The organism is Pseudomonas sp. Hp2 (assembly GCF_006386585.1).
GTDB lineage: Bacteria > Pseudomonadota > Gammaproteobacteria > Xanthomonadales > Xanthomonadaceae > Pseudomonas_S > Pseudomonas_S boreopolis.
On sequence record NZ_VAHJ01000006.1, the window covers coordinates 1 to 115343 of the forward strand.

92 protein-coding genes, 1 pseudogene and 1 CRISPR repeat array (1 of these 94 running past the window's edge) are annotated in these 115343 nt (G+C 69.5%); of the genes and pseudogenes, 56 read left to right on the top strand and 37 right to left on the bottom strand.

Annotation, left to right across the window (positions count from 1 at the left end; all coding sequences use genetic code 11):
* Positions 1 to 311 precede the first annotated feature (311 nt).
* Positions 312 to 2980: a CRISPR direct-repeat array (repeat unit 28 nt; unit sequence TTTCTGAGCTGCCTATGCGGCAGTGAAC).
* A gap of 172 nt (positions 2981 to 3152) precedes the next feature.
* Complete coding sequence (putA, locus tag FD678_RS16385) at positions 3153 to 6368, bottom strand: bifunctional proline dehydrogenase/L-glutamate gamma-semialdehyde dehydrogenase PutA (protein WP_140726235.1); 3216 nt, start codon at positions 6366 to 6368, stop codon at positions 3153 to 3155.
* 257 nt (positions 6369 to 6625) lie between these two features.
* On the opposite strand from putA, the gene FD678_RS16390 reads away from it, so the two are divergent.
* Genes FD678_RS16390 through FD678_RS16410 form a run of 6 tightly spaced genes read left to right on the top strand, consistent with a single transcriptional unit; the run spans position 6626 to position 11344 of the window.
* On the top strand, positions 6626 to 7102 hold the full coding sequence (locus FD678_RS16390; protein WP_140726239.1) for a DUF2244 domain-containing protein: 477 nt from the start codon (positions 6626 to 6628) through the stop codon (positions 7100 to 7102).
* Between the two features lie 16 nt (positions 7103 to 7118).
* The gene (gene coxB / locus FD678_RS16395; protein ID WP_140726242.1) at positions 7119 to 8042 is read left to right on the top strand and encodes a cytochrome c oxidase subunit II; all 924 of its coding nucleotides are present in this window, start codon (positions 7119 to 7121) and stop codon (positions 8040 to 8042) included.
* Positions 8043 to 8086: 44 nt separating this feature from the next.
* Positions 8087 to 9691: a cytochrome c oxidase subunit I gene (gene ctaD, locus FD678_RS16400; protein ID WP_140726245.1), complete on the top strand. Its 1605-nt coding sequence runs from the start codon at positions 8087 to 8089 to the stop codon at positions 9689 to 9691.
* Positions 9672 to 9848, top strand: coding sequence for a hypothetical protein (locus FD678_RS20280; RefSeq protein ID WP_177497861.1), 177 nt, complete (start codon positions 9672 to 9674; stop codon positions 9846 to 9848). The genes ctaD and FD678_RS20280 overlap by 20 nt, the downstream gene beginning before the upstream one ends.
* The gene (locus FD678_RS16405; protein ID WP_140726252.1) at positions 9845 to 10435 is read left to right on the top strand and encodes a cytochrome c oxidase assembly protein; all 591 of its coding nucleotides are present in this window, start codon (positions 9845 to 9847) and stop codon (positions 10433 to 10435) included. Before FD678_RS20280 ends, FD678_RS16405 begins: the two co-directional genes overlap by 4 nt.
* Positions 10436 to 10468: 33 nt before the next feature.
* Positions 10469 to 11344: a cytochrome c oxidase subunit 3 gene (locus FD678_RS16410; protein WP_140726255.1), complete on the top strand. Its 876-nt coding sequence runs from the start codon at positions 10469 to 10471 to the stop codon at positions 11342 to 11344.
* Between the two features lie 78 nt (positions 11345 to 11422).
* Here the strand turns inward: FD678_RS16410 and FD678_RS16415 are convergent, their stop codons facing one another.
* Complete coding sequence (locus FD678_RS16415; protein ID WP_140726258.1) at positions 11423 to 11641, bottom strand: twin transmembrane helix small protein; 219 nt, start codon at positions 11639 to 11641, stop codon at positions 11423 to 11425.
* Between the two features lie 78 nt (positions 11642 to 11719).
* Here FD678_RS16415 and FD678_RS16420 point away from each other — a divergent pair, with 78 nt between their 5' ends.
* The 4 genes from FD678_RS16420 to cyoE are packed head-to-tail and all read left to right on the top strand — an operon-like array spanning position 11720 to position 15098.
* Entirely contained in the window at positions 11720 to 12436 is a 717-nt protein-coding gene (locus FD678_RS16420) for an SURF1 family protein (RefSeq protein WP_218569795.1), read from the top strand.
* A 13-nt stretch (positions 12437 to 12449) separates the two neighbouring features.
* A complete protein-coding gene (locus FD678_RS16425) occupies positions 12450 to 13025 on the top strand; it encodes a hypothetical protein (protein ID WP_140726264.1) in 576 nt (191 codons plus the stop codon).
* A gap of 13 nt (positions 13026 to 13038) precedes the next feature.
* A complete protein-coding gene (locus FD678_RS16430; RefSeq protein WP_140726267.1) occupies positions 13039 to 14208 on the top strand; it encodes a COX15/CtaA family protein in 1170 nt (389 codons plus the stop codon).
* Positions 14205 to 15098, top strand: a complete 894-nt coding sequence (cyoE, locus tag FD678_RS16435) for a heme o synthase (RefSeq protein ID WP_140726270.1) — start codon at positions 14205 to 14207, stop codon at positions 15096 to 15098. The genes FD678_RS16430 and cyoE overlap by 4 nt, the downstream gene beginning before the upstream one ends.
* A 13-nt stretch (positions 15099 to 15111) precedes the next feature.
* Here cyoE and FD678_RS16440 read toward each other — a convergent pair whose 3' ends face one another.
* The 5 genes from FD678_RS16440 to rpsU form a co-directional block, all read right to left on the bottom strand.
* Positions 15112 to 16083, bottom strand: coding sequence for a bile acid:sodium symporter family protein (locus tag FD678_RS16440; protein WP_140726274.1), 972 nt, complete (start codon positions 16081 to 16083; stop codon positions 15112 to 15114).
* Between the two features lie 94 nt (positions 16084 to 16177).
* The gene (gene dnaG / locus FD678_RS16445; protein ID WP_140726278.1) at positions 16178 to 17911 is read right to left on the bottom strand and encodes a DNA primase; all 1734 of its coding nucleotides are present in this window, start codon (positions 17909 to 17911) and stop codon (positions 16178 to 16180) included.
* 94 nt (positions 17912 to 18005) lie between these two features.
* Complete coding sequence (locus tag FD678_RS16450) at positions 18006 to 18893, bottom strand: YihY/virulence factor BrkB family protein (RefSeq protein WP_140726281.1); 888 nt, start codon at positions 18891 to 18893, stop codon at positions 18006 to 18008.
* Between the two features lie 175 nt (positions 18894 to 19068).
* On the bottom strand, positions 19069 to 19515 hold the full coding sequence (locus FD678_RS16455) for a GatB/YqeY domain-containing protein (RefSeq protein ID WP_140726286.1): 447 nt from the start codon (positions 19513 to 19515) through the stop codon (positions 19069 to 19071).
* A 176-nt stretch (positions 19516 to 19691) separates the two neighbouring features.
* Positions 19692 to 19907, bottom strand: coding sequence for a 30S ribosomal protein S21 (gene rpsU / locus FD678_RS16460; protein ID WP_002808376.1), 216 nt, complete (start codon positions 19905 to 19907; stop codon positions 19692 to 19694).
* 168 nt (positions 19908 to 20075) lie between these two features.
* On the opposite strand from rpsU, the gene tsaD reads away from it, so the two are divergent.
* From tsaD to FD678_RS16490, 6 genes are all read left to right on the top strand, one after another.
* The gene (gene tsaD / locus FD678_RS16465; RefSeq protein ID WP_140726290.1) at positions 20076 to 21140 is read left to right on the top strand and encodes a tRNA (adenosine(37)-N6)-threonylcarbamoyltransferase complex transferase subunit TsaD; all 1065 of its coding nucleotides are present in this window, start codon (positions 20076 to 20078) and stop codon (positions 21138 to 21140) included.
* A 60-nt stretch (positions 21141 to 21200) separates the two neighbouring features.
* A complete protein-coding gene (gene folB / locus FD678_RS16470; RefSeq protein WP_140726293.1) occupies positions 21201 to 21554 on the top strand; it encodes a dihydroneopterin aldolase in 354 nt (117 codons plus the stop codon).
* 110 nt (positions 21555 to 21664) lie between these two features.
* The gene (locus FD678_RS16475; protein WP_140726298.1) at positions 21665 to 22951 is read left to right on the top strand and encodes a mechanosensitive ion channel family protein; all 1287 of its coding nucleotides are present in this window, start codon (positions 21665 to 21667) and stop codon (positions 22949 to 22951) included.
* A gap of 81 nt (positions 22952 to 23032) precedes the next feature.
* Positions 23033 to 24484: a circularly permuted type 2 ATP-grasp protein gene (locus tag FD678_RS16480; RefSeq protein WP_140726301.1), complete on the top strand. Its 1452-nt coding sequence runs from the start codon at positions 23033 to 23035 to the stop codon at positions 24482 to 24484.
* Between the two features lie 4 nt (positions 24485 to 24488).
* Positions 24489 to 25430, top strand: coding sequence for an alpha-E domain-containing protein (locus FD678_RS16485; protein ID WP_140726304.1), 942 nt, complete (start codon positions 24489 to 24491; stop codon positions 25428 to 25430).
* Positions 25431 to 25720: 290 nt separating this feature from the next.
* Positions 25721 to 27898 (top strand): glycoside hydrolase family 3 N-terminal domain-containing protein, encoded by a 2178-nt coding sequence (locus FD678_RS16490; protein ID WP_140726308.1) that lies wholly within the window; start codon positions 25721 to 25723, stop codon positions 27896 to 27898.
* 202 nt (positions 27899 to 28100) lie between these two features.
* On the opposite strand, the gene FD678_RS16495 is transcribed toward FD678_RS16490, so the two are convergent.
* Complete coding sequence (locus FD678_RS16495) at positions 28101 to 29258, bottom strand: PQQ-dependent sugar dehydrogenase (protein WP_140726311.1); 1158 nt, start codon at positions 29256 to 29258, stop codon at positions 28101 to 28103.
* A gap of 151 nt (positions 29259 to 29409) precedes the next feature.
* Between FD678_RS16495 and yiaA the strand changes: the two genes are divergently transcribed.
* Positions 29410 to 29847, top strand: a complete 438-nt coding sequence (gene yiaA / locus FD678_RS16500) for an inner membrane protein YiaA (protein WP_140726314.1) — start codon at positions 29410 to 29412, stop codon at positions 29845 to 29847.
* A gap of 19 nt (positions 29848 to 29866) precedes the next feature.
* On the opposite strand, the gene FD678_RS16505 is transcribed toward yiaA, so the two are convergent.
* Positions 29867 to 30193, bottom strand: a complete 327-nt coding sequence (locus FD678_RS16505) for a hypothetical protein (protein ID WP_140726319.1) — start codon at positions 30191 to 30193, stop codon at positions 29867 to 29869.
* A gap of 145 nt (positions 30194 to 30338) precedes the next feature.
* Here FD678_RS16505 and FD678_RS16510 point away from each other — a divergent pair, with 145 nt between their 5' ends.
* Entirely contained in the window at positions 30339 to 30842 is a 504-nt protein-coding gene (locus FD678_RS16510) for a hypothetical protein (protein ID WP_140726322.1), read from the top strand.
* Here FD678_RS16510 and FD678_RS16515 read toward each other — a convergent pair.
* From FD678_RS16515 to FD678_RS16540, 6 genes are all read right to left on the bottom strand, one after another.
* Positions 30835 to 31332, bottom strand: coding sequence for a hypothetical protein (locus FD678_RS16515; RefSeq protein WP_140726326.1), 498 nt, complete (start codon positions 31330 to 31332; stop codon positions 30835 to 30837). The two genes, FD678_RS16510 and FD678_RS16515, sit on opposite strands and share 8 nt — an antisense overlap.
* Before the next feature lie 96 nt (positions 31333 to 31428).
* Positions 31429 to 32724, bottom strand: a complete 1296-nt coding sequence (locus tag FD678_RS16520; protein ID WP_140726329.1) for an APC family permease — start codon at positions 32722 to 32724, stop codon at positions 31429 to 31431.
* Positions 32721 to 33491 (bottom strand): L,D-transpeptidase family protein, encoded by a 771-nt coding sequence (locus tag FD678_RS16525; protein ID WP_140726332.1) that lies wholly within the window; start codon positions 33489 to 33491, stop codon positions 32721 to 32723. The genes FD678_RS16520 and FD678_RS16525 overlap by 4 nt, the downstream gene beginning before the upstream one ends.
* Before the next feature lie 15 nt (positions 33492 to 33506).
* The gene (locus FD678_RS16530; RefSeq protein WP_218569796.1) at positions 33507 to 34343 is read right to left on the bottom strand and encodes a MurR/RpiR family transcriptional regulator; all 837 of its coding nucleotides are present in this window, start codon (positions 34341 to 34343) and stop codon (positions 33507 to 33509) included.
* A gap of 188 nt (positions 34344 to 34531) precedes the next feature.
* A complete protein-coding gene (locus FD678_RS16535; protein WP_140726338.1) occupies positions 34532 to 35629 on the bottom strand; it encodes a dipeptide epimerase in 1098 nt (365 codons plus the stop codon).
* A complete protein-coding gene (locus tag FD678_RS16540) occupies positions 35626 to 36996 on the bottom strand; it encodes an SH3 domain-containing protein (protein WP_218569797.1) in 1371 nt (456 codons plus the stop codon). The genes FD678_RS16535 and FD678_RS16540 overlap by 4 nt, the downstream gene beginning before the upstream one ends.
* Before the next feature lie 207 nt (positions 36997 to 37203).
* Between FD678_RS16540 and FD678_RS16545 the strand changes: the two genes are divergently transcribed.
* From FD678_RS16545 to FD678_RS16585, 9 genes are all read left to right on the top strand, one after another.
* Positions 37204 to 38688, top strand: a complete 1485-nt coding sequence (locus tag FD678_RS16545; RefSeq protein ID WP_218569798.1) for a transglutaminase-like domain-containing protein — start codon at positions 37204 to 37206, stop codon at positions 38686 to 38688.
* 46 nt (positions 38689 to 38734) lie between these two features.
* On the top strand, positions 38735 to 41764 hold the full coding sequence (locus tag FD678_RS16550) for a TonB-dependent receptor (protein WP_140726346.1): 3030 nt from the start codon (positions 38735 to 38737) through the stop codon (positions 41762 to 41764).
* A 61-nt stretch (positions 41765 to 41825) separates the two neighbouring features.
* Entirely contained in the window at positions 41826 to 43415 is a 1590-nt protein-coding gene (locus tag FD678_RS16555; protein WP_218569799.1) for a serine hydrolase domain-containing protein, read from the top strand.
* A gap of 1 nt (position 43416) precedes the next feature.
* Positions 43417 to 44142 (top strand): M15 family metallopeptidase, encoded by a 726-nt coding sequence (locus FD678_RS16560; RefSeq protein WP_256661960.1) that lies wholly within the window; start codon positions 43417 to 43419, stop codon positions 44140 to 44142.
* Between the two features lie 14 nt (positions 44143 to 44156).
* Positions 44157 to 44345, top strand: coding sequence for a CPXCG motif-containing cysteine-rich protein (locus FD678_RS16565; RefSeq protein ID WP_218569819.1), 189 nt, complete (start codon positions 44157 to 44159; stop codon positions 44343 to 44345).
* Positions 44346 to 44401: 56 nt separating this feature from the next.
* Positions 44402 to 44770, top strand: a complete 369-nt coding sequence (locus tag FD678_RS16570) for a hypothetical protein (protein ID WP_140726355.1) — start codon at positions 44402 to 44404, stop codon at positions 44768 to 44770.
* A gap of 232 nt (positions 44771 to 45002) precedes the next feature.
* Positions 45003 to 45353, top strand: coding sequence for an EF-hand domain-containing protein (locus FD678_RS16575; protein ID WP_140726358.1), 351 nt, complete (start codon positions 45003 to 45005; stop codon positions 45351 to 45353).
* A 119-nt stretch (positions 45354 to 45472) separates the two neighbouring features.
* On the top strand, positions 45473 to 46228 hold the full coding sequence (locus tag FD678_RS16580; RefSeq protein WP_140726362.1) for an HAD family hydrolase: 756 nt from the start codon (positions 45473 to 45475) through the stop codon (positions 46226 to 46228).
* Between the two features lie 76 nt (positions 46229 to 46304).
* Positions 46305 to 46784, top strand: coding sequence for a hypothetical protein (locus FD678_RS16585; RefSeq protein ID WP_140726365.1), 480 nt, complete (start codon positions 46305 to 46307; stop codon positions 46782 to 46784).
* Between the two features lie 392 nt (positions 46785 to 47176).
* Here FD678_RS16585 and FD678_RS16590 read toward each other — a convergent pair whose 3' ends face one another.
* Both FD678_RS16590 and FD678_RS16595 read right to left on the bottom strand, forming a co-directional pair.
* The gene (locus FD678_RS16590) at positions 47177 to 47932 is read right to left on the bottom strand and encodes an MHYT domain-containing protein (protein WP_140726368.1); all 756 of its coding nucleotides are present in this window, start codon (positions 47930 to 47932) and stop codon (positions 47177 to 47179) included.
* A 53-nt stretch (positions 47933 to 47985) separates the two neighbouring features.
* Positions 47986 to 48795 (bottom strand): V4R domain-containing protein, encoded by an 810-nt coding sequence (locus FD678_RS16595; RefSeq protein WP_140726371.1) that lies wholly within the window; start codon positions 48793 to 48795, stop codon positions 47986 to 47988.
* Positions 48796 to 49337: 542 nt separating this feature from the next.
* On the opposite strand from FD678_RS16595, the gene FD678_RS16600 reads away from it, so the two are divergent.
* Together FD678_RS16600 and hglS are read left to right on the top strand one after the other, a co-directional pair.
* Positions 49338 to 49904: a hypothetical protein gene (locus FD678_RS16600; protein ID WP_218569800.1), complete on the top strand. Its 567-nt coding sequence runs from the start codon at positions 49338 to 49340 to the stop codon at positions 49902 to 49904.
* Positions 49905 to 49998: 94 nt separating this feature from the next.
* A complete protein-coding gene (hglS, locus tag FD678_RS16605) occupies positions 49999 to 51381 on the top strand; it encodes a 2-oxoadipate dioxygenase/decarboxylase HglS (RefSeq protein ID WP_140726377.1) in 1383 nt (460 codons plus the stop codon).
* A 782-nt stretch (positions 51382 to 52163) separates the two neighbouring features.
* Here hglS and FD678_RS16620 read toward each other — a convergent pair.
* From FD678_RS16620 to FD678_RS16630, 3 genes are all read right to left on the bottom strand, one after another.
* Positions 52164 to 55283: an efflux RND transporter permease subunit gene (locus tag FD678_RS16620; protein WP_140726387.1), complete on the bottom strand. Its 3120-nt coding sequence runs from the start codon at positions 55281 to 55283 to the stop codon at positions 52164 to 52166.
* A 52-nt stretch (positions 55284 to 55335) separates the two neighbouring features.
* Positions 55336 to 58560: an efflux RND transporter permease subunit gene (locus FD678_RS16625; protein ID WP_140726390.1), complete on the bottom strand. Its 3225-nt coding sequence runs from the start codon at positions 58558 to 58560 to the stop codon at positions 55336 to 55338.
* A gap of 84 nt (positions 58561 to 58644) precedes the next feature.
* The gene (locus FD678_RS16630) at positions 58645 to 59886 is read right to left on the bottom strand and encodes an efflux RND transporter periplasmic adaptor subunit (RefSeq protein ID WP_140726393.1); all 1242 of its coding nucleotides are present in this window, start codon (positions 59884 to 59886) and stop codon (positions 58645 to 58647) included.
* Positions 59887 to 60255: 369 nt separating this feature from the next.
* On the opposite strand from FD678_RS16630, the gene FD678_RS16635 reads away from it, so the two are divergent.
* From FD678_RS16635 to FD678_RS16655, 5 genes and pseudogenes are all read left to right on the top strand, one after another.
* Positions 60256 to 61572 carry a M20 family metallopeptidase gene (locus FD678_RS16635; protein ID WP_140726396.1) on the top strand — a complete coding sequence of 439 codons (1317 nt, stop codon included), beginning with the start codon at positions 60256 to 60258 and terminating at the stop codon, positions 61570 to 61572.
* 194 nt (positions 61573 to 61766) lie between these two features.
* Positions 61767 to 62585: an NADPH-dependent 7-cyano-7-deazaguanine reductase QueF gene (queF, locus tag FD678_RS16640; RefSeq protein WP_140726400.1), complete on the top strand. Its 819-nt coding sequence runs from the start codon at positions 61767 to 61769 to the stop codon at positions 62583 to 62585.
* A gap of 273 nt (positions 62586 to 62858) precedes the next feature.
* Positions 62859 to 63014 (top strand): annotated as a pseudogene (locus FD678_RS20700) (LysM peptidoglycan-binding domain-containing protein); the annotation flags it as partial.
* Between the two features lie 24 nt (positions 63015 to 63038).
* A complete protein-coding gene (locus FD678_RS16650; RefSeq protein WP_140726406.1) occupies positions 63039 to 63530 on the top strand; it encodes a hypothetical protein in 492 nt (163 codons plus the stop codon).
* Positions 63531 to 63943: 413 nt separating this feature from the next.
* Positions 63944 to 66175 carry an NADP-dependent isocitrate dehydrogenase gene (locus FD678_RS16655; protein WP_140726409.1) on the top strand — a complete coding sequence of 744 codons (2232 nt, stop codon included), beginning with the start codon at positions 63944 to 63946 and terminating at the stop codon, positions 66173 to 66175.
* 177 nt (positions 66176 to 66352) lie between these two features.
* Here the strand turns inward: FD678_RS16655 and FD678_RS16660 are convergent, their stop codons facing one another.
* A complete protein-coding gene (locus FD678_RS16660; protein ID WP_140726412.1) occupies positions 66353 to 66547 on the bottom strand; it encodes a hypothetical protein in 195 nt (64 codons plus the stop codon).
* 101 nt (positions 66548 to 66648) lie between these two features.
* On the opposite strand from FD678_RS16660, the gene FD678_RS16665 reads away from it, so the two are divergent.
* From FD678_RS16665 to FD678_RS16675, 3 genes are all read left to right on the top strand, one after another.
* On the top strand, positions 66649 to 67572 hold the full coding sequence (locus FD678_RS16665) for a LysR substrate-binding domain-containing protein (protein WP_140726415.1): 924 nt from the start codon (positions 66649 to 66651) through the stop codon (positions 67570 to 67572).
* A 128-nt stretch (positions 67573 to 67700) separates the two neighbouring features.
* Complete coding sequence (aceK, locus tag FD678_RS16670; RefSeq protein ID WP_140726418.1) at positions 67701 to 69440, top strand: bifunctional isocitrate dehydrogenase kinase/phosphatase; 1740 nt, start codon at positions 67701 to 67703, stop codon at positions 69438 to 69440.
* Positions 69441 to 69496: 56 nt separating this feature from the next.
* The gene (locus tag FD678_RS16675; RefSeq protein ID WP_140726422.1) at positions 69497 to 70378 is read left to right on the top strand and encodes an energy transducer TonB; all 882 of its coding nucleotides are present in this window, start codon (positions 69497 to 69499) and stop codon (positions 70376 to 70378) included.
* A gap of 288 nt (positions 70379 to 70666) precedes the next feature.
* Here the strand turns inward: FD678_RS16675 and FD678_RS16680 are convergent, their stop codons facing one another.
* The 3 genes from FD678_RS16680 to trxA all read right to left on the bottom strand — a co-directional run bounded on the left by FD678_RS16680 (position 70667) and on the right by trxA (position 74296).
* A complete protein-coding gene (locus FD678_RS16680) occupies positions 70667 to 71848 on the bottom strand; it encodes a TCR/Tet family MFS transporter (protein ID WP_140726896.1) in 1182 nt (393 codons plus the stop codon).
* Between the two features lie 155 nt (positions 71849 to 72003).
* Positions 72004 to 73239 (bottom strand): transcription termination factor Rho, encoded by a 1236-nt coding sequence (gene rho, locus FD678_RS16685; protein WP_218569820.1) that lies wholly within the window; start codon positions 73237 to 73239, stop codon positions 72004 to 72006.
* A gap of 715 nt (positions 73240 to 73954) precedes the next feature.
* Complete coding sequence (trxA, locus tag FD678_RS16690) at positions 73955 to 74296, bottom strand: thioredoxin TrxA (protein WP_140726428.1); 342 nt, start codon at positions 74294 to 74296, stop codon at positions 73955 to 73957.
* Positions 74297 to 74494: 198 nt separating this feature from the next.
* On the opposite strand from trxA, the gene rhlB reads away from it, so the two are divergent.
* The 6 genes from rhlB (at position 74495) to rpoH (ending at position 80689) form a co-directional block, all read left to right on the top strand.
* The gene (rhlB, locus tag FD678_RS16695) at positions 74495 to 76144 is read left to right on the top strand and encodes an ATP-dependent RNA helicase RhlB (protein ID WP_140726433.1); all 1650 of its coding nucleotides are present in this window, start codon (positions 74495 to 74497) and stop codon (positions 76142 to 76144) included.
* 75 nt (positions 76145 to 76219) lie between these two features.
* The gene (gene ftsE / locus FD678_RS16700) at positions 76220 to 76906 is read left to right on the top strand and encodes a cell division ATP-binding protein FtsE (protein WP_140726436.1); all 687 of its coding nucleotides are present in this window, start codon (positions 76220 to 76222) and stop codon (positions 76904 to 76906) included.
* Entirely contained in the window at positions 76903 to 77865 is a 963-nt protein-coding gene (gene ftsX, locus FD678_RS16705) for a permease-like cell division protein FtsX (RefSeq protein ID WP_218569801.1), read from the top strand. The genes ftsE and ftsX overlap by 4 nt, the downstream gene beginning before the upstream one ends.
* Positions 77866 to 78054: 189 nt before the next feature.
* Positions 78055 to 78897, top strand: coding sequence for a response regulator (locus tag FD678_RS16710; protein WP_177497863.1), 843 nt, complete (start codon positions 78055 to 78057; stop codon positions 78895 to 78897).
* Positions 78894 to 79625, top strand: a complete 732-nt coding sequence (ung, locus tag FD678_RS16715) for a uracil-DNA glycosylase (RefSeq protein ID WP_140726439.1) — start codon at positions 78894 to 78896, stop codon at positions 79623 to 79625. Before FD678_RS16710 ends, ung begins: the two co-directional genes overlap by 4 nt.
* A gap of 188 nt (positions 79626 to 79813) precedes the next feature.
* Positions 79814 to 80689: an RNA polymerase sigma factor RpoH gene (gene rpoH, locus FD678_RS16720; protein ID WP_140726442.1), complete on the top strand. Its 876-nt coding sequence runs from the start codon at positions 79814 to 79816 to the stop codon at positions 80687 to 80689.
* A gap of 86 nt (positions 80690 to 80775) precedes the next feature.
* Here the strand turns inward: rpoH and FD678_RS16725 are convergent, their stop codons facing one another.
* On the bottom strand, positions 80776 to 82050 hold the full coding sequence (locus tag FD678_RS16725) for an NAD(P)/FAD-dependent oxidoreductase (RefSeq protein WP_140726445.1): 1275 nt from the start codon (positions 82048 to 82050) through the stop codon (positions 80776 to 80778).
* A gap of 185 nt (positions 82051 to 82235) precedes the next feature.
* Here FD678_RS16725 and FD678_RS16730 point away from each other — a divergent pair, with 185 nt between their 5' ends.
* Positions 82236 to 82988: an NYN domain-containing protein gene (locus FD678_RS16730; protein ID WP_140726448.1), complete on the top strand. Its 753-nt coding sequence runs from the start codon at positions 82236 to 82238 to the stop codon at positions 82986 to 82988.
* A 409-nt stretch (positions 82989 to 83397) separates the two neighbouring features.
* Here FD678_RS16730 and FD678_RS20285 read toward each other — a convergent pair whose 3' ends face one another.
* The gene (locus FD678_RS20285; RefSeq protein WP_177497865.1) at positions 83398 to 83538 is read right to left on the bottom strand and encodes a hypothetical protein; all 141 of its coding nucleotides are present in this window, start codon (positions 83536 to 83538) and stop codon (positions 83398 to 83400) included.
* A gap of 104 nt (positions 83539 to 83642) precedes the next feature.
* On the opposite strand from FD678_RS20285, the gene FD678_RS16745 reads away from it, so the two are divergent.
* On the top strand, positions 83643 to 85613 hold the full coding sequence (locus tag FD678_RS16745) for a choice-of-anchor X domain-containing protein (RefSeq protein WP_140726457.1): 1971 nt from the start codon (positions 83643 to 83645) through the stop codon (positions 85611 to 85613).
* Between the two features lie 79 nt (positions 85614 to 85692).
* On the opposite strand, the gene FD678_RS16750 is transcribed toward FD678_RS16745, so the two are convergent.
* Positions 85693 to 88782: a TonB-dependent receptor gene (locus FD678_RS16750; RefSeq protein ID WP_218569802.1), complete on the bottom strand. Its 3090-nt coding sequence runs from the start codon at positions 88780 to 88782 to the stop codon at positions 85693 to 85695.
* Between the two features lie 533 nt (positions 88783 to 89315).
* Between FD678_RS16750 and FD678_RS16755 the strand changes: the two genes are divergently transcribed.
* The 3 genes from FD678_RS16755 to FD678_RS16765 all read left to right on the top strand — a co-directional run bounded on the left by FD678_RS16755 (position 89316) and on the right by FD678_RS16765 (position 94421).
* Positions 89316 to 91778: a GH92 family glycosyl hydrolase gene (locus FD678_RS16755; RefSeq protein ID WP_140726463.1), complete on the top strand. Its 2463-nt coding sequence runs from the start codon at positions 89316 to 89318 to the stop codon at positions 91776 to 91778.
* 91 nt (positions 91779 to 91869) lie between these two features.
* Complete coding sequence (locus tag FD678_RS16760; RefSeq protein ID WP_140726466.1) at positions 91870 to 92931, top strand: LacI family DNA-binding transcriptional regulator; 1062 nt, start codon at positions 91870 to 91872, stop codon at positions 92929 to 92931.
* Between the two features lie 50 nt (positions 92932 to 92981).
* Positions 92982 to 94421 (top strand): glycoside hydrolase family 47 protein, encoded by a 1440-nt coding sequence (locus FD678_RS16765; protein WP_140726904.1) that lies wholly within the window; start codon positions 92982 to 92984, stop codon positions 94419 to 94421.
* A 325-nt stretch (positions 94422 to 94746) separates the two neighbouring features.
* On the opposite strand, the gene FD678_RS16770 is transcribed toward FD678_RS16765, so the two are convergent.
* On the bottom strand, positions 94747 to 96930 hold the full coding sequence (locus tag FD678_RS16770; protein WP_140726469.1) for a primosomal protein N': 2184 nt from the start codon (positions 96928 to 96930) through the stop codon (positions 94747 to 94749).
* Between the two features lie 489 nt (positions 96931 to 97419).
* Here FD678_RS16770 and FD678_RS20790 point away from each other — a divergent pair, with 489 nt between their 5' ends.
* From FD678_RS20790 to sppA, 4 genes are all read left to right on the top strand, one after another.
* The gene (locus FD678_RS20790; protein WP_140726472.1) at positions 97420 to 98451 is read left to right on the top strand and encodes a hypothetical protein; all 1032 of its coding nucleotides are present in this window, start codon (positions 97420 to 97422) and stop codon (positions 98449 to 98451) included.
* Between the two features lie 130 nt (positions 98452 to 98581).
* Positions 98582 to 99100, top strand: coding sequence for a DUF3106 domain-containing protein (locus FD678_RS16780; RefSeq protein WP_218569803.1), 519 nt, complete (start codon positions 98582 to 98584; stop codon positions 99098 to 99100).
* A gap of 181 nt (positions 99101 to 99281) precedes the next feature.
* Entirely contained in the window at positions 99282 to 100643 is a 1362-nt protein-coding gene (locus FD678_RS16785) for an MATE family efflux transporter (RefSeq protein ID WP_140726478.1), read from the top strand.
* Positions 100644 to 100919: 276 nt separating this feature from the next.
* Complete coding sequence (gene sppA, locus FD678_RS16790) at positions 100920 to 102821, top strand: signal peptide peptidase SppA (protein WP_140726481.1); 1902 nt, start codon at positions 100920 to 100922, stop codon at positions 102819 to 102821.
* Positions 102822 to 102915: 94 nt separating this feature from the next.
* On the opposite strand, the gene FD678_RS16795 is transcribed toward sppA, so the two are convergent.
* Entirely contained in the window at positions 102916 to 103131 is a 216-nt protein-coding gene (locus FD678_RS16795) for a hypothetical protein (protein WP_140726484.1), read from the bottom strand.
* A 93-nt stretch (positions 103132 to 103224) separates the two neighbouring features.
* On the opposite strand from FD678_RS16795, the gene FD678_RS16800 reads away from it, so the two are divergent.
* Positions 103225 to 104001: an SDR family oxidoreductase gene (locus tag FD678_RS16800; protein ID WP_140726487.1), complete on the top strand. Its 777-nt coding sequence runs from the start codon at positions 103225 to 103227 to the stop codon at positions 103999 to 104001.
* Between the two features lie 58 nt (positions 104002 to 104059).
* On the opposite strand, the gene FD678_RS16805 is transcribed toward FD678_RS16800, so the two are convergent.
* The 8 genes from FD678_RS16805 to FD678_RS16840 all read right to left on the bottom strand — a co-directional run bounded on the left by FD678_RS16805 (position 104060) and on the right by FD678_RS16840 (position 112681).
* On the bottom strand, positions 104060 to 104707 hold the full coding sequence (locus FD678_RS16805; protein WP_140726491.1) for a DUF4124 domain-containing protein: 648 nt from the start codon (positions 104705 to 104707) through the stop codon (positions 104060 to 104062).
* A gap of 104 nt (positions 104708 to 104811) precedes the next feature.
* Positions 104812 to 105378 carry a Sua5/YciO/YrdC/YwlC family protein gene (locus tag FD678_RS16810; protein ID WP_140726494.1) on the bottom strand — a complete coding sequence of 189 codons (567 nt, stop codon included), beginning with the start codon at positions 105376 to 105378 and terminating at the stop codon, positions 104812 to 104814.
* A gap of 43 nt (positions 105379 to 105421) precedes the next feature.
* Entirely contained in the window at positions 105422 to 107887 is a 2466-nt protein-coding gene (locus tag FD678_RS16815; protein WP_140726496.1) for a DNA topoisomerase I, read from the bottom strand.
* Between the two features lie 208 nt (positions 107888 to 108095).
* Positions 108096 to 108941 carry an RDD family protein gene (locus FD678_RS16820; protein ID WP_140726499.1) on the bottom strand — a complete coding sequence of 282 codons (846 nt, stop codon included), beginning with the start codon at positions 108939 to 108941 and terminating at the stop codon, positions 108096 to 108098.
* A gap of 142 nt (positions 108942 to 109083) precedes the next feature.
* Complete coding sequence (locus tag FD678_RS16825; protein WP_140726502.1) at positions 109084 to 109800, bottom strand: pilin; 717 nt, start codon at positions 109798 to 109800, stop codon at positions 109084 to 109086.
* Between the two features lie 31 nt (positions 109801 to 109831).
* Positions 109832 to 110305 (bottom strand): DUF494 family protein, encoded by a 474-nt coding sequence (locus FD678_RS16830; protein WP_140726505.1) that lies wholly within the window; start codon positions 110303 to 110305, stop codon positions 109832 to 109834.
* A 44-nt stretch (positions 110306 to 110349) separates the two neighbouring features.
* Positions 110350 to 111492: a DNA-processing protein DprA gene (gene dprA, locus FD678_RS16835; RefSeq protein WP_140726508.1), complete on the bottom strand. Its 1143-nt coding sequence runs from the start codon at positions 111490 to 111492 to the stop codon at positions 110350 to 110352.
* Between the two features lie 70 nt (positions 111493 to 111562).
* Entirely contained in the window at positions 111563 to 112681 is a 1119-nt protein-coding gene (locus FD678_RS16840) for a LysM peptidoglycan-binding domain-containing protein (RefSeq protein ID WP_140726511.1), read from the bottom strand.
* 130 nt (positions 112682 to 112811) lie between these two features.
* Between FD678_RS16840 and def the strand changes: the two genes are divergently transcribed.
* From def to rsmB, 3 genes are all read left to right on the top strand, one after another.
* Positions 112812 to 113324, top strand: coding sequence for a peptide deformylase (def, locus tag FD678_RS16845; protein WP_140726514.1), 513 nt, complete (start codon positions 112812 to 112814; stop codon positions 113322 to 113324).
* A 121-nt stretch (positions 113325 to 113445) separates the two neighbouring features.
* On the top strand, positions 113446 to 114369 hold the full coding sequence (gene fmt, locus FD678_RS16850) for a methionyl-tRNA formyltransferase (protein ID WP_140726517.1): 924 nt from the start codon (positions 113446 to 113448) through the stop codon (positions 114367 to 114369).
* On the top strand, positions 114369 to 115343 hold the 5' portion of the coding sequence (gene rsmB / locus FD678_RS16855) for a 16S rRNA (cytosine(967)-C(5))-methyltransferase RsmB (RefSeq protein WP_140726520.1). 336 nt of this gene lie beyond the right edge of the window; the window shows 975 of its 1311 coding nt (coding positions 1–975); its start codon is at positions 114369 to 114371; the stop codon falls past the right edge of the window. Before fmt ends, rsmB begins: the two co-directional genes overlap by 1 nt.

The following is a 115343-nucleotide window of genomic DNA, read 5'->3' on the forward strand; positions in this document are numbered from 1 at the left end:
AGAGTAGGTCATCGCCAGGGGCTTTACCCCACAACCCCCCAGCCTAAAGCTGGGGGGTTGTTCTTTGCGCAAAACAAAAACAGCACCAACCCCTCCCGCACTTTAATATTGAAAACACTTCGCGCAGGTCGCGTGTCACCTACATGGCAGAGCGTGCCAGAGACACATCTCGCGCCTGATGCCGAGCCGCGGTTGCTGGGCTGCCTATGCGGCAGTGAACAAGGACCCGTCAAACTTCCGCCGGGACTGGAATTTCTGAGCTGCCATGCGGCAGTGAACTCGACAGCAGATCGGCGTGACGCTGAGGACGTTTTCTGAGCTGCCTATGCGGCAGTGAACGATGTGCAGGACGAGCTTGGCTTCGACGATGATTTCTGAGCTGCCTATGCGGCAGTGAACAAGGCGCTCGGCTACCAGCCCATCCGTGCGCCTTTCTGAGCTGCCTATGCGGCAGTGAACGCGGCGCTACGGCGCGTTCTGCTACGACGAGTTTTCTGAGCTGCCTATGCGGCAGTGAACCCCGGACCCAGCACCCGAACCGCCGCTTGTATTTCTGAGCTGCCTATGCGGCAGTGAACGTGTTGCCGGCAACTACCTGGTAAGCCCGCACTTTCTGAGCTGCCTATGCGGCAGTGAACATTCGGCGTTCATCGACAGGCGGTTTCCAAATTTTCTGAGCTGCCTATGCGGCAGTGAACATGGATACTCGGGGGCTAATGCGGGAACTACTTTTTCTGAGCTGCCTATGTGGCAGTGAACATCATCCAGCGCGGTAGCCAAGCCCTCCTGCATTTCTGAGCTGCCTATGCGGCAGTGAACGGCCCTGGATGCAGCGTTCTCCGTCTCGCAATTTTCTGAGCTGCCTATGCGGCAGTGAACGGTGACATTCGCAATGTCGCCGCGCCAGTGGTTTTCTGAGCTGCCTATGCGGCAGTGAACTTATTGCTACGGCGTGGCCGGTGGATGCCATCTTTCTGAGCTGCCTATGCGGCAGTGAACGTATGCCTCGCAATTGAATGGCGTGGTGCTCTTTTTCTGAGCTGCCTATGCGGCAGTGAACTCGTTCTTTACGGATCCGAACGGGGACGATGATTTCTGAGCTGCCTATGCGGCAGTGAACCGATGGAATCGCATGGATGATCACGTTGACCATTTCTGAGCTGCCTATGCGGCAGTGAACTACGCCTCGCAATTGAATGGCGTGGTGCTCTTTTTCTGAGCTGCCTATGCGGCAGTGAACATGGTGACGGCGATGGTGATGGGAGTGGCGATTTTCTGAGCTGCCTATGCGGCAGTGAACACTTGACGGTCTCGTAGCTCTTGCCGCTGCGCTTTCTGAGCTGCCTATGCGGCAGTGAACACTGCTCGCGGCAGCGCTGCCAGCCACCGGACTTTCTGAGCTGCCTATGCGGCAGTGAACCGCTGCGCTCATGTTTGCCTCTGGGTTGACACTTTCTGAGCTGCCTATGCGGCAGTGAACGCGGGTCGCCCCGCCCTGCCCTCTCAACCTTTTTTCTGAGCTGCCTATGCGGCAGTGAACTTGCCTTCTATACATTATGCGAACTTCGCTATTTTCTGAGCTGCCTATGCGGCAGTGAACTGGAGTGGCTGGCGACTCGCCGGCCGCGATTTTTTCTGAGCTGCCTATGCGGCAGTGAACGAGGGGCAGGACGCGCAAGGTCGCAACAAGGATTTCTGAGCTGCCTATGCGGCAGTGAACGATGTCTGCCACGGCGGCGACCCTCGCTGTTATTTCTGAGCTGCCTATGCGGCAGTGAACAACGGCCTTCTCAGTAACGACCTTAGTGTCATTTTCTGAGCTGCCTATGCGGCAGTGAACCGGCATCCGTCGTTCGAACACGCCGCCGAATTTTTCTGAGCTGCCTATGCGGCAGTGAACTGCGGCTGCTCGCGGAACATGTCCAGCTGGTCTTTCTGAGCTGCCTATGCGGCAGTGAACCTGGGGGTGGCGGCGGCGATGGTGGGGGCGATTTTCTGAGCTGCCTATGCGGCAGTGAACGCGGTACATGTGATCGTGTGCCGATCTGCACTTTTCTGAGCTGCCTATGCGGCAGTGAACGCAAAGACGGCACGTGCAAGCGCGACGGCGACTTTCTGAGCTGCCTATGCGGCAGTGAACAAGCTGTTCAACCGGATGCAGGCCCAAGAAATTTTCTGAGCTGCCTATGCGGCAGTGAACATGGTCGATTTCCTCAACACGCAAGCCGGTACTTTCTGAGCTGCCTATGCGGCAGTGAACTGATCGTCTGGCCCAGCACCGAAATCGCTGGATTTCTGAGCTGCCTATGCGGCAGTGAACACGGCCGTGTGGTTCCACCAGCGCGTCGGGCTTTTCTGAGCTGCCTATGCGGCAGTGAACTCGCGATTGGACCGATAGAGCGCTTCCAATTCTTTCTGAGCTGCCTATGCGGCAGTGAACGGCTCGCCGGCCGTGACCTTGTGGCGCCGACGTTTCTGAGCTGCCTATGCGGCAGTGAACTCGATGTGATCGAGTTTCGCGGTAACGGTGGCTTTCTGAGCTGCCTATGCGGCAGTGAACGAGCGCATGCGCGGCCTGCTGTGGTCCGTCCATTTCTGAGCTGCCTATGCGGCAGTGAACGCCTCGGCTGTGTCTCGCTGGCGCTCGTCACATTTCTGAGCTGCCTATGCGGCAGTGAACGCCGCCATCGGTGGTGCGGTGCTGACCGTGATTTTCTGAGCTGCCTATGCGGCAGTGAACCGTTGTAGAACGTTATCCCTGGCTGTCCGGCATTTCTGAGCTGCCTATGCGGCAGTGAACGGCTATTGGTCGAAAGCGAGCCAGATGACGAGTTTCTGAGCTGCCTATGCGGCAGTGAACTTGCCCACGCACCTGGTCGACCAGGCGCGGCATTTCTGAGCTGCCTATGCGGCAGTGAACAGCGGCCGCAGGCACTGCAGGACGACCTGCGTTTTCTGAGCTGCCTATGCGGCAGTGAACTAGAGCGTCATTGCTGCCAGGACCTTGTGGATCTTAGCTTTGAAGGGGTCGGGAGCGCGAGAACCCTTTTGCGGATGGCCTCGGTAAGTTGTTGATTCCCTGAGGTACAAAAGCACGGCGCAAAAAAGGGGCGGGATGGTGGTCCCGCCCCTGGATGTCGGCGGTGGGATCTTCAGTCGCCCAGCGTGAGCAGGGAGGCGTTGCCGCCGGCCGCGGTGGTGTTGATGGTGACGACCTTTTCGGTGGCGAAGCGCTGCAGGTAGTGCGGGCCGCCGGCCTTGGGACCGGTGCCGGACAGGCCCTGGCCGCCGAACGGTTGGACGCCGACCACGGCGCCGATCTGGTTGCGGTTGACGTAGACGTTGCCGACCGCGACCCGGCTGGCGATGCGCTCGACGGTCTCGTCGATGCGGGAGTGGATGCCGAGGGTCAGGCCATAGCCGGTGGCGTTGATCTGGTCGATCACCGCGTCGAGCTGGTCGGCCTTCCAGCGGATGACGTGCAGGATCGGGCCGAACACCTCGCGCTGCAGCTGCGAGAGCGACTGCAGTTCGTAGGCGCGCGGCGCGAAGAACGTGCCGTGGGCCAGCTCGTCGCCCGCCTGGGCCTGGGCGATCAGGCGGGCCTCGCGGTCCATGCGCGCGGCGTGGTCCTGCAGGATCTTCAGGGCATCGGCGTCGATGACTGGACCGACGTCGGTGGACAGCAGGCCGGGATCGCCGACCTTCAGTTCGGCCATCGCGCCGGCCAGCATGGTCATCACCTTGTCGGCGATGTCGTCCTGCACGAACAGCACGCGGGCGGCCGAGCAGCGCTGGCCGGCGGAGATGAAGGCGCTGGCGATCGCGTCCTTGACCACCGCCTCGGGCAGCGAGGAGGAGTCGGCGATGAAGGCGTTCTGGCCGCCGGTCTCGGCGATCAGCACGCCGATGGCGGCGTCGCGCGCGGCCATGGCGCGATTGATCGCGCGTGCGGTTTCGGTCGAGCCGGTGAAGGCGACGCCGGCCACGCGCGGGTCCCGGGTCAAGGCGGCGCCGACGGTGGCGCCGTCGCCGGGCAGGTACTGCAGCACGGCTTCCGGTACGCCGGCCTCGTGCAGCAGCTTGACCGCGGCGAAGCCGACCAGGTTGGTCTGCTCGGCCGGCTTGGCGATCACGCCGTTGCCGGCGGCGAGGGCGGCGCTGACCTGGCCGAGGAAGATCGCCAGCGGGAAGTTCCATGGGCTGATGCAGACGAATACGCCGCGGCCGTGCAGCTGCAGCTCGTTGGATTCGCCGGTCGGCCCGGGCAGGCGCTCGGGGGCGCCGAACTGGGCGCGGGCCTGGCCGGCGTAGTAGCGGAGGAAATCGACGGCTTCGCGGACCTCGGCCACCGAGTCGGGCAGGGTCTTGCCGGCTTCCTTGACGCACAGGGCCATGAACTCGGGCATGCGCGCCTCCAGCAGGTCGGCGGCGTGCTCGAGGATGGTGGCGCGGCTGGCGGCCGGGGTGCGGTCCCAGGCCGGCTGCGCGGCGACGGCGTTGACCAGGGCCTTCTCGACGGTGGCGGGATCGGCCGGCTGCCAATGGCCGACGACCTGGCGGCGGTCGGCGGGGCTGGTGACCGTTTGCGCGTCGGTGGCGACGACGGCGCCCGGCACCAGCGGAGCGGCCTTCCACGGCTTGACCGCGGCGTTGAGCTGCTCGGCGAGCTGGCGCAGTTCGTTGTCGTTGGCGAGGTTGGCGCCCATGGAGTTCTTCCTGTTCTGGTTCTGGCTGCGCAGCAGGTCGAGCGGCAGCGGGATCTTGGGATGCGGGATGGAGGCGAACGAGGACACGGCTTCGACCGGGTCGCGGATCAGGTCCTCGATCGGCACCTTCTCGTCGCTGATGCGGTTGACGAAGCTGGAGTTGGCGCCGTTCTCGAGCAGGCGCCGCACCAGGTAGGGCAGCAGGTCCTCGTGCGAGCCGACCGGCGCGTAGACGCGGCAGGGCAGGTCGAGGCGGTCGGCCGGCACCACCTCGGCGTACAGGTCGTCGCCCATGCCGTGCAGCTTCTGGTGCTCGTAGGTGCGGCCGTTGGCGATCGTGCGCACCGCGGCGATCGTGTGGGCGTTGTGGGTCGCGAACATGGGGTAGATCGCGTCCGCGTGGCCGAACAGGCGCTTGGCGCAGGCCAGGTAGGAGACGTCGGTGTTCTGCTTGCGGGTGAACACAGGGTAGCCGGGCAGGCCTTCGATCTGGGCGCGCTTGATCTCCGCGTCCCAGTAGGCGCCCTTGACCAGGCGCACCTGCAGGCGCCGGCCGATGCGGCGGGCCAGGTCGGCCAGGTAGTCGATCGTGTAGGGCGTGCGCTTCTGGTAGGCCTGCACGACCACGCCGAAGCCCTCCCAGCCGGCGAGCGACGGATCGCTGACCACGGCCTCGATGATGTCCAGCGACAGCTCCAGGCGGTCGGTCTCCTCGGCGTCGACGGTGCAGCCGATGCCGTAGGACTTGGCCAGCCGGGCCAGTTCGAGCACCGCCGGCACCAGGTCGCGCATCACGCGGGCGCGCTGGGCGTGCTCGTAGCGCGGGTAGAGGGCGGACAGCTTGATGGAGATGCCGTGCGAGGCGGTCACGTCGCCATCGGCCTTGCCGCCGCGGGCGAGGTTGTCGCTGCCGATCGCGTGGATCGCGCGCCGGTAGTCGTCGAGGTAGCGCTTGGCGTCCTTCATGGTCAGCGCGGCTTCGCCGAGCATGTCGAACGAATAGCGGTAGCTGGCGTTCTCGCCCTTGTGCGAGCGGGCCAGGGCTTCCTCGATGGTGCGCCCCATCACGAACTGGTGGCCCATGATCTTCATGGCCTGGCGCACGGCCAGGCGCACCACCGGCTCGCCGATGCGCGCGACCAGGCGCTTGAACGCGCCCGGCACGTCGGCGCGGGTGAGGTCGTTGATCTGCACGATGCGGCCGGTGAGCATCAGGCCCCAGGTCGAAGCGTTGACCAGGACCGAATCGCTGCCGCCGAGGTGCTTCTTCCAGTCGGCGTCGCCGAGCTTGTCGCGGATCAGCTTGTCGGCGGTCTCCTGGTCGGGGATGCGCAGCAGCGCCTCCGCCACGCACATCAGCAGCACGCCCTCCTCGCTGCCGAGGTCGTACTGGCGCATGAAGGCTTCCACCGCGCTCTGGTTGGCGGCGCGGGCGCGCACGCGGGTGACCAGGTCGGCGGCGAGCGCCTGCACCTTGGCCTGCTCGGCGGCGGGGAGGCGGGCCTGCTCGAGCAGTTCGCGGACGTGTTCGGTCTCGTCCTTCAGCCAGGCCGCGGTGATCGCCGCGCGCAACGCCGGCGGGGAGGGGGGGAGCTCGGGGGCGAGCAGGGCAGACGGGGCGCCAGGCTGGGGCGCGCCGGGTTCGGGCAATGCGTTCATGCGAAAAACCGCCAATGGAATGGGCGCAATTCTAGGACCGGGGCCGCGGCCTCCACTTGTGCGGAAACGGCAGCTTTCCTGACGTTTTGTGCATGGCGCCCGCGCCCGGGGCGCAAGGCGGGTCGCCAGGGAAAGCACTGATTCGCGGCGGGTTTCTGGTTGCGGTGCAGCATGGAAAAGCGGCCCCGGAGCCTTGCCCCGCGTGTTCAGCCGGGGCTAACATCGAACCCGTTTCCCGCGGCAAGCGCGGTTGCGACATGATCGAGGTGCTGCCCGTATCAGCGGATGGATCAGGTACGCAGCTGCGGCTGCGGCCCCCACGGGCGATGACGGCCCGGCAGTTCGTCATGTTGTTTGCCGCCCTGACGGGGGCGATGTGGCTGGTGGCTGGCCTGGGTTGGTGGGCCGGCAACGTGTTCGCGCCGCTCTTCGCCTTGCTGCACAGTGTCCTGGTGGCATATGCACTGCGCGAACTGTGGCGCAGTGGCGAGCGTGAAGAGGCGATCCGGGTGGGGCCGGCCGTAGTCGAAGTCTTCCAGCCCCCCCGATCTCCCCCCACGTTCCGGGCGCATCCGCATTGGGTGCGGCTGCAGTTGGAAGGTGACGAAAAACTGGTGTTGGTGAGCAGCGGGAGGCAGGTCGAGGTCGGCAGTTTCCTCGGTCCGGCCGAACGCAGCGAACTGGCGACAACGCTTGAAGGCTTGCTCGCGGCCGCCGATGGCCGCAACCGATGACGCAAGGGTCTAGGCAATGAAGCAACGCAACGGCTGGGGCGGCAGGTGGGGAAGGGCGGTGATCGCGGCGGGGCTGGCGTCGTGGGCGTCGGGCGCATGGGCGCAGGCCGCCGACCCGAAGGAATGGCAGCTCAACATGGGCCGCGGCGTGACCCATACGGCGCGGATGGCCTACGAGGCGCACATGGTGGCGCTGTGGGTCTGCGTGGTGATCGGCGTGATCGTGTTCGGCGCGATGGGCTATGCGATCTTCAAGTTCCGCAAGTCCAAGGGCGCGGTCGCCGCGCAGTTCAGCCACAACACCAAGGCCGAGATCGTCTGGACGGTGATCCCGGTGCTGGTCCTGATCGCGATGGCCTGGCCGGCCACCGCCAAGCTGATCGCGATGTACGACACGCGCGATTCGGAAATGACCATCAAGGTCACCGGCTACCAGTGGATGTGGAAGTACGAGTACCTGGGCGAGAACGTCGAGTTCACCAGCCGCCTGGCGCGCGAATCCGACCGCATCCGCCAGAGCGGCGAGCGGCCGACCGCGGCCTCGCAGCCGCACTACCTGCTCGACGTGGACAACCGGCTGGTGCTGCCGGTGGATACCAAGATCCGCTTCGTCATCACCTCCGACGACGTGATCCACGCGTGGTGGGTGCCGGCGCTGGGCTGGAAGCAGGACGCCATCCCCGGGATCATCAACGAGGCCTGGACCAACATCGAGGTGCCCGGCGTCTATCGCGGCCAGTGCGCCGAACTGTGCGGCAAGGACCACGGCTTCATGCCGATCGTGGTCGAGGCGCTGCCGAAGGACGAGTTCAAGCGCTGGCTGGCCGCGCGCAAGCCGGCGCCCGCCGAGGCCGCCCCGGCGGCGCCCGCGGCGCAGCCGGCCCCCGCCGCGGAACCGGCGGCGCCGGACGCTCCCGCGCCGGAACCGACCGGCACCTGATCCCCTCTCCGCACGCTCCGACTTCGCAAGGGTAGTCGCACGCCATGGCACATACCGCAGTCGATCACCACGGGCACCACCAGCAGGGCTTCTTCGAGCGCTGGTTCTTCTCCACCAACCACAAGGACATCGGCACGCTGTACCTGCTGTTCTCCTTCGTGATGTTCATCATCGGCGCGGCCATGAGCGTGGTGATCCGCGCCGAGTTGATGCAGCCGGGCCTGCAGTACGTCAGGCCCGAGTTCTTCAACCAGATGACCACCGTGCATGCGCTGGTGATGATCTTCGGCGGGGTGATGCCGGCGTTCGTCGGGCTGGCGAACTGGATGATCCCGCTGCAGATCGGCGCGCCGGACATGGCGCTGCCGCGCATGAACAACTGGTCGTTCTGGCTGCTGCCGGTGGCGTTCACGCTGCTGTTGCTGACGCTGTTCCTGCCCGGCGGCGCGCCGGCCGCGGGCTGGACGCTGTACCCGCCGCTGTCGCTGCAGGGCGGCTACAACGTGGCGTTCTCGGTGTTCGCGATCCACGTGGCCGGCATCAGCTCGATCATGGGCGCGATCAACATCATCGCCACGGTGCTGAACATGCGCGCGCCCGGCATCGATCTGCTGAAGATGCCGATCTTCTGCTGGGCCTGGCTGATCACCGCGTTCCTGCTGATCGCGGTGATGCCGGTGCTGGCGGGCGCGGTGACGATGCTGCTGACCGACAAGTTCTTCGGTACCAGCTTCTTCAATGCCGCCGGCGGCGGCGATCCGGTGATGTACCAGCACATCTTCTGGTTCTTCGGGCATCCCGAGGTCTACATCATGATCCTGCCGGCGTTCGGCGTGATCAGCGAGATCATCCCGACCTTCAGCCGCAAGCCGCTGTTCGGCTACCAGGCGATGGTGTACGCGATCGCGGCGATCGCGTTCCTGAGCTTCATCGTCTGGGCCCACCACATGTTCACCGTGGGCATGCCGCTGGGCGGCGAGATCTACTTCATGTTCGCGACGATGCTGATCTCGATCCCGACCGGCGTGAAGGTGTTCAACTGGGTCAGCACGATGTGGAAGGGCTCGCTGACCTTCGAGGCGCCGATGCTGTGGGCGGTGGCGTTCGTGATCCTGTTCTCCATCGGCGGCTTCTCCGGCCTGATGCTGGCGATCGTGCCGGCGGACTTCCAGTACCACGACACCTACTTCGTGGTGGCGCATTTCCACTACGTGCTGGTCACCGGCGCGGTGTTCGCGCTGATCGCGGCGGTGTACTACTGGTGGCCGAAGTGGACCGGGCGCATGTACAACGAGGCGGCCGCCAAGTTCCACTTCTGGTGGACGGTGGTGTTCGTCAACCTGCTGTTCTTCCCGCAGCACTTCCTCGGCCTGGCCGGCATGCCGCGCCGCATCCCGGACTACAACGTGGTGTTCGCCGACTGGAACCTGGTCAGCTCGATCGGCGCGTTCGGCATGTTCGTCACGCCGTTCCTGATGGCCGGCATCCTGCTGTCCTCGCTGCGCGGCGGCGCCAAGGCTTCCGACCGCGCCTGGGAAGGCGCCCGCGGCCTGGAATGGACCGTGCCTTCGCCGGCGCCTGCGCATACCTTCACCGTGCCGCCGGTGATCAAGCCGGGAGACCTCGCGCATGAAGACGTCGGCCACTGACGCGCCCGCGCAGGCGAGCACGGTGACGAGGCTGCTCTCGGCGGCGGAACGGCAGGCGCAGCAGCGCCGCGCGGCCCGTCGCACGGCATGGGCGGTCGGGCTGGTCGCGCTGGCGATCTACGCCGGCTTCATCCTCTCGGGAGTGATCGGGCGATGAACGCGCCGCAGCCCGCGCCGCGTTCCCCGACCGCCGGCCTGATGCGGCTGCTCGGCGTGGTGCTGGCGGTGTTCGTGCTGACGTTCTCGCTGGTGCCGCTGTACCGGATCGCCTGCGAGAAGGTGTTCGGGATCCGCATCGAGCGCGGGCCGGGCGCCTACCAGGCCGGCAAGCCGCTGGCGGGCAAGCGCACGGTGCGGGTGGAGTTCGACGGCAGCGTCAACTCGCGCCTGCCGTGGTCGTTCTATCCCGAGCAGCAGTCGATGGAAGTGGTGCCCGGCGAGCTCAACGAGGCGCTGTACTTCGCGCGCAACGACAGCGACCACGCGGTGGTCGGCAGCGCGGTGCCGTCGGTGGCGCCGGCGCGCGCCTCGGGCTACTTCAGCAAGACCGAATGCTTCTGCTTCACCGCGCAGACGTTGCAGGCTGGCGAGACGCGCGACATGCCGCTGCGCTTCATCGTCGATCCGAACCTGCCGGACGACGTCAAGACGATCACGCTTTCGTACGCGTTCTACCGCAACGACGCGTTGACCTCGGAGCTGCAGGGCGGCAACGCCGGCAGCGTGCCGAAGGCGGCGCCCTGACCACCACGGATGCAGACCGAACCGGGAACCACCATGGCCCAGCATACTTCCGACGCCAACGTTTACTTCGTACCGAGCCAGAGCCGGTGGCCGTTCGTCGGCTCGATCGCGATGTTCGTGACGATGATCGGCGTGGCGAGCTGGCTGAACGATGCGGCCTGGGGGCGCTGGACGTTCTTCGCCGGCATCGCGATGCTGGCGGCGACGCTGTTCATGTGGTTCGGCGACGTCATCCGCGAATCCAATTCCGGCGCCTACAACCGGCAGGTGGACGGTTCGTTCCGGATGGGGATGGTGTGGTTCATCTTCTCCGAGGTGATGTTCTTCGGCGCGTTCTTCGGCGCGCTGTTCTACACGCGCACCTTCGTGCTGCCCTGGCTGGGCGGCAGCGGCGACGGCGTGATGACCAACGAGCTGTTGTGGAACGGCTACTCGGCCGCCTGGCCAACCAACGGGCCGGGGCAGATCGGCGGGCAGTTCCAGACCATCCCGGCCTGGGGCCTGCCGCTGGTCAACACGCTGATCCTGCTCAGCTCCGGCGTGACGCTCACCATCGCCCATCATGCGCTGAAGGCCGGGCAGCGCACGAAGCTGCTGGTGTGGCAGGCGGCGACGGTGCTGCTGGGTTGCGTCTTCCTGTACTTCCAGGCCGAGGAGTACATGCACGCCTACAAGGAGCTCAACCTGACGCTGGGTTCGGGCATCTACGGCTCGACCTTCTTCATGCTGACCGGCTTCCACGGCATGCACGTGGCGCTCGGCACGATCATGCTGATCGTGATGTGGCTGCGCGCCGCGCGCGGCCATTTCACCCGCGACAACCACTTCGCGTTCGAAGCGGCGGCCTGGTACTGGCACTTCGTCGACGTGGTGTGGCTGGCGCTGTTCCTGTTCGTGTACGTGCTTTGAGGGCAGGGGCCGGGAATACGGGATGGAAGACGGCAAGCGCTCTGGCGGATCCCTGCGCCCGCCCCGCCGGCGGCCTCTTCAGCCGCCGATCCCGTGCGGCTTGATCAAGCCGGTATAGATGCCGAGCACCACCAGCAGGATCAGCGCCACCGAGAGGCCGATGCGCCAGGTCAGTGCCCTGACCGTGCGCTTGGTCTGGCCGCGGTCGTTGAGCAGGTAGTACAGGCCGGCGCCGAGGTTCCAGACGATGGCGATCAGGAACGCGACAATCAGCAGGGTCTTGAGCGAATCGTTCACGGTGGTCCCGGTGTCCGGTGCGGTGGAGCCATTGCAGCCGCTTTCGGGACGTTTGTCATGATGCGCCAGCACACGCGCATGGGGTTGTGGCTCCTGGCCTTGGCGGTGGCGGCCGGGTTCGCCGGGCTCGGCCACTGGCAGTGGCAGCGCATGCAGGCCAAGCAACGATTGCTGGACACGGCGGCGCACGTGCGCGACCGCACCGTGGCGTTGCCGCAGGCGCTGGCGCGACCGCCGGCGCTGGCCTGGGTCGAGGGCCGCGGCCGGTTCCTGCCGCAGCGCATCCTGCTGGACAACCAGACCCGCGACGGGCGGGCCGGCGTGCGTGTCTACCAGCCGTTCGAGGTGCAAGGCGCCCCTGCGCTGGTGCTGGTCGACCTGGGCTGGCTGGCGTTGCCGCCGGACCGGCGCCTGCCTTCGATACCGCCCGTGGCGGGGCCGGCCGAATTGCGCGGCCTGTTGGCGCCGCCGCCGTCGGCCGGGCTGGCGCTGGGCCCGGCGATGGCCCCGGCCGGGCAGGCGTCCACCTGGCTGGCGACGCGGATCGACCCGGACGCGGTCGCTCAGGCGCTGGGCGGGCGCGACATTTCGTCGCAGGTGCTGCGCCTGGATCCGGCCCTGCCGCTCGGCTACGCGCGCGACCTCGACCTGCTGCCCAACACGTTGCCGCCCGCGCGGCACTTGGCCTACGCGGTGCAGTGGTTCGGCCTGGCGCTGGCGGTGCTGGTCACCGCCGGCGTGCTGGAGGGGCGCCGGCGGCGCCAGGCGAGGCGGGCGGCGAAATCCACGGCATGAGAAAATCCCCGGCATGACTTCCTCCCCAACGGCCATGCCGCGTTCGGTCAAGCGCGGCCGCAGGATGCTGATCGCCCTGTTCGTGCTGTTCTTCGGCTCGATGTTCGTGGCCGGGGCGCTGCGCTTCTCGGGTTGGCAGCCGGCGGCCATGCGCAACCACGGCGAACTGTTGTCGCCGCCCGGCGACCTGCGTGCGCTGACCCCGCAGCTGGCCGGCGGCGGCGACTATGCCTGGGCGCCGTCCGAGCGGTTGTGGCGAATCGCGCTGGCGCCGCCGGCGGACTGCGTGCAGGCCTGCCTGGCGCTGGCGGAGGACCTGGACAAGGTATGGCAGCTGCTCGGCCACAATGCCGACAAGGTGCACGTGCTGTGGATCGGGACGCCGCCGGCGGGCCTGCCGGCGCTGCCGGAGTTGCGCGTGGTGCGCGACGATCCGCGCCTGCGGCGGCAACTGCCACGCCTGGACGAGGCCGGCGGCGTGCCGGTGTACGTGATCGACCCCAACGGTTTCGTGATCCTGCGCTATGCGCCCGGCTTCGACCCGGCCGGCCTGCGCGCGGACCTGGCGAAGCTGTTGAAACTGATGTGAGCCCTCTCCCGCGATGAACCCGATTTCCCGTCCGGCGTTGGCCCGGCACTTCCACCGCATGGTCTGGCTGGCGACGCTGTTCACGGCCTCCACGATCATGTTCGGGGCGTTCGTGCGCCTGTCCGATGCCGGACTGAGCTGCCCGGACTGGCCGACCTGCTACGGCCGCGCGACCTGGCCGGCGGCGCCGGCCGAGGTGGCCGACCATGCGGCGACCAGGATCCGCCCGCTGGAGACGCACAAGGCCTGGCGCGAGCAGGTGCACCGCTTCCTGGCCGGGTCGCTCGGGATCGAAGTGCTGGCGATCACCCTGCTGGCGGTGCGCCGGCGGCGCTTCGGCGTGGCCCAGGTGGTGGCCGCCTCGCTGCTGGTGGCGGCGGCGATCCCGATCTACATGCATGGCGATCACGTCGCCGCCAGTGCGCTGGCGATCGCCGGCGAGGCGATCCTGCTGCTGGCGGCGCTGCGCTGGTCCAACATCGACATGGCGCGCGCGGCGGTGCTGACGCTGGCGGTGGTGATCTTCCAGGCGCTGCTCGGCATGTGGACGGTGACCTGGCTGCTCAAGCCGATCGTGGTGATGGGCCACCTGTTGGGCGCCCTGCTGATGTTCGGGCTGCTGGTCTGGATGGCCTGGCGCGCGACCCACCTGCCGATCACCGTGGCCGATGCCGGGCGACTGAAGTGGCTGGTGCGCGCCGGCATCGCGGTGCTGACGCTGCAGATCGCGCTCGGCGGCTGGGTCAGCGCGAACTACGCGGCGCTGGCCTGCGGCGGCGGCACCTGGTCGGCCGACAACTTCCCGCGCTGCGTCGGCCAGTGGTGGCCGCCGCACGACTTCGCCGAAGGCTTCACCCTGTGGCGCGGCATCGGCGTGGACTACGAAGGCGGCGTGCTCGATGGCGCTTCGCGCATCGCGATCCAGATGGCGCACCGGCTGTGGGCGGTGGCGACCGCGCTGTACCTGTGGTGGCTGGCATGGCGGCTGTATCGCCAGCCGGGCCTGCGGGGCTGGGCGGCGGCGCTGGCGTTGCTGGTGGCGGTACAGGTCGCGCTGGGCGTCCTCAACGTCAAGCTGGCGCTGCCGCTGGAAGTGGCGGTGATGCACAACGGGGGCGCGGTCGCGCTGATGTTCGTGCTGGTGTCGCTGGTGGCACGGCTGCGCGCGCCGGAGCCGGCATGAGCGCCAGCGTCCGCGACTACTGGGACCTGACCAAGCCCAAGGTGGTCGGCCTGATCGTGTTCACCGCGCTGGTGGGCATGGCGCTGGCCATCCCGGGCATGCCGAGCGCGCAGCAGGCGCGTGCGGGCGCGGTCGGCTTCTTCGGCATCTGGCTGGCGGCGGCGGCCGCGGCGGCGATCAACCAGCTGCTCGATGCGCGCATCGACGCGCAGATGGCGCGCACCTCGTGGCGCCCGCTGGTGGTGGGCAAGGTCAAGCCGTGGCAGGTGCTGGTGTTCGCCAGCGTGCTGATCGTGGTCTCGATGACGATGCTGGTGTTGTGGGTGAACACGATCACCGCGGTGCTGACCTTCGCCTCGCTGATCGGCTATGCGGTGATCTACACCGTGTACCTCAAGCGGGCGACATCGCAGAACATCGTGATCGGCGGGCTGGCCGGCGCGATGCCGCCGATGCTGGGGTGGGCCGCGGTGACGGGGCTGCCGAGCGCGGCGGACTGGATCAACTCGGCGCTGCTGGTGGCGATCATCTTCGTGTGGACGCCGCCGCATTTCTGGGCGCTGGCGATCTTCCGCCGCGCCGACTACGCCAAGGCGGCGATCCCGATGCTGCCGGTCACCCACGGCGTGGAGCATACGCGGCGGCAGATCATGGCCTACACCATCGGGCTGACGGTGGTGACGCTGTTGCCGGTCGCCACCGGCATGAGCGGGGTGTTCTATCTGGGCGGCGCGCTGGTGCTGGACGCGGTGTTCCTCTGGTATGCCTGGCGCATGCTCGATCCGCCGGACGAGCTGTTCTCGATGAAGACGTTCGGCTACTCGGTGGTGTACCTGATGGCGCTGTTCGCGTTCCTGCTGGTCGACCACTGGCTGCTGGCGCTGGCCTGAGCCCCCGGCGGCGTCAGGCCTTGTGCCGGGCGTAGCGCGCGGCCACGAACGCGCAGACGATCAACTGCAGCTGGTGGTAGATCATCACCGGCAACACGATCGCGCCCAGGCTGCCGCCGGCGAACATCACCTTGGCCATCGGTACGCCGGTGGCCAGGCTCTTCTTGGAGCCGCAGAACACGATCGGGATCTCGTCGGCGCGCGCAAAGCCCAGCCCGCGGGCGATCCAGGTGATCAGCACCATCGCCACCGCCAGCAGCACCGCCGCCACCGCCAGCACGCCCAGCAGCGCAGGCAGGGGCGTCTTGTGCCACAGGCCTTCGATCACGGCCTCGCTGAAGGCGGTGTAGACCACCAGCAGGATGGTGCCCTGGTCGGTGTAGCGCAGGATCGCGCGGCGGCGTTCCACCCACCGGCCGATCCACGGGCGCAGGAAGTGCCCGGCCAGGAACGGCACCAGCAGCTGCAGCAGGATCTTGCCGATCGCCTGCGCCGGGTGCTCCATGCTGCCCTGCGCGCCGACCAGCAGGGTCATCAGCAAGGGCGTGAGGAACACGCCGAGCAGGCTCGACAGCGAGGCGGCGCAGACCGCCGCCGGCACGTTGCCGCCGGCCATCGAGGTGAACGCGATCGAGGATTGCACGGTGGACGGCAGCGCGCACAGGAACAGCACGCCGACGAACAGGTCCGGGGTGAGCAGCGCGTGCGACAGCGGCTTGGAGAGCAGCCCCAGCAGCGGATACAGCACGAAGGTGCAGGCCAGGATGACCAGGTGCAGCCGCCAGTGCAGCGCGCCGGCCTTGACCGCCTCGCGCGAGAGGCGCGCGCCGTGCAGGAAGAACAGGGCGGCGATGGCGAAGTCGGTGAAGCCGTCCATCGCCACGGCGGCGCGCCCGGACACCGGCAGCAGCGAGGCCAGGGCGATCGTGCACAGCAGCGCGAGGGTGAAGGAATCGATGCGCAACCGCGCCAGCCAGTTCTTCATCGGGCGTCCTTGGAGGTACGGGGTTCGGGCATTCTAAAGGCCATTCTTTCCCGCGCCTTTCCCGCGGCGCGGGCGTGCAGGGCGAGCCCGTTCCTCAGCGCTGGTTCGCGCGGGCCTTGAGCAGCTCGCGCAGCTCGTACTTGTCGGTCTCGTCCAGGCCTTGCGCGCGCTGCTTGGCCTGCAACTCTTCCAGCCGCTGCAGCAGCAGCTGGCGTTCGAGCTGCACGACGGCGTCGTGCAGTTCCTGCGTCCAGCTGGCCTCGTCGCCGGGCAGCGCCTGCGCGGCGAGCTTCTGCAGCGCGGCCAGCTCCTGGCGCTCGGCGAAGTGCTCCAGCAAGGCGCCGGTGCTGATGTCGGGGCGCTGTTCGACCAGCTCCAGCAACTCGATCAGCAGGTCGACGCCGGGCTGGCGCAGGCCGGCGAAGGCGTGGTGGCCTTCCAGCGACAGGGCCAGCGAGGGCTTCTGCAGCAGGATGGCGATCGCCGCGCGCACCAGGCTGCGCTTTTGCGCCGGCGCGACGGAGCGCGGCGGCCGCGGCGCAGGCGGCGACGGCGCGCCGGCCGTCGCGCTTCCGACGCCGGTCAGCCGCGCCAGTTCCTGTTTCATCAGGTCGCCGAACGCGCCGTCGGGGATCTGCGCCAGCATCGGACGGGCGCGCTCCGCCAGCCGCGCCCGGCCGTCGAGCGTGGTCAGGTTGATCTCGCGCGCGAGCTCGTCGAAGAAGAACTGCGACAGCGGCGTGGCCTGCTTCAATCGCGCGTCGAACGCTTCCTTGCCTTCCTTGCGCACGATCGTGTCCGGGTCCTCGCCTTCCGGCAGGAACAGGAAGAAGGCCTGGCGGCCGTCCTTCATGCGCGGCAGCACCGATTCGAGCGCGCGCCAGCCGGCCTTGCGCCCGGCGTTGTCGCCGTCGAAGCAGAAGTACACGTCGGGCGCGTTGCGGAACAGCAACTCGGCGTGCTCGGGCGTGGTCGCCGTGCCCAGCGTCGCCACCGCCTGGGTGACGCCGAACTGGAACAGCGAGACCACGTCCATGTAGCCTTCGACCACGACCAGCCGCTCGATCTTCTGGTGCGCCTGGCGCACCTGCCACAGCCCGTACAGCTCGCGTCCCTTGTGGAACAGCGCGGTTTCCGGCGAGTTCAGGTACTTGGGCCCGTCGTCCTTCTCCAGCACGCGCCCGCCGAAGGCGATCACGCGCCCGCGGCGGTCGAAGATCGGGAACATCACCCGGTCGCGGAACTTGTCGTAGACGTGGCCGCGATCGTTCTTGGAGAACAGCCCGGCGCGGTCGAGCAGCTTCATGCGGCGCGCATCGGTGCCGAGCGTGTCCTTCAACGCGCTGTAGCCGTCCGGCGCATAGCCGATCTGGAAGCGCGCGCGGGTGTCGGCATCGACGCCGCGGCCCTCCAGGTAGGCGCGCGCCTTGTCGCTGCCCTCCAGGTGCTTCTGGAAGAAGCGCGAGGCGGCATCCAGCGCGGCGTACAGGTCGCGGCTGTCGTCCTGCTGGGCGGCGCTGCGCTGCGGGGCGTCGCGCGGCACTTCCATGCCGGCGCGCTTGGCCAGCTCGTCGACCGCGTCGAGGAACTCGAGGCGGTCGTAGTTCATCAGGAAGCTGATGGCGGTGCCGTGCGCCCCGCAGCCGAAGCAATGGTAGAACTGCTTGGTCGGCGAGACGGTGAACGAGGCCGAGCGTTCGTCGTGGAACGGGCAGCGCGCCGAATACTCCTTGCCCTGGCGCTTGAGCGGCACGCGCGCGCTGATGACCTCGACGATGTCCGTCCGGGCCAATAGGTCGTCGATGAAGGCGTCGGGAATGCGTGCCATGGCAGGCCAATAGGATGCCACGCCCGTCAAGCGCCGGTCTGGCGTCGCGGCCCCTGGGACGGTGAGTGCGGGGCGCCGGGTCTGGAAGGGCCCCTCAGGAACCCTGTGGGCGAACGCCGCCATCGGGCGTATCCGCCGTCCCCGCGCGCTCGTCGATGACCGCGGTGATCAGCGCGCCGACGAAGAACACCAGGATCGCGTAGTACAGCCACACCAGCAGCAGGACCAGCGCGCCCATCGAGCCGTAGGCGCTGCCCGGCGCGGCCTGCGCCAGGTACAGGCCGATCAGGTAGCGGCCGAGCGCGAACAGCAGGGCCGTGATCGCCCCGCCCAGGATCGCCTGGCGCCATTCCACGCGCCGGTCCGGCAGGTAGTGGTACAGGAACGCGAACGCGGCCGCGTACAGCAGCAGCGTGGTGGCATAGCCGACCACGGGCAGCAACGAGGGCAACTGCGCGAAGGCGACCTGCAGCGCGGTGGTGGCGATCATCGAGACGATGAGCAGGAATCCCAGCGCCAGCACCACGCCCATCGAGAACACGCGCTTCTTGAGCCAGGCCTTGATGCCGCTGAGCTGCTGGCGGCTGCTGTGGAAGATGAGGTTGAGCGCGCCCTGCAGCTGGGCGAACACCACGGTCGCGCCGACGAACAGCAGCAGCGTGCTCCACAGTCCGGCCAGCGAGCCGATGCTGGGCTGGGCCGTGGCATTGCGGATGATGGTGGTGGCCACCGCGGCGGCATTGGCGCCGGCCATCTGCGCGATCTGGTCGACCAGCGATTGCTGCGCGGGCGGGTACAGCGACGCGGTCAGCCACAGCAGCAGCACCAGCAGCGGCGCCATCGACAGCAGCGCGTAGAACGACAGCGAAGCCGCCTGCGTCATCAGGTCGATCTCGATGAAGCGTTGCGCCAACGCGGCCGGCAGGCTGCGCTGGGTGCGTTCGACCAGGGACTGAAACCGGACGGGCAGGCGATGGATCATGCGAGGGCAAGACGCGAACGACGGGGCCGTTCTAGCAGAAGCGCTTCCAAGAGGGCATGAAAAAGCCGGAAGGTCGTGCAGAGCGCTTCATCCCCCGGCGCATGCGTCAGGGGCCTTGCAGGGGATATCTGCACGATGGCCCGTCGCGGCCCGGGCCGCTCCCGCCTGGCGAGGCTCAGCCGGCCAGCTGCTTCTTCACCAGCGCGGACACCAGGCCCATGTCGGCCTGCCCGGCGAGCTTGGGCTTGAGTGCGCCCATCAGCTTGCCCATGTCGGCCGGGCCGCTGGCGCCGGTCTCGGTGATCGCGGCCTGGATCGCCGCGACGATCTCGGCCTCGCCCAGCTTGGCCGGCAGGTAGCGCTCGATCACCACGATCTCCTCGCGTTCGACCTTGGCCAGGTCCTCGCGTCCGGCGCCTTCGTACTGGCTCACCGAGTCCTTGCGCTGCTTGACCATCTTGTCGAGCACGGCGATCACGGCGGCATCGTCGAGTTCGATGCGTTCGTCCACTTCCTTCTGCTTGATCGCGGCGTTGATCAGGCGGATCACGCCGAGGCTGTGCTTGTCGCCCGCCTTCATGGCGGCCTTCATGTCGTCGGTGAGCCGTTGCTTGAGGGACATGGTGTTTCCGGCTTCGGGAATGGAACAGACGCCAATTCTAAACCCGGCACGGGAGGTGCCGGATCGTCGCGAAAGGCTCACAGAAAAGCCGGCGACGCTTGCGCGTGCCGGCTCTTGTCCTGCGCATCCGCCGGTCGCGCCGGGGCGCGGCACCCGCGGATCGGGCTATGCTAGGCTCAGTACAGGCGCTGACGCTTGGTGACGTCGCGCGAGGAACGGCGCAGCTGGCGCTTCACGGCCGCGGCGGCCTTGCGCTTGCGCTCCTGGGTCGGCTTTTCGTAGAACTCGCGCTTGCGGGTCTCGGCCAGGACGCCGGCCTTCTCGCAAGTGCGCTTGAAACGGCGGAGCGCAAACTCGAAGGGCTCGTTCTCGCGGACTTTGACGCTGGGCATGGGTTCTCCAGGGATTTGGGGTACCACCCGGCGGGCCGGATGGGCGCGAGCGAACTCGCATGACGTTATACCGGGTTCCCCCGGCGAGCCGTGCATTATAGCGGCTCCTGGCCGCACTGCAAGCCGCCCGGTTTGGCGTGGCCGGGAAACGGGTCCAGAATGGTACCCATGAAAGTCCTCGGCATCGAATCCTCCTGCGACGAGACCGGCGTGGCGGTCTACGACACCGCGCAGCCCCCCGGGCAAGGGTTGCTGGCCCACCACGTCTACAGTCAGATCGCCCTGCACGCCGAGTACGGCGGGGTGGTGCCTGAACTGGCCAGCCGCGACCACGTGCGCAAGCTGCTGCCGCTGGTGCGGCAGACCCTGGCCGATGCCGGGCTGGGCAGCCACGAGCTGGACGGCGTGGCCTATACCGCCGGCCCGGGCCTGGTCGGGGCGCTGCTGGCGGGCGCGGCGGTGGCGCGGTCGCTGGCCTGGGCGCTGGAGCTGCCGGCGATCGGCGTGCACCACATGGAGGGCCACCTGCTGGCGCCGCTGATGGAGGACGACCCGCCCGAGCCGCCGTTCGTGGCGCTGCTGGTCTCCGGGGGACACACCCAGCTGGTGTCGGTGGAGGCGATCGGCCGCTACCGCCTGCTCGGCGAGACCCTGGACGATGCGGCCGGCGAGGCCTTCGACAAGACCGCCAAGCTGATGGGCCTGCCGTACCCAGGCGGCCCGCAGCTGGCGGCGCTGGCCGAGCGCGGTACTCCCGGCAAGTACCGTTTCGCCCGGCCGATGACCGACCGGCCGGGGCTGGATTTCAGTTTCTCGGGGCTGAAGACCCAGGTGCTGCTGGCCTGGCAGGCCAGCGACCAGGCCGAGCAGACCCGGGCCGACATCGCGCGCGGTTTCGAGGACGCGGTGGTCGATACGCTGGCGATCAAGTGCGAGCGCGCGCTGGACGAGGCCGGTTGCGACACGCTGGTGGTCGCCGGTGGCGTCGGCGCGAACAAGCGCCTGCGCGCGAAGCTGCAGGCGATGTGCGCGCAGCGCGGCGGCCGCGCCTGTTTCCCGCGGCCGTCGCTGTGCACCGACAACGGCGCGATGATCGCCTTCGCCGGCGCGCTGCGCCTGCAGGCGGGCCAGCGCAACGATGCGGCGATCCATGTCACGCCGCGCTGGGACATGGCGATGCTGCCGCCGTTGGCGACAGCAGGGGATTCGGGACCGGGGATCCGTGATTCGTAGAACGCTCTGCTCCTGCCCTCGACCCCTCTCCAATCCCGAGTCTGCCAATCCCTGCTCCCCATGGACAAAGTCTTCATCGAAGGTCTCGAAATCGACGCACTCATCGGCATCTACGATTGGGAGCGGCGCATCCGCCAGACGCTGCGCTTCGACCTGGAGATGGGCTTCGACAACCGCCGGCCGGCGACCAGCGACGACATCGCCGACACGCTCAACTACAAGGCGGTGAGCAAGCGCCTGGTCGAGTTCGTCGAACGATCGGATTTCGGCCTGGTGGAAACGCTGGCCGAGCGGTGCGCGCAGATCGTGCTGCACGAGTTCGACGTGCGCTGGCTGCGGTTGAAGTTGAGCAAGCCCGGCGCCGTGCGCGGCGCCAGCGCGGTCGGCGTGGTCATCGAGCGCAGCCGCGACTGACGCCCGCGGCCGACCGGCCGCGACCCGCCCGAGAGGCGCCGCCGGCGCCAGGCATCATCGGCCCGCCCGGCTGCAATGGCGCGGCAGGCGGGCGAGGAAAGGAGGTTTTCATGCTGGATATCGCCACGCCCGTGCACGGCCTGGAGCGCCTGCAACGATGGCTCGCGCCCTATCCCTGGGCCTACGACGCGCTGGTGGTCGCCGGCCTGCTGCTGCTGGCCTGGGGCGCCAACTGGCTGACCAAGCGCGTGCTGCTGCGCGGGTTGCAGAAGCTGCTGGGCCGGATCGCCGGCGGCGCCTCGCAGCACGACCGGGGCGTGCGCCTGCAGGTGGTGCCGCGCCTGGCCAACGTGGTGCCGGCGCTGGTGCTGTCGGCCGGCATCGGCGCGGCGCCGCACCTGCCGGAGATCGTCGTGGCCGCGGTCGGGAAGCTGTGCCATGCCTTCATCGTGCTGACGGTGGCGCTGGCGATCTCGCGCGCGCTGGACGTGGCCAACCAGGCCTACGAACGCCGTGCCGACGCGCGCGACCGGCCGATCAAGGGCTACCTGCAGGTGGCCAAGATCATCCTGTTCACCCTGGTCGGCCTGTCGATCGTGGCGACGCTGGCGGGCGTGGACTTCGCCAAGGTGGTGACCGGCCTGGGCGCGATCACCGCGGTGCTGATCCTGGTGTTCCAGGACACCCTGCTGTCGCTGGTGGCCAGCGTGCAGATCAGCAACGACGGCCGCGTGCGCCTGGGCGACTGGATCGAGATGCCGAGCCAGAACGCCGACGGCGACGTGATCGACATCGCCCTGCACACGGTGACGGTGCAGAACTTCGACAAGACCATCACCACGATCCCCACCAAGAAGCTGATCAGCGATTCGTTCAAGAACTGGCGCGGCATGACCGAGGCCGGCGGCCGGCGGATCAAGCGCTCCCTCTACCTGGACCAGCACAGCGTGCGTTTCCTCGAGGACGAGGAGGTCGAGCGGATGCGCCAGCTGGAGGTGCTGCGCGACTACCTGGACCGCAAGCGCGGCGAGATCGCCGAGTGGAACGCGCAGCTGGACAGCCGCGGCGCGGCCCGGGTCAACGCGCGCCGGGTCACCAACCTGGGCACGTTCCGCGCCTACGTCGAGCAGTACCTGCGCGCGCACCCGCAGGTGCATCCGCAGATGACCCTGCTGGTGCGCCAGCTGCAGCCGACCACCACCGGCTTGCCGCTGGAGGTGTACTGCTTCGCCAACGACACGCGCTGGGCCCGGTACGAGCAGATCCAGGCGGACATCTTCGACCACCTGCTGGCGATGCTGCCGCTGTTCGACCTGCGCGTGTTCCAGGAATCCAGCGACGCCATGCTGATGGCCGGCGCGCGGGTCCAGGCCGCCGCCGCCGCGCCCGGCTCTTGACGCTCCGGCGGGCAAGGTGCATGTTGCAGCACAGCATGCCGCGCGGCACCGCGCCGCCGGATGCGGACAGCATGGGGCGCGATGGACTGGAGCAGGTACCGTACGGCCACCTATGACGAGCTGATCCAGGCCGACGGCGCCTCGCGCCCGGCCGCCCGGCCGGTCGTCGAATACCTCTCCAGCCTCTCCGGGCGCGAAATCTCCGAACGCCAGCTCGCCGCCGACGTCGCCGCGCGGGTCATGGGCATCACCTTCACGGTCTATTCCGACGGCCGCAACGTCGATCGCACGCTGCCGTTCGACCTGATCCCGCGCACCATCCCGCTCAGCGAGTGGCGCCGCACCGAGGCCGGGCTGAAGCAGCGCATGCAGGCGCTCAATATGTTCATCGGCGACCTGTACGGCGCGCAGCGCATCGTCAAGGACAAGGTGTTCCCGGCGATGCTGCTGGCCGAGTCGGTGAACTTCCGCCCGCAATGCGTGGGCATCGCGCCGCCGCTGGGCGTGTGGGCGCACATCTGCGGCTCGGACCTGGTGCGCGATGCCGACGGCACCCTGTACGCGCTGGAGGACAACCTGCGGATCCCTTCCGGGGTGAGCTACATGCTGGAGAACCGGCAGGTGGCCAAGCGGGTGTTCCCGGAACTGTTCGAGACCACGGCGATCCTGCCGGTCGACGAGTACCCGTCGCAGCTGTACGACACGCTGGCCGCGCTCAGCCCGCGTCCCGGCGACGTGCCGGTGATCGCGCTGCTGACCCCGGGCGTGTTCAACAGCGCCTATTTCGAGCATGCCTACCTGGCGCAGGCGATGGGCATCGAGCTGGTCGAGGGCGACGACCTGTTCGTCGCCGACGACGACTGCACCTACATGCGCACGGTGTACGGCCCGCGCAGGGTCGACGTGGTCTACCGGCGCATCGACGATGCCTTCATCGACCCGGAAGCGTTCCGGCCCGACTCGGTGCTGGGCGTGCCGGGGCTGATCCGCAGCTGGCGTGCCGGCAAGGTGGCGCTGGCCAACGCGCCCGGCGCGGGCGTGGCCGACGACAAGGTGGTGTTCGCCTACGTGCCGGCGATGATCCGCTACTACCTCGACCAGGAACCGATCCTGCCGAACGTGCCGAGCTACCTGTGCCACGACGACGAGGACCGGCGATACGTGCTCGAGCACCTGGAGGAGCTGGTGGTGAAGCCGGCCAACGAATCCGGCGGCTACGGCATGCTGATCGGACCGCGCTCGACCAAGCGCCAGCGCGAGCAGTTCCGCAGGCTGATCGAGGCCGACCCGCGCAACTACATGGCGCAGCCGACGCTGAACCTGTCCACCGCGCCGATCGTCACCGAGGACGGGCCGGCGCCGCGGCACCTGGACCTGCGCCCGTTCATCCTCTCGCGCGAGGACACCTACGTGACCACCGGCGGGCTGACCCGGGTGGCGATGCAGGAGGGCTCGCTGGTGGTGAATTCCTCGCAGGGCGGGGGCGCCAAGGACACCTGGGTGGTCGACCTGGACGAAGAGGAAGGGGGCTGAGCCGGTGCTTTCGCGCGTCGCCGACAACCTCTACTGGTTCAGCCGCTACCTGCGCCGCGCCGAGAACACCGCGCGGCTGGTCAGCGTGGGCAGCCTGCTGCAGCTGGACCTGCCGCGCTCGGTGCGCTTCGCGTGGCGGCCCATGATCGATACGGTCGGCGCGGGCGAGTTGTTCAACCTGTGGTTTCCCAACGCCGGCGACGACGTCGGCGATACCGACGTGGTGCGATTCCTGCTGCTGGACGAGCGCAATCCATCCTCGCTGCGCAGCTCGCTGGAGAACGCGCGCGAGATCCTGCGCCGCATCCGCGACACGCTGCCGCAGGAGGCCTGGGAGGCGGTCAACGACCTGCACCTGCACATCGGCGCGGAGGGCGAGCGCTGCGTCGGCCGGCGCTACCGGATGGAATTCCTCAATCGCATCACCGACGCCTGCCTGAAGGTGTCCGGGCTGTTGACCGCCAACGTCAGCCGCGACATCGGCTTCCAGTTCATGCGCCTGGGTACGGCGATCGAACAGGCCGACATGACCACGCGCATCATCGACGCGGCCGCCTCCGGCCTGGTCACGCCGCGCCAGGCGGACGATCGCGAGGCGTACCGGAACATGCAGTGGATGAACGCGCTGCGCGCGCTGGCGGCCTACCAGATGTACCGCCGCCACGTGCGCCAGCGGGTCAGCGGCGAGCAGGCGCTGCGCTTCCTGCTGCAGAACAACGAATTCCCGCGCAGCGTGCAGTTCTGCCTGAGCCGCGCGGCGCACATCCTGCCGGGCATGCCGCCGCGGCCCGCGGTCGAGCGCGCATTGATGCGGGTGTCGGGGATGATCCGCAACGCCGATCCGGTGTGGTTGGCGGCGCACGAGCCGACGGTGTTCATGGACGAGATCCAGCTGCGGCTGGGCGAGCTGCACGGGGCGATCGCCGAGGCGTACTTCAGTTCGTAGGGCGGGCGATCCGGGGCCCGTTTTGCACCTGTGGCGTTCGGTGAGCCCTTGGTCGAGAACGCCCTTGTCGGGACGGAAGTCCCTCCCACTGTAGCGCTGCCCCCGGGGCCGGCTCCCGGTGTCCGGCCCGGCATCTGGATGCCGCTCAGTGCGTAAGCGTATGCTGGACGGCTGCGTTGCCCTGCGTCCGCCGCCCGCCGGCGGGGGCCGGAAAGGCGAACACAATTCACCCCTTGGCCTGCCCGGAAGGCTAGAATCGGCGGCCATGTAAACGTTTTCTCAAGGAAGCCATGGCTGCTGCTGACCGAATCGAAGCCCTGATCGCCCGCATGACCGTCGAGGAGAAGGTCGGCCAGTTGGGGGCATTCGCCGACATGGTGCGGCCGTTCGCTCCGGACGTGAACCCGGAGGCCAACGTGCGCAATGCCGACGAGGTGCTGGCCCAGGTCCGTGCCGGCCGGGTCGGCTCGCTGTTCAACGGCGTGGGCGCCGAGCTGGGGCGGCAGATCCAGAAGGTGGCGGTGGAGGAGAGCCGGCTCGGCATCCCGGTGGTCCTGGCGGCCGACGTGATCCACGGCATGCGCACGGTGTTCCCGATCCCGCTCGGCGAGGCCGCCAGCTTCGAGCCGGAGCTGGCCGAGAAGACCGCGCGCGCCACCGCGGTCGAGGCCACCGCCGCCGGCATCCACTGGACCTACGCGCCGGCGGTGGACATCGCCCGCGACCAGCGCTGGGGCCGCGGTGCCGAGGGCGCCGGCGAGGACACCGTGCTGGGCGCCGCGTTCGCGGTCGCGCGCGTGCGCGGCTTCCAGGGTACGGACCTGCGCGCGCCCGATTCGCTGCTGGCGACCCCCAAGCACTTCGCCGCCTACGGCGCGGTCGCCGCCGGCATGGAGTACAACACCGTCGACATCGCCCCGCAGACCCTGCGCGACGTGCACCTGCCGCCGTTCAAGGCCGCCTTCGATGCCGGCGCGATCGCGGTGATGACCTCCTTCAACGACATCAACGGCGTGCCGGCCAGCGCCAACCGCGAGCTGCTGACCGATATCCTGCGCGGCGAATGGAAGTTCCCGGGCGTGGTGGTCTCCGACTACACCGCCGACATGGAACTGGTCGCGCACGGCTATGCCGCCGACGACCGCGACGCGACCCGGAAGGCGTTCCTGGCCGGGTTGGACATCAGCCTGCAGAGCGGGTTCTACGCCGCGCACCTGCCGGGCCTGGTCGAGAGCGGCGAGGTGCCGATGGAAGCCCTCGATGCCGCAGTGCGCCGCGTGCTGTGGCTCAAGGAGCGGATCGGCCTGTTCGACGATCCGTACCGCTCGCTCGACCCGGCGCGCGAAGCCGACGCCTCGCACATCCCGGCGCACGACCTGCTCGCGCGCGAGGCGGCCAAGCGGTCGATCGTGCTGCTGAAGAACGAAGGCGGCGTGCTGCCGTTGAGGTCGAGCGGCCAGAAAATCGCGCTGATCGGCCCGTTCGTGCGCGACCGCGACAACATCGAAGGCTGCTGGACGCTGTTCGGCGACAAGTCGCGCTACGTGACGCTGGAGGCCGGCATGCGCTCGGCGATCGGCGACCCGGCCGACCTGATCATCGAGCCGGGCTGCGGGATGGAGGAGGCGATCGACGGCGGCCTGCAGGCGGCGGTGCTGGCGGCGCAGTCGGCCGACGTGGTGGTGCTGGCGCTGGGCGAGCCGCAGCGCTACAGCGGCGAGGCGCAGTCGCGCACCGACATCGTGCTGCCGCCGGTGCAGCAGGCGCTGGCCGAGGCGGTGGCGGCGACCGGCAAGCCGGTGGTGGTGCTGTTGCGCAACGGCCGCGCGCTGGCGCTGGCCGGCGCGGTGCGCAACGCCGCCGCGATCGTGGTGACCTGGTACCTGGGCACCCAGACCGGCCATGGCGTGGCCGACGTGCTGTTCGGCCACTACAGCCCTTCCGGCCGCCTGCCGGTCAGCTTCCCGCAGGCGACCGGCCAGCAGCCGTTCTTCTACAACCACATGCGCACCGGCCGTCCGGAACTGCCGACGATGTCCGAGTACAAGGCACGCTGGCGCGAGATGTCGAACGAGCCGCTGTACCCGTTCGGGCATGGCCTGGGCTACACCACGTTCGAGTACGGCGTCCCGCGGCTGTCCAGCGAGAAGCTGGGTTGGGACGACACGCTGGTGGTGACCACGCGCCTGACCAACACCGGTGCCCGCGCCGGCGAGGAAGTGGTGCAGCTGTACGTGCACGACCGCGTCGCCAGCCGGGTGCGGCCGGTGCGCGAGCTGAAGGCGTTCCGCAAGGTGCTGCTGCAGCCGGGCGAGAGCACCGAGGTGATGTTCTCGCTGGACCGCCACGCGCTGGCGTTCACTAACCCCAAGGGCGAGTCCGGCGCCGAGCCGGGCGTGTTCGACCTGTGGGTGTGCGCCTCGTCGAAGAGCGGGGAGCCGGTGCAGTTCGAATTGCTCGCCGAGTGAGGCGGGCGGTCGCCGCGCCGCAATGCGGGCGCGGCGTAAACCGCGCCCGCGGTCCGGGGCGGGACAATGCCGACGCCGCTCCCGCATGTGCAGGAAAGACCGCTCTCGAGGTCCGCCCCGGCCCATGGGCCGGCGCGCGCGGGAGACTACGGCCGGTTCGCGGGCCGGGCACCGGCAAGGCTCGTCGCGGCGCGTGCCGCTCCTACGTGGTTCGGGCCTTCGGCGTGAGCTTCAACAAGCGCCCCCGGCTGCCGTCGCGTTCGTCCTCCAGCAGCCAGAGCGCGCCGTCCGGGCCTTGCTCGACCTCGCGGATGCGCGCGCCCATGTCGTAGCGTTCGGCTTCGCGCGCCTGCTCGCCATCGAAGGCCACCCGCACCAGCACCTGCGAGGACAGGCCGCCGATGAAGCCATCGCCCTTCCATTGCGGGAACAGCGTGCCGCTGTAGATCACGAAACCGGCCGGGGAGATCACCGGGTTCCAGGTGATCTTCGGCGCGGCGAATTCCGGACGCGTGTCGTGGTCGGGGATCGGGCGGCCGCCGTAGTGGTCGCCATTGGAGACGATCGGGTAGCCGTAGTTGGCGCCGCGCTCGATCAGGTTGAGCTCGTCGCCGCCCTGCGGCCCCATCTCGTGCACCCACAGCCGGCCCTGCGCGTCGAAGGCGATGCCGAGCGCGTTGCGATGGCCCAGCGACCAGACCTGCGCGGCCACGCCGCCGCGGGACGCGAACGGGTTGTCGGACGGTACCCGGCCGTCGTCCTCAAGGCGGACGATCTTGCCGAGGTTGCCGCCCATGTCCTGCGCCGGGTCGAACTTCTGCCGCTCGCTGGAGGTGATCCACAGCTTGCCGTCCGGGCCGAACGCGAGCCGGTGGCCGTAGTGGCCGCGGCCCTCGACCTTGGGTACCTGCCGCCAGATCACCTGCAGGTCCGACAGCGCGCCACCGCCGGCGTCGTCCAAGGCCAGCCTGGCGCGGGCGACCGCCGCGCCGCGGGTATCGCCTTCGCCGGCTTCGGCGTAGCTCAGGTAGATCCAGCCGTTGCGGGCGAAGTCCGGGTGCGGCAGCACGTCGCCGAAGCCGCCCTGGCCGCCGTAGGCCACCTCCGGGACGCCGGTGACCTCGCCGGTACGGCGGGTGGCCGGGTCGAAACGCTTGAGCGCGCCGCGCTTCTCGCTGACCAGCAGCGTGCCGTCCGGCAGGAAGCTCATCGCCCAGGGCTCGTCGAACTTGCCGAACTCGGTGGCGGCGAACGGCCATTGCGCGCGCGCCACCGCGGCCGGCGCGACCGTTTCGGCGGCGCAGGCGCCGGTGGACAGGGCAAGCAGGGCGGACAAGGCGATGATCGAAGCGCGGGTCATGGTCTCTCCGGAGGCAATCAAGGGATGGATTGGCGGACGGGGCGGCCGCGACGCCGGCGACGGATGCGCCGACAGGGGAGGTGGTTTACCTTACACGCCCCGCCGGGCCCGTGAGGCCTCGGCATCGGCCACGGAAAACGGAGTTTCGATCATGCAGAACGTGTCACGGACCTCGCCGGCCTTCATCGCCGCCTCGTGGGTCGCCTTGCTGCTGGGCAGCGTGGCCTACCTGGTCGGGCTGTGGAACGCCCAGATGCAGCTGAACGAGAAGGGCTACTACTTCACTCTGCTGCTGTTCGGGCTGTTCGCCGCCGTGTCGTTGCAGAAGAGCGTGCGCGACCGGCTGGAGGGCGTGCCGGTCACCGCCCTTTACTACGCCCTGTGCTGGTTCGGCCTGCTCGCGGCGCTGGTGCTGCTGGCGATCGGCCTGTTCAACGCCACCTTGCTGCCGAGCGAGAAGGGCTTCTACGCGATGTCCTTCGCCCTGGCGCTGTTCGGTGCGGTGGCCGTGCAGAAGAACACCCGCGACGCGCTAGCGCAGCGCGAAGAAGGCGAGCCGGCACAGCGCGTATCGCCGCCGCTGGACTGAGCCGGAGGATCCGGCCGGCTCAGCGCCGGCCGTCCTGCCCGACGATCTCGCGGGCGCTCTCCCAACCCCGCCGGACCGCGTGGCGGGCCTTGCTCCACGACAGCGAGCGCGGGCCGCGCTGCGCATCCCAGTTGCGGTGCAGTTCCGGTTCGATCTCGTCGTAGGCGCGCTCCGAGCCCCGGATGCGCGCCTCGTGGCCGGCCAGGTAGGCCGGCTCGTAATCCTCGAACAGTTCGCCGTCGGTGTAGTACGGCTCGCCGTTGAAGCGTTCGCGCCAGTAGCGCGACACCAGTTCGCGGGTGCCGTCTTCCGGCACGCGCCCGGGGACCTGGTAGGAAACATTCATGGCGGCATTCCTCCGCGAGGACGGGCTTCCACCCTAGAGGGCCGGTGGTTAAACCCGGCGGCAGGACGGGTGACGGCGCAATGAAGCCCGCGGGCGCGCGGCGGCCGGTCGGCGTAGCATCGCCGCACCGCCCGAGGATTCCGCGATGGCTGCGCAACCGTTGACGATGCTGACGCCGTACCTGGCCATGGCCGGCGTGGGCTGGCTGTACTACCGCCGGCTGCGGCGCCATTTCGGCTACCAGCGCTGGCAACCGCGGCGCACCTGGTTCCGGGTGGCCTTGTTGGGCGTGGTGATCGTGTGCCTGGCGCTGGTCGGCTGGACGCTGCCGCGCCTCGTGCCCGGCATGGCGCTGGGCGCGCTGGCGGGCGTGGCGCTCGGCCTGCTGGCCCTGCGCCATACCCGCGTCGAGTTGCGCGACGGCGTGCCCGGCTATACGCCCAACCCGTGGATCGGCGGTGCGCTGAGCGTGCTGCTGCTGGCGCGCCTGGCCTGGCGCTGGAGCCAGGGCGAGCTGTCCGGCGGCCTGCAGCAGCCTGCGCAGGCCAGCCCGCTGACGCTGGCGCTCGCCACGGCGCTGGTCGCCTACTCGCTGACCCAGTGCATCGGCCTGCTGCGCCGGATGCGGGCGCTGGCCGCGGTCAGGTAGCGGCCGAGGCGGCTTCGTAGGGCAAGGCGGTGGCGCCGGCGGACAGGATCGCCGGCTCGGCGGACGCGAGTACGTCGTCCTCGGCGTCCACCACCAGCAGGATGCGGCCGGCTTCGATCTCGCCCTCGAAGCGACGCCGGACCGGATCGGGAACGGTCGCGCCCACCAGCGCCGAGGACCAGGTGCCCACCAGGGCACCGGCCAGGGTCATCACGCCGACCCCGGCCAAGGTGAGGCCGAGCGGCGGGACCGCCACCGCGACCAGCCCGGCCAGGAGGCCTGCGGCCCCGCCGCCCGCGGCGCCACGCAACGCCGCGGGCAGGAAATCCGTCCTGGCTTCCTTGCGGTCGTCGGGTATCGCCTGCAGCTCGATGTTCGAGCGTGCGATCAACGACAGGGCGTCGTTGTCCACGCCCGCCTCGCGGGCCGCCTGCAACGCGCGCTGTGCGGTGTCCACGTCGGGTGCGCTGTAGACACGGCGGGTCTTCATCGAGGCTCCTCCGCATCGGGACGATGCGGCCACCTTCATCGGCGCCGGGTTACCGGCCCGTGATGCGGCGTGAGCCCCGTGCGAGGGCGCCGGGGCCTAGCGCCGCGGGAACAGGTAGATCACCGTCCCCACCAGGATCGCCACGGCGGCGGCGAGCAGGTTCTGCCAGCTCGCGCTGGCCAGCAGCGCCAGCGTCAGCAACAGCGCCAGCACCGGGATCAGCGGGCCGCCCGGCAGGCGTACCGCGTCCTTGCGGTCGCGGTAGCGGCGCGCCAGCACCAGCACCGCCGCGGCAGTGCCGAGATAGGCCAGCAGCCGGGTGACCATCGACAGCAGCGCGAGCTGCTCGAAGGAACCGCTCAGCGCCAGCGCCAGCGAGATCGCGAACTGGATCAGCACCGCCACGTACGGCGTACGGAAGCGCGGGTGCACCGCCGCCACCCATTTCGGCCCGTAGCCGTCCTGCGCCAGCGCGAACAGGAAGCGCGGCCCGAGCATCACGGTGTTGCTGGTGGTGCCGAGGATCGAGATGGTGGCGCCGACGGTGAGCAGCAGCGCCAGCCCTTCGCCGCCGAAGCGCGCGGCGGCGTCCGCCAGCGGCGTGGCCGAGTCCGTCAGGTTCGGCAGCGTGCCCTGCGCGACCACCTGCACCAGCACGTAGAGCGAAGTGACGGTGACGATCATCACCATCAGCGCGAACGGCACGTCGCGGCGCGGATTGCGGTACTCGCCGGCGGCGGCCGGGATGTTCTCGAAGCCGGCATAGGCGAACAGCAGCAGCAAGGCGGCCTGGCCGAGATTGCCGTAGTCGTGCAGGTCCGGGCGCGGCCCGCCCAGCGCCTGCCCCCAATCGACGTAGAACAGCCCGAGCGCGACGAACACCAGCAGCGGCACCAGCTTGCCGATCACGAGGACCACCCCGGTGCGCGCGGCCGAGCGCACGCCGATCACGTTGATCGCGGTCAGCGCGCCGAGCGAGCCGACCACCACCAGCAGGCGGCCGCCGCCCTCGGCCGCGGCCGGCCAGAACCGCGCGACCGCATCGGCGAGCGCGTTGCCGAGCGCGGCGGCCGAACTGATGCGGGTCAGCCAGATGGTCCAGCCGACCTGGAAGCCGGCGAAGGGCCCGAACGCCTCGCGCGCGTACAGGTAGCTGCCGCCGGGCTTGTCGAAATAACTGGCGGCCTGCGCATAGCACGACACCAGCAGCGCGACCGCGAGCCCCGCCAGCACCACCGACGCCAGGCTGAAGGCGCCCAGGTGCAGGAACACCAGCGCCGGCATCAGGTAGATGCCGCTGCCGATCACGTCGTTGATCGAGAGCCCGACGATCTGCCAGCGGCTGACCGCGCGCAACAGTTGCGGCTTGTCGCCAGTGGCGGGGGCGCTCATGGCCGGGCCTCCAGCGCCGGCAGCGCCCAGGCGCGTTGCAGCCGCCTGTATTCGGCCTGCGGCAGCAGCACGAAGCGCGGCCGGGCCGCGGGGTCGAGCCAAGCGAGCAGGCGCTGCATGTCGGCCGGTTCCATCGCGGTGCAGCCGGCGGTGGCCTCGCCGGGCGTGCGCCACAGGTGGGCGAAGATGCAGCTGCCATGGCCGGGCACGGCGCGCGGGTTGTGCTGGATCACGAAGCCTTCGCGATAGCGGATGTCGCCGTCGCGGTGCAGGTCCATCCGCATCGGTTCGCTGGAGCCCTCGACCGCATCCGCGCCCACCTGCGCGGCATCGACGATGCGGTTGTAGAGCGGCGAATCCGGCACGTCCATGCACCAGTGCGTGGCCCGCATCGCCTGGTAGGGCATGGCGCTGTCGATGCGGTCGGCGTAGCCGAACGCGGGCCCGAGATCGAACACGCCGGCCGGACTGCGGCCATCGCCCTCGCGTTTGCGCGGGCCGCCGGACTGCGGCGGGTGGACGCCGTCGCCCCAGGCGCTGCCGTTGCGCCCGACCGCCACCGCGAAGGCCGGGGCCGCCGCGCGCCAGCCGTCGCCCTGCCGCTCGAAGGCATGCAGCTCGCCCCGGGGCGCGTCCCAATCGGCGGTGACCACGACCACGAGTTGCCGGGCGGCCGCGGTCGGCGCGGTGGCGGCCAGGGCCGGGGCGCAGGCGATCATCGCCAGCGGGGCCAGCAGACGCAGCAGCAGGAAGGCGTGGCGGATCATGCGGGCTCCGGGGCGTCAGGATTCGAGCAGGCGCTGTACCCGCGCCAGGTTGGTGGCCAGTTCGTGGTGCCGGCCCGGGTTGGCCTGGCACAGCAGCACGAACACGAAGTCGAGCAGGTATTGCAGGGAGGCACGATAGAGCAGTTGCGCGATGTGCGCGGCAGGGTCGTGCGCGGAGACCGCGAGCGAGGCGTCGGCCATCGCGCGCAGCGGGTTGGCGGTGTGGCGGGTGATCGAGACCAGCTTGCCGCCGGCGGCCTTGAACTCGCGGGCGACGTGGGTGAGCTGGGGCAGCTGGCCGAATTCGGAGAACATCAGCAGCACGTCGCCGTCGCGCACGGCGGAGAGGTTGGACATCAGCAGGATCGGGTCGGCGTGGTGCACGCTGAGCACGCCGAGCAGCGACAGGCGCATGGCGAACTCGCGCGCGAACAGGCCGTCGTCGCCGATGCCGCAGACGAACACCTTGCCGGCCCGGTCGAGCAGTCCGACGATGGCCTCGACGTCGGGCCGCGGGTTGAGCAGGCGGGTTTCTTCCTCGGAGGCGGCCTTGCTCTCGCGCAAGGTCAGGTCGAGGCGGTGGTAGGCGTCGCCGTTCTCCTCGCGCGCGGCCTGGCCGGGCGCCGGGTTGCCGGCGCGCGCGACGGCCTCGCCGATCGAGTACTTCAGGTCGGGGTAGCCCTTGAAGCCGAGCTTCTGGCTGAACTTGACCACGCTGGACTGGCTGATGCCGAGGGCGCTGGCCAGTTGCTGGGACGAGTAGTCGCGCAGCAGGTGGGCGTTGTCGAGGATGAAATCGGCGATGCGGCGTTCGATCGCCGACATGCCGTCGCGCTCGGAGCGGATTTTCACCAGGGGCGGCATGGGAGGGATGGGGTCTCCGCGTGGCATCGGGTCAATCTAGCGGGTTTGGTGGTATCGCGGTTGCGATTCGCAGGATTCCTGCAGGAGCGGCGCAAGCCGCGATGGGACTTCCCCCAGCAATGGATAAGGCCTTTGTGGGGGGACTCCCCGTGGAGAAATGCCACGGTAACGCCTCGTCACGGCTTCAACATCTCCAGCCCGCGGATCTCGCGGATGCCCAGGCCCGGCGCGTCGGTGATGCTGATCTCCGATTCGTTGAAGATCACGCCGCCCTCGACGGGATTGAACTGGCCCAGCGACGGGCCGTCCAGGTCGACCTTGGTGATCACGTCGGACTTGGCCACCGCCAGGTGCACCGCCGCGGCGACGCTGATGCTCGACTCGATCATGCAGCCGATCATGCACGGCACGCCGTACAGGCCGGCGATGTCGGCGATGCGGATCGCGTTGGACAGCCCGCCGGTCTTCATCAGCTTGATGTTGATGATGTCCGCGGCGCGCTTGCGGATCAGCTCGAACACCTGCTGCGGCGCGAACACGCTCTCGTCGGCCATCACCGGCGTGTTGACGCGCTCGGTGACGTACTTGAGCCCGTCGATGTCGGCGGCCTTGACCGGCTGCTCCAACAGTTCCAGCACCACGCCGGCGTCCTCCAGCGCGCGCATCGCGTGCACCGCCTGCTTGGCGGTCCAGCCCTGGTTGGCGTCCAGCCGCAGCAGGGCGCGGCCCTCGACCGCGGCGTGGATCGCCTTGACCCGTTCCACGTCCAGGCCGATGTCCTTGCCGACCTTGATCTTCAGCGAGTCGAAGCCGCGCTCCACCGCCGACAGCGAGTCGGCCACCATCTTGTCGATGTGGTCCACGCTGATGGTGATGTCGGTGGTGATCACCGGGTCGCCGCCGCCGAGCATCCGGTACAGCGGCGCGCCGTACAGTTGCGCCCACAGGTCGTAGACGGCGATCTCCACCGCCGCCTTGGCGCTGGTGTTGCGTTCCATCGACGACTGCACCAGCGCGGTGATGCGGTTGAGGTCGGCGATGTCCTGGCCGATCAGGCGCGGCTTGATGTGGCGCTCGATCGCCTCGACGATCGAGCCCAGGGTGTCGCCGGTGATCGGCGGCGTCGGCGGCGCCTCGCCATGGCCGACGTGGCCGCTGTCGGTGCGGATCAGCACCACCACGTCCTCGACCGTTTCCACGGTGCGCAGGGCGGTCTTGAACGGCGTCTTGAGCGGCACGCGCAGCATGCCGAGCTGGATGTCGGTGATCTTCATTCGTGGGTGCGGGGTCGGATGCGCTGGATGTTGGTGATGAGGTCGACGTAGTCGCTGGTGTCGCTGGCCAGCATCGGCTCGAGCGGGGTCACCGACACGCCGTTGAGGTGGCCGGCGACGCGCTTGCCGTCCGGGCCGGCCCAGCCGCCGCCGGCGGTGTCGTGGATCATGTAGGCCAGGCCGCCATCGTGGCCCAGCGCGACCATCACGTGCCCCGGGATGTAGACCAGGTCGCCGGCCTGGAGGCGCTTCACCGCCGCCATCCGCACGGCCTTGCCGTCGCGCTTGTCGAAGGCGATGCGGTCCAGCGCCGGGCTGACCGCCTGCGCGCTGGTGTTGCGCGGCATCAGCACGCCGAAGCTGCGGTAGATCTCCGAGACGAAGCCGCTGCAATCGCGCGTGCCGTAGTCGTGGCCCCAGCCGTAGCGCTCGCCCAGGAACTTGAAGGCCTGCGCGACGAGGTTGCGCGGGGTCAGCGGCAGGTAGTCGGCGGCGGTGTCGGCGGTGCGCGGCAGCAGCGCCGGCACCAAGGCCAGGCTGCCGTCGTCGTTGCGGACCGGCAGCTGGATCACCCACGAGGTGTAGGGCATCTGCCCGTTGACCGGCTGCCCGGGCGGCCAATCGGCCAGCACCGGCACGCGCACGCCCATGTCCAGTTGCAGGCGCGAAACCTGCGGCTGTTCCGGCGTGTAGGCGGTGAACGCGGTGGCGCCGGTGACGACGCGGTAGGGGCCTTGCCGGCCGTAGCCGAACACCTGCTCGGCGCTGCCGAGGGCGACGTTGCGCTTCTCGGTCCAGGCGAAGTAGCGCTCGCTGGCGACGAACAGCCACTGGCCGTCGCGGCTTTCGTGCAGCACGGCGACCGTATCGCCCGGGAACAGCGCCGATTCCTGGAAGCGGTCGATGTCGGTGTCGCCGACGCGGCTGAACGCCCGCAGGGCGGTGGGAAAAGTGCGCAGTGCGGCGCGGCGCGTCACCAGCCCGTATTGCAGCGGGCGCGCGGCGGGCACGGCGTCGAGCGCCAGCGCGTCGACCAGGCCGTCGAGCGTGGCCGCGTCCAGAGGCCGGCCCTGCGCGTCGTAGAGCGTGCGTGCGGGACGCGCGGAGAGCTTGCCGACCTGTTCGCGCACCCAGGCCGCCGGCAGCGGCGAAGGCAGCGCGCGCAGGTCGTGGATGGCCGGGTCCCGTTCGCGCATGCGTGCGTTCTGCGCGGCGATGCCGGCGCGGTCGAGAATCACCCGGTCGGGTTCGGGCTGGCGCGCGATCCAGTAGTCCGGCGACAGCTGCGCGGGCGCGACCGCCACCACGCCGGTGGCCGGATCGATCGCCGGCGCCGGGACCGCGGCCTGACGGGCGCTGGCGGGCAATAGGCAGGCGGCCAGCAGCCATCCGGCCGTCGCGCACGTCCAACGGAGGGTCCCGCGGCGTGGTTTCGCTTGAATCGTCATGGCAGCCCCCGAAGCATGTTCAAGAATATTTATTCGATACTTCTGTAATTGCAAGAATAAATTATTGACCAACGGTGCCGGTGCGTGTTACACCGCCGTTACCACCTGCACCGGGGAAGTGTCGTCGTGGATCTGCGTCGTGACCAGCATTGCCCACCGGCCCTGCGCGGAGTCCGTGCGCTGGGTTGCGCCCTGCTGTTGGCGGCGGCGCCGTTGGGAGCCACCGGGGCGCAGGCGCCGGCCGAGCTGGTGGCACAGGTCGATGCCGGCCACTTCCGCGAGGCCGAGGCACGCATCGAGCAGGCCTTGGCCGAGCCCGGGCTGAGCGCGGCGCAGCGCGACGCCTATCTGTTCCAGCGCGAGCGCATGCGCCGGATGCGGCTGGACTTCGGCCTCGACGAGGCGGCGGTCAAGCAGCGCCTGCGCAAGTGGATCCCGGATTTCCGCGATTCGGATTTCGCGGCCTGGGATGCCGCCGGCCTGCTCGAGCACCTCGACATCGACGGCGAGCGCCGCTATTTCAACCGCGCGCCCTCCAACCTGTTCCGGCTCGACGCGGCAGCGCGCGCGCGGCGCGGACCGGACGCGCCGAAGATGACCGACGGCCCCTACGAACGCCTGAACCCGCATCACCGCGCGGTGGTCGCGGCGGCGGCCGCGCGGCCGGGCGCGACCAGCGTGCTGCCGCAGCGGGTGCGCATCACCCAGTCGCTGACGGTGAAGGCCGACGCGGTGCCGGCCGGCGAGACGATCCGTGCCTGGATCCCGTATCCGCGCGCGATCCCGGGCCAGCAGGACGACATCCGCTTCCTCGCCAGCGTGCCGGCCGGCGCGCGCGTGGCGCCCGATGCGGCGATGCAGCGCACCGCCTACCTGGAGCGCAAGGCCGTGGCCGGCACGCCCACCGAGTTCTCGGTGAGCTACGAAGCGACGATCCAGGCGCGCCGCTTCGCGATCGATCCTGGCAAGGTGCAGGCGACGCCGGCCGATCCCGCGCTGCGGCCCTACCTGGCCGAGCGCCCGCCGCACATCGTGTTCACCCCGGCGCTGCGCGCGTTTTCGCGGCAGGTCGTGGGCGAGGAGACCAACCCCTACCGGATCGCGCGCAAGCTGTTCGCGGCGGTGGACCGCATCCCCTGGGCCGGCGCGCGCGAGTACTCGACGATCAGCAACATCAGCGACTACGCGCTGCATGCCGGCCATGCCGACTGCGGCCAGCAGACCCTGCTGCTGATGACGCTGCTGCGCATGAACGGCATCCCGGCGCGCTGGCAGTCCGGATGGACGTTCTCCGACAACGCCACCGGGTACGCGAACCTGCACGATTGGGGCTGGCTGTACCTGGCGCCCTACGGCTGGGTGCCGATGGACGTGACCACCGGCGCGCTCGACAGCGACGATCCGGCGCTGCGCGATTTCTACTTCGGCGGCCTGGACGGCTTCCGCATCGCCTTCAACGACGACTACGGCCAGCCGCTGTGGCCGGCCAAGGCGCATTTCCGCTCCGACGACGTCGACTCGCAGCGCGGCGAGGCCGAATGGCGCGGCGGCAACCTCTATTTCGACCAGTGGGACTACCACTTCGACTGGCAGCTGCTGCCGGGCGGCTAGGGCCGGCGACGGCCACCACTTCAACGACTGCAGGAGAGAGCAGGGGATGAACGGCAAGCGTTTGCACAAGGCGGCGTTGTACGTCGCGCTGGGGGCATGTCTGGGGGCGGTCGCGCCGATGGCCGCCGCCCAGGACGGCGCCGTGATCGGGCGTTTGCTCAACGAGAGCGGGCGCTCGCTGGACGGGGCCACGGTCACCGTGAGCAACCCGGCCACCGGGTTCGCGCGCAGCGCGAGCGTCAATGCCGACGGCAGCTACCGCATTCCGGCGCTTTCGCCGGGCCGCTACCGAATGACGCTGTCGGTGGACGGCGCCGCGCCGGTCGCGGTCGGCGAGGTCACGGTCACGCTCGGCAACGCGACCACGGTCAACGTGCCGGTCGGCGCGATCAGCACGCTGGGCGCGGTGGAGGTGCGCGCGCCGCAGGTGGTGTCGATGGTGGACGTGAGCTCGACCGAGTCGGCGATGAACGTCAGCCGGCAGGACGTGGCCCGCATCCCGGTGGACCAGGACCTGAAGTCGGTGGCGATGCTCGCGCCGGGCGTGGTGTCGGGCAAGTCCTCGCTGGGCGCGCAGGGCATCTCCTTCGGCGGTTCCTCGGTGGCCGAAAACTCGGTCTACATCGACGGCCTGAACGTCACCGACTTCTACAACCGGGTCGGCTTCTCCTCCGCGCCGTTCGCGTTCTTCCAGGAATTCCAGGTCAAGACCGGCGGCTACTCGGTGGAATTCGGCCGCACCACCGGCGGCGTGATCAACGCGGTCACCCGCTCGGGCACCAACGACTTCCATGCCGGCGTGGAGATGACCGCCGAGCCCAGCGCGTGGGGCCTGGGCGGGCGCGACTACTTCCTGGACAACGGCGAGCCCTACTACATCTCCAGCCGCGACGGCGGTACCCACAACAAGCTCAACGTCTACGCCTCCGGCGCGCTGGTCAAGGACCGCCTGTTCTTCTTCGGCATGTACGAGGCGCGCGACAACCGCGACTTCAACACCAGCAACGACGGCGCGACCTTCAACGACGCCAGCGCCGACAACGGCTTCTGGGGCGGCAAGCTGGACTGGCAGATCACGGACGACCACAGCCTGTCGCTGCTCGCCTTCTCCGACAAGAACGAGACCACTGCCGAGGTCTACGGCTACGACTACGCGACCGCCACCAAGGGCGGTCTCAGCAACCGGATCTACACCAACACCGGCGGCAACAACTGGGCGCTCACCTACAACGGCCGGCTCGGCGACAACTTCGTCATGAAGGCGATGGTGGGCGACAACAAGCGCGACTACTCGAACAAGAGCCAGACCGACATCGAGTGCAACCGCGTGGTCTCCGAATCCGGCATCGCGCCGGCGGGCATCCCGCTCGGCTGCACCACCAACTCGGCGGTGGAATCGCGCCTGGACGAACGCCAGGCCGCGCGCCTGGATTTCGAGTGGACATTGGGCGACCACCTGCTGCGCTTCGGCCTGGACCGCGAGAAGAACACCTCCGACTACCAGCGCCGGTATCCCGGCCCCGGCGGGTTCTACTACAACGTGTACGGCACCAGCCCCGGCGCCACCCTGGTCAACGGCGGCACCGTGCCGGCCGGCGTGAACGCCTACGTGCGCGCGCGCCGCTACGAGATCGCCGGCGAGTTCGAGACCGACAATTCCGCCTACTACCTGGAGGACAACTGGTCGGTCACGCCCAACCTGCTGCTGAACCTGGGCGTGCGCCTGGAGCAGTTCGACAACAAGGACAGCGAGGGCCGCAGCTACATCAAGATGGACGACATGATCGCGCCGCGCTTCGGCGCCTCGTGGGACATCCGCGGCGACGGCACGATGAAGCTGTTCGGCAACGTCGGCCGCTACTTCCTGCCGGTCGCCAACGTCATCAACATCAAGCAGGCCGGCGGCCTGCTCGACGAGCGCACCTACTACGCGCTGGCCGGCTGGGAGACCCGCGAGCTCAACGGCTCGCGCTACCAGGTGCCGGTGCTGGGCGCGCAGATCGGCCCGGTCGACGATTCGCAGGGCGACGGCACGGTCGGCGACCTGCGCTCGGAAGTGGACCGCGACATGGACCCGGTCTACCAGGACGAGGCGATCCTCGGCTTCCAGCAATCGATCGACGAGGCCTGGTCGTACGGCGTGCGCGCGATCTACCGCAAGCTGCACAACGCCATCGACGACATGGAGATCAGCGCCACCGGCGCCTGCGGGCCGGACGGCTACATCGGCTGGGTGATGGCCAACCCGGGCAAGAAGGTCACGGTCTGGGGCGACACCAACTGCGATGGCGATGCCGACGGCTGGGTCACCGTGGACACGGCCAAGGAAGGCTGGGCGATGTATCGCCAGGACGGCGTCGACGCCGACGGCGACCCGATCATGACCTACATCGGCCAGCGCGGCTGGGACAAGCCCAGGCGCGACTACAAGGCGCTGGAACTGCAACTGGACCGCGCCTGGGACGGCAAGTGGTCGATGAACGCCTCGTACACGCTGGCCTACGGCCGCGGCAACGCCGAGGGGCCGGTCAACTCGGACACCGACTTCGCCGACACCGGCCGCACCGAGAACTTCGACGATCCCTTCGTCAACCTCCGCGGCTACGGCTACCTGGCCAACGACCGCCGCCACCAGGTCAAGCTGCGCGGCGCCTATGCCATCACCGACCATTGGCTGGTCGGGGCCACGCTGGATGCGCGCTCGGGCGGGCCGGTGACCGGCTTCGGCGTCGGCAATCCCTACGACGCCACGGTCTACCACAGCTACTACGTGTGCGTGGAGAACTGCGATTCGCCGTACTCGGCCGAGCGCGTCTACGCGCATTCGGGCCGCGGCGGCTACGGCCGCCTGCCCTGGAGCTACGAGTTCGGCGCGAGCGTGACCTGGCTCAAGTCGTTCGGCGAGGCCGACCTGAAGGTGAAGTTCGCGGTCTACAACCTCACCAACCAGCAGAAGAAGCTGTCGGTGAACCAGGAACTGGAAGGCGCGGTCGGCGGCCGCAATGCCCTGTTCCTGTATCCGGAAAGCTTCCAGGCGCCGCGCTACGCGCAACTCGTGGTGTCGCTGGATTACTGAGCGCGGGCGCGGCGGCCGCCGGCGGGTTATCGTCCGGCGGCCTCCGCGGGAAAGGACGAAGATGAGCGCATCCGAACGCCGGCGCCGGTACCGGCACGCCTGGGCGGGATTGTTGGCGCTGGCCGCGACGGCGACGGCCATGGCCGGTCCCGGGCGCACCGCCGCGTACGACCGCCTGTTCGAGCAGGCCATGGCCGAGTACCGCCTGCCGGGCCTGGCGGTGGGCGTGATCGAGGACGGTCGCGTGGTCTACCAGCGCACCGCCGGCGAGCGCGTCGCCGGCAGCGGCGAGGCGATCGATGCCGATACGCTGTTCAAGATCGCCTCCAACAGCAAGGCGATGACCGCTGGCGTGCTGGCGCGGCTGGTGGACCAGGGCCGGCTCGCCTGGGACGATCCGGTGACCAAGTACCTGCCGCGGTTCCGCATGTACGACCCGTGGGTGACCCGCAACATCCAGGTGCGCGACCTGCTGATCCACAACAGCGGCCTGGGCCTCGGCGCCGGCGACCTGATGCTGTGGCCGGAGCCCAACGACTTCACCCGGGCCGACATCCTCGCCGGGCTCGCCCACCTCCGGCCGACCCACAGCTTCCGCGCGCATTACGCCTACGACAACCTGCTGTACGTGGTCGCCGGCGAAGTCGCCGCGGCGGCGGGCGGCCAGCCGTACGAGCGGCTGGTGCGCGAACAGGTGTTCGGCCCGCTCGGGATGGATCGCTGCCAGGTCGGCGCCTGGGACCGCGACGCGGTCGGCAACGTCGCCCAGCCGCACGGCCGCGACGGCGCGCGCAACGTGCCGGTGCGCGTGGACGGGGCCCATATCCCCGACATGCCGTCGATGGCGGCGGGCGGCATCCGCTGCAGCCTGCGCGACATGCTGGCCTGGATGCAGCGTGCCTGGCTGGCACCGGACCCGGCCGCGCCCTGGCTCTCCGAGGCGCAGCGCCGCGCGGTCTGGAGCCTAGCCACGCCGATGCCGATCAGCCAGCGCATGCGCGACTGGGACGGCACCCGCCTGTACGGCTATGGCTACGGTTGGCGGCTCTCGGACGTGGACGGCGAGTGGAAGGTCGCGCACACCGGCACGCTGATGGGCATGTATTCCTCGCTGGTGCTGCTGCCGGACCGGCGCAGCGGCTTCGTGATCCTGATCAACGGCGAGGGCGAGGCGGCGCGCACCGCGCTCGGCGAAGCCCTGCAGAAGACCTTCACCCGGCCCGGCTCGCCCGAACTGGACGTGCGCCACTATGCGCGCCTGCTGCGCGCCGAGCGCGAGGCGCCGAAGCCCGCCGCGGCGCGGGCGCCCGACACCTCCGACCGGCGCGATGCGACGCCGGCCGAACTCGCGCGCTGGCAGGGCGTGTACCGCGACCCCTGGTTCGGCGAGGCCTCGCTGTGTCCCGCCGGCGACGGCGTGCGCTTCGCCGCGGTGCGCTCGCCGATGCTGCGCGGCAAGGTGATGCGCTCGGGCGGGCGCTGGCTGGTGGATTGGGACGAGGCCAGCGTGGATGCGGAGCCGTGGCTGGCGTTCGCCGGCGCGGATGCCTCGTCGGGAGCTACGATCAGGCTCGCCGCGATCGATCCGGACGCCGACTTCAGCTACGACTATGCCGACCTGCATTTCACCCGCGTGGCGGACTGCCCCTAGCGTGCGGATCCTCCGCAAGAGCGCGGCACGTCCCTGTGCCGGCTACCTTCTCGCCCTGTCGCTCGCCGGTGCGGCCCATGCAGCGCCGGCGGTCTCGCCCGCGCGCGACGCCGCGCAGGCCGGCATGCTCGACGTGGCCACGCTCGCACCCGGCTTCGTCGTCGACATGCGCTATGCCACGCCGGACAACTTCACTCGCCGCACCGTGCCTGGCTACGAAGCGCCGCGCTGCCTGCTGCTGGAGCCCGCGGCCGAGGCGCTGGCGCGCGTGCAGCGCACGCTGCAGGTCCAGGGCTATGCGCTGCGCCTGTACGACTGCTACCGGCCGGTGCGCGCAGTGCAGGCGTTCGTCGCCTGGGCACGCGCGCCCGACGACCGGGCCGCCAAGGCGGTGCACTATCCCGGGGTGGACAAGCGCGACCTGTTCGCCCGCGGCTACATCGCCGAAACCTCCGGCCACAGCCGCGGCGCCACCGTCGACCTCGGCCTGCTCGATTGCCGGCAGGGGCCATGCCGCGACGTGGACATGGGCACCGGCTTCGATTTCTTCGATCCGCTAGCCAACACCGACTCGCCGCGCGCGACGCCCGCGCAGCATCGCCATCGCCGGCAACTGCTGGAGGCGATGCGGGCGGAGGGCTTCGTCAACTACCCGATGGAGTGGTGGCACTTCACCTACAGGCCGGAACCGACGCCGGATACCGCCTACGACTTCCCGATCCGGTGACCGCCATGCCTGGCATGCACGCCTTCGTCGCCATTTCCTGCCCGTACTGCGGCGAGTCGATCGACATCGCCGTCGATGCCTCGGTCGAGCGCCAGCGCTACATCGAGGACTGCCAGGTGTGCTGCCGGCCAATGATCGTCGACGTGGCCGTGGACGAGGACGGCGAGATCGGGGTGACGGCGCGTTCGGAAGACGACGCCTGAGCCGCGCGGCCGCGTGCCGCCCCTACAATGGCGTTCCTCCCTCCGGATGCTCGCGAATGAACCTGCCGCTGCACTATGGCCTGCTCGGATCGCTGGAAGCGGGCCTGATCGCCTTCCTGGTCGGGCTGCTGGTGTTCGCCCTGTGGGAACGGCTGTGCCGCCGCACCGGGCTCTCGCACGGGCATGCGCTGGGCTGGGCCTGCGTGATCGCCACCGCGATCGCCGCCGGCTGGGACATCTGGAACCTGTTCTACACCAGCATCGTGCGGCTGGAGTCGCCGCTGTACGCCCGCATCGCGCTCGCCAGCATCCACGACCCGGACGAACTGGGCGCGCGCGTGGTGCTGGAAGTGATCGGCGCGCTCGCCGGCGTCGCCCTCGGCTGGCGCTTGTTCAGTGCCCGATCAGGAACCGACGAACGCTGAAAGCGCGGCATCCGGCCTGGAAAATGCGCGCCGGCTCGCAATTGCGGAGGCGTTGAATGCGCGCGTTACCGATGGCTCACCTGTCGCTAACTTCGGCCTAGCCGCATTCGCGGGCGAGGTGGTTAAAACCCTGTTCTGCCTTCGACCGGGCAGCAAGGCACGTTCATGCGCGGGCGGTACGTTGCTCCCGTGCACGGTCGCCGTGCATTCCACGAATCGAAGGAGACCACCTATGAACACCCGCAATCGCAAGTCGCTGATCGCCATCACCGCCGCGCTGGCCGCGGCCCTGGCGCTGCCGGCCATGGCCCAGAGCACCGCCCAACAGGATCCGGCCGCTGCTGCGGCGGCGTCGGCCCAGTCGGGCCAGTCCTCGGGTGGCGGCCAGACCTGGGCCAGCGTCGATACCGACAGCGACGGCGCCATCAGCAAGCAGGAGGCCCAGGTCAACGCCGGCCTCGCGCAGATCTTCGACCAGGCCGACAGCAACGGCGACGGCAAGCTGACGCCGGACGAGTACAAGGCCTTCGTCGCCAAGCAGCAGAGCGGCGACAACAGCGCGCCGCCGCAGCAGCAGAACTGATTCCCCGGGCCCAGGAGGATCGAACGGGAGTGGCCTGGCCACTCCCTTTTTTTCCGCCGGCCCGCCCCGGGAATCGCCATCGGCTCCCCGCGCGCGGGGCCGCGCCCTACAATGGACCGATGAAAAGCATCGGCACACGCGACGGCCACGCGATCCAACTGGTCGGCTTCGACGGCGACGACACGCTCTGGAAGAGCGAGGACTACTACCGCACCGCCGAGGCGGAGTTCGAGGCCGTGCTCGGCCACTACATCGACCTGCGCGACCAGCGCATGCAGCAGCACCTGCTCGCGGTCGAACGGCGCAACCTCAAGATCTTCGGCTATGGCGCCAAGGGCATGACCCTGTCGATGATCGAGACCGCGATCGAGCTGACCGACGCGCGCATCTCCGCGCGCGACATCCAGAAGGTGCTGGAGATCGGCCGCGCCACGCTGCAGCACCCGGTGGAGGTGATCGCCGGCGTGCGCGAGGCGGTGGCGGAGATCGCGCGCGAGTTCGAGGTGGTGCTGATCACCAAGGGCGACCTGTTCCACCAGGAGCAGAAGATCGCCCAGTCCGGTCTGTCGGACCTGTTCCGGCGCATCGAGGTGGTATCGGAAAAGGACCCGCAGACCTATGCGCGGGTGCTGGCCGAGTTCGACCTGCCGGCGCGGCGCTTCGCGATGATCGGCAACTCGCTGCGCTCGGACATCGAGCCGGTGCTGGCGCTGGGCGGGTGGGGCATCCATACCCCTTACCACGTCACCTGGGCGCACGAGAGCGAGCATGGCGTGGCGGCCGGCGACCCGCGCCTGCGCGAGGTGCCTGCCGCCTCGGGCTGGCCCGCGGCCGTACATGCGCTAGACTTGGCGGCCGGGGCGTCCGGCGGCTGAGCCGCGCGCCCGGACCGAAGGATGCCGAGGCCGGCGCACGTCCGGCCCGCGTAATGGAAGACAGACGGAGAATGCCATGGCAAGGATATGGACGTTGCTGCTGGGGATCGCCCTGGTGCAGCCGTTGTGGGCGGCGGAGCTGGAAGAAGAACGGGTCAACCCCAGCGAGGTCACCTTCGAGAAGGGAGTGCCGGTCTACTACGAAGGCGGCAGGCCGGTACGGCTGAAGACGCGCCAGGAAGGCGGCGAGACCATCTACTACCGGCTGGTGCGCTACGACGCGCAGGAAGGCTACGTGGACCAGGACGGCCGCAGCATCGCCGCCGACGGCAACTACGTGTCGCCGCAGACGCCGATCCGCGGCTTCGCCGCCGGTCGCGCGAGCAGCCGCGTGCGCTACTACGGCGCCGGCCTGTACGGCCCGGATTACTACCAGAGCCCCTACAACCGCGACGCGCGCAAGCACTACTCCGGGCCGGGCTACTACGGCAGCTGCGACTGGCGGGGGTGCCGCGAGGTGCACTACCTGGTGCCGGTCTACGGATATCCGTACTGAGGTCCTGGTATCGGCGCCCGCGCGGGACTGGCCGTACGCGCGGGCTGCGGCATCATCGGCGCATGATCCCCGCGCACCCCGCTGCTGGCGCAGGCCGGTGCGCCCGGCGCCGGCGATGCCCGGATCGACCGCCAGCTCGGCGACATCAACGCCTACGCTCTCCGCCATCCGGACAGCTTCCCGGACGAGGCGGCGCGTTATGCCAGTGTCCGCACGGCTATGTCCAGGCCTTGCCGGAGCAGCGGCGCCGGCCGCCGGGCAAATGCATTCGGCCGCCGAGCCCGGAAGCACTCGCCGCCGGCGTGTCATCGTCGAGCGCCTGGTTCGACAGGCGCATGATGCGTCACGAACGTCGACGACGCGGCTGACGGCGCGCGCCGCAAGCAAGCCGATCAGATCGAAACCGAGGCGCGCTGTTGCCGGCGCTGCATGGTCATCAGCAGCATCACCGTCAGCAAGGCCGTGGCCACGACGAAAATGCCCATGCCCAGGTAGTCGCCGCCCAGCCCGCCAGCGGTGCTCAGCGCGACATCCTCGCCATTGGGCACGAAGCTCGCGGCGTACATGCCGGTGTAGTGCATGCCGCACACGGCCACGCCCATCACCAGCGCGCTGCCGAGCATCTGCACCCAGCCGCGCAGGTTGAAGGCCAGCCACAGCGCCACCGTCGAGGCGACCACGGCGATGACCACGGACACGCCGACGATGCCCATGTCGTAATGGGTCGTTGCCGGCATCTTCATCGCGGCCATGCCGGTGTAGTGCATGCCGGCCACGCCCAGGCCCATGCACAGTCCCGCCATCAGCAGCTTGCCCCAGCCGAATACGCCGGAGCCCGCCAGGACCAGGCCGACCATGCACGAAGCGATGCCGACCACCGCCGACAGCGCGGTCAGGCCCAGGTCGTAAGTCACCTGGATTTCCATCCGGCACGCCAGCATGGCGATGAAGTGCATGGCCCAGATCGCGCCGGCGCCCAACGCCACGCCGCTGGCGGTCACCGCCTGCCAGCGTTGCGCACCGGTCCGCGCGGCCGGGATGCCGATCGCGATCTGCAGCGCGGTGAACGAGCCGAGGACCGAAACCAGGTACGACAACAGCATCAGGATCGGATCGTGGACGCAGTGGATCGCATGGTCGTGCGGCATGGTGGATTTCCCCTCGGCTCGTTGCGGTGGTGGCTGGCCAGGGACAGGCCTGGTCAGACGTGGAATACGAACTTGCAGCAGCTCGCGCCGTTGGCGCGGCAGGACACTTCGCTGACCCGCACCAGGCCCAGATTGCCGGCCTCGTTGAGTGCGCCCTCGAGGAAGCCGCGCAGGAAATGGCATTGCGGCGCGGTGACCGCCGGCCCCGGGATGGCGAACGGACTGCTGTGGGTCCTCAGCGTGTCTTCCTCCAGCTCTGCGGGCAGCAACTGGCGCAGCGCCGGCAACGCGATGTGGCGGATCGAACCGGCCATCGGTAGACGTGCGCCCAGGGCGAAATCGCGCTTGTACACCCAGGCGCCGACGCGGGTGCCCATATAGCGCAGGGTCGATTCGCGCTGGGCCGGCTCCAGGCTGCGCTCGAGGCTCAGTACCTGGCCGAACACCTGCGGATAGTCCTTGGCGATCTGCTGCAACAGGGACTCGACCCGCCTCTGGTCGAAGGCCATCTTGGCCGAGGCCTGGGCTTGCATGGGGGGCGAGGCAGGCGCCACGGCAGCCGCAACGGGGGCTTCCCTGTGCAGCGGCGACGCTGCCTGCAAGGTGGCCGGAGCACTGGCGTCGTAGGCGTTGGCCTCCAGGCTCTGCACCATCCAGTGCGTGCCCAGTTGTTCCTCCATCTGCATGAGATTGGCCTCAGGCCCCTGCACGACCATGATCATGACCACGCCGGTCTCGGTGTTGGCGCGGCGGTGGCGCAGCAGGTTGAAGCGATTGGCGATCAGTACCTCGCCCAGCGCTATCAGCAAACCATCCCGACGATCGGAAACGATCTTCAGTTCTATATCGACGAGCTTGTCCATGATTCCCCGTGTCGTACGCCACACCCGCGTGGGGGCGCCGCCTGCGCCGCGCGTTTCTGTAGAAAAACGGCTCCTTCGCAGCGCCGTAAGAAATAGCACGAAGCATGAATGCAATAACGCGACGGCCCGCACACTGGTCTGCAAGTGTCCGTGAGTGTCATCACGGTTCGGCAGGCGGGGGAATCGGGGCGTGCGCAGGTTGGGAAACGGCAGATCACGAAGCGGATCGGCGATGGATGCGCTCCGGGGCGTGTCATGAACTTTCGGGGCGGGATGCGCGGGCGTCGGCAGTGCGGGACCGATGTCGCGTGGTGCGGCCTGGCCGGCGGCCAGGCGAGTCGCGCGGCGCGGGCTCCGCCGATGTCCCGCCCTCCGGGAAGTGGCCTGGGCGTGCCGATGCTGCGTTGCGCGCCTTGCCAGGCGGCCAGCCTGGGTTGTTGCGCCGATACGCCCCAGGCCGCTTTCCCCATCCCCGAGTTCAGGACAGGCTCCAGGCTTACACCCGGCGGTTCGTGCGGCATTATTGCTACATGAGCTTCCGCATGCTTCCCGTCGTGTCCGCACTCGCGCTGGCGTCCGCTCCGGGCGCGTCGTGGGCCCAGCAGGCCACGGCAGGGACCACGCCGGCGCCCGTAGCCATCTACGCGCCCGACACCGGCGACGCCTGGATCGACCGCCAGCTCGGCGACATCGACGCCTACGCGCGCCGCTATCCGGACAGTTTCCTGGACGAGGTGGCGCGCTACGCCAATGTCCGCCGCGGCTACGTCGAGGCGTTGCTGGAGCAGCAGCGCTGGCCGCCGGGCGACATCTACTTCGCCTGCGCCTGGGCGTTCGCGACGAACCTGTCCTGCCGCGAGACGGTGCGCGCCTGGAGCCGCGACCATCGCGATGGCTGGAAGGGCGTGGTCGGGCGCTTGCCGATCGCGCCCGACAACCTGCATTACCGCGCGGTACGCCACGCCATCGTCGCCAGCTACGACCGCTGGGACCGCCCCATCCGGCTCGATGCGGTGCTGCTGCGCCAGCTGGGCGACCATGCGCAGCGCCTCGAACGCGCCCGGCAGGCGGCCCAGGCCGCCGAGGCGGCCGACAAGCAGAGGCTCTAGGGCCGGGTTTGCTGCTGTGCGGCTGGCCCGGCCGCGGCCGCCTCGGCGAAAATGGCGGTCCCTGCCGGATATCCGGCTTCGCCCGAGTGGTTCGATGAGCGACACCTCCTTCGTTTCCCCCGACGAGATACGCAGCCTGTTCGCGCAGGCGATGTCGGACATGTACCGTGCCGAAGTGCCGTTGTACGGCACGCTGCTGGAACTGGTGGCGCAGGTCAACGCCGACACCCTGGCGTCCGACCCGGCGCTGGCGGAACGGCTGCAGCGCAACGACGAGCGCGCGCGGCTGGACCTGGAGCGGCACGGCGCGATCCGCGTCGGCACTGCGCAGGAACTGGCCACGCTGAGGCGGCTGTTCGCGGTGATGGGCATGCAGCCGGTGGGCTACTACGACCTGTCGGTGGCCGGCGTGCCGGTGCATTCCACCGCGTTCCGCCCGGTGCGGGCCGAGTCGCTGGCGCGCAATCCGTTCCGCGTGTTCACCTCGCTGCTGCGCCTGGAGCTGATCGAGGACGGGGCATTGCGCGCCCAGGCGGCGGCGATCCTGGCCAAGCGCCGGATCTTCACCGACGGCGCACTGGCGCTGGTCGAACAGGCCGAGCGCGAGGGCGGGTTGCGTCGCGGCGACGCCGAGCGGTTCGTCGCCGAGGCGCTGGAGACCTTCCGCTGGCATCGCGACGCCACGGTCTCGCTGCAGACCTACCGCGCGCTGAGCGATGCGCACAGGCTGATCGCCGACGTGGTCTGCTTCCATGGCCCGCACATCAACCATCTCACCCCGCGCACGCTCGACATCGATGCCGCGCAGGCGGAAATGCAGCGCCGCGGCATCGATGCCAAGGCGGTGATCGAAGGCCCGCCGCGCCGGCGTTGCCCGATCCTGCTGCGCCAGACCAGCTTCAAGGCGCTGGAGGAGGCGGTGGACTTCCCGGAATCGGGCGGCGCGCGCGCCGGTACCCATACCGCGCGCTTCGGCGAGATCGAGCAGCGCGGCCTGGCGCTGACGCCGAAGGGACGCGCGCTGTACGACGCGCTGCTGGCGCAGGCGCGCGACGCCGGCCGCGCCGGCAGCACCGGCGACGACTACGTGGCCCGGCTGGAAAGCGCGTTCGCGGGTTTCCCGGACGATTACGACACGCTGCGCCGTGAAGGCCTGGGCTATTTCCGCTATCGGCTCACCGAGGCGGGCCGGGCCGATCCCGCCGCCGCGGCGGCGTTGCCGGCCGAGGCGGCGATCGCGGCGGGGCTGGTCGCCGCCGATCCGGTGGTCTACGAGGATTTCCTGCCGGTCAGCGCGGCCGGCATCTTCCAGTCCAATCTCGGCGGTACCGAGCAGCGTGCGTATGCGGCGCACGCCAACCGCGAGGCGTTCGAGCAGGCGCTGGGCGCGCCGGTGGCGGACGAGTTCGCGATCTACGCGGGGATCGAGCGCGATTCGCTGGCGGCATTGGGGCAGGACGATCGCGTTAGGGCGTGATCGGTCCGTCCTTGGCCGTCTCTGGCGTCGTCCCCGCGAATGTGGGGTGCGGGGCGCAGGGTCGCTGTTTGCTAGCCACTGGTTCGGGCAGCATTGAGTTCCATCGAGCTATGCCTGATGACCGGGGTCGAAGATCCAGCGACTTTGACGTTATCTGGCCGGCCCACGCAATCTCACCGTTCTATGGAATCTCTCCATCGTCATTCCCGCGAAGGCGGGAATCCAGGGACTTTGCTCTTGGCTTTTGGGTCTTTGGCGAGTAAAGCCCAAAGCTTTCGCCTTGCGGCGAGTTACCTTTCTTTGCTTGTGCAAAGAAAGGTAACCCAAAGAAAGCACACCCCGCCTTCGCGCCCGCAGCTTTGCTGCGGGTCCGCGGAGTCAATGGGATTTTCGGACGCGACATCCTGTCGCGGCCGAAAACGGCGCACATCCTTGTGCACCGCCCTTCGGGTGTTTCCCATTGTCTCCGCCGCTTCGGAGGGGCCCCGATAAGTCAAAGTCAAAAGCTCGAAGCAAAATCACGAGCAACAGCAACAGCAACAGCAACAGCAACAGCAACAGCAACAGCTGCAATCGCAGTTGTTGCCGCAGCCGCAACCATTACGCTTGCACCCGTCTGAACGTCGGAGCGCCATGTGCGAGGGCCGGGGGCGCAGACCCAGCGGCTTTCGCCGGCTTGGTCGCAAGCATCATTGCGTTCCACTCACACGGGAACGACAAAAAACACCCAAGACCAGGGCATCTCAAGCAAAAACGGCCGCTCTTGGGCGGCCGTGGCTGCATCAGTTCTGCAGTGCCAGTTTTGCCTGCCGCCGTGCGCGGCGGCGGGCGCGCCAATCCTTCCAGTGCTGGGCCAGGCACGAGAAGATCACGTACAGCGCTGGGGTGCTGAGCAGGGTCAGGCTCTGCGAGATCAGCAGGCCGCCGATCATCGCGATGCCGAGCGGGCGGCGCAGCTCGGCGCCTTCGCCCAGGCCGACCGCCAGCGGCACCGCGGCCAGGATCGCCACCATCGTGGTCATCATGATCGGGCGGAAGCGCACGATCGACGCTTCGCGCGCCGCCTCGCGCGGGTTCTTGCCGTGCTCGCGCTGCGCCACCAGCGCGAAGTCGATCATCATGATCGCGTTCTTCTTGACGATGCCGATCAGCAGCACCAGCGCGATCGTCGAGATCACCGAAAGCTCGGTATTGGTGACGAACAGCGCCAGCAGCGCACCCATGCCGGCCGCGGGCAGGGTGGAGAGGATCGTGACCGGGTGGATCAGGCTCTCGTAGAGCATGCCGAGCACGATGTAGACGGTGAGGATCGCCGCCAGCAGCAGCACCATCATCGAGTTCGGGTTGAGCTGCACGTTGAAGCCGCCGCCGTCGCTGATGCGGATGTCGCCGGGCATGCGCAACCCGTTCACGGTCGCGTCGATGATCGCCTGCGCCTCGCCCATGCTCACGCCCGGGGCGAGGTTGTAGCTGAGGTCCATCGTCGTGTACTGGTTGTCGTGCGTGATCTGCGGCGGCGCCAGCCCGGGTTCCTGGTGCGCGACCGCGGTGATCGGCACCATCTCGCCGTTGCGGTTGGGCACGTAGATCTGGTCCAGCGCGGCCGGCGTGGCGGTCTGCGACGGCAGCGCGTTGACCACCACGCTGTACTGGTTCATGTCCGAGTAGATCGTCGAGATCGAGCGCTGGCCGAACGCGCCGTACAGCGCGCCGTCGATGGTGCCGATCGAGATGCCGAGCCGCGCGGCCTTGGCGCGGTCGATGACGATGTTCTGGCGCAGGCCGGCGGTATCCACGTCGCTGCCGACGTCGCGCAGCTTGGGGTTCTTCTTCAGCGCCGCCACCAGCTTGGGCAGCCATTCCTGCAGCTGCGCCAGGTCGTTGCCCTGCAGCGAGACGCGGTACTGCGCGCCCTGGCTGGTACCGCCGCCGCCGTCGCTGGGCAGGTCCTGGATCGCGCGCAGGCGCAGGTCCAGGTCGGGATAGCGGTCGGCCTTGGCGCTGAGCCGCGCCACCACCTGGTCGGTGGTCTCGCGCCGGCCCTCGGCGCGGGTCTTCAGCTCGATGTTGAACGAGGCGCTGGAGCCCTGGCGGCTGGAGCCCAGCCGCGCGCCGACGATCTTCACCGCGGGGTCGGCCATCAGCATGTCGGTGATGCGGCGCTGCCGCTCGACCATGTCGGCGAAGGACACCGTGGCGCTGGAACTGGCGCGGCCCCAGACCAGGCCGGTGTCCTGCGGCGGGAAGTTGCCCTTCTTGACCGCGCCGAACAGGAACACGGTGGCGCCGATCAGCGCCAGCGGGGTCAGCGACAGCAGCAGCGCGTGCCGCAGCGAGAAGTCCAGCGCCACCGTGTACACGCGCAGCATGCGCTGGTGCATGCGTTCTAGCCACGCGCCGACCCGGCCGGGCTCGGCGCTGGCATGGGCCGACAGGAACCGGCTGCACAGCGCCGGGGTCAGCGTCAGCGAAACCAGCATGGAGACCACGATCGCCGCCACCAGGGTGACGGTGAACTCGCGGAAGAACGCGCCGATCATGCCGCTGGCGAACAGCAGCGGGATGAACACCGCCACCAGCGAGGCGGTGATCGAGACGATGGTGAAGCCGATCTCGCGCGCGCCGGCGAGCGCGGCCTGCATCCGCGGCATGCCTTCGTCGAGATGGCGCGAGATGTTCTCGATCACCACGATCGCGTCGTCGACCACGAAGCCGATCGCGATCACCAGGGCCAGCAGGCTGAGGTTGTTGAGGCTGAAGCCGAGCACGTACATCACCAGCGCCGAGCCGGCCAGCGACAGCGGCACGGTCACCGCCGCGATCAGCGTCGGCGCCAGCCGGCGCAGGAACAGCGCCATGGTCAGCACCACCATCGCCAGCGAGATCAGCAGCGTCGCCTGCACCTCGTGCAGCGAGGCGCGGATGGTGGGAGTGCGGTCGAAGTACGGGGTCAGCGTGGTGCCGGGCTGCAGGTAGGTGCGCAGCTCCGGGATGGCGGCCTTCACGCGGTCCACGGTCTCGACCATGTTGGCGCCGGCGCGGGTGAACACGTACATCACCACCGCCGACTTGCCGCCGAACCAGGCGGCCTGGTAGGCGTCCTGCTGGCCGTCGTAGACGCGGGCGATGTCGCCCAGGCGCACCACGCGGCCGTTGGACTGGCTGGCGATGGCGAGCTGGGCGAAGTCGGCGGCCTTGGCAACGGAATCGTTCACCACGATCGCGGTGGTGCTCTTGCCGTCGGATAGGAAGCCGGTCGGCGAGGTGACGTTGGCCGCGCGCACCGCGTTGCGCAGGTCGTCCGGGGTCAGCCCCATCGCGCTCATCGCGCGCAGGTCCACGTCCACGCGCACCGCCGGCGTGGACGCGCCGGCGATGTCGACCGAGGCCACGCCGGTGATCTGGCGCAGGCGCTGCGCCAGCAGCGAGTCGGCGACGTTGTACAGGTCGTCGGCGGATTGGGTGTCGGAGGTGAGCGCGAGCGCGATCACCGGGTCGTCGTTCGGGTTGGCCTTCTGGTACGACGGCGTGCCGAGGCCCGAGGGCAGGTCGGCCTGCGCGGCGTTGATCGCGGTCTGCACGTCCTGCGCGGCCGAATCGATGTTGCGGTTGCTCTGGAAGATCATGAACACCATGCTCCGGCTCTCCGAGCTGGAGGAGCGCATGCGGTCGATGCCGGGCAACTGCCCGAGGTGGCGTTCCAGCGGCGCGGTGACGGTGGAGGCCATCGTGGCCGCGTCGGCGCCGGCCTGCGTGGCCTGCACGAAGATCACCGGGATCTGGATGTTCGGCAGCGCCGCCACGCTCAGGCGCAGGTAGCACATCAGGCCGATCACGAACAGGCCGATCGCCAGCAGCGAAGTGCCGATCGGGCGCTTGATGAAGGGCGCGGAGAGGTTCATGGGGCCAGGACCTGCGGGGAAGCCGGGCCCCGGGTCCCGCCGGCGACCGTGTTCATGCCCGTCCCTCCGCCGGCACCGGCGCGCGCCGCTCGCGCCAGGCGCGCACGCGCTCGGAGAAGCGCTCCATGTACAGGTAGATCACCGGCGTGGTGTAGAGCGTGACCAGCTGCGACAGCAGCAGGCCGCCGACGATCGAGATGCCGAGCGGGCGGCGCAGCTCCGAGCCGATGCCGGTACCCAGCGCCAGCGGCAGCGCGCCCAGCATCGCCGCGGCGGTGGTCATCATGATCGGGCGGAAGCGCAGCAGGCAGGCGCGGCGGATCGCGTCGTGCGCGCTGGCGCCGGCGCGGCGCGCCTCGATCGCGAAGTCGATCATCATGATCGCGTTCTTCTTGACGATGCCGATCAGCAGCACGATGCCGACGATGCCGTCCACCGACAGGCTCAGCCCGCACAGCATCAGCGCCAGCAGCGCGCCGACGCCGGCCGGCGGCAGCGTGGAGATGATCGTGAACGGGTGGATGTAGCTCTCGTAGAGCACGCCGAGCACGATGTAGATCACCACGATCGCCGCGATCAGCAGCCACACCACGTCGGTCTGGCTGCCGGTGAACTCGGCGGCCTTGCCGACGAACTGCGCGTGCACCTGGGTCGGGAGCTTCAGGTCCTGCCTGGCCTGCTCGATCGCCTTGACCGCCTGCGACAGCGAATAGCCCGGCGCGAGGTTGAAGGAGATCGTCACCGCCGGCAGCTGCTGCTGGTGGCTGACCACCAGCGGCGTGCTCGCCATCTTCGCCGTGGCCAGCGCCGAGAGCGGGATGATGCTGCCCGAACCGACGGTGATGCCGGTGTTGCGCTCGCCCACGCCGGTGGCGGTGGAGGAGTTGGACGAGGTCACCTGGCCGAAGCTGGTCGCGTTGGTGCCGGTCAGCGCGCCGGTGCCGTTGCTGGCCACCGCGAGCTGGTTCATCAGCGCGGTGCTGGTGCGGAATTCCGGCGCCACCTCCAGCACGACGCGGTACTGGTTGAGCTCGGTGAAGATGGTGGAGATCTGGCGCTGGCCGAAGGCGTCGTAGAGCGTGTCGTCGATGGTCTGCATCGGCACGCCGAGCATGCTGGCCTTGTCGCGGTCGACGGTGACTTCCAGGGCGTTGCCGCGGCTGGCCAGGTTGTTGTCGACGTCGGCCAGCTGCGGCAGCTTGCGCATGGCCTCGGTCATCCGCGTCGCCCACTCGGCCAGTTCGGCGCTGTCCACGTCGGAGAGCGAGAACTGGTACTCGGTGGCGGCCACGCGGGTGTCCAGGGTGACGTCCTGCACCGGCTTGAGGTACAGCGCCACGCCCGGGATGTCCTTCACCGCCGCCTGCAGCCGCGGCAGGATGTCCTCCAGCGCCTCGCGCTCGCTGCGCTCCTTGAGCACGATCGACAGCTGGCCCTGGTTGAGGGTCGGGTTCATGGAGCCGGCGCCGATGAAGGCGGCCACGCCGGTCACCGCGGGATCCTTGCGCAACGCCTCGGCCACCGCCTGGGTGCGCTGCTCCATCTGCGGGAAGGCGACGTTCTGGTCGGCCTGCACCACGCCGGTGATCAGGCCGGTGTCCTGCTCGGGCAGCAGGCCCTTGGGAATGACGACGTACAGCAGCACGGTCAGCGCCACGGTGGCGATCGCCACCCACAGGGTCAGGCGCTGGCGGCCCAGCACCCAGTCCAGGGTGCGCTCGTACAGCGCCACGGTGCGCGACCACAGCGTGGTCTTGCCGGCCGCGGCGGCGCGCTCGTGCGCGTCCTCGCCCTCGGGCAGCGCGTCGGGCCTGAGCAGGTAGGCGCACATCATCGGCGTCAGCGTCAGCGACACCAGCATCGAGATCACCACCGCGATGCTGAGCACCCAGGCGAACTCGTGGAACAGCCGGCCGGTCACGCCCGGCATCAGGATCAGCGGCAGGAACACCGCCACCAGCGACACCGTCAGAGACAGCACGGTGAAGCCGATCTGGCGCGCGCCGATCTCCGCCGCCTCGCGGCCGCTCTTGCCCTGTTCGATGTAGCGGACGATGTTCTCGATCATCACGATCGCGTCGTCGACCACGAAGCCGGTCGCCACCACCAGCGCCATCAGCGACAGGTTGTCCAGCGACATGCCGGCGAAGGCCATCACGCCGAAGGTGCCGGCCAGCGACAGCGGCACCGCCACCGACGGGATGATCGTGGCCCACAGCCGGCGCAGGAACACGAAGATCACCGCCACCACCAGGCCGATGGTGAGGATCAGCGTGAACTTCACCTCGTGCACCGAGGCGCGGATCGTCTCGGTGCGGTCGGAGAAGACGTCCAGCTTGACGTCGGCCGGCAGCACCGCGCGCAGCTGCGGCAGGATCGCGCGCACCTGCTCGACGGTCTGCACGATGTTGGCGCCGGGCTGGCGGCGGATCTCCAGCAGCACCGCCTGCTTGCCGTCGGCCCAGGCGGCGAGCTGGTCGTTCTCCACGCCGTCCACCACCTGCGCCACGTCCGACAGCCGCACCGGGCGGCCGTTGCTGTAGCTGATGATGGTGTCGCGGTATTCGGCCGCGTCGGTGAGCTGGTCGTTGGTGCCGATGCTGTAGGACTGGGTCTTGCCGTTGAGCGAGCCCTTGGGCGCGCTGACGTTGGTCTGGGTCAGCGCGCTGCGCAGCGACTCCATGGTCAGGCCCATGTTCGACAGCTGCGCGGGATTGACCTGGATGCGCACCGCCGGGCGCACGTTGCCGGCGATCGAGACCAGGCCCACCCCCGGCACCTGCGACAGGCGCTGGGCCAGGATCGCGTCGGCGTAGCGGTTGATCTCGCGCAGCGGCAGCGTGTCGGAGGTGAGCTTGAGGGTGAGGATCGCCGCGTCGGCCGGGTTCACCCGGTTGTAGACCGGCTGGTACGGCAGCGACGAGGGCAGGGTGGCCTGGCGGATCGCGGCCTGCACGTCCTGCGCCGCGATGTCGATGTCCTTCTCCATCGAGAACTGCAGGATGATCGTCGACAGCCCCGCCGAGGAGTCGGACGTCATCATGTCCAGCCCGGAGATCTGCCCGAGCTGGCGTTCCAGCGGCGTGGTCACCAGCGAGGCCATCGTGCTGGCGTTGGCGCCGGGATACTGGGTGGTGACGACCAGGCTCGGCGCGTCGATTTCCGGCAGCGCCGAGACCGGCAGCTGGCGATAGCCCAGGATGCCCAGCAGCAGCACGCCGGCCATCAGCAGCGAGGTGGCGATCGGTCGGCGGATGAAGATCGTCGAGAAGCCCACGTGGCTCGTCCTTACGTCAGTCGGGGCCGGCGCGCATGGCGCCGGCACGCGGGCGGGGCGCTGCGCGCCGCCGCCGGGAGGGAATCAGCGCGGGCCACCGCCGCCACGGCGGCCGCCCGGGCCGCGGCCCTGCTTCTGCTGGGCGGCCTTCAGCTCGGCCTCGGTCGGCGGCGCCGGCGTCTCGCCCGGGGCCAGCGCGTTGACCTTGCTGCCCGGCTTCAGGCGGAACTGGCCTTCGGTGACGACCTTGTCGCCGGCCTTCAGGCCGCTGGCGATCTGCACGTGGCTGTCGTCGACCTCCACGCCCTGCACCACCGTCTGCATCCTGACCGTGTTGTCGGGCTGCACGACGTAGACGTAGTCGCCGTCCGGGCCGCGCTGCACGGCCTGCGCCGGCACCACCACGCCGCCGGGGATCGTGCGCAGCTGCAGCCGCACGTTGACGAACTGGCCCGGCCACAGCGCGTTGTCGGCATTGGCGAACACCGCGCGCGCGGCGAAGGTGCCGCTGTCGCTGCTGATGGTGTTGTCGATCACGTCGAGCTTGCCGTCCGCGCTGATCACGTGGGCGTCGCCGCGGTCGAGCGCGGCCACCGGCAGCGGCGCCTTGGCCTGGCCGTCCCGCACCGCCTGCAACTGGTTCTCGGGCAGGTTGAAGGAGACGTAGATCGGGTGGATCTGGGTCAGGGTGACGATGGTGGAGCTGGTGGAGACGACGTTGCCCACGTCCACGCCGCGGATGCCGGCGATGCCGTCGATGGGCGCGGTGATGCGGGTGTACTGCAGCTGCACCTGCGCAGCGCGCATCGAGGCGTCGTTGGCGGCCACCGCGGCCTCGTACTGGCTGACCTGGTTGCGCAGCGTGTCCAGGTCGGTCTTGGCCACGTAGGGCTGGTACTCCGGCGCGCTGGAGCGCGCGTAGTTGGACCGGGCCGTGGCCAGCTGCGCCTGGTTCTGGCGCTTGGCGGCGGCGGCCTCGTCGTAGCTGGCCTGCAGGGTGCGCGGGTCGATCTGCGCGAGCAGGTCGCCCTTTTTCACTTCCTGGCCTTCCTTGAAGTTGATGCTCAGCAGCTGGCCGCCCACCTGCGGCGTCACCGTGGCGGTGTTGAGCGCCTTCACCGTGCCCAGCGCGGTGGCGTAGACCGGCACGTCCTGGGTGGTCGCCGCCACCGCGGTGACGGGCACCGGGGCGGAGTTCTGGTCGCCGCTGGCGTCGGGCGCGCCCGGCGGCTTGCCCTGGGGCCCGCCACGCAGCATCCGCGCGCCGGCGGCCAGCACGACGACCACTGCCACGACCAGCAGCGAGATCTTCCAGAAACGCGACATTCGACAACTCCTGATGGCGGGGGGGACGCGCGATCGGCACGGCCCGGCTGGCTGGGCGGTGGAAGCATATCGTCGGCCCCCGTCGTTTGGACCATGACGGATGGGATAGGCCGTAGACCTCCATCCGCCGGGTTGGTTCAGCCGTGGACCGGCACCCGACAAACGCATCGCTGCGGCATCGGTTGACGGCCGGGACGGCGGGGGATGCGACCCATGGGATCGGCTCAGGCCGCGACGGGCTCCACCGGGCCCCATGGTGACCGAAGCCGTTTGCGCCGCGATGTCGGGCAAGACACAGAGCGACGCCGGTCTATGGCCGGTTTCGGACATGGCCTACAGTGGAGCGGCTTGCCACCCCAAGGAGCCCGAATGCATCCCTCTCGTCTGCTGGCCTGCTCGCTGTTGCTGGCCGCCCCCTCGCTCGCCCTGGCCCAGTCCGCCGAGCGCCCCGAAGTGACCGCCGCCGCCGACAAGCTGCAGGCGCAGGTGGTGCAGTGGCGCCGCGACTTCCACGAGCACCCCGAACTGTCCAACCGCGAGGTGCGGACCTCGGCCAAGGTCGCCGAGCACCTGCGCAAGCTCGGGCTGAAGCCGCGGACCGGCATCGCCCACCATGGCGTGGTGGCGATCATCAAGGGCGGCAGGCCCGGCCCGAGGATCGCCCTGCGCGCGGACATGGATGCGCTGCCGGTCACCGAGCAGACCGGCCTGCCGTTCGCCTCCAAGGCCACGTCCGAGTACCGGGGCGAGACCGTCGGGGTCATGCACGCCTGCGGCCACGACGCGCATACCGCGATCCTGCTCGGCGTGGCCGACGCGCTGGTCGCCATGCGCGAACGCTTGCCGGGCGAGGTGATGCTGATCTTCCAGCCGGCCGAGGAAGGCGCGCCCGGCAACGAGGAAGGCGGTGCGTCGCTGATGCTCAAGGAGGGGCTGTTCGCCGACTTCAAGCCGGAGGCGGTGTTCGGCCTGCACGTGTTCTCCAGCGTCCAGGCCGGCCAGATCGCGGTGCGCGGCGGCCCGCTGATGGCCGCCTCGGACCGCTTCAACATCAAGGTCGTCGGACGCCAGACCCACGGTTCCGCGCCGTGGAACGGCATCGACCCGATCGTCGCCGCGGCCGACCTGATCGGCGCCGCGCAGACCGTGGTCAGCCGCCGCGCCAACATCGCCAGGCAGCCGGCGGTGGTCAGCTTCGGCGCGATCAAGGGCGGCATCCGCTACAACATCATCCCCGACGACGTGGAGATGGTCGGCACCATCCGCACCTTCGACGAGGGCATGCGCCAGCAGATCTTCGCCGACCTGAAGACCGTGGCCGAGCACACCGCGGCCGCGCACGGCGCCACCGCCGAGGCCCACGTGCCCGACCAGGACGGCAACCCCGCCACGGTCAACGACCCGGCGCTGACCGCCCGGATGCTGCCTAGCCTGCAGGCCGTGGTCGGCAAGGACAACGTCTACGAGCCGCCGCTGCAGATGGGGGCCGAGGACTTCTCGTTCTACGCGCGCGAGGTGCCCGGCCTGTTCTTCTTCGTCGGCGCCACCAGCCCCGGCATCGACCCGGCCACCGCGCCCAGCAACCACTCGCCGAAGTTCCTGCTCGACGAGAAGGCCCTGGACGTGGGCCTGCGCGCGCTGCTGCAGGTCTCCCTGGACTACCTGGAAGGCGCCCGGCCGGGCTGAGTCGGCACCTCGCGTGAGCGGCTCCGGCCGCGATGGGCTTTCGTGCGAATCCCTCGCAAGGCCCGCACGTCCATGTGCGGGCGATTCAAGGGGAAAGCCCCGTCGCGCCGATGGCCCGAGGCTAGGTAGGCCGCCCCCACGGTTCAAGCGTTCCATACACCTTCCGGCCAGCCGCCGCCCCGTAGAATCGGCGGATGAACACCCCCCAGGATTCCAGCCTCGGCCGCGAGGTCGCGTACCCGGACCGCTACGATCCGGCCCTGCTGTTCCCGATCCCGCGCGCCGCGGCCCGCGCCGAGATCGGTATCGGCGCGGCGCTGCCGTTCTCCGGCCACGATCGCTGGCATGCCTACGAACTGGGGTGGCTCGACGCGCGCGGCAAGCCCTGCGTCGCCACCGCGACCCTGCAGGTGCCGTGCGATTCGCCCAGCCTGATCGAGTCCAAGTCGCTCAAGCTCTACCTGAACTCCCTCAACGGCGAGCGCTTCAACAGCGCCGAAGCGGTGCGCGCGCGCATCGCCACCGACCTGTCGGCGCGCGCCGGCCGGGAGGTGATCGTCGAGTTCGGCCTGCCGCCGGTGGATGCGGTCGGCGAGGGCGAGTCGATCGACGCGCTGGACGTGGCCATCGAGGACTACGGCCCGCCCAATGCCGGCTACCTGCACACCGATCCCACCGGCGGCACGGTCGAGGAAACGCTGGTGTCGGCCCTGCTGAAATCCAACTGCCCGGTCACCGGCCAGCCGGACTGGGCCAGCGTGACGCTGCGCTACCGCGGCGAGCGGATCGACCGCGAGGGGCTGCTGCGCTACCTGGTGAGCTTCCGCGACCATGCCGAGTTCCACGAGCAGTGCGTCGAGCGCATCTTCCACGACGTGCAACAGCGTTGCCGGCCGCAATGGCTGGCGGTGGAGGCGCGCTATACCCGCCGCGGCGGCCTGGACATCAATCCGCTGCGAGCCAGCCCGCAGCTGGCCTCGCCGCTGCCGGCGTTCCGCGACCCCCGGCAATGACCGGCGGTCCCCGCATGCCGGCCGGGTGAGCGGCCGGCATGCGCGGTAAGCCGGTTTCACGCCGGCGCGATCCCTTCTTAACATCCGCCGTGCGACCGTACCCGCCAGTCCGGTAACAAGGAACCGCTGGCGATGAGCAACGACAAGAAGGCCGATTTCTCGGATGTCACCTCCAAGGTCGACAGCACCGCCCAGGTAGTGCAGAAGGCCGATTTTTCCGATGTCTCCGCGCGGGTGGACAGCACCGCCGAAATCGTGGGCGAACAGTCCTATACCGTGCAGAAGGGCGATTCGCTGTCGAAGATCGCCAAGCACTTCTACGGCGACGGCAACGCCTGGAAGCGCATCTTCGAGGCCAACCGCGACGTGCTCGACGATCCCGACAAGATCTTCCCCGGCCAGAACCTGCGCATCCCCGCGAAGTCCTGATCCGACCACTCAAGGAGAACCACCATGCAGAAGATCCCGCTTTCCGGCGCCGTGATCCTGGGCCTGACCGCCGCGTTGGCCCTGGCAGGCTGCAAGAAGAAGGACGAGGCCAACGTCGACAGCACCGCCCCGGTCGCCAGCCAGCCGGCGACGCCTGCACCGTCCGAGCCCGCGCCCGCACCGGCCGCGGCGGCGGTGAGCGTCACGGGCGTGACCGTGGGCAACAACGCCGCCGCCGACAAGTCGGTCGCACCGGTCGCCACGCTCGGCGCCAAGGACAAGATCATCGTCTCGGTGAAGACCGACGGTACCGCCAACAACGTGCCGGTGGCCGTCAAGCTGACCTACCAGGACGGCCAGGTCGCCGGCGAGCAGAACGCCACGATCAACGCCACCGGCGCCGAAACCACCAACGTCGAGTTCACCAAGGCCAGCGACTGGCCGGCGGGCAAGTACACCGCCGACGTGACCGTGGACGGCAAGCCGGCCGGCAGCCAGCAGTTCGAGGTGAAGTAGGGCTCAGGGAGCAGCACGCCCGCCGTCTCTCTCCCGGCGGGCGTTCTCGGCTGGAGGCGCAGCGCAAGCTGCGCCTCTTTTTTATGGATCGTTCGTGCGATCCCTTCGCGAAGCCCACGCGTCCATGGGCGGGGACCTACGGTGAAGTACGGGGGCATTCGCGCTTCAGGGCCGCGGATCGGTTTTCGATGCAACCTATCCGCATGGATGGAACGCTGGGTTCATGGCGGACTCGGCTTTACCCCATCGCCCCGCAGACGCGACAATGAAACGCTCGATCGACCCCGTTCCCGGCTGCGGCCGGCACGGCGGGCACAAGCGGCAGGCAGACGGCAACGCCTCCGCGGCCCGGTGCAGCAGCTCCATCCCTTCGCCGCGGTTTCCCTCCCGAACCAGTACGAGTCCACGCAGAAATGTCGAATACCCCGAAGATCATCTACACGCTCACAGACGAGGCACCGTTCCTGGCGACGCAGTCGCTGCTGCCGATCATCAAGGCCTATACCGGCACCGCCGGCATCGCGGTGGAAACGCGCGACATCTCGCTGGCCGGCCGCATCCTCTCGCAGTTCCCCGACTACCTGGACGACGCGCAGAAGATCGGCGACCACCTGGCCGAGCTGGGCGAACTGGCGACCCGGCCGGAAGCCAACATCATCAAGCTGCCGAACATCTCCGCCTCGGTGCCGCAGCTGAAGGCGGCCATCAAGGAACTGCAGGCGCAGGGCTACCGGCTGCCGGACTATCCGGACGAGCCGAAGGACGACAGGGAGAAGGACGTCAAGGCCCGCTACGACAAGGTCAAGGGCAGCGCGGTCAACCCGGTGCTGCGCGAAGGCAACTCAGACCGGCGCGCGCCGCTGTCGGTGAAGAACTACGCGCGCAAGCACCCGCACCGCATGGGCGCCTGGGACAAGGCCTCGAAGACCGCGGTGGCGCACATGGCCGGCGGCGACTTCTACGGCAGCGAGCTGTCGGCCACGCTCGCCAGCGCCGGTAGCCTGCGCATCGAGCTGCTCGGCAGCGACGGCGTCGTCACCGTGCTGAAGGAAAAGACCGCGGTGAAGGCCGGGGAGATCGTCGATGCCGCGGTGATGAGCCGCAAGGCGCTCGCCCAGTACGTCGACGATGCGATCGCCCGGGCGCGCGAGCAGGGCGTGCTGCTGTCGCTGCACCTGAAGGCGACGATGATGAAGGTCTCCGACCCGATCATGTTCGGCGTGGTGGTCGGCGAGTTCTACAAGGACGTGCTGGCCAAGCACGCCGACGTGCTCAGGCAGGTAGGCTTCGACCCCAACAACGGCATCGGCGACCTGTACGCGCGCATCGCCGCGCTGCCGGCCGACCAGCAGGAGGCGATCAAGGCCGACGTGCAGGCCGAGTACGCCAAGCGCCCGGCGCTGGCGATGGTGAATTCCGACAAGGGCATCACCAACCTGCACGTGCCGAGCGACGTGATCGTCGACGCCTCGATGCCGGCGATGATCCGCGACAGCGGCCGGATGTGGAACGCCGAGGGCAAGCTGCAGGACACGCTGGCGCTGATCCCCGACCGCAGCTACGCCACCATCTACCAGGCGGTGATCGACGACTGCAAGCTGCACGGCGCGTTCGACCCGGCCACGATGGGCAGCGTGCCCAACGTCGGCCTGATGGCGCAGAAGGCCGAGGAATACGGCAGCCACGACAAGACCTTCCAGATCCCGCGCGACGGCGTGGTGCGCGTGGTCGACGAGGCAGGCACGACGGTCTTCGAGCACGCGGTGGAAGCCGGCGACATCTGGCGCATGTGCCAGACCAAGGACGCGCCGATCCAGGACTGGGTCAAGCTGGCCGTCAACCGCGCCCGCCTGAGCGGCACCCCGGCGGTGTTCTGGCTGGACCCGCAGCGCGGCCACGACGCGCAGGTGATCGCCAAGGTCGAGAAGTACCTCAAGGACCACGACACCGCCGGCCTGGACATCCGCATCCTGCCGCCGGTGGAGGCGATGAAGTTCTCGCTGGAGCGCATCCGCAAGGGCCAGGACACCATCTCGGTCACCGGCAATGTGCTGCGCGACTACCTCACCGACCTGTTCCCGATCATGGAACTGGGCACCAGCGCCAAGATGCTGTCGATCGTGCCGCTGATGGCCGGCGGCGGGCTGTTCGAGACCGGCGCGGGCGGCTCGGCGCCCAAGCACGTGCAGCAGTTCGTCGAGGAGGACTACCTGCGCTGGGATTCGCTCGGCGAGTTCCTGGCGCTGGCCGCCTCGCTGGAGCACCTGGGCGAAACCTACGGCAACGCCCGCGCCAAGGTGCTGGCGCAGGCGCTGGACGCGGCCAACGGCCGGATCCTGGACAACAACAAGTCGCCGGCGCGCAAGGTCGGCGAGCTGGACAACCGCGGCAGCCATTTCTACCTGGCCCTGTACTGGGCGCAGGCGCTGGCCGCGCAGGACCAGGATGCCGAACTGAAGGCGAAGTTCGCGCCGCTGGCCAAGACGCTCGCGGACAACGAGCAGGCCATCATCGGCGAACTCAATGGCGCGCAGGGCAAGCCTGTGGACATCGCCGGTTACTACCACCCCGATCTGGCCAAGGTCGCGGCCGCGATGCGTCCGAGCCGGACCCTCAACGCCGCATTGGCGACGCTCGAGGGCTGATCCGGCGCCGTTCGCCGGATGCGCCGGACGGGAAAGCCCGCCTCTCCAAAGAGGCGGGCTTTTTTTTTGGGGCCGCTCTCGATCGATGTCACGACCCTGCCGACAAGGCGTCGGGCGAGGTCCCTCCCATATCGCGTTGCCGGGCGAATCGGCTCCTTTCCGTGCCGCCGCTACTGCTCACCGGAACGGCGATAGCGCCGTCATCGCACGGACCAGCAGCGCCGCGCGCCGCCGCTGGGCACGCTCGCGACGCCGCCGCGCGCGGCCTCGCTCGCGCTCGCCGGCGAGGCCCGAGGGTTCGGCGAGCTGGCGCGCAAGCTCGGCGCTGGCGATATGGCCGTGCATGAAAAGCAATCCGCTGAAGATGCCCATGTCCTTGCCTCCACTTGAGTGGAATCGACGATAAGCGCACGCTGGACAGGCAAAAAGCGACAATTGCGCAACCCATCCTTGAAGACGGCTCAAGGCTCGCCATGGCCAGACCACCGCTCCACGCTTTGCAGGGATTCGTGACCGCCGCGCGCCTGGGCAATCTTTCCCGGGCGGCCGAGGCGATGAACCTCACGGTCAGCGCGCTTAGCCACCAGATGCGCGGCCTGGAAGAACGGCTGGGCTATCCGTTGCTGGTGCGGCAGGCGCGCGGCGTGACGCCCACGCCGGAGGGCCAGCGCCTGCTCGAACAGGTCGCGCCGCACCTGGACGCGATCGCGCAGGCGTTCCGTCCGTTCGCGGCGCGGCACGACGACGTGCTGACCTTGAGCATCGTGCCGTCGATGGCATCGGCCTGGCTGGTGCCGCGCCTGGGCGATTTCCTGGCGGCGTATCCCCAGGTCGAGATCAACCTGCTCTCCAGCGAGCACCTGGTGGATTTCGAGCGGCAACTGCAGGTCGACGCCGCGCTGCGCATCGGCGGCGGGCGCTGGCCGGGCGTCACCGCCGAGCCGCTGTTCGACGATTGGCTGGTGCCGATGGCCAGCCCGGCGCTGGTCCGTCGCATGGGCGGGATCGGCAAGCGGCCGCTTTCGGAATGGCCGTTGCTGGGCGATCCGGACGGCGAGTGGGAGCGCTGGTTCGCCGAGTTCGGCGGCAAGGCGCCGGCGCGCTATGCCGCGGTGTTCGACGATTCCGAATCGCACCACCGCGCGGCCATGGAGGGCGTGGGAGTGGCGCTGGGCCGAGTGACGCGCACGCGGCTGTTGATCGAATCCGGGCAGTTGGTGCCGCTTTCGCCGCAGCGGCTGAAGACCGCCTGGTCGCACTATCTGGTCTATCCACCGCGCTCGGCCGGGCACCGGGGCTTCATGGCGTTCCGCGAGTGGTTGCACGCGCAGGCGCGCGAGCATGCGCGGCACATGCAGGAACCGGTGCGAAAGCCGTCGCGTCCACGCCGGCGCTAGGCGAAGGGGCGTGGGGTCGTGGACGGGGCCGCAGGAGGCGGACGCGGGTATTTTCCCGGGCGCGGCGAGCTCACGGATGGCCGCGCTGGCCATCCGTGGACGTCGGCACGGCCTAGTACACTGCCGGCATGAACCTCGCGCCGATCCCGCCGCAGTCCGAACGCCGTGCCGAGGCCATCGGCCGGGCGATCTTCGAGGCGTTCGAGGACTACAACGCGCGCTTCTCCGAGATCACCGCGCGGGCCCGGCGCCGTTTCGAGACCCGCGACTGGAGCGGGGCGCGCGAGGATGCGGTGGAGCGCATCGCCCTGTACGACCAGTGCATCGCCGAATGCATGCTGCGCCTGCGCGCGGTGCTGATGGGGCAGGCGCACGACCGCGCGCTGTGGATCCGCGCGCGCGAGCACTACCAGGCGTCGATCGCGTCGCTGCTGGACCAGGAACTCTACAAGACCTTCTACAACACGCTGACGCGGCGCTATTTCCGTACCCGCGGCGTCGACCCGCGCATCGAGTTCGTCGCGCTCGACATCGAGCCCACCGACGCGATCACCCACCCGGTCGCCCGCCACGCGTACGCGGTCTCGCCCGGGCGATTGACCGAAATGCTGGTGCGGGTGCTCGGCGATTACCCGTTCGAGGTGCCTTATGCGCACCGCACGCGCTGCGCGGCGGCGATCGCGGTACGGCTGCAGGACGACCTGGCGCACTGGGGCGAACACCCGGTGCGCAGCGTGGAGTTGCTGGAGACGGTGTTCTACCGCGAGCGCCGTGCCTACCTGGTCGGGCGGGTGTTCGGCGAGCATCGCTTCTCGCCGTTCGTGATCGCGCTCGTCAACGACGAGCGCGGCCTGCGCGCGGAGGCGGTGCTGACGCGCCGCAGCGACGTCGCGCAGCTGTTCAGCAATTCGCGCAGCTACTTCCACGCGGACCTGGGAACCGTCGGCGACGCGGTGGTGTTCCTGCGCAGCCTGCTCGCGCACAAGCCGATCGACGAGCTGTACACGATGCTCGGGCGCGCCAAGCAGGGCAAGACCGAGCGCTATCGCACGTTCTTCCGGCATTTCGAGGCGAACGCCGCGGAACAACTGGTGCATGCCGAGGGCACGCCGGGCATGGTGATGGTGGTGTTCACCCTGCCGAGCTATCCCCTGGTGTTCAAGGTGATCCGCGACCGCTTCGCCTATCCCAAGCAGGTCAGCCGCGAACAGGTCGAGGAAAAGTACGAACTGGTCTTCCAGCTGGACCGCGTCGGTCGCCTGCTCGATGCCCAGCCATACCGCTTCCTGCGCTTCCCGCGCGCGCGCTTCGCCCCGGCGCTGCTGGAGGAATTGCTGGGCAGTTGCGCCGGCAGCATCGCCGAGGACGGCGAGGACCTGATCATCGCCCTGTGCTACGTGCAGCGCCGCTTGCGGCCGCTCAACCTGTACCTGCGCGAGCAGCCGGCCGAGAGCGCGCGCGCCGCGGCGATCGACTACGCGCAGGCGATCAAGGACATGGCGCGCAACAACATCTTTCCCGGCGACATGCTGCTGAAGAACTTCGGCATCACCCGCCACCAGCGCGCGGTGTTCTACGACTACGACGAGCTGTGCCTGATCACCGAATGCAACTTCCGCGACTGGCCCAGGCCGACCACGTACGAGGAGCAGATGGCGGCCGAGCCCTGGTTCCACGTCGCCCCGCGCGACGTGTTCCCCGAGCGTTTCCCGTTGTTCATGGGCCTGCCTGCCGCCCAGTTGGAAGCCGTGCGCGCGGTCCACGCCGAGCTGTTCGATCCGCAATGGTGGCGCGATCTGCAAGCCCGCCTGCGCGAGGACGACTATCCGGACACGCCGCCCTATGCCGACGCGCTGAAGCTGGCCTGATTGCCTGGGCGGGGCGAGTACGTTCTAATTCGGCTCCACCGAACAAGGAGCAGGTCATGGTCGAGAAGGAACGCAAGGTGGCCGCATGGGCCGGATGGCTTTTGTTGGCCGCGCTGTGGGCGGTGGCGATGCCGGCCATGGCCGCGGGGCCGGGCGCGGTGCGCAAGCAGATCGAAAGCAGCCTGTTGTTGAAAGGGGATGTCGACATCGAGCCGGACGGCTCGGTGTCGCAGGTGATGTTGGATCGCGAGGAAAAGCTGCCGGAAGGCGTCGTCAAGCTCGTCCACTACTCGGCGTCGCGGTGGAAATTCGAGCCGGTCGTGGTCGATGGCCGGGCGGTCCGCGCGCGGGCACCGATGAGCGTGCGTGTGGTGGCCAGGAAGCTCGATGGCCAGTACCGGGTCGAGATCCATAGCGCGAGTTTCCAGCGCTATGACGCGACGCGGCGCGATACGGTGACCCCGATCAAGATGGCGCCGCCACGCTATCCCGAGAACGCGTTTCGCGTCGGGGCGGGCGGCACGGTGTACCTGATCCTCAAGATCGGCCGGGATGGCACCGTGCAGGATGCCGTGGCCGAGCAGGTCAACCTGCGCATCGTGGCGTCGGAAGGGGATATGAGGAAGCTGCGCGGCATCCTGGCGCAGAATGCGCTGGGAGCGGCGCAGAAGTGGACGTTCAATCCTCCGACCGAGGGCGACGAGGTCGACGATCCTTATTGGACGGTACGCGTGCCGATCAATTACAGCTTCGCGAATCAGCTCTCGGAAGAGGACTATGGCACCTGGGTCAGCTACGTTCCGGGGCCGCGCGAACGCGCGCCTTGGGTGATCGAGGAAGACCGCGCCGGTTTCTCGCCCGATGCGCTGGCCGAGGGCGGCGTCTACATGGCGAACCAGGAAGGCCCGCGCCTGCTGACGCCGCTGCAGGGCGGCTGACGGTTTCGCCACCCGGCGTTGAGGGGATCCACCATCTCGCCTTGTCGGTCGCGGGCCTGGAGCGCGCCGTCGCGTTCCACTGCGACCGGCTCGGAGTGTTCATGGACTGCCTGCCTCCAGTTGGAAGCGGTGCGCGCGTCCACGCCGACCTGTTCGATCCGTCGTGGTGATGCGATCCGCAAACCCGCCTGCGCGAGGACGACTGTCCGGACGCGACGCCCTGTGCCGACGCGCCGAAGCTGGCCTGGATTCGTACCCGCACCTTCCTGCGGCGAGCGCCTTCACGCTTCAACGTTCCGGCCTGTGCAGCTCCAGGCCGAGCGCCATCGGCACCGCGAGCGCGTAGAGGGCGAGGACCGTCAGCCAGATCGCGCCGGGCCATTGCGGGCGTAGGACGAAATACAGGGACGAGAACGCCAGCGGTGCGATCACGGATGCAAGGCTGGTCGTCGAGGCCAGCACGCCTTGGAACTGGCCTTGCCGGGCTTCGTCGACCTGCCGCGTCGCCAGCGATTGCAGCGCCGGGACGCCGATGCCGCCCAGGACGAACACCGGCATGATCGCAAAGACCATCCAGCCTTGGCGGGCGAACGCCATGACCACGAGCGCGATGCCCGCACCTGCGAGGCCGACCAGGATGCTGGCGCGTTCGCCGAACAGGCGCACCGCCGGAGCGGGAAGAAAAGCCTGCGCCAACGCTTGGCAAAGGCCGAAGGTTCCGAGCGAAAGGCCGATCCACAATCCGTTCCAGTGGAATGCGTCGTTGCCCCACAGTGCCCAGCACGTGCCGTAGGCCTCGCCGGTGGCGCTGAACAGGAAATAGATCGCGATGACCGGCCACAGGGATTTCATCGAGAACGCCCAGCGCAGCGGCCGCAGCGGATCGAGCGAGGCCAGGGCGAGCGGCTCGCGGACCGGCGTGCGCGACTCGGGCAGCGCGAACAGCGCCAGCAGCAGATTGCAACCGTTCAGTGCCGCCGCCAGGACGAAGGGCAGGCGCAGCCATCCGTCGCCAAGCGCGCCGCCGAGCACCGGGCCGAGGATGAAGCCGATGCCGAACATCGCGTTGAAGAGGCCGAAGCGGCGCGCGCGCTCGTTCTCGGGCGTGACGTCGGTGAGATAGGCCTGCGCGACCGAGCTGTTGGCACTGGTCAGGCCGGCGATGGCGCGGCCGATGAACAGCATCCACAGTTTCGGTGCGAAGGCCAGGAACAGGTAGTTGACCACGGCGCCCGCAAGCGAGACCAACAGCACCGGACGGCGGCCGAGGCGATCGCTGAGCGCGCCGAGCAGCGGTGCGAACACGAACTGCATCGCCGCGTACAGCGCGACCAGCAGGCCGATGCAAGGGGCGACGTCGGCGTCGTGGGTGACCTCCCGCAGCAGCGAGGGAAGGATGGGGAACACCAGGCCGATGCCGACGGCGTCGAGCAGGATGGTGGCGAAGATGACCAGGAGGGATTTGTTCATGGGAGGGCGGCCGGAAAGGGAAAAACGAAAAGGGCCGGAGTCGGCATCGCTTTCGCGTGCGTGACTCCGGCCCTTTTGTGTCGTGGGGCTCGGCTTGCTCCGGTACCCGGTCGAGGGCACCGAACTCGCTATCGTCGGATTGTGGGGGAAGCGCCTTACCGCTTCATCGAGGCGAAGAACTCGTCGTTGGACTTGGTGTTCTTCATCTTGTCGAGCATGAACTCCATCGCCGCGATCTCGTCCATCGGATGCAGCAGCTTGCGCAGGATCCAGATCTTCTGCAGCAGCTCCGGCTCGATCAGCAGGTCCTCGCGGCGGGTGCCGGAACGGTTGATGTCGATCGCCGGGTAGACGCGCTTCTCGGTGATGCGGCGGTTCAGGTGCACTTCGCTGTTGCCGGTGCCCTTGAACTCTTCGTAGATCACCTCGTCCATCTTGCTGCCGGTATCGACCAGCGCGGTGGCGATGATGGTCAGCGAGCCGCCTTCCTCGACGTTGCGCGCCGCGCCGAAGAAGCGCTTCGGGCGGTGCAGGGCGTTGGCGTCCACGCCGCCGGTCAGCACCTTGCCGGAGCTGGGCACGACGTTGTTGTAGGCGCGCGCCAGGCGGGTGATCGAGTCGAGCAGGATCACCACGTCCTTCTTGTGCTCGACCAGGCGCTTGGCGCGCTCGATCACCATCTCGGCGACCTGCACGTGGCGCGCGGCCGGCTCGTCGAAGGTCGAGGAGATGACCTCGCCGCGCACGGTGCGCTGCATCTCGGTCACTTCCTCCGGGCGCTCGTCGATCAGCAGCACGATCAGGTGCACTTCCGGATGGTTGGTGGTGATCGCGGTCGCCACCTGCTGCATCATCATCGTCTTGCCCGCCTTGGGCGGGGAGACGATCAGCGCGCGCTGGCCCTTGCCCTGCGGCGCCATCAGGTCGAGGATGCGGCCGGTGATGTCCTCGGTCGAGCCGTCGCCGCGCTCCAGGCGGAAGCGCTTGCGCGGGAACAACGGGGTCAGGTTCTCGAACAGGACCTTGTTCTTGGACGCTTCCAGCGGCTCGCCATTGATGGTGTCGATCGTCGACAGCGCGAAGTAGCGCTCGCCGTCCTTCGGGAAGCGGATGCGGCCGGACAGGTAGTCGCCGGTGCGCAGGTTGAAGCGGCGGATCTGGCTGGGCGAGATGTAGGTGTCGTCCGGGCCGGCCAGGTAGCTGGCCTCCGCGGCGCGCAGGAAGCCGAAGCCGTCCGGCAGGATCTCCAGCACGCCATCGGCGGCCACGCCCTCGCCGTGGCGGGTCAGCACCTTCAGCAGCGCGAAGATCACGTCCTGCTTGCGCGCGCGGGCGACGCCGTCGTGGATGCTGAGCTGCTCGGCGATGTCCAGCAGCTTGTGCGCCGGCATCTTCTTCAGGTCGCTCAGCGAGTACTGCGGGAAGCCTTCCGGCACGCTGGGGTGGGGGCGCGGCACGAACGGCTCGCTGCCGTTGTCCTGGGGCAGGCCGTCGTTGTTGTTGCCGAAGCGCTCGCGATTGCGGTCGCGGCGGTTGCGGAAGCGGTCGCGGCGGTTGTTGCCCTGGCCGCCCTGCTGGTTCTGGTTGTTGAAGCGGTGCTGCTGCGACTGGCCGGACTGGCCGCCCTCGCGCTGCTGCGCCGGTTCGGCGCCGCCGCCTTCGCCGCCGGCAGCGGCCGCGGGCGGATTGGAAGCCGTCGCGGCCGGCGCAGGTCCGGAGGACTCGGGCGCCGGGGTCGGTGGCAACGGCAGGTGGGTCTGGGGAGTAGCGGTATCGGCGCCCTCGGCGGGGGCGGCCTTGGCAACACGGGGTTTGCGCACGCGCTTCTCGACGGGGGCGTCGACGCTCCCGGTTTCGGAAGAAGTATTCTCGGACAAGTGCTTGGTTCCTCGCTGTGAGATGCGAGCGCCCGGCAGGGCGGACAGTGGTTGGGAAATGGAGGTCTAGAAGGTGTTCTAGAGGACGCGGCGCCCGGGAAGGCGGCCGGATGGATCGACACTAACACTCGCCCGCGGAGCGGCGCAAGCCGCGCCGGGCGCGGCGGTTCAACTGCCAGCAAACCCGGGGGACCGCGCGACCGTCGGCCGGCAGCCCCCCCGCGACGGCTCAGGCGACCGCGCCGCCCAGGCTCTTGTCGATCATCTGGGTCAGCTGGCCCTTGCCGACCGCGCCGATCTGGGTGGCCTGGACCTGGCCATCCTTGAACAGCAACAGCATCGGGATCGAGCGGACGTGGTACTTCACGGCCAGGGCGCGGTTCTCGTCCACGTTGACCTTGGCCACTTTCAACTTGCCGTCGTAGGCGTCGGCCAGGTCGTCCAGCACCGGCGCGATCATCTTGCACGGGCCGCACCATTCGGCCCAGAAATCCACCAGCACCGGTTCCCCGGACTTGAGTACGGCGGCGTCGAAGTCGGCATCGCCGACGTGCAGAACCTTGTTGCTCACTTTCGGTCTCCTGGAACCCTGGCGGAACCCGGAAAACGGGCTTGCCGCCGCATTGCGTTAAACTGGGGCATTGCGCGGCGGATTCAATGGCATCTCCTGAAGCCGCGCTGTCCGGCGCAAGGGCCGCAGTGTGCGACGCTGCCGGGATCGATGCAAGCCGCGCCGGGGTGGCCCCAGGCGCCCCACGAAGATGGAATGATGAGCGACAAACCGCTGACAGATTTGACTTTTTCCTCGTTCGAGCTGCACCCCTCGCTGCTCGCGGGGCTGGACGGGGCCGGTTTCACCCGCTGCACGCCGATCCAGGCCCTGACCCTGCCGGTCGCGCTGACCGGCCGCGACGTGGCCGGCCAGGCCCAGACCGGCACCGGCAAGACCCTGGCGTTCCTGGTGGCGGTCGTGAACCGGCTGCTGAGCCGCCCGGCGCTGGCCGACCGCAAGCCCGAGGACCCGCGCGCGCTGATCCTGGCGCCGACCCGCGAGCTGGCGATCCAGATCCACAAGGACGCCATGAAGTTCGGCGCCGACCTCGGCCTGCGCTTCGCGCTGGTCTACGGCGGCGTGGACTACGACAAGCAGCGCGAGCTGCTGCAGAAGGGCGTGGACGTGATCATCGCCACCCCGGGCCGGCTGATCGACTACGTCAAGCAGCACAAGGTGGTCTCGCTGCACGCCTGCGAGATCTGCGTGCTGGACGAGGCCGACCGGATGTTCGACCTGGGCTTCATCAAGGACATCCGCTTCCTGCTGCGGCGCATGCCCGAGCGCGGCACCCGCCAGACCCTGCTGTTCTCGGCCACGCTCAGCCACCGCGTGCTGGAGCTGGCCTACGAGCACATGAACGAGCCGGAGAAGCTCGTGGTCGAGGCCGAGACCGTCACCGCCGCGCGCGTGCGCCAGAAGATCTACTTCCCGGCCGACGAGGAGAAGATCCCGCTGCTGCTGGGCCTGCTCTCGCGCGGCGAGGGCGCGCGCACGATGGTGTTCGTCAACACCAAGGCGTTCGTCGAACGGGTGGCGCGCGCGCTGGAGAAGGCCGGCTACCGGGTCGGCGTGCTCTCCGGCGACGTGCCGCAGAAGAAGCGCGAGACCCTGCTCAACCGCTTCCAGAAGGGGCAGCTGGAGATCCTGGTGGCGACCGACGTGGCCGCGCGCGGCCTGCACATCGACGGGGTCAAGTACGTCTACAACTACGACCTGCCGTTCGACGCCGAGGACTACGTGCACCGCATCGGCCGCACCGCGCGGCTGGGCGAGGAGGGCGACGCGATCAGCTTCGCCTGCGAACGCTACGCGATGAGCCTGCCGGACATCGAGGCCTACATCGAGCAGAAGATCCCGGTCGAGGCGGTCACCACCGAGCTGCTGACCGCGCTGCCGCGCCCGGAGCGCGCCGCGCCGGCGGAGGGCGAGGAGGCCGAGAGCGTCGGCGAGATCTTCCGCGAGGCGCGCGAACAGCGCGCCGCCGACGAGCAGCGCCGCGGTGGCGGCCGTTCCGGCAGCGGCGAACGCGCGCGTGGCGAGGGCGAGCGCCGTCCGCGCCGCCGCAAGCCGAAGCCGGAAGGCGAGGGGCAGGCGCAGGCGGCCGCGGTGGCTGAGCCGGCAAGGCCGGCCAGCGCCCCGGCGCCGGTCGTGGCCGAAGGGGGCGAGGAGCGCGCGCCGCGCAAGCGCCGGCGCCGCCGTCGCGGCCGTCCGGTCGAGGGCGCGGGCGAGGCCGCCGCCGGGCCGGCACCGGCGGCCGCGCCGAGGCCGGTCCAGGTGGTCGCCACGCCGGTCAAGGCCGCGGCCAACGATTCGTTCCTGTCGCGGCTGGGCCGCAAGATCCGCGCGCTGGTCTCCGGCGGCTGAGCCGGGGCGCGACGAATGCACCGCCGGGCCGACCGTCGGCGGTGCATTCATGGAGCGCTCCGGCATAATTGCTGAATGAGCGTCCTGCGATTCGACAATGTCAGCAAGCAGTACCCGGGCGGGCACACCGCGCTGGAGGACGTGAGCTTCGAGGTCGCCCAGGGCGAGATGCTCTTCGTCACCGGCCATTCCGGCGCCGGCAAGAGCACGCTGCTGAAGCTGATCCATCTCAGCGAGCGCCCGACCCGCGGTGCGGTGATCTTCGGCGAGCGCAACCTGCTCAAGGTACGCGGCGGCAAGGTGCCGCTGCACCGGCGCGAGGTCGGCGTGGTCTACCAGGACCACCGCCTGCTGATGGACCGCAGCATCGCCGAGAACGTCGCCCTGCCGCTGATCCTGCGCGGCACGCGCCGCGGCGAGATCGGCAAGCGGGTGCGCTCGGCGCTGGAGCGGATCGGCCTGGCGCACCGCGAGAAGGCGCTGCCCTCGCAACTGTCCGCCGGCGAGCAGCAGCGCGTCGGCATCGCCCGCGCGATCGTCGGCGAGCCGAGCCTGCTGGTGGCCGACGAGCCGACCGGCAACCTCGACCCGACCCTGGCGGCCGAGATCATGCAGTTGTTCGCAGAGTTGCCGGCGCGCGGCACCAGCGTGCTGGTGGTCAGCCACGACCTGGCGCTGCTCAAGAAGATGCGCAAGCGCGTGCTGATCCTCGACCACGGGCGCCTGGCCGACGACATCTCGCCACAGGACCTGGCGGAGTGAGCACGCCCGTGAACAAGCCCAACAACATCGAGGCCCGTGCCCCGTCGAGGCTGGGGATCTGGTTCGACCACCACCTCCACAGCATCGTCTTCAGCCTCGGCCGCGCGCTGCGCAAGCCGTGGGCGACGCTGTTGACGGTGTTGGTGATGGCGCTGGCGCTGGCCTTGCCGCTGGGGCTGTCGATCGCGCTGGACAATCTCAAGCACCTGGCCGGCAGCGTGCAGCAGTCGCGCGACATCAACGTGTTCCTGAAGACCAGCGTGGACGGATCCGCCGCCAGCCTGCTGGCCGAGTCGCTGCGCGGCCGCGCCGACGTGGCGGCGGTGGCGCTGCGCACGCCGGAGCAGGGCCTGGCCGAGCTGCGCGAAAGCGCGAAGCTGGACGCGGCGATCGACGCGCTCGGCGACAACCCGCTGCCGACGCTGCTGATCGTCACCCCGGCCGCCGACGGCGACGATGCGCGCCTGGCCGAGTCGCTGCAGGGCATGGCCCAGGTCGACCAGGTCCAGCACGATGCGCTGTGGCGCAAGCGCCTGGACGGCTGGCTGAAGTTCGGCGAGCGGCTGGTGCAGGTGCTGTCGGCGCTGCTCGGCGCCGGTGCCGTGCTGGTGGTCGGCAACACCGTGCGCCTGGACATCCAGTCGCGGCGCGAGGAGATCGGCGTGCTGCAGCTGCTCGGTGCCAGCGACGGCTTCATCCGCCGTCCGTTCCTGTACCTGGGCGCCTGGTACGGACTGGGCGCGGGGCTGGTAGCGCTCGGCCTGGTCGGCCTGTCCGGGCTGGCGCTGCGCGGGCCGCTGGCGGCGCTGGCCGACAGTTACGGCAGCAGCTTCGCGCTGCATGGGCTGGACCTGCTGCATTCCGGCTTCGTGCTGGTCGGCACGCTGGTGCTCGGCTGGCTGGGGGCCTGGCTGGTGACCGGGCACTTCCTGCGCCAGACCCGCCCGACCGAGACCTAGGGCCTGTTCGGCGCTGTTGGAATGGGCCACGCCGCGCCTGGGTGCGTGCGAGGCAGAGAAGAACGAGGGAATTCATGTCGATAAACGATCGAGTGATGACGCCGCACCGTGCGCACCCAGGCGCGGCCCTTCGTGTTGCCGCACGCGGCAACGTGGCCCATTCCAACAGCGCCAACAGGCCCTAGCCCCATGCGCACGCCCGACCTCAAGCACCTGGTCAACGAGGCGCCCCGCGTGATGGTGGTGGACGGCTCCAAGCTGGTGCGCAAGCTGATCGCGGACGTGCTCACGCGCGAGCTGCCGGCGGTGCAGGTGGTCGGGTGCGCCAGCATCGCCGAGGCGCGCGAAGCGCTGGAGGCCGGCTCGGTGGACCTGGTCACCACCTCGCTGGCGCTGCCGGACGGCGACGGCCTGGCGCTGGCGCGCAGCGTGCGCGAGGCGGCCGGGCAGGCCTACGTGCCGGTGATCGTGGTGTCCGGCGACGCCCAGCAGCACCTGGTGGAGCGGCGCTTCACCGAGTACGTCACCGACTACTTCGACAAGGCGCTCGGCCACGAGGCGCTGGCGACCTTCATCCGCGGCTATGTGCAACCCGAGCCGGTCCCCGGCGCCAGCGTGCTCTACATCGAGGACAGCCGGGTCGTCGCCGAGGCCACCAAGCGCATGCTCGAGCGCCAGGGGCTGCAGGTGGTGCACGTGCTGACCGCCGAAGAGGCGTTCGCGCTGCTGACCGCCGAGTCCCTCGGCCGCACCCCGCGGCGCATCGACCTGGTGCTCACCGACGTGACCCTGAAGGGCGAGCTCAACGGCCGCGACGTGGTGCAGCGCATCCGCGTCGACTTCGCCTACGGCAAGCGCCGCCTGCCGGTGCTGGTGATGACCGGCGACGGCAATGCGCACAACCAGTCCGAACTGCTCAAGGCCGGCGCCAACGACCTGGTGCAGAAACCGATCGAGGAGCGCCTGCTGGTGACCAAGGTGCTGTTCCAGCTGCGGCTGGCACGGCTGGAAGACCGGGCCGTAACGCTATGAACGAAGTCGTGAACGAGGCCGCGGAGTCGCGGATCCAGTTGGAGCCTTCGTGGAAGGCGCGGGTGGGGGATTGGCTGCTGCGGCCGGAGATGCGCGAGCTGTCGGCGTTCCTGCGCCAGCGCAAGGCGGCCGGCGCGCGGATCTTCCCGCCCGGGCCGAGGATCTTCGCCGCCTTCGACGCCACCCCGTTCGAGCAGGTCAAGGTCGTGATCCTCGGCCAGGACCCCTACCACGGCTACGGCCAGGCGCACGGGCTGTGCTTCTCGGTGCTGCCGGACGTGCCCACCCCGCCGTCGCTGATCAACATCTACAAGGAAATCGAGGACGACCTGGGCATTCCCCGCCCCGACCACGGCTACCTGATGCCGTGGGCGCGGCAAGGCGTGCTGCTGCTCAACGCGGTGCTGACGGTGGAGGAAGGCCGGGCCGGCAGCCACCAGAACCGGGGCTGGGAGGGGTTCACCGACCACGTGGTCGATACCCTCAACCGGGAGCGCGAGGGCCTGGTGTTCATGCTCTGGGGCAGCTATGCCCAGGCCAAGGGCAAGGTGATCGACACCCGCCGCCACCGCGTGCTGAAAGCGCCGCACCCCTCGCCGCTGTCGGCGCACCGGGGATTCCTCGGCTGCCGGCATTTCTCGATGGCCAACGAGTACCTGGCCCGGCACGGCGGTACGCCGATCGACTGGCGGCTGCCGCCCCGGCAGGCGCTGGACGGGACAACCTGAGTCGACGCCAACGGACCCAAGACCGTCACGGCGCCGCCGCCGGAACGGTGATAGGGTGGCGGCCGGGGTTTCCCGAGGACGGCGGCAGAACGGAAAAGGCCAAGCCCGGTTAACCATTCCATTCATGGAACGCTGGAACTTTTTCTGTACCCGGCAGTCCAATAGCCCGACTGCTAAGATGAGGTCCTATGAGCCAGAACGCCTCCACTGCCCTTGTGGCAAACAACCTCCCCGTCCCCAGCGCGCTGGGTTCGCTGGATGCCTACATCAATGCCGTGCACCAGATCCCGGTGCTGTCGGCCGATGAGGAACAGGAGCTGGCGCGCCGCTACCGCGACCACGAGGACCTCGACGCCGCGCGCGAGCTGGTGCACTCGCACCTGCGCTTCGTCGTGCACGTGGCCCGCGGCTACAACGGCTACGGCCTGCAGATGGGCGACCTGATCCAGGAAGGCAACATCGGCCTGATGAAGGCGGTGAAGCGCTTCGACCCGGACATGGGCGTGCGCCTGGTGTCCTTCGCGGTGCACTGGATCCGCGCCGAGATGCACGAGTTCATCCTGAAGAACTGGCGCATCGTCAAGGTCGCCACGACCAAGGCGCAGCGCAAGCTGTTCTTCAACCTGCGCAAGTCCAAGACCCGCCTGGGCTGGCTGAACGCCTCCGAGGTCAGCGCCGTCGCCAAGGACCTGAACGTGTCCGAGCGCGAGGTGCTGGAGATGGAATCGCGCCTGGCCGGCCGCGACATCGGTTTCGATGCACCGTCCGACGAGGACGACGAGCACGCGCCGCCGTCGCCGGTGAGCTACCTCGTCGCCAACGACGAGGATCCGTCGATGGCCTACGAGCGCGCCGACAGCGAGGACCACCAGCTGGAGCTGCTGCGCGAGGGCATGGCCGGGCTGGATGCGCGTTCGCGCGACATCATCCGCCGCCGCTGGCTGGACTCGGAGTCGAAGGTGACGCTGCAGGAGCTGGCCGACGAGTACGGCGTGTCGGCCGAGCGCATCCGCCAGATCGAGGCGAACGCGCTGAAAAAGATGCGCGCCCTGTTCGCCGCCTGACCGGCACGACAGCGGCAATGGACGAACGGCCCGGAGCGATCCGGGCCGTTCGCGTTCATGGCGATGCCGGGCCGGCGGCACCGGCCTCAGGGGCGTTGCGGAGGGTCTTCCTCGTGCGGGCGGCCGAAGATGATCCGCGCGGCGCGCTGGTAGCTCCAGTACGCCATCGCCCAGTTGACCAGCACCACGAAGCGATTGCGGAAGCCGATCAGGAAGAACACGTGGGCGGCCAGCCAGAACCACCAGGCCAGCGGCCCCGACAGCTTGAGCCGGCCGAGGTGCACGATCGCCGCCATGCGCCCGATCGTGGCGAGGTTGCCGTAGTCCTTGTAGCGGAACGCGGGCGCCGGCCGGCCGGCGAGGCGGGCGCGCAGCGTGGCGGCGACGTGCCGGCCCATCTGCTTGGCGGCCGGGGCGACGCCGGGCACCGGCCTGCCGTCCTGCTGCACCGAGGCCAGGTCGCCGCCGACGAAGATCTCGGGATGGCCGGGCACGCTGAGGTCGGGCTCGACCAGCACGCGGCCGGCGCGGTCCAACGGCACGCCGAGGGTGCGCGCCAGCGGCGAGGCGGCCACGCCGGCGGCCCATACCACGGTGCGTGCCGCCACGAACTCGTCGCCCAGCCGGTAGCCGTGCTCGTCGATGTGCGTCACCGGCGTGCCGGTATGGACCTCCACGCCGAGCTTCCGCAGCTGGCGCTCGGCCTTGTCGGTGAGGTCGGGGGGGAAGGAGGGCAGCACGCGCGGGCCGGCTTCGATCAGGCGCACGCGGGCGTCGCGCGGATCGATGCTGCGGAACTCGTCCTTCAGCGTGTGGCGGGCGATCTCGGCCAGCGTGCCGGCGAGCTCGACCCCGGTCGGGCCGCCGCCGACGATCGCGAAGTTCAGCCAGGCCGCGCGGGCGGCGGGATCGGGCTCGGCTTCGGCGCGTTCGAACGCCACCAGCAGCTTGCGCCGCAGGTACAGCGCATCGTTGAGCGTCTTCAGGCCCGGCGCGTGCCCGGCCCACTGGTCGTTGCCGAAGTAGGCGTGGGTGGCCCCGGTCGCCAGGAGGAGATAGTCGTAGCCGAGGCGGTGGCCGTCGGTGAGGGCGACCTGGCGCCGGTCCGGGTCGATCGCGTCGACCTCGCCGAGCAGGACCTCGACGTTCCGCTGTCCGCGCAGGATATGGCGCAGCGGCGCGGCGATGTCCGGGGCGGACAGGCCGGCGGTGGCGACCTGGTACAGCAGCGGCTGGAACAGGTGGTGGTTGTGGCGATCGACCAGGGTGATGCGGATCGGCGCGTCGGCCAGGGCGCGGGTCGCCCAGAGCCCGGCGAAGCCGCCGCCGATGACGATCAGATGGGGGAGCGTGGGAGCCATCGTGCTGTATCGGGCAAGGGAGGATCGGGGGAGCGGCCTGGCCGGCTGGCCGCCGCGACTGCCCGCTAACGTAGCAGCTCGGGAGGAACCGCGGGGTGTTCGCGCCGCGTGCACATGCGCGGGCGAGCCGCCTGTGTATGCTCGGCCGCGGGACGGGCATGGCGCCCGTGCGAGGAGCATGGCCGATGGCATCGGGCAACGGATCCGAGACGCGTATCGCGCTGCTGGTCGATGCGGACAATGCGCCGGCCGCGAAGATCGACGTGGTGCTCGCCGAGGTGGCGCGCTACGGCGTGGCCAACGTGCGGCGCGCCTACGGCAACTGGAAGAGCCCGCACCTGAAGGGCTGGGAGTCGGTGCTGCACGAGTACGCGATCCGCCCGATCCAGCAGTTCGCCTACAGCAGCGGCAAGAACGCCTCGGACATGGCGATGGTGATCGATGCGATGGACCTGCTGTACGCGCGCAACCTCGACGCCTTCGCGATCGTGTCGAGCGATGCGGATTTCACGCCGCTGGTGATGCGCCTGTTGACCGACGGCATGAAGGTCTATGGCTTCGGCGAGAAGAAGACGCCGTCCCCGTTCGTCAACGCCTGTTCGAAGTTCACCTACCTGGAGGCGCTGGGCGCGGATGCGGTGGACGAGCAGGATGCGACTTCGACGCGCAGGGGCGAGAAGGAGCTGCGCAACGATGCGCGGCTGGTGCAGTTGTTGCGCGGGGCGGTGGACGCGGAGTCGGAAGACGACGGGTGGGCGCACCTGGGGGCGGTGGGCAAGCAGATCGCCAACCAGGCGTCGTTCGACCCGCGCAATTACGGGTACCGGAAGTTGAGCGACCTGGTCAAGGCGATCGGGTTGTTCGAGATCAGGCAGGATGGATTGGTGATCTGGATCCGGGACAAGCCCCGGGTGCGGGGAAAGGTGGGGCGGGGGTAGTGGGTTGGCGGTATCGGGTTATGCCCAATGGCCGACGGACCGGCGTCCACGCTATCTCACCGCCTCACGTAGTCTCTCTAGCGTCATCCCCGCGAAAGCGGGGATCCAGGGACGTTGCTTTGGGCTCTTGAGGCCTTTGGCGAGAAAGGCCAGAGCTTTCGCCTTTGGCGAGTCACTTTTTCTTTGCTTGTGCAAAGAAAAGTAACCAAAAGAAAGCACACCCCGCCTTCGCGCCCGCAGCTTTGCTGCGGGTTCGCGGAGCCGGCGGGATTTTTCGACGCGACATCCTGTCGCGGCGAAAAACGACGCACATCCATGTGCGTCGCCCCTGCGGGGTTTTCCCCGCCGTCTCCGCCGCTTCGGAGGGGCCCCGGTAGGTCAAAGTCAAAGGCGAGAAGCCAAAGCAAAATCACGAGCAACGGCACGGCAACAGCAACAGCAACAGCAACAGCAACGGCAACAGCAACGGCAACAGCAACAGCAACAGCGTTACCGCACTGCTGCGCTGCGTCGTGGCTTGGTCATATCGGGGCGTTATAAATCCGGTCACGTCGCGGCGAGGGGGCGCTGGGCGATCTGCGGCGCGGGCGGGATTGCCTGGAATCGGGGACGTGGCCTGCGTTGCATTCCGCAACGTCCAAGGAGGAATACGCCATGCTCAGATCTGTGATGCTGTTCGCCGTATCCGCGATGTCGTTGTCCGTTTCCGCGGGTCATGCCGCGGAGTTGGTTCCCAAGCAGTTGGCCGGGCCGCCGGAGGAGTTCGCGCAGATGCATGCGCCGGATCCGGCATCGGCGGCGATCCTGTCCAAGAGTGCGTTGTTGCCGGTGGAACTGGTCGCGCAGGCCGGTGGTGCGCAGTGGCGCGGCAGTTTGCCGGTGGAGAACGGGCGGGTGCGCTTCATGGTGCTCGACAACGGTGCAGGTTGGCAGGCGGCTGCCAGCGAGCCGGGTGTCGCGCTGCGCGCCGATGCCGCCAACGCGGCACCGTTGCAGGCGGCGGCCGCGTCGCTGGGCATGCAGGCATCGGCGGTGCAGGGCTTGCGCTATGCGCTCGATGGTGCGGGCAGTGGCGAGTGGACGTTGCAATTGCGTGCGTCCACGCCGCAGGCGCAGCGCGGTTACGTGTTGTTGGAAGGCAACGAGCGCACGCAGTTGGCGTCCTATCCGCGCGATCGCCAGCGTCAGCTCGGTCGCCCGCTTGCGCTCAATGCGGTATTGACCGGCGACAGTGCCGCGGGCGAGGCGCGCCTCGGGATGGATGCAGGCCGCATCGAGCGCGCCGAGCTGCGCATCGTCGCGCCCGATGGCAGCCTCTCCACCGTCGCGATGGTCGACGACGGTTTCCACAGCGATGGTGCGGCCGGCGACGGCGTGTACGGCGCGGGGTTCGTTCCGGATCGCTCCGGCACATGGATCGCGCAGACCGTGGTGCACGGCCGCGACCGCGACGGCCAGCCGTTCGTGCGTACCGCCGAGCACGTGCTGCCGGTGCTGGATGCGCAGCTCCGCCTGGTGGGCGGCATCGGCGTGCAGCCGGGCCAGGCCGGCCGCCTGGCGTTGCAACTGCCGGTGGCCGCGCGTGGCGCGGATGCGCCTTCGCACTATCGCGTGCTGGCCGAGGTATGGGGCAAGGGCGCGACGGGCGAAGACGTGCCGGTGGCCTGGGTGGGCGGCATGGCCGCGCCGGCGGACGGCCGGTTGTCGCTGGGCCTGGACGAGCGCTGGATCGCCCGTTCGGGTGCGCGTGCGCCGTTCGCGCTGCGCAACCTGCGCATCGAGGATCCGGACCACTACGTTCCGTTGCTCGAGAAGGCCGAGCTGGCACTGCCGTTGCCGGCCACGCGCCTGCGCGCGCTGGCCAGCGCGAACCCGGCGAATGCGATCGCGATCGACGAGGCGATGCGGATGGGCCCGCGCCCGGCGTCGCTGCGGCAGGCGACGGCCGATGCGACGATCCAGGCGACCGGTTCGCGGCTGGTGCTGGTGCATGGCTACTGTTCCGGCGGGGTGTGGCCGGTCGCGCAGTTCGGCAACGCCTCTGCGTTCCTGGATGCCAACCAGAGCCGCAGCAACGACCAGTTCGCGCAGTTGCTGGCGCAGTTCGGCAGCCAGTGGAATTCGTTCGGCACGGTCGCGCACAGCCAGGGCGGCATGGCCGCGCTGCACCTGTATGCGTACTACTGGAGCGGGTTGGACAACGCGACCGGCGCGCGCCTGCTGCAGTCGGTCGGCACGCCTTACCAGGGCACCAACCTGGCGGGCATCATCGCAACGGTCGGTTCGTGGTTCGGCGTCGGTTGCGGCAGCAATACCGACCTCACCTACGACGGCGCCAAGGCGTGGCTGGCCGGCATCCCGGCATCGGCGCGCGCGAAGGTCTACTACTACACGACTTCGTTCGCTTCGACGAACTGGTGGACCAACGACTACTGCAATGCGGCGTCGGACCTGGTGCTGAGCGATCCGGAGGACGGCACGGTCGAGCAGGTCAATGCGCAATTGCCCGGCGGCAACAACATGGGCCATATCACGGGGCAGTGCCATACCACCGGGATGCGCGACCCGGCCCAGTACCTCGACGCGAGCCGGAACGCGACGATGAGCGCGAACGCGGCGCGCTGACGCGGGAGCCCACAAGCAGAACGCCAGCCGCATCGCGACGATGCGGCTGGCGTATCCGTGGTGCCGGGACCGGGCAGGCTCAGAACTTGTAGGTCAGGCCCATGTACATGACGCGGCCGGCGTAGCTGTTGGAGTAGAAGCGGTCCTTGGTGTCGTTGCCCAGGTGCATGCGCTGTTCCTCCTTGGTCAGGTTCAGCACCGAGGCGGTCAGGCTCAGGTCCGGGGTGATGTTGTACGCCGCGTTGAGGTCGATCTGCTCGTAGGGCTCTTCGTAGACGTTCAGGCCGTTGACCAGGCCGTCGACCACCTCGCCGCGGCGGTTGTACGAAGCGCGCAGCAGCCACTTGCTGGTCTCGTAGAACACGGTGAAGTTAGCCTGGTTCCTGGCGCTGCCGACCAGCGGGGACTTGCCGATCTCGGTGCCGTCCTCGAGGGTGATGGCCGCTTCGTTGGTCTTGTTGTAGGTGTAGTTGAGCTGGAAGCCGAGGCCGAAGTCCAGCGTGTGCTGGGCATAGAACTCCACGCCCTCCGACACCGCGTCGCGGCCGCCGGCAGTGGTGGAGTAGTTCTGCACCGTCACGGTCTCGCCGCCGATGTCCATCGACACGTTCTGGACCACCGGCACCGAGAAGTTGCTGACGTCCTTGCGGAACAGGTCCAGGCCCACCACGGAACCCGGATGGAAGTACCACTCCAGGCCGATGTCGTACTGGGTGGCCTTGTACGGCTCCAGGTTCTTGTTGCTGCCCGAGCCGTACCAGCCCGCCTCGTCGGCGCCGCCGGTCAGACGGCGGTCGTTGATGTACTCCTGGCTGAAGTATTCCAGGTTGCCGGGGGCGGCGATGTCGCTGTAGCTCGGGCGCGAGATCACCTTGGAGGCCGCTGCGCGCAGCAGCAGGTTCTCGGTCAGGTCGTAGGCCAGGTTGAAGCTCGGCAGCACGTCGGTGTAGCTGCGGTCGAGCGAGCTGATCGCGAACGATTCGACGCGCTGCTGGCTATCGGAGAGCCTCCAATACCCCTCGGTGCCGCAGTAGGTGTCGGCGGGCGCGCCGCCGGGCACGCTGGCGCCTTCCTGGCACGCCAGTGGATTGCCGTCGGCACCGTCGTAGAAGTAGTCGTTGTAGGAGGTGACCTTGTCGGTCGAGTCGGCATGCTGCCGGGTGCTGACGACGCGTACGCCGACGTTGCCGCGCAGGCGTTCGGTCCTGAAGTTGGCCTGCAGGTAGGTGGCGTAGATCTTCTCGTCGACGTTGTAGACGAAGTTGTCCTCGTTGCGGGTCTGCATCGGCCCGTAGGTCCGGTTCAGGTAGGCGATGTAGGCGGGGTAGTTGATCGCCGGGAACGCGCTGGCGTCGATGCCGCCCGCCAGGTTGCCCATCGCGTAGAGGAAGTCCGGCGAGAACTGGGTAGCCAGGCTGTTGCAGCGGCCGTTCCAGTAGCGGTTCTCGTAGTCGCCCGGATCGGTGCCCGGGCATACCCAATAGCTGTTGCCGGTGCTGCGATGGATGCCGCCGTCGCGGTACTTGACGCCGAACTGCAGCGAGTCGAGGAAGCCCTCGTCGTTGTACCAGGTGGTGTCGAGCTGGAAATACTTCTGCTGCGTGGTGTTGCGGGTCCAGGACGAGCCGGTCGAGCCGAGGTCGACTTGCAGGATGCCGTCCTTGAGGTTCTGCATCAGCTCCGGCGAGAACGCCATCGTCGGCGTGCCGGTCACGTCCCAGGCGCTGGCGTAGTTGCCCAGGGTCCAGCTGCCGTCCGCGTTCTGGCGGCGCGGCTTGAGCGGCACCGCGAACTGCAGGTCCGGGCCACCCTTGGCCCAGGTGCGGCCGCCCTTGAAGGTGATGTCCATCGATTCGCCGCGCCAGGCGGCCTCGAAGTCGGCGGTCTGCGACAGCGCGCTCTCGAGGTTGTAGCTGCCGGTGATCTGCGGCGTCGGGATGGTGCAGTCGTCCGGACCCCAGCCGCCCGGGGCCATTCCGCCCGCCGCGGCGGCAGCCTCGCTGCAGTAGTAGGTCTTGCCGGCGTGCGCGCTGTACTGCGCGCCGGTGACGATGGTGCCGCTGCGGTCGAGGGCCAGCCCGTCGAGCATGCGGCCGCCCGGCCAGTTGCCGTCGCCGTTGTAGCGGGCCAGGTTCCACTCCGGGATCTTCAGCGTATTGGTCTGCGAGTCCTGCGACAGGTCGAAGCGGAAGTAGTTCGCCGTCAAGGTCAGGTTGTCGTTCGGCTTGAATTGCAGGGTGACCTGCCCGCCCTTGCGCTCGCGTTCTTCCTCCTTGACGTTGAGGTTGACCGAGGTCGGCATCATGAAGTTGGTGTAGTAGCGGCCGCCCTGGTCGTAGAAGCCGGACTCGCCCCACCAGTAGCTGGTCATGCCGGAGGGACGGCCGTTGACGTCGGTCGCCGGATGCCCGTCGTAGTCGTCGCCGTACCACTGCCAGTTCTCGGTGCTGGCGTCGAGGGTGCGCGTGGTGCGCTTCTGCTGGGTGTAGCCGACGAAGATGCCGAAGCGGTCGTCCTTGTCGTGCCAGGCGTACGAGCCGGAGAACTGCCCGTCGGTCTTCTTGGTGGTGTCGGCCCGGGTGCCTTCGACGGAAACGAAGCCGGTATTGGCCTCCATGTCCAGCGGACGGCGCGTGTGCAGGATCACGGTGCCGCCGATGCCGCCCTCGTCCAGGCGCGCCTCCGGCGACTTGAACAGCTCGGCGCTGGAGAGCATGTTCGACGGCAGCAGCGTGTAGTTGAACGAACGGGTGGGATCGCCGTTGGATTCGGCGGTGGCGATGTAGTTGCCGTTCAACTCGGTCAGGGTCAGTTCCGAGGACAGGCCGCGGACGCTGACGTTCTTGCCCTCGCCGCCGTCGCGGCTGACGATCACGCCCGGCACGCGCTGCAGCGCGTCGGCGACGTTCTTGTCCGGGAACTTGCCGATGTCCTCGGCGTTGACGACGTCGACGATGGCGTTGGCTTCGCGCTTCTGGTCCAGGCTCTTCTCGATCGCGTAGCGATAGCCGGTGACGGTGATGCTGTCGAGCGTGGTTGCGTCCGGCGGCGGCGTCGTCGACGCGGCGGTGCCGGCTTGTTGTGCGAGAACGTCGGCCGGCGCGATGGCCGCGGCCAGCGCGATGGCAATGGCCGCGGACAGACCGTCGCGGCCGTGCAAGCGTGACATGTACCCCATTTCTTTCTCCCTCACCTGATTGAAATCGCTGGAATTGAATCGATCCAAAATTTGCCGATTTCCCAACGGCCGGTGCGCCTCGCGGCACGACCCTCCGTCCCGCCCACGACTCCGCGATCTCCTTGGTTTAGATCGATCTAAACAATCGGCAATAAATTTTTAACACAGGGCACGAGGGGACGCATGCTGCTGCGCAATACGAAACCGTGGTGTTGGGAATACCTGGCGCAGGCCAGGGCCATGCGGGTAGGCGCGGCTTTCCGGCGGTCGCAGGGCCGCCGATGGTGCAGCGCGGAATGCATTTTCGAAAAAGGGCGTGATTTACTTGGATCGATCTAAACCAAGCGCAGTGGACTTGGGACGATGGGGAAAGGGGTTCCCGCCGGGGCGTTTCGCCCTTCCGTGCCTGCCGGCCCGCTCCTTGGCGGCTCCGCGACCCTGCCGTCCGCAACGTCCTCCACGCCGTCCGGCACCTGCCGCCGGGCGGCCTCCGCAGCACACGACATCGACCCGCAGGACCATCAATGAGCCGATTGCCGCCCCTCATCGCCCCTCGTTCTCCGCGCCGTCCCCTGGCAGGCCTGGCCTGCCTGCTGGCCTTGGCCATCGCGCCGCTGGTGCAGGCCGCATCGGTCGCGCTGGAGCGCGAGGTCAACACCTTCATCGGCAGCAAGGACGAGGGCAATACCTTCCCGGGCGCGTCGGCGCCGTTCGGCATGATCCAGGTCAGCCCGATCGGCAGCCATTACGCCGGCTGGCGCTACGACGACGAGAAGATCCGCGGCTTCGGGCACTCGTTCCTGTCCGGCGCCGGGTGCTGGGAGCAGGGCGGGCAGGTCTCGGTGCTGCCCGTCACCGGCAGCATCGGGCCCGGTGGCGATTTCGATACCGGCGATGCCAAGCGCTTCGACCACAGGAACTACGCGTCGTCCTATACCCACGAGGGCGAGATCGGGCAGGCCGGCTACTACAAGGTGCGGCTGACCGACTACGGCGGCATCGACGTCGAGGCCACCGCGCGCCCGCGCGCCGCCGCGGAGCGCTACACCTTCAGTGCCCATCGGGGCCAGGGCCATGTGCTGGTGAACGTCGGCCAGGCGAACGAGCGCCATACGGTGGTGGGCAGCGTGATCGACGTCGTCGGCGACCGCGCCGTGGAGGGGCGGCTGGTAACCCAGAGCTTCTGCGGCGGGCACCAGTACACCACCTGGTTCCGCATCGAGTTCGACCGGCCGTTCAAGGCGTTCGGCACCTGGGGCGAAGAAGGCGGCGTGCCGGGCGCGCGCCACAGCATGGAAGGCGAGCTGAAGCCGAACGGGGCGTGGTTGAGCTTCGACCTGGCCGACGGCCAGGCGGTCACCGCCACCAGCGCGATCTCGCACGTCGACGCCGAGGGCGCGCGCAACAACCTGCGCGCGGACGGCATGCAGGACGGCAGGCTGCTCGGTTTCGAACGCATGCGCGCGCTGGCCCAGCAGGCATGGCGAAGCGAGCTGGAGGGCGTGCGCGTGGCCGGCGGCAGCCGCGACGATCGCACCGTGCTGTACACCGCGCTGTACCACGCGCTGCTGCAGCCGTTGACCGGCAGCGATGCCGATGGCCGTTATCGCGGCTACGACGACGCGATCCATCGCGCCGATGGCTGGACCTACTACGAGTACTTCTCGCTGTGGGACACCTATCGCGCGCAGAACCAGTGGCTGGCGATGACGCGCCCGGACGTGGCGCGCGACATCGCCCGCAGCGTGCTGGCGATCGACGCGCAAGGCGGGTGGCTGCCGCGCTGGGGCTATGCCAACTTCGAGACCAACGTCATGACCGGCGATCCGGTCACGCCGTTCCTGGTCGACCTGTGGCGCTTCGGCGCGCTGGCGGGCCGCGAGGCCGAGGCCTGGGCGGCGCTGCGCCGCAATGCCTTCGGCATGCCGCCCTTGAACTCGCGCCATGCGGGCCGCTCCGGCAATGCCAACTACCTGGCCAATGGCTACGTGGCCTACGACCGCGCCTTCCCGTCCAAGGGCATGGACGTGGACCCGCGCCATGGAGGCTCGGCGACGCTGGAATACGCGCTGGCCGACTGCGCGCTGGCGCAGATGGCCGCCGGCCTCGGCCACGCCGACGACGCCAGGTTGCTGCGCGAACGCGGCGGCAACTGGCACAAGGTGTGGGACCCCGACGTGCGCGATGCCGGCACCGGCTTCGGCGGTTTCCCGCGGCCGCGCGGCGAGGACGGGCAGTGGTACACGCCGGCCAACGGCCACTACGACCCGCGCTCGGAGCATGGCTTCCACGAAGGCACCGCCTGGCAGTACCAGTGGCTGGTGCAGCAGGACGTGCCGGGGCTGGTCGCGGCCATGCACGGCCGCGAGCAGGCCGCGCGGCGCCTGGATGCGTTCTTCGCCTACGACGAACTGCTGCGGTCGCCGCTCACCGCCGCGCGCAAGGAATGGGTGGTCGGCCCGTACAGCTACTACAGCCAGTACCGCTACAACCCGAACAACGAGCCGGACCTGCACGCGCCCTGGATGTATACGCTGATCGGCCAGCCCTGGAAGACCGCCGTGGTGGTCCGCGCCGCCCAGCAGTTGTTCGTCAACGCGCCCAACGGCGTCACCGGCAACGACGACCTGGGCACGATGTCGGCGTGGTACCTGTTCAGCGCGCTGGGACTGTACCCGGCGGTGCCGGGCACGGGCCAGTTGCTGCTGCACGCGCCGCGCTTCCCCGAGGTTGAGGTCGCGCTGGGCGAGGGACGCCGCCTGCGCCTGCAGGCGCCAGGAGCCGATGGACGCCGGTTGCAGTACATCCAGGGCGTGCGCCTGGACGGCAAGCCGCAACAGGCGGTGTGGCTGGACTGGCAACGCCTGCGCCAAGGCGGCACGCTGCGCTTCGAACTGGGCGACGAGGCGCCGGTGCAGGGCTGGGGGACGGCGGTCGCCGACCTGCCGGCATCGTATTGCGCCACGCCAGGCACGGCCCTGCAATGACGCATGCGGCACCGCTCGCGATGGAACGCGGGTGCGGCCGGCGTCGCGGCGATTCCCCGGATGTGGCATACCTGCGCGAATGGATGAGGCGATGAACGAAAAGACGTCAGGCATCGGCAAGGCGCCGCGCAAGGCCGGCAAGCGCGCGGTCACGGTGACCGATATCGCGCAGGCGGCGGGCGTGTCGCGCGCGACGGTCTCGCTGGTGCTGCGCGGCAGCCCGCTGGTCAATGTCGAGACGCGCGCGAAGGTCGAGGCCGAACTGCGCCGCCAGCGCTACGTGTACAACCGCACCGCGGCCAACTTGCGCCGGCGCACGTCGTCCTCGATCGCGCTGGTGATCAACGACCTGTCCAACCCGTTCTTCGCCGAGTTCGCCTCCGGCGTGGACGAGGCGCTGGGCGCGAAAGGCTACGTGACCCTGCTGGGCAGCACCGGCGAATCGCCGCAGCGCCAGCAGGCCGTGCTGTCCACGCTGATGGAGCACACGCCCACCGGGTTCATCCTCTCGCCGGCCGAGGGCAGCGATGCGCAACAGCTGCAGCAGGTGCTCGGCGCCCATGCCAACGTGCTGCTGTTCAACCGCGAACTGGCGGGCGCCGAGTGGGACTTCCTGACGCTGGACAACCGCAACGGGGCCTACATGGCCACCCGGCACCTGATCGAGCGCGGGCACCGGCGCATCGCCTTCTTCGGCGGCCACGCCACCTCCAGCTCCTGCCACCACCGCCGCGCGGGCTACCAGCAGGCCCTGGCCGAAGCGGGATTGCAGGCGAATCCGCAATGGCTGATCGAGTCGGCCCCGAACCGGCTCGAGGCGGCCGCGCGCACCGGCGAGCTGTTTGCGGGAAGCGAACATCCCAGCGCGGCGGTTTGCTACAACGACACGGTGGCCCTGGGCCTGATGCTGGGCCTGACCTCGCGCGGCATCCGCCCCGGCGGCGATTTCGCGGTCACCGGCTTCGACGACATTTCAGAGGCCGCCATGGCGGTGCCCCCGCTGACCACCCTGACCGCCGATCCGCGCGAACGCGGGCGGCAGGCGGCCGCGCTGCTGCTGCAGCGCGTGGAAAACCCCGATGCGCCACCGATGCGGACCGTCGCGTCGGTGCAGCTGCGCATCCGCGAGAGCAGCGCGGCCCGGCCGAGCTGACGACGCCTCTTTACCGAACCAGACGACGCTTCCATCCCGAGGACTCGATGATGATCCGTGCCCTGCGCAATGCTCCCCTGATCGCGGCCCTGTCGCTGGCGCTGTCCGCCTGCGGCGAGCAGGCCGCGCCCGCTGCCGATGCCGCCCCCGCCGCTGCGCCGGCCGCGGCCAGCCCGGCCACGCCGGCCGAGGTGCCGGCCGTGGACGACGCCGAGGCCGCGCGCCTGGCCGAGCAGGTGCGCGAGCAGACCCGCCATGCCTGGCAGGGTTACATGCAGTACGCCAAGGGCCACGACGACCTGAAGCCGCTCAGCGGCAAGCCGCGCGACTGGTATCCGGTGCCGCTGCTGATGTCGCCGGTCGACGCGCTCGACACGCTGTTGCTGCTCGGCCTGGACAAGGAGGCCAACGAGGCGCGCGAGCTGATCGTCGGCCAGTTGTCGTTCGACCAGGACATCGAAGTGCAGAACTTCGAGGTGACCATCCGCCTGCTCGGCGGCCTGCTGTCGGCCTACCAGATGACCCACGACGAGCGCCTGCTCAAGCTCGCCGACGACCTGGGGCGGCGCCTGTCGCCGGTGTTCGACAGTCCCACCGGGCTGCCGTACACCCACGTCAACCTGCGCACCGGCAAGACCCGCGGCAAGATCAGCAATCCGGCCGAGACCGGCACGCTGCTGCTGGAGTTCGGCACCCTGGCCAAGCTGACCGGCAAGCAGGAGTACTACGACAAGGCCAAGCGCGCGCTGGTGGAGACCTACAAGCGCCGCTCCAAGATCGGCCTGGTCGGGCTGAACATCGACGTGGAGACCGGCGAATGGACCAACAAGGATGCGTCCATCGCCGGCGGCATCGATTCGTACTACGAGTACCTGCTCAAGTGCTGGAAGCTGTTCGGCGACGAGGACTGCAAGCGCATGTGGGAGGACAGCATCGAGCCGGTCAACCGCTACCTGGCCGACGAGGTGCGCGGGGGCGAGCTGTGGTACGGCCATGCCGACATGGACAGCGGCAAGCGCACCGCCACCCTGTACGGCGCGCTGGATGCCTTCATGCCGGGCCTGCTGGCGCTGGGCGGGGACCTGGACCGCGCCCAGCGCCTGCAGGAGTCGGGGCTGAAGATGTGGCGCCTGCACGGCATCGAGCCGGAATCGCTGGACTACGCGGCGATGGAGGTGCGTTCGCCGGGCTATGCGCTGCGCCCGGAGATCGTCGAATCGGCCTACTACCTGTACCACTACACGGGCGATGCGCGGTATCGCGGCATGGGCAAGGTGTTCTTCGAGGACTTCGTGCGCGATACGCGCACCGAGCACGGCTTCGCCGCGCTGAAGGACGTGCGCAGCAAGGAGAAGGACGATTCGATGGAGAGCTTCCTGTTCGCGGAAACCTTCAAGTACTACTACCTGCTGTTCGCGCCGAAGACCGCGCTGGACTTCGACGGGGTGGTGTTCAATACCGAGGCGCATCCGTTGCGGCGTACTTGGTGAGTGATGGCGCGTCGCCGCCGTTGTTGCGGCGGCGATGGCTTTTCTTGTAGGGGGGACTTCAGCCCGACGGGCTTCGCCGGTGTTGTTTGAGGCGCTGCGGTTTCCTTCTCCCGCCGGGGTGAAGGCGTGTTGCTTGCGGGCCATTGGCTCGCACACGCCTGAACGCCTGGCGCGCTGCGCCAGGCCGGGGCGCGTAGCGAGGTGCCCGAAGGGCGGATGAGGGTACGGGCGAAGCCTCAGGATCTTTTCGTTCGCTTACTGCGCCCAATTGATCCGCATGCCGGCCAGGCCCGCTATGCGGGACGGCATCCACAGGCCGATGCCGTCAATACAGGTCCATCGGATCGACGTCGAGCGACCAGCGCACGCGCCGTGCCTGCGGCAGTGCGTAGACCTGCGGCAATACCTGGTCGAGCAGCGCGTGCAGCGGCGGGCGCTGCGCGCAGGAGAGCAGCAACTGGGTGCGCTGGAAGCCGGCGCGGCGCGGCATCGGCGCGGGCATCGGGCCGTAGGCCTCGACCGCGCCGTGGCCGAGCAGCCCGCGTACCGCGCGCAGGAAGTCGTTGGCCGCCTCCACGTGCTTGGCTTCGGCGCGGAACAGCGCCAGGTGCGCGGATGGCGGGAAACCGGCGCCTTCGCGCTGCGCGAGTTCGGCCTCGGCGAAAGCGTGGTAGCCGCCGTTGATCAGGGTCTGCAGCAGCGGGTGTTCCGGATGGTGGGTCTGCAGCCAGACTTCGCCGGGACGCTCGGCGCGGCCGGCGCGGCCGGCGACCTGGATCAGCTGCTGGGCCAGTTTCTCGGCGGCGCGGAAATCGGCCGAGAACAGGCCCTCGTCGATGCCGACCACCACCACCATGGTCAGCTTCGGCAGGTCGTGGCCCTTGGCCAGGATCTGGGTACCGACCAGAATGCCGGGCGCATCGCCGAGCCGGGCCAGTTGGGTTTCCAGCGCGTCGCGGCGCTGGGTGGTGCCGCGGTCGATGCGCACCACCGGCTGGCCCGGGAACGCCTCGACCAGGCTTTCCTCGAGCCGCTCGGTGCCGATGCCCTGCGGCTGCAGCGCCAGGCTGCCGCACGCCGGGCAGGCCAGCGGTGCCGGTTGGCGCGCGCCGCAGTGGTGGCACTGCAGGCGCCGGCCGCCGGCATGCACGGTCATCGGCGTGGCATGCAGCGGTGTGCTGCAGCGGTTGCACGGCGCGGTCCAGCCGCAGTCGTGGCACAGCAGCACCGGGGCATAGCCGCGCCGGTTCTTGAACACCAGTACCTGCTCGCCGCGCGCCAGCGCCTCGCCGATGCCGGCCAGCACGTCCGGCGACAGGCCGTCCTTGAGCAGGCGCTTGCGCACGTCGAGCACGCGCACGCGCGGCGGCCTGGCCTCGCCGGCGCGGCGCGACAGGCGCAGGTGGCGGTAACGGCCGCCGAGCGCGTTGTGCAGCGATTCCAGCGACGGCGTGGCGCTGCCGAGGATCACCGGCACGTCCAGCGCCTTGGCGCGCACCAGGGCGAAATCGCGGGCGTGGTAGCGGATGCCGTCCTGTTGCTTGTAGCTGCCGTCGTGCTCCTCGTCGACGACGATCAGCCCGGCCTGCGGCAGCGGCGTGAACACGGCCGAGCGGGTGCCCACGACCAGCCGTGCCTCGCCGCGCGCGGCGGCGGTCCACACCCGCGCGCGCTCGCCATCTGGCAATCCCGAATGCAAGGCGTGCACCGTCACCCCGAGGCGGGCGCGGAAGCGCGCCAGCGTCTGCGGGGTCAGGCCGATCTCCGGCACCAGCACCAGCGCCTGGCGGCCGCTTGCCAAGCAATCGGCGATCGCCTGCAGGTAGACCTCGGTCTTGCCGCTGCCGGTGACGCCGTCGAGCAGGAAGGTGCCGAAGCCGGACTGGGCGGCGATCGCGGCCACCGCGTCCTGCTGTTCCGAATTGAGCGGTGGTCCCGGCCGGATCGCATCGGGCGGCGGTGGCGCTACCGCGACGCGCTCGGCGAGGCCGCGCCTGGACAGGCTGCGCGCCGCTTCGCGCCAGCCTTCCAACTGCAGGTCCAGGCGGTCTTCGTCGATGGGGGCGGCGGCCAGCAGCTCCGCGAGCCGGGCCGGACGGGTGCCGCGGCGCAGCCCCGGCCGGCCGGTATGGCCGGCTTCGGTCAACCGCCAGGCCCATGTCCGGGTATCCGGCAGGGCCTCGCCGCGGCGCAGCGGGCCGGGCAGGGCGGTGGCCAGCACCTCGCCGAGCGGCGCATGGGTATAGCGCGCCAGCCATTGCAGCGACCGCGGCAGTTCGCCGGTCAGCAGCGGGACGTCGTCGTGCCAGGCCAGGATCTCGCGCAGGCCGTCCGGGGCCGCCTGCTCGCCCAGGCCGACCACCACGCCGGCCAGCTCGCGCGGGCCGAACGGCACGCCGACCCGGCGGCCGATCGCGTCGTCCGGGACGGCGGTGCCGGACGGCGGCAGGTAGTCGAACAGCTGCGGCAACGGGACCGGCAGGGCGACCTGGAGGGTGCGGATGGGCATCGGACCAGTTTAGGGGTGTCGTCAATCCTCATGCGGCACGGTGCGCGGCCGGACGAGGAGGGCGTTCCGGGGCGGCCTGCGCCGCCCGTGGCGCCGGCCCCTTGGCCCTTGTTCCTGTGCCGGGGTTTGATAAATGGGATGTAAATCCACGTCCCGGTTGGGGAATTGGCGTTATCCACACTGGCTGTGGATAAGGTTGTGGGTTTCCCCTGCACTGCTGCCCGCAAAGGCGCGCCCATCGGCCTCTGCCACAAGTTGGACAAATTTTCGCCACTGCACAAATTTTCTTTGGAAACAGGAACTTAGTGGTGAAATATCGCTGAAACAACGAGTTTTCCGCGCTTGGCGAGGATTTGTGAGGGCCGATCTTTACTGCTGTGCACAACCTGCCGCCGTCCGGTACGTGAGCGGGCCGTGAGCGAAGCCGCCTGTCAAGGGGGCAGGAACGCCTGGGCCGCCGCTATCATGCCGTCCGATGACGGAGTACCCATGACCGCAACGCCGCCTTCCGAACCTTCCGTCACCCCTGCGGCGTTGTCGGCTTTCCTGCGCGGCGTCGAGCGGCGCGGCTTCGTGGTGGCGCTGCTGCAGGGCGGGGACGGGGCCTTGGCGGAACGCGCGCTCGCCGCCGCCCAGCGGGCCTTCCGCAACCACGCCAACGAAGAGCTGATGGCCGCCTGGCCGGTGCGTTTCTGGAGCCTGTTGTCGGCGACCCCGGGCCTGCGCCATGCCCATGCCGGGACCTGGCCCGAGCCGCTCGCGGCGTTGGCGACGGCGACGCCGGAGGACCGGCTGGCCCTGTTGTTGCGGATCGTGGCCGGGCTCGACGAGCCGATGGCGTCCGACGTGCTCGGCGTGAGCGAGGACGACTACCGCGCCGCACTCGGACGTGCCTGCCCGCGCGATGCGGCCGGGCAACCCGATGCCGCTGCGTGGCGCGCGCTGGCCGAGGCCGCGCAAGCCCGGGTGCGCGACCTGGCCCCGGAGCAACTGGAGCGCCTGGTGCGGCTGCGCGAGGCGGCCCTGGCCGGCACCCCGGCGATGGCGGCAACGGATACCCGCGCGCCTGCGCGCCGGGCACCGGCCCCCGGCCGGGCGGAGCCGCGCCGCGGCCAGGTGCCGCGCGGCCGCACGGGCTGGGCCGTCGCGGCCATCGTGGTCGTCCTGGCGGGCCTGGCGGCGCTGGGCGGGTGGTGGTGGTGGCAGCGGCAAGCGCCGGTGCTGCCGCCGGAGCCGGCCTCGCAGGCGCTGCCGGGCGCGCTGCACGTCGTCGATGCCGGTCCGGTCCTGGTCGAGGAACTGCCGGCCGACGATGACCGCCCCGCATCCGAAGCGGTATCGGCGATCGATCCCGCCGATGCGGCGATGCTGGCCGATCCCGAACTCGGGCTGGCCCGGCAGGCCGACTTCTACGCCTGGGCCGCCGCCGGTGGGCCGGTACCCGCGGACGAGTCCGAAGCCCGCCCGGTCGCCGGCGAGCCGGCTTCGGCCGGACTGGAGACGGTCGATGACGAAAACTAGCCGGCGGCTTTTCTTCCGCGCAGGCAGCGGGACGGGGAATCGCGCGAGCCTCCCGCGGGGCGCCGGCCGCGATCCCGGGCACCGGCGCGGATCGCGCGCCGTCGCGGCGGCTGTCGGGCTGCTGCTGGGCTTGCCCGTCGCTCCGGCCATCGCCCAGGCCCTGCCGGCACCGCTGGACGAGAACGCCGGCGGCGCCCTGGCATCGCCGCGCGTGGACTGGCAGGCGATGACGCCGGCGCAGCGCGCCGACCTGCGCGCGCGCTACCGCGCCTGGCGCGAGCTCGACGATGCCGAGCGCGCGCGGATAAGACAGGCGCGCGACCGCCTGGCCGCGCTGCCGGCCGAGCAGCAACGCGCGCAACGTGCGCGGTTCGACGCCATGGACCGCCTGTACCGCGATGGCTGGCGGCTCGGTCCGACCCTGGGCGCGCACTACGCGCACCTGCAGCCGCTGTTCGGTTACGTGCCGCCGGCGCAGCGTGACGTGCTGCTCGGCCTGCTGCGCAGCCTGGATGCCGAACAGCTGCAGCAACTGGCGGTGATCTCGCAACGCACCCCGCCGCAGGAGCGCGATGCATTGCGCAACGAGTTGCTCGCGCAGGCCCCGGCCGCGCGCGCGGCGTGGCTGCGTCGCAAGCTCGGGCGCTGACCGGCGCGAAAGCCTTGCGTGCGGCTTCGTGTCGCCGCCTGCGGGCCGGGCACGCCGCAACGGCAGCCGGCGTGCGAAGCCGTGTCACCGGCCGGCCGCCGAGCGGCGGTACAATAGGCGGTTCACGCTACCCGGTACGAGCGCCCTCCCGGCGCGGCCGCAGTACGCGCCCGTGTTTCCCATGTCTGCTGCATCCCTTCCGGCGACGCCACGCTTCGGCAGCGAAGTGCGCGCCACCCTCCTGCTCGCCCTGCCGCTGGTGCTGGGCCATGTTTCCACCGGCCTGATCGGCTTCGTCGACAACGTCATCGCCGGCCACCACGGCACCGACACGCTGGCGGCGGTCACGATCGGCACGGCACTGCTGTGGCTGCCGATGCTGGTGCCGATCGGCACGCTGATCTCGCTGACCGCCTCGGTCTCGCAACTGCAAGGGGCCGGCCGCGAGGACGAGATCGCGCCGCTGTTCCGGCAGGCGCTGTGGCTCTCGCTGGGCCTGAGCGCGGCGATGTTCGCCTTCCTTTCGCTGGTGCCGCCGCTGTTGCCGGCGTTCGGCATCGCGCCGGACATCGTGCCGGGCGCGACCGCCTTCCTGCACGCGGTGCGCTGGGGCGTGCCGGCGCTGACGCTGTACTTCTGCATGCGCTACCTGAGCGAAGGCACGCACTGGACGCTGCCGACGATGCTGCTCGGCTTCGGCGGCCTGCTGGTGCTGGCGCCGCTGGGCTATGCGCTGACCTACGGCCGCTTCGGGTTTTCCGAGCACGGCGCCGAAGGCCTGGGCATCGCCTCGGCCACGACGATGTGGGTGCAGGCGCTGGCGTTCGCGCTGTACCTGTGGCGCGCCAAGCGTTTCGCGCACCTGAAGCTGTTCGCGCACTTCGAGCCGCCGCGCTGGAAGCCGATCCGCGACCTGCTGCGGACCGGCCTGCCGATCGGCATCACCGTGCTGATGGAAGGCGGCCTGTTCATCGTCACCGCGCTGCTGATCGGTCGGCTCGGCGCGCTGCAGGCCGCCGCGCACCAGATCGCGATCAACGTCTCGCAGCTGTGCTTCATGATCCCGATGGGCGTGGCCGAGGCGACCACGGTGCGGGTCGGCCATGCGGTCGGCCGCAGCGACCCGCTCGGCGTGCGCCGCGCGGCCTGGGCCGGCTATGCGATCGTGCTGGCGACGCAGGCGCTGTCGGCGTCCACGCTGCTGTTCGGCCACGACGCCATCGTCGGCGTCTACACCGACGACATCGCGGTGGCGGCGCTGGCCTCGACGCTGCTGCTGTTCGCGGCGACCTTCCAGTTCCCGGACGGGCTCCAGGTGCTCTCGGCCGGCGCGCTGCGCGGGCTGAAGGACACCCGCGTGCCGATGTTCATCGCGATGTTCGCCTACTGGGGCCTGGGCATGCCGCTCGGTGCCGGCCTCGGGCTGGGACTGGGCTGGGGGCCGCAGGGCATGTGGATCGGCCTGATCCTCGGCCTCACCGCCGCCGCGGTGCTGATGGGCTGGCGCTTCCGGGTCAGCAGCCGGCGGCTGCTGGCCGCCTAGCGCGGCCATGCCCGTGCCGCTGGTGGCCGACCTTGCCGGAAGCGGCCCGGGCCGCGTCGCGGCCGCCGCGAAGGGCTTGGCACGTTCCGGCCCTGACTTCCAGCGCATGCCAGCCCCCTTGCGTGGGGCTATGCTGGCCCCGAATCTTTCGCGGGTCGCCCGCGAAAGCCCGCGCATCCGTGTGCGGGGCGTTGACCCTGTCGTGAGTCCCTCGCAAGGGACGCGGCACGTCCGCGTGCCGGTGTCCCCAAGACGTTTCCCTGGATGGAGCCCTCCATGAACCAACCCGCACGTCGCAATCCCATCGCCGTCTTCTTCGTCGGCCTGTGGAATGTGATGAATTTCACCCGGCGGTTGATCCTGAACCTGCTGTTCTTCGGCCTGCTGTTCCTGATGCTGCTGGTGTTCGTGGCGGCGCTGGCGCGCGGCAACGGGGTCAAGCCGTTGCAGGACCGCACCACGCTGGTGATCGCGCCGGAAGGCAAGCTGGTCGAGCAGTTCAGCGCCGACCCGGTCAGCCGCGCGCTGGCCAAGGCGGTGGGCGACAAGGGCGCCGAGGAGATCCAGCTGCGCGACCTGGTCCGGGTGATCGAGGCGGCCAAGGACGACAAGAAGATCGAGCGCGTGCTGCTGGACGTGGACAAGCTGCAGCCGTCCGGCTTCGCCTCGCTGCGCGAGGTCGCCGCGGCGCTGCAGGAACTGAAGGCCTCGGGCAAGCAGGTCGTCGCCTTCGGCGAGAACATGACCCAGGCCCAGTACCTGCTGGCCGCGCAGGCCAACGAGGTCTACCTCGACCCGATGGGCGGGCTGGTGCTGGAAGGGCTCGGGCGCTACCGCCAGTACTTCCGCGAGGGCCTGCAGGACAAGCTCGGCGTGGACGTGCACCTGTTCCGCGTGGGCGAGTACAAGTCCGCCGCCGAGCCGTACATCCTCGATGCCGCCTCGGCCGACGCCAAGGAAGCCGACCTGTTCTGGATGAACGACGTGTGGCAGCGCTACCTGGCCGACGTCGGCAAGGCGCGCAAGCTCGACCCGGCGCAGATCGCCGCCGGCATCGACACGATGCCCGAGGGCATCGCCGCCTCGGGTGGCGACCTGGCCAAGTACGCGTTGCGGCAGAAGCTGGTGGACGGGCTCAAGACGCGCGAGGAGATCGACAAGCTGCTGGCCGAGCGCGGCGTGGCCGACGACGACGCGGACGCCGGTTTCCGCAGCGTCGATTTCGACGGCTACCTGGCCCAGCTCGACGCGCGCCGCTCGGCGATGGACACGCGCCCGCAGGTCGCGGTGGTGGTGGCCGAGGGCGAGATCAGCGGCGGCGAACAGCCGGCCGGCAAGATCGGCGGCGAGTCGACCGCGGCGCTGCTGCGCCAGGCGCGCGACGACAAGGACGTGAAGGCGGTGGTGCTGCGCGTGGATTCGCCCGGCGGCGAGGTGTTCGCGTCCGAGCAGATCCGCCGCGAGGTGGTCGCGCTGAAGCAGGCCGGCAAGCCGGTGGTGGTGTCGATGGGCGACCTGGCCGCCTCCGGCGGCTACTGGATCAGCATGGATGCCGACCGCATCTATGCCGACCCGTCCACGATCAGCGGCTCGATCGGCATCTTCGGGCTGATCCCCAACATCAATCGTTCGCTCGGCAAGATCGGCGTGCATACCGACGGCGTCGGCACCACGCGCTTCGCCGGCGCATTCGACATCAGCCGGCCGCTGGATCCGGCGGTCGGGCAGGTGATCCAGTCGGTGATCGACAAGGGCTACGCCGATTTCACCGGCAAGGTCGCGCAGGCGCGCAAGCAGCCGGTGGAGGCGATCGACAAGGTCGCGCGCGGCCGCGTGTGGAGCGGCGCGCAGGCCAAGGAGCGCGGCCTGGTCGATGCGTTCGGCGGCATGAAGGAGGCGGTGGCCGATGCCGCTGCCCGCGCCAAGCTGTCCCAGGGCAAGTTCCGCGTGCGCTACGTCGAGAAGCCGGCCTCTCCGTTCGCGCAGTTCATGCAGGGCTTCGCCGGCAGCCGCATCGGCGCCTGGATGCTGGGCGACTCCGGCCTGGCCCGCGCGATGCTGGCGCGCTCGCTGCCGGAGATGGATACGCAGCTGCGCTTCGTCGAGGACGCGGTCGGCGAAGCCAAGCAGGGCGGCGCGCCGGTGAAGGCGCTGGCTTACTGCTTCTGCGGGTTCTGAAAAGCACCTGAAGCCCCTCTCCCCTCCGGGAGAGGGGCTTCAGGCAGCTCGCGCGCGACGCCCATCAGGCGTCCGAAGGGATCCAAAGCCTGCCTCAGCGCGTCGCCGCATCGATCGCCGCGCGCTGCTGCTCCGCGGCCTGATCGGTGACCTGCTGCGCCGCCTTGGCCTTGTCCAGCGGTTGCCGGATCGCATCGCGCAGCGCGGTCGCCTGCGGCTCCGGCGGGCGTTCGGGCGATGGCGGCTCGGGCCGCTTGCAGGCTGCCAGCAACGGCAAGATCAGCAAACCCATGCACAGCATCTTGTTCATCGGCGGACCCTCATGCGGTGTGGCGTTATCCTACGCCGCATGCCGTATGGGCGATGAGACGCGCTCGCGGCACGGCCCTCGCTGGAGAACCACATGACCTCATCCCGCTGGCGTCTGGACGGACAGACCGCCCTCATCACCGGCGCCAGCGCCGGCATCGGCCTGGCGATCGCGCGCGAGCTGCTCGGCTTCGGCGCCGACCTGCTGATGGTCGCGCGCGATGCCGACCTGCTCGAACAGGTCCGCAACGAGCTGGCCGACGAATTCCCCGAGCGCGAGCTGCACGGGCTGGCCGCGGACGTGTCCGACGACGAGGACCGGCGCGCGATCCTGGATTGGGTGGAGGACCATGCTGACGGCCTGAACCTGCTGGTCAACAACGCCGGCGGCAACGTCACCCGCGCCGCGATCGACTACACCGAGGACGAATGGCGCGGTATCTTCGAGACCAACCTGTTCTCCGCCTTCGAGCTGTCGCGCTACGCGCACCCGCTGCTGGCGCGGCACGCGTCCTCGGCGATCGTCAACGTGGGCAGCGTGTCCGGCCTGGTCCACGTGCGCAGCGGCGCGCCCTACGGCATGACCAAGGCGGCGCTGCACCAGATGACGCGCAACCTCGCCTGCGAATGGGCCGAGGACGGCATCCGCGTCAACGCGGTCGCGCCGTGGTACATCCGTACCCGCCGCACCTCCGGGCCGCTGTCGGATCCGGACTACTACGACCAGGTGATCGACCGCACGCCGATGGGGCGCATCGGCGAGCCGGAGGAAGTGGCCGCGGCGGTGGCGTTCCTGTGCCTGCCGGCCGCCAGCTACGTCACCGGCGAATGCATCGCGGTCGACGGCGGATTCCTGCGCTACGGCTTCTGACGCCGCCGGCATCGCGGCGATGCCGCGGCGACGGTGGACGACCTGGCGGTCCCGCGCCTCAGGTGCCGCCGCAATCCTGCTCCATGCGCGCCTCGATGCCGCGCTGCTCGCGCACCAGTTGCTCGCGCTCGCTCTGCAGGGCGCTGTTGTAGCGCCTGATGAGCTCCCAGCGCCGGTCGGACAGGCGGGCGCAGACCTCGCGCTGGGGCAGCGCATGGCAGGCGTCGCGGACCAGCACGCTGCCATAGGGCACGATCACGCCGGACACCAAGCCGTCGGGCCTGCCGGGACGTGCGGGCGGCGGATACGCAGGGCCCGGCCGCGGGCGTCCCACTAAGTGTCCCTGGACCCAGGCCGGCACCCAGCGCGGATTGCCTTCGTCGGTGTTGCTGGTATAGCGATCGCCGTCGGCCGACACGCATTCGTACATCGGTTGCGGCGGCTGCACGCCGACGATGCGGATCTCGCGCACGGCAGGCGCCGGCGCCGGTCTTGCCGGCTCGGGCGCCGCCGCCCGCGGCGGCGGGTCCTTCGGCCGCTGCATGTCGAGGACCTGCTGCCGGCCGTTGTCGCACGGGGTGTTCTGCAGGGCCACCGCGCCGCTGCTGGAAGTGCAGCGGTAGATGCGCACGCTGTCCGCATCGGCCGCGCGCGCCTGCGGCGCGGCAAGCAGGAACAACGGCACGAGGACGGCGAGGAGGCGCATGCGCGCATGGTGCGCAAGACGCGCGCCGAAGCAAAGTGCCTGCGCGGGTCCCGGAAGCCTTCCAGGGAGCGCGGAGGCCGCCCGGGACGCCCCGGGAGGCAGGCCTAGTCGCGCAGGACCTCGCCGGTGAGCGCGACCCGGATCGGCGTCGGCTGGGCCAGGCCGCCGGTCTCGCCGTCGAGCAGGCCGTCGATGCTGGCCAGCAGGGCCGGGTCCAGTTCGCCGCGGCTGCGCGCCGGCGGCATGCCGGCCAGGTTGGCGCTGGTGGATACCAGGGGGGCTCCCCAGGCGCGGCAGAGCCGCTCGACCAGCGGGTGCGCGCTGATGCGCACGGCGATGCCGGGGTGGCGGCCGGTGATCCAGGCGGGCGCCTGCGCGCTCGCGGGCAGGATCCAGGTGTTCGGGCCTGGCCAGCTGGCGCGGACCACCGCGAGCCGTTCCGGCGGCAGGGCGGCCAGGTCGAGCCAGTCGTGCAGCGTGGCCAGGTCGTCGGCCACGACGATCACGCCCTTCTCGACCGGCCGCCGCTTGATCTGCAGCAGTCGCATCACCGCCGGTTCCTGGCGCGGGTCGCAACCCAGGCCCCAGACGGCTTCGGTCGGGTAGGCGATCACGCCGCCCGCATGCAGGGCGGCGACGGCGGCATCCAGGGAAAGCGCGTGGTCGGTCATGGCGTGGAAGCGAGATGGAAGCGTTGCGGTCGGCTCCGGCGGGTCAGCTGGCGGCCTTCTTCGCCACGGTCTTCCTTGCGGTCTTCTTCGCAGGCGACTTGGCCGCTTTCTTGGCTGCCGCCTTCTTGGCGGGAGCCTTCTTCGCGGCGGTCTTCTTCGGTGCCTCGTCCTTGGCGACCGCCTTCTTGGCGGCGGCCTTCTTGGCGCCGAATCCCTTGCGCGCGGGCTTGCCGGTCTCGGCCAGCAATTGCTGCACCTGGGCCAGCGTCAGCGAGGCCGGGTCGCGGTCCTTGGGGATCTTGCCGTTGAGGTTGCCGTCGCTGATGTACGGGCCGAAGCGCCCGTTGAGCACCTGGATGTCGCTGCCGGGGAAGTCCTTGATTACGCGGTTCCGCGCGATCTCTTCCTTCTCCTCGATCAGGAACACCGCGCGCGCCAGGTCGATCGAATACGGATCGTCCTCCTTCTTCAGCGAGGCGTAGGTGCTGCCGCGCTTGGCGAACGGACCGAAGCGGCCGATGCCGACGCTGACCTGCTCGCCGTTGCTCTCGCCGAGGACGCGCGGCATCTCGAACAGCTTGAGCGCTTCCTCCACGCTGATGGTGTAGATGCTCTGGCCCGGGCGCAGCGAGGCGAAGCGCGGCTTCTCCTCGTCCTCGACCGTGCCGATCTGCACCATCGGCCCGAACCGGCCGATGCGCGCGCTGATCGTCTTGCCGCTGGCCGGGTCGGTGCCCAGCACGCGCACGCTGCCGGCATCGGTCTTGTCGAGCGAATCCTTCTTCTCCTCGACCAGTTCCTTGAACGGCCCCCAGAACTTGGCCATCAGCGGGATCCATTCCTCCTCGCCGCGCGAGACCGCATCCAGCTCGTCCTCCAGCCGCGCGGTGAAGTCGTAGTCCACGTAGCGGGCGAAGTGCCCGGCCAGGAACTTGGACACGGCGCGGCCGACGTCGGTCGGACGGAAGCTGCGCCCCTCCATCTCCACGTACTTGCGGAACAGCAGGGTCTGGATGATCGAGGCGTAGGTCGAGGGGCGGCCGATGCCGTACTCCTCCAGCGCCTTGACCAGGGCCGCTTCGGTGTAGCGCGGCGGCGGCTGGGTGAAGTGCTGCTCGGTGAGCACGCGCTCCAGCGGCACGTTGTCGCCGGGCTTCATCGCCGGCAGCTTGCGGCCTTCGTCCTCGTCCTCGGCGGACTTGTTGTCCTTGCCTTCCTCGTACACGGCGAGGAAGCCCGGCACCACCACGGTGGTGCCGCTGGCGCGGAAGCTGTGCGCGCTGCCGGCGGCCAGCTCGACGCTGACCGTGTTGAGCGTGGCCGGGATCATCTGGCAGGCGACGGTGCGCTTCCAGATCAGCTCGTAGAGCTTGCGCTCGTCGTCGGAGAGGTAGCGGTTGACCTGCGAGGGCGTGCGCAGCGCCGAAGTCGGGCGCACCGCCTCGTGCGCTTCCTGCGCGTTCTTCGACTTGGTGGTGTAGACGTTCGGCTTGTCCGGCAGCGCGCCGGTGCCGTAGTCGCGCGCGATCACGTCGCGCAGCTCGGCCAGCGCGTCCTGCGACAGGTTGACCGAGTCGGTGCGCATGTAGGTGATCAGGCCGACGCTGCCTTCCTCGCCCAGCGCCACGCCTTCGTACAGCTTCTGCGCGACCTGCATGGTCTTGCGGGTGGTGAAGCCGAGCTTGCGCGAGGCCTCCTGCTGCAGCGTGGAGGTCGTGAACGGCGCGGCCGGGCGGCGCTTGCGCTCCTTGCTGGCCACGTCGGTGACGTGCAGCCGGCCCTGCGCGGCCTGCTGGATGCGCAGCCGCGCGGCCTCGGCCGATTCGCCGTCGGTGATCGTGAACTGCTCGAACTTCTGCCCGTCCAGCTTCACCAGCTTGGCGCTGAAGGGCTGCGACGGGTGCGCGCATTCCGCGGCGATGCTCCAGTACTCGCGCGCGACGAAGGCTTCGATCTCCTCCTCGCGCTCGACGATCATCCGCAGCGCCGGCGATTGCACGCGGCCGGCCGACAAGCCGGCCTGGACCTTGCGCCACAGCACCGGCGACAGGTTGAAGCCCACCAGGTAGTCCAGCGCGCGGCGCGCCTGCTGCGCATCGACCAGGTCGCCGGCGATCGCGCGCGGCTTCTGCATGGCCTCCTTGATCGCGCGCGGCGTGATCTCGGTGAACACCACGCGCTGCATCGGCTTGTCCTTCAGCAGCCCGCGCTCTTTCAGGATCTCGGCGATGTGCCAGCTGATCGCCTCGCCCTCGCGGTCCGGGTCGGTCGCCAGGTAGATGTCGTCGGCCGCCTTGGCCGCCTTGGCGATCGCCTCCACGTGCTTCTCGTTCTTGTCGATCAGGTCGTAGCGCATCGCGAACCCGTTGTCCGGATCGACCGCGCCCTCCTTGGGGACGAGGTCGCGCACGTGCCCATACGAGGCCAGGACGGTGAAGTCCTTGCCGAGGTATTTGTTGATCGTCTTGGCCTTGGCGGGCGATTCGACGATGAGCAGGTGCTTGGGCATGGTGGAGGCGGGTTCTGGAAGGGGGCGGACGCCCCGGCGGGGGCGGTAGGGTGGCCTAATTGGCCCGTGGAGGGAAGCAGAACGCGTGTTTCGCAGACGTAGACGCCCGGGGCGGCCAGGCCCCGGGCGCACGCTGTCGCGGTATTTATAGTCAAATCACGGCCGGTCGCCGGCTGTCAAGCGGCCCGGCCCGGCCGCGGCGGCCGGGTCAGCGCGACACGTGCACGAGCACCGCCAGCGCGATCAAGGCGACGATGGCCACGAGCAGCAGTACGGCGTACAGGCCCAGCACCACGATCGTCACCGTGTCCAACCCGCGCTGCTGGTGCTGCGGCTGGTCGGTATAGGCCCAGCGGTCGACCACCAGGGTGTCGCAGAAGAAGTCGTGCGGGGCCTGCTTGCGCCGGGTCAGGCCGGCCATGCAGGCGGTCACCACGATACCGATGCCGCAGGTCAGCACCGTCACCAGCACGTAGGCGACGTAGCGCAGGAAACCGCGCCAGAACCCGATCCGTTCGCCATTGCCGCGCACCACCTTGATGCCCACCGCGAGCTTGCCCAGGCTGGCCTGGTGGCGCGTGGCCTGCATCCAGCCGAAGTACACCGCGGGTATCAGCAGGCCGAGCCCGTAGGCCAGTCCGCCGAACAGCAGCGTGGCGGCGTCCGGGGGCGAACCGGCCTGCCCGGCCAGCGTTCCCAGGCCCAGGCCGAGCACCAGCACCAGCGGGATCAGCAGGGCATAGGTCAGCATCGAGGTGACGAAGCCGTCGATGATGCTGGCGGCCGCGCGCCGCCAGAGCCCGGCATACACCACGTCCTCGTCCGCGGCACGGACGAGGGTGGTCGCGTCCGCCGCGGGCAGGGCTTCGGCGGACGGCAACGCGATGCCGAGTTCGGCCGCGCAGGCCGCCAGAGGTTGCCAGCCAGGCATGCCGGTGCGCCAGACCAGGCTGGTGCGGTCCAGCTCGCCGCGTTCGAAACGGGCCCGCAGTTCGTCTCCGTCCAGCGGTCCTTGCTGCTGACGCCAGGCGTCGGCGTAGTACCAGTTCGTCATGGTGCGTCCATCTGATCTGCGTCGATTCGTGCGCTTCGTTCGTGCTCGCCGATGTGGCCATGTCGCATCGGCGCGACGGCGTTCCCGTCCGCGCCGCAGCATGGCCGGGCGGGCCGGGCCGGCGGTCTTCAGCGATGCCCTGTCATCCGCGGCACTGGCTGGGCAGGTAGCGGTCGTCGATCTCCGAACTGCAGTGCCAGTTGCCGGTGCTCTCGTCGTAATCCAGCCAGATCGCCTTGCCGTCGATCTCCGCCTCGCCGGCCGCCTCGACCTGGCCTTCCATGCCGCAGTGGCCGTCGTCGAAACGACCGATCCGCAGCGCGCCCAGCGGTTTGTCGGCGTAGCTTTCCGGCGCGCCGAAGCCTTCGTCGCCGTTGACCGGGCAGCGGCCTTCGCGGGCATGGAACCCGGCGATGGCGTCCTCGTGCGCCCGCATCAGCCCCACGGCGCCGGCGGTCTTGCTGCGCAGGACGTACTGCTGGTAGGCGGGCAGGGCGATGGCCGCGAGGATGCCGAGCAGGATCATCAGGAACACCCCGGCGACCGCGGCGACGATGGCGGCGATCGCGCATCCGGACAGGCCCTTCCTGGGAGGCGGGGCGGTCGTGGAGGGTGCGGTGGCGGTCAGCTGCGCGGGCGGCGGGGGCAACGGCGGCGGCGTGTCCGCGTCCCTGGCGGGCATGGCGATGCCCAGTTCGGCGGCGGCCTCCGCCAGGGGCTGCCACTGCGCCCAGCCATCGCGCCAGACCAGCGTATCCAGCCCGATCCGCCCGGAGCGGTACAGCTCCACGATGTTTTCCGGCGGCAACGGCCCCTGCCGATGGCGATTGCCCTCGGCGTAGTACCACCCGTTCGTCATCCTTGTCCCCGCGCGAGCGAAAAAGTCCGCGTCAGTGTACGGGTTCGGGCTCGTCGACGAACATCTGGGTCTCCATCCAGGCGTAGGCGGCCTCGGCGCCTGGCTGGTTGAACAGCACCATCAGCACGACCCACTTGAGGTCGTCCAGGTCCAGCTCGTCCTGGTCGAGCGCCATCGCCCGGTCCAGTACCAGTTCGCGCTGGTCGGCGTCGAGCACGCCGTGCTGTTCCAGGAACAGCAGGAAGCCCCGGCACTCGACGTCGAGCTTGTCCAGCTCCGGCCCGTGGTAGACGCGCACCGGGCCGTCCACGTTCGGCGTGGCCACGCTCGGGCGCTGCTCGGCCAGCGCATCGAGCCAGTCGAACGCCTTGCTGATCTCGGAGGGGCTGAATCCGGCCTGGATCAGGCCATTTTGCAGGGAGTCGCGGTCGCGGACGAGATCCGCATCCTCGCTGAAGTAGTGTTCGAACAGGTACAGCAGGACATCCAGAATGCTCTCTTTCATTGCCCTCGGCCTGCGTCGCTGGGGACGCTGTGGAGGTGAAGAAACTAGGAATGACGCGCGTAACGGCCGTGTTCGACCACTACCCTCCCTTCTAGTTCCATGAGCAGCAGCATGGAGGACAGCGTGGCAGCCGTCAATCCGGTGCGCTCGACCAATGAATCCATAGGGGTGGGGTCGTGGCCCAGGGCCGTCCACAACGTGTGGTAGTCCGGGTCGGGGAAGGCCGGCGTCGCCAGCGCGGGAGTGAGGGCCCGTTCAGCTTCGTCGAGGCGGTCCTGCAGCGCCGCCGCCAGTTCGGCCGACAGGGCCGCCACGCCGTCGAGGACGTCGCCGGGCTGTTCGACCAGGGTGGCGCCGTCGCGGATCAGCCGGTGGCAGCCGCGTGCCATCGGGTTGTGGATGGAGCCGGGGATGGCGAACACCTCGCGGCCGGCCTCGCTGGCCAGGCGCGCAGTGATCAGCGCGCCGGAGCGGTGCGCGGCCTCGACCACCAGCGTGCCGAGCGCGAGCCCGGCGATGATGCGGTTGCGCGCCGGGAACTGCCCGGTGCGCGGGCCGGTGCCGGGCGGGTATTCGCTGACGATGGCGCCCTGCGCGGCGATCCGCTCGCGCAGTTCGTGGTGGTGGGCGGGATAGGCCACGTCCGGCCCGGTACCTAGCACCGCCACGGTGGTGCCGTGCATGTCCAGCGCGACGCCGTGGGCGGCTGCGTCGATGCCGGCGGCCATGCCGCTGACGATGGCGAGCCCGGCGCGGCAGATCGCGCGGCTGAAGCTGCGGGCGTGGTCGCGCCCGCCCGCGCTCGGCGAGCGGCTGCCGACCACCGCGATCGCCGGGTGCCAGAGCAGGGCCGGGTCGCCCTCGATGAACAGGGCGAGCGGCGGGTTGGCGGTCCGCCGCAGCAGGGCCGGGTAGTCGGGATCGTGCAGGCCCACGACATGCCGCCGGCCGCCGTCGCGCCAGGCGAGTATCGCGTCGATCGCGGCGTGGTCGGGCTGCCGCAGCCGTGCGACCTGCCCGGTGTCGCAGCCGGCCGCGGTCCCTGCGGAGGCGCCCTCGCGCAACGCTTGGCGAGGGTCGCCGTGGCGTTCCAGCAAGTGCCGCCGCGGCGCGAGCGGTCCTTCGGCCAGGACCAGGGCGAGCAGGGCGCGGGTGGATTCGGGGTCGTGGGGAGGCGGGATGTCCATCGCGGCAGGCTAGGCCGCGACGAAGAACGGCGCCCTAGGGCGCCGTCCGGTTCACCTGTAGGGATTCGCCCTACTGCGCATCGGGGTGCTTGAGCGCGTAGCCGACCCGGGCCGGCTTGACGCCTTCCATCACCAGCGCATAGCTGACCTTGTCGTAGGTGCGGAACACCATCGCGTGCGCGGCGTACTCGTCCGGCAGGCCCACGGTCGTCTGCTTGCCGCCGGTGTAGCCGTCGTCGGCGCGGGAGAAGTGCTTGTGCGCGATGCGGTCGCTGGCGCGGCTGCCCTGGCGCCAGATCGAGAACACGGTGCCGTTGTCGATGCCCTCGCGGCTGCCGCCGGAGATGGCGATGACGTCGCGCGGGCCGCCGGAGGTGAAGGTGTCGGCCACCGCCAGCACGCGCAGCTGCGCCTCGGCGGCCTGCGCGGAGGGCGGGTGCGGGACGAACTGCAGGTCGTACGGCTGCGCCTGGACCGCGATCAGGCGGTCGCCGGCGCGCACCTCGCGGCCGCTGTCCTGCAGCAGCAGCGTGGAGACCTCGGCATTGCCGCCGGTGATCGTGCCGACGTTGACCTGCGCCAGTTCGTAGCCGAGCGATTCGCGGCGTGAGTCCGGGGCGACGTAGTCCTTCCACAGGCTGCCGGTGCCCGGCGTGACGTCGCCGCGCGCGTCCAGGTCCTCGGCCAGGCGCGGCAGGGCGAAGCGCACGGTCGGGCGCACCACCGCGTAGCGCTGGCCCGGTTGCGCGCCGGCCAGGCCCTTGACGTAGGCGAGCTGGCCATCGCTGCCGCGCAGGCGGTTGTCCTCGAAGCCGACCACGTACGGCAGCTCCTTGAAGCTGTCGACCACGCGCAGGTTCTTCAGGAACGGCTCGACCTCGGCCAGCGGGATCGCGTCGATCGGGGCTTCCTGGCGCGGCCCCGGCTGCACGCCGACGCGGTCCAGGTAGGCCAGGCTCAGCACGTCGCCGGGATAGATCAGGTGGGGATTCTGGACCTGCGGGTTGGCCTGCCAGATCTCCGGCCACAGCCACGGCTTGCCGAGGAAACGCCCGGCGATGTCCCACAGCGTGTCGCCCTTCCTGACGACATAGGTGTCCGGGTGGTCGCCGGCCATTTCCACGGCAGCGGCGTAGGTCGCTACGGTCAGCATCGCCGCGGCGACGACCGTACGAAGTCGGTTGAACATGATTTCGGTCTGCCTGATTCCCCAACAGGTCCGCGCACTATAGTCCAGGGACCGGGGCGCCGCGCAAGCATTGGCGGTAGAATTGGAAGGCCTTGCCGGATCGTGCCGGCGTCCCTACATGGGTAATGCTATGGCCCTGCTCCCCATTCTCGAATTCCCCGATCCCCGCCTGCGCACCAAGGCCGTCCCGGTCGATGCCGCCGAGGTGGGCACGCCCGCGTTCCAGACGCTGCTGGACGACATGTTCCAGACCATGTACGAGGCGCCCGGCATCGGCCTGGCGGCCAGCCAGGTCGACGTGCACAAGCGCTTCATGGTGATCGACGTCAGCGAGGAGAAGAACAGCCCGCAGGTGTTCATCAACCCGGAGATCGTCGACAAGCAGGGCGGGCAGGTCTACCAGGAAGGCTGCCTGTCGGTGCCCGGCATCTTCGCCGACGTGACCCGCGCCGATTCGATCACCGTGCGTTTCCTCGACCGCACCGGGCAGGCGCAGGAACTGACCACCGACGGCCTGCTGGCGGTGTGCATCCAGCACGAGATGGATCACCTGGACGGCAAGCTGTTCATCGACTACCTCTCGCCGCTCAAGCGCGAGATGGTGCGCAAGAAGCTGGCCAAGGCGCGCCGGCACGTGGCCTGAAAAGCCGGGATTCGTGATTGGTGATTCGCGATCGGGCAAAGCGGTTGGCCTTGGGCTGCTCGCGCCCGCATGAAGCCGCCTTTCCGAATCACCAATCACCAATCACGAATCACAGCTCCCCATGAGAATCGTATTCGCCGGCACGCCGGGATTCGCCGTGCCCTCGCTGCGCGCCGCCGCGCAGCGCCATGAAGTCGTCGCCGTCTATACCCAGCCGGATCGCCCGGCCGGCCGCGGCCGCGGGCTGACGCCCTCGCCGGTGAAGCTGGAGGCGATCGCGCGCGGGATCCCGGTGCTGCAGCCCGAGACGCTGAAGTCGCCCGAGTCGCAGGACGCCCTGCGCAGGCTCGCGCCGGACCTGATGGTGGTGGTCGCCTACGGGTTGATCCTGCCGAAAGCGGTGCTGGCCATCCCGACCCACGGGTGCTGGAACGTGCACGCCTCGCTGCTGCCGCGCTGGCGCGGCGCGGCGCCGATCCAGCGCGCGATCGAGGCCGGCGATGCCGAGACTGGCGTGGGCCTGATGCTGATGGAGGCCGGGCTCGACACCGGCCCGGTGCTGCTGGAGCAGCGCACGCCGATCGGTGCCGACGAGACCGGCGGCCAGCTGCACGACCGCCTGGCCGAACTGGGCGCGCAGGTGTTGTCCGACGGTCTGGGCCTGCTGCGCGCCGGCATCCGCCCGGTGCCGCGGCCGCAGCCGGCCGAGGGCGTCACCTATGCGCACAAGCTCGACAAGGCCGAGGCGCGGCTGGACTGGAACCAGCCGGCGGACGTGCTGGCGCGGAAGGTGCGCGCGTTCAACCCGTGGCCGGTGGCCGAGGCGCAGCTCGCGGGCGAGCGCGTGCGCATCCATGCCGCGGTGGCGCTGGAGCGGACGGCCCCCGCGGCTCCCGGCACGGTGCTGGCCGCGTCCAAGCAAGGCATCGACGTGGCCTGCGGCGAAGGCGCGCTGCGCTTGCGCGTGCTGCAGCGCGAGGGCGGCAAGGCGATCACCGCCGCCGACTACCTCAACGCGCGCCGCGACGTGCCGGTCGCGGGTTGATGGCCGGTGCCGCCCTGCCCGCCGGCGTCGCGCCCAGGCTGATCGCCGCGCGCGTGCTGGCGGCCGTGATGACGCACGGCCGCTCGCTCAAGGCCGAGCTGGCGGCGTCGCTGCCGGGTCTGGCCGATGCGCGCGACCGCGCCCTGGCCGAGGCGATCTGCCTGGGCGCGCTGCGCCGCCATCCGGCGTATGTGGCCGCCCTGGCCGGGTGGCTGCAGCGCCCGCTGGGCCGCCGCGATGCCGACCTGCAGGCGCTGCTGATGGCGGGCTTCGCCCAGCTCGACGTACTGCAGCTGCCGCCGCACGCGGCGTTGTCGGCGACGGTCGAGGCCTGCCGCGCGCTGGGCCGCCCGCGCCAGGCCGGCATGGTCAACGCGGTCCTGCGTCGCGCGCTGCGCGAAGGCTTCCCGGACGTGCCGGCCGATGCGGCCTGGCCGGACTGGTTGCGGCGACAGGTGCGCGCCGACTGGGGCGAGCGCGCCGAGGCGGTGTTCGCCGCGAGCGCGCTGCCGGCCCCGATGTGGCTGCGGGTGAACCGCCGCCACGGCACGCCCTCGGACTACGTCGCGGCGCTGGCCGAGGCCGGCCTGTCCGGCCAGGGCTCGGCCTTGCTGCCGGATGCGGTGCTGCTCGACGCGCCGGTCGCGGTGGCGCAGTTGCCGGGCTTCGATGCCGGCCTGGCCTCGGTGCAGGACGGCTCCGCGCAGCAGGTCGCCGATGTGCTGGCGCCGGCGCCCGGCGCGCGTGTGCTCGACGCCTGCGCCGCGCCGGGCGGCAAGAGCGCGCACCTGCTCGAGCGCGACCCGGCGCTGCGCCTGGTCGCGCTCGACGTGGACGCGCGCCGGTTGCGGCGGGTCGGCGAGACGGTGTCGCGGACCTGCCCCGGCGCGCGGGTGGAGCTGAAGGCGGCCGATGCCGCCGACCTGCGCGCCTGGTGGGACGGCGTGCCGTTCGATGCGGTGCTGCTGGACGCG

Excerpts from the sequence above, each read along its gene's own strand:
- FD678_RS16480 (WP_140726301.1), top strand. The coding sequence starts at position 23,033 with ATGGACTGGAGCAGGTACCGTACGGCCACCTATGACGAGCTGATCCAG.
- FD678_RS16665 (WP_140726415.1), top strand. The coding sequence starts at position 66,649 with ATGGCCAGACCACCGCTCCACGCTTTGCAGGGATTCGTGACCGCCGCG.
- hglS (WP_140726377.1), top strand. The coding sequence starts at position 49,999 with ATGAGCGACACCTCCTTCGTTTCCCCCGACGAGATACGCAGCCTGTTC.
- rhlB (WP_140726433.1), top strand. The coding sequence starts at position 74,495 with ATGAGCGACAAACCGCTGACAGATTTGACTTTTTCCTCGTTCGAGCTG.
- FD678_RS16565 (WP_218569819.1), top strand. The coding sequence starts at position 44,157 with ATGCACGCCTTCGTCGCCATTTCCTGCCCGTACTGCGGCGAGTCGATC.
- FD678_RS16450 (WP_140726281.1), bottom strand. The coding sequence starts at position 18,893 with ATGATCCATCGCCTGCCCGTCCGGTTTCAGTCCCTGGTCGAACGCACC.
- ftsE (WP_140726436.1), top strand. The coding sequence starts at position 76,220 with ATGAGCGTCCTGCGATTCGACAATGTCAGCAAGCAGTACCCGGGCGGG.
- FD678_RS16800 (WP_140726487.1), top strand. The coding sequence starts at position 103,225 with ATGACCTCATCCCGCTGGCGTCTGGACGGACAGACCGCCCTCATCACC.
- FD678_RS16660 (WP_140726412.1), bottom strand. The coding sequence starts at position 66,547 with ATGGGCATCTTCAGCGGATTGCTTTTCATGCACGGCCATATCGCCAGC.
- rpoH (WP_140726442.1), top strand. The coding sequence starts at position 79,814 with ATGAGCCAGAACGCCTCCACTGCCCTTGTGGCAAACAACCTCCCCGTC.
- FD678_RS16535 (WP_140726338.1), bottom strand. The coding sequence starts at position 35,629 with ATGAAGATCACCGACATCCAGCTCGGCATGCTGCGCGTGCCGCTCAAG.
- yiaA (WP_140726314.1), top strand. The coding sequence starts at position 29,410 with ATGCAGAACGTGTCACGGACCTCGCCGGCCTTCATCGCCGCCTCGTGG.
- FD678_RS16840 (WP_140726511.1), bottom strand. The coding sequence starts at position 112,681 with ATGTTCAACCGACTTCGTACGGTCGTCGCCGCGGCGATGCTGACCGTA.
- FD678_RS16490 (WP_140726308.1), top strand. The coding sequence starts at position 25,721 with ATGGCTGCTGCTGACCGAATCGAAGCCCTGATCGCCCGCATGACCGTC.
- FD678_RS16770 (WP_140726469.1), bottom strand. The coding sequence starts at position 96,930 with ATGCCCATCCGCACCCTCCAGGTCGCCCTGCCGGTCCCGTTGCCGCAG.
- FD678_RS16745 (WP_140726457.1), top strand. The coding sequence starts at position 83,643 with ATGCTCAGATCTGTGATGCTGTTCGCCGTATCCGCGATGTCGTTGTCC.
- FD678_RS16760 (WP_140726466.1), top strand. The coding sequence starts at position 91,870 with ATGAACGAAAAGACGTCAGGCATCGGCAAGGCGCCGCGCAAGGCCGGC.
- FD678_RS16750 (WP_218569802.1), bottom strand. The coding sequence starts at position 88,782 with ATGTCACGCTTGCACGGCCGCGACGGTCTGTCCGCGGCCATTGCCATC.
- dprA (WP_140726508.1), bottom strand. The coding sequence starts at position 111,492 with ATGGACATCCCGCCTCCCCACGACCCCGAATCCACCCGCGCCCTGCTC.
- rpsU (WP_002808376.1), bottom strand. The coding sequence starts at position 19,907 with ATGCCCAGCGTCAAAGTCCGCGAGAACGAGCCCTTCGAGTTTGCGCTC.
- ctaD (WP_140726245.1), top strand. The coding sequence starts at position 8,087 with ATGGCACATACCGCAGTCGATCACCACGGGCACCACCAGCAGGGCTTC.
- FD678_RS16420 (WP_218569795.1), top strand. The coding sequence starts at position 11,720 with ATGGGGTTGTGGCTCCTGGCCTTGGCGGTGGCGGCCGGGTTCGCCGGG.
- FD678_RS16475 (WP_140726298.1), top strand. The coding sequence starts at position 21,665 with ATGCTGGATATCGCCACGCCCGTGCACGGCCTGGAGCGCCTGCAACGA.
- queF (WP_140726400.1), top strand. The coding sequence starts at position 61,767 with ATGAACACCCCCCAGGATTCCAGCCTCGGCCGCGAGGTCGCGTACCCG.
- FD678_RS16655 (WP_140726409.1), top strand. The coding sequence starts at position 63,944 with ATGTCGAATACCCCGAAGATCATCTACACGCTCACAGACGAGGCACCG.
- FD678_RS16630 (WP_140726393.1), bottom strand. The coding sequence starts at position 59,886 with ATGTCGCGTTTCTGGAAGATCTCGCTGCTGGTCGTGGCAGTGGTCGTC.
- FD678_RS16570 (WP_140726355.1), top strand. The coding sequence starts at position 44,402 with ATGAACCTGCCGCTGCACTATGGCCTGCTCGGATCGCTGGAAGCGGGC.
- FD678_RS16525 (WP_140726332.1), bottom strand. The coding sequence starts at position 33,491 with ATGATCCGCCACGCCTTCCTGCTGCTGCGTCTGCTGGCCCCGCTGGCG.
- FD678_RS16390 (WP_140726239.1), top strand. The coding sequence starts at position 6,626 with ATGATCGAGGTGCTGCCCGTATCAGCGGATGGATCAGGTACGCAGCTG.
- FD678_RS16595 (WP_140726371.1), bottom strand. The coding sequence starts at position 48,795 with ATGGACAAGCTCGTCGATATAGAACTGAAGATCGTTTCCGATCGTCGG.
- FD678_RS16810 (WP_140726494.1), bottom strand. The coding sequence starts at position 105,378 with ATGACCGACCACGCGCTTTCCCTGGATGCCGCCGTCGCCGCCCTGCAT.
- FD678_RS16585 (WP_140726365.1), top strand. The coding sequence starts at position 46,305 with ATGGCAAGGATATGGACGTTGCTGCTGGGGATCGCCCTGGTGCAGCCG.
- ung (WP_140726439.1), top strand. The coding sequence starts at position 78,894 with ATGAACGAAGTCGTGAACGAGGCCGCGGAGTCGCGGATCCAGTTGGAG.
- FD678_RS16505 (WP_140726319.1), bottom strand. The coding sequence starts at position 30,193 with ATGAATGTTTCCTACCAGGTCCCCGGGCGCGTGCCGGAAGACGGCACC.
- FD678_RS16795 (WP_140726484.1), bottom strand. The coding sequence starts at position 103,131 with ATGAACAAGATGCTGTGCATGGGTTTGCTGATCTTGCCGTTGCTGGCA.
- cyoE (WP_140726270.1), top strand. The coding sequence starts at position 14,205 with ATGAGCGCCAGCGTCCGCGACTACTGGGACCTGACCAAGCCCAAGGTG.
- FD678_RS16600 (WP_218569800.1), top strand. The coding sequence starts at position 49,338 with ATGCTTCCCGTCGTGTCCGCACTCGCGCTGGCGTCCGCTCCGGGCGCG.
- FD678_RS16730 (WP_140726448.1), top strand. The coding sequence starts at position 82,236 with ATGGCATCGGGCAACGGATCCGAGACGCGTATCGCGCTGCTGGTCGAT.
- FD678_RS16765 (WP_140726904.1), top strand. The coding sequence starts at position 92,982 with ATGATCCGTGCCCTGCGCAATGCTCCCCTGATCGCGGCCCTGTCGCTG.
- FD678_RS16430 (WP_140726267.1), top strand. The coding sequence starts at position 13,039 with ATGAACCCGATTTCCCGTCCGGCGTTGGCCCGGCACTTCCACCGCATG.
- FD678_RS16755 (WP_140726463.1), top strand. The coding sequence starts at position 89,316 with ATGAGCCGATTGCCGCCCCTCATCGCCCCTCGTTCTCCGCGCCGTCCC.
- FD678_RS16440 (WP_140726274.1), bottom strand. The coding sequence starts at position 16,083 with ATGAAGAACTGGCTGGCGCGGTTGCGCATCGATTCCTTCACCCTCGCG.
- FD678_RS16725 (WP_140726445.1), bottom strand. The coding sequence starts at position 82,050 with ATGGCTCCCACGCTCCCCCATCTGATCGTCATCGGCGGCGGCTTCGCC.
- FD678_RS16820 (WP_140726499.1), bottom strand. The coding sequence starts at position 108,941 with ATGACGAACTGGTACTACGCCGACGCCTGGCGTCAGCAGCAAGGACCG.
- def (WP_140726514.1), top strand. The coding sequence starts at position 112,812 with ATGGCCCTGCTCCCCATTCTCGAATTCCCCGATCCCCGCCTGCGCACC.
- FD678_RS16785 (WP_140726478.1), top strand. The coding sequence starts at position 99,282 with ATGTCTGCTGCATCCCTTCCGGCGACGCCACGCTTCGGCAGCGAAGTG.
- FD678_RS16680 (WP_140726896.1), bottom strand. The coding sequence starts at position 71,848 with ATGAACAAATCCCTCCTGGTCATCTTCGCCACCATCCTGCTCGACGCC.
- putA (WP_140726235.1), bottom strand. The coding sequence starts at position 6,368 with ATGAACGCATTGCCCGAACCCGGCGCGCCCCAGCCTGGCGCCCCGTCT.
- FD678_RS16650 (WP_140726406.1), top strand. The coding sequence starts at position 63,039 with ATGCAGAAGATCCCGCTTTCCGGCGCCGTGATCCTGGGCCTGACCGCC.
- FD678_RS16635 (WP_140726396.1), top strand. The coding sequence starts at position 60,256 with ATGCATCCCTCTCGTCTGCTGGCCTGCTCGCTGTTGCTGGCCGCCCCC.
- aceK (WP_140726418.1), top strand. The coding sequence starts at position 67,701 with ATGAACCTCGCGCCGATCCCGCCGCAGTCCGAACGCCGTGCCGAGGCC.
- FD678_RS16710 (WP_177497863.1), top strand. The coding sequence starts at position 78,055 with ATGCGCACGCCCGACCTCAAGCACCTGGTCAACGAGGCGCCCCGCGTG.
- FD678_RS16550 (WP_140726346.1), top strand. The coding sequence starts at position 38,735 with ATGAACGGCAAGCGTTTGCACAAGGCGGCGTTGTACGTCGCGCTGGGG.
- dnaG (WP_140726278.1), bottom strand. The coding sequence starts at position 17,911 with ATGGCACGCATTCCCGACGCCTTCATCGACGACCTATTGGCCCGGACG.
- sppA (WP_140726481.1), top strand. The coding sequence starts at position 100,920 with ATGAACCAACCCGCACGTCGCAATCCCATCGCCGTCTTCTTCGTCGGC.
- FD678_RS16410 (WP_140726255.1), top strand. The coding sequence starts at position 10,469 with ATGGCCCAGCATACTTCCGACGCCAACGTTTACTTCGTACCGAGCCAG.
- FD678_RS16815 (WP_140726496.1), bottom strand. The coding sequence starts at position 107,887 with ATGCCCAAGCACCTGCTCATCGTCGAATCGCCCGCCAAGGCCAAGACG.
- FD678_RS16620 (WP_140726387.1), bottom strand. The coding sequence starts at position 55,283 with ATGAACCTCTCCGCGCCCTTCATCAAGCGCCCGATCGGCACTTCGCTG.
- coxB (WP_140726242.1), top strand. The coding sequence starts at position 7,119 with ATGAAGCAACGCAACGGCTGGGGCGGCAGGTGGGGAAGGGCGGTGATC.
- FD678_RS16455 (WP_140726286.1), bottom strand. The coding sequence starts at position 19,515 with ATGTCCCTCAAGCAACGGCTCACCGACGACATGAAGGCCGCCATGAAG.
- FD678_RS16405 (WP_140726252.1), top strand. The coding sequence starts at position 9,845 with ATGAACGCGCCGCAGCCCGCGCCGCGTTCCCCGACCGCCGGCCTGATG.
- FD678_RS16580 (WP_140726362.1), top strand. The coding sequence starts at position 45,473 with ATGAAAAGCATCGGCACACGCGACGGCCACGCGATCCAACTGGTCGGC.
- FD678_RS16520 (WP_140726329.1), bottom strand. The coding sequence starts at position 32,724 with ATGAGCGCCCCCGCCACTGGCGACAAGCCGCAACTGTTGCGCGCGGTC.
- FD678_RS16495 (WP_140726311.1), bottom strand. The coding sequence starts at position 29,258 with ATGACCCGCGCTTCGATCATCGCCTTGTCCGCCCTGCTTGCCCTGTCC.
- FD678_RS16425 (WP_140726264.1), top strand. The coding sequence starts at position 12,450 with ATGACTTCCTCCCCAACGGCCATGCCGCGTTCGGTCAAGCGCGGCCGC.
- FD678_RS16555 (WP_218569799.1), top strand. The coding sequence starts at position 41,826 with ATGAGCGCATCCGAACGCCGGCGCCGGTACCGGCACGCCTGGGCGGGA.
- FD678_RS16590 (WP_140726368.1), bottom strand. The coding sequence starts at position 47,932 with ATGCCGCACGACCATGCGATCCACTGCGTCCACGATCCGATCCTGATG.
- FD678_RS16805 (WP_140726491.1), bottom strand. The coding sequence starts at position 104,707 with ATGCGCCTCCTCGCCGTCCTCGTGCCGTTGTTCCTGCTTGCCGCGCCG.
- fmt (WP_140726517.1), top strand. The coding sequence starts at position 113,446 with ATGAGAATCGTATTCGCCGGCACGCCGGGATTCGCCGTGCCCTCGCTG.
- FD678_RS16575 (WP_140726358.1), top strand. The coding sequence starts at position 45,003 with ATGAACACCCGCAATCGCAAGTCGCTGATCGCCATCACCGCCGCGCTG.
- FD678_RS16830 (WP_140726505.1), bottom strand. The coding sequence starts at position 110,305 with ATGAAAGAGAGCATTCTGGATGTCCTGCTGTACCTGTTCGAACACTAC.
- FD678_RS20790 (WP_140726472.1), top strand. The coding sequence starts at position 97,420 with ATGACCGCAACGCCGCCTTCCGAACCTTCCGTCACCCCTGCGGCGTTG.
- FD678_RS20280 (WP_177497861.1), top strand. The coding sequence starts at position 9,672 with ATGAAGACGTCGGCCACTGACGCGCCCGCGCAGGCGAGCACGGTGACG.
- FD678_RS16825 (WP_140726502.1), bottom strand. The coding sequence starts at position 109,800 with ATGACGAACGGGTGGTACTACGCCGAGGGCAATCGCCATCGGCAGGGG.
- tsaD (WP_140726290.1), top strand. The coding sequence starts at position 20,076 with ATGAAAGTCCTCGGCATCGAATCCTCCTGCGACGAGACCGGCGTGGCG.
- FD678_RS16510 (WP_140726322.1), top strand. The coding sequence starts at position 30,339 with ATGGCTGCGCAACCGTTGACGATGCTGACGCCGTACCTGGCCATGGCC.
- folB (WP_140726293.1), top strand. The coding sequence starts at position 21,201 with ATGGACAAAGTCTTCATCGAAGGTCTCGAAATCGACGCACTCATCGGC.
- rho (WP_218569820.1), bottom strand. The coding sequence starts at position 73,239 with ATGCCGGCGCACAAGCTGCTGGACATCGCCGAGCAGCTCAGCATCCAC.
- FD678_RS16675 (WP_140726422.1), top strand. The coding sequence starts at position 69,497 with ATGGTCGAGAAGGAACGCAAGGTGGCCGCATGGGCCGGATGGCTTTTG.
- FD678_RS16515 (WP_140726326.1), bottom strand. The coding sequence starts at position 31,332 with ATGAAGACCCGCCGTGTCTACAGCGCACCCGACGTGGACACCGCACAG.